The organism is Sporomusa acidovorans (assembly GCF_900101845.1).
In the GTDB taxonomy this organism is placed as follows: domain Bacteria; phylum Bacillota; class Negativicutes; order Sporomusales; family Sporomusaceae; genus Sporomusa; species Sporomusa acidovorans.
The window spans coordinates 57,672-145,367 of the sequence record NZ_FNAM01000008.1; the positions used below are offsets into that span (position 1 = coordinate 57,672).

Annotated in this window: 90 protein-coding genes, 4 pseudogenes and 1 riboswitch (1 of these 95 cut by a window edge); of the genes and pseudogenes, 49 read left to right on the forward strand and 45 right to left on the reverse strand. The window is 46.3% G+C overall.

Translation table 11 applies throughout. The features are described from left to right. A protein-coding gene (locus BLR65_RS07735; protein WP_093793617.1) for a class I SAM-dependent methyltransferase crosses the window boundary here: on the forward strand, positions 1 to 76 show its 3' end. It extends 782 nt beyond the left edge of the window; only the last 76 of its 858 coding nucleotides appear in the window; its start codon lies off the left edge, out of view; the stop codon is at positions 74 to 76. A gap of 54 nt (positions 77 to 130) precedes the next feature. Here BLR65_RS07735 and BLR65_RS07740 read toward each other — a convergent pair whose 3' ends face one another. Next, positions 131 to 553: a DUF3842 family protein gene (locus BLR65_RS07740; RefSeq protein ID WP_093793618.1), complete on the reverse strand. Its 423-nt coding sequence runs from the start codon at positions 551 to 553 to the stop codon at positions 131 to 133. Positions 554 to 1,074: 521 nt separating this feature from the next. On the opposite strand from BLR65_RS07740, the gene BLR65_RS07745 reads away from it, so the two are divergent. The 7 genes and pseudogenes from BLR65_RS07745 to BLR65_RS31740 all read left to right on the forward strand — a co-directional run. Next, entirely contained in the window at positions 1,075 to 1,683 is a 609-nt protein-coding gene (locus BLR65_RS07745) for an FmdE family protein (protein WP_093793619.1), read from the forward strand. Between the two features lie 2 nt (positions 1,684 to 1,685). Then, entirely contained in the window at positions 1,686 to 3,284 is a 1,599-nt protein-coding gene (locus BLR65_RS07750; RefSeq protein ID WP_211285181.1) for an ABC transporter substrate-binding protein, read from the forward strand. An 8-nt stretch (positions 3,285 to 3,292) separates the two neighbouring features. Then, complete coding sequence (locus tag BLR65_RS07755) at positions 3,293 to 4,300, forward strand: ABC transporter permease (protein ID WP_093793620.1); 1,008 nt, start codon at positions 3,293 to 3,295, stop codon at positions 4,298 to 4,300. After that, positions 4,284 to 5,126, forward strand: coding sequence for an ABC transporter permease (locus BLR65_RS07760; RefSeq protein WP_093793621.1), 843 nt, complete (start codon positions 4,284 to 4,286; stop codon positions 5,124 to 5,126). The genes BLR65_RS07755 and BLR65_RS07760 overlap by 17 nt, the downstream gene beginning before the upstream one ends. Before the next feature lie 2 nt (positions 5,127 to 5,128). Beyond that, on the forward strand, positions 5,129 to 6,802 hold the full coding sequence (locus BLR65_RS07765) for an ABC transporter ATP-binding protein (RefSeq protein WP_093793622.1): 1,674 nt from the start codon (positions 5,129 to 5,131) through the stop codon (positions 6,800 to 6,802). A 44-nt stretch (positions 6,803 to 6,846) separates the two neighbouring features. Next, positions 6,847 to 7,677 (forward strand): SAM-dependent methyltransferase, encoded by an 831-nt coding sequence (locus tag BLR65_RS07770; RefSeq protein ID WP_093793623.1) that lies wholly within the window; start codon positions 6,847 to 6,849, stop codon positions 7,675 to 7,677. A gap of 85 nt (positions 7,678 to 7,762) precedes the next feature. Continuing rightward, positions 7,763 to 7,889, forward strand: a pseudogene (locus tag BLR65_RS31740) (IS91 family transposase); the annotation flags it as partial. Here the strand turns inward: BLR65_RS31740 and BLR65_RS31745 are convergent. Both BLR65_RS31745 and BLR65_RS07780 read right to left on the reverse strand, forming a co-directional pair. Then, positions 7,885 to 8,149 (reverse strand): annotated as a pseudogene (locus BLR65_RS31745) (transposase zinc-binding domain-containing protein); the annotation flags it as partial. The pseudogenes BLR65_RS31740 and BLR65_RS31745 sit on opposite strands and share 5 nt — an antisense overlap. A gap of 128 nt (positions 8,150 to 8,277) precedes the next feature. Continuing rightward, positions 8,278 to 8,427 (reverse strand): hypothetical protein, encoded by a 150-nt coding sequence (locus BLR65_RS07780; protein ID WP_176772711.1) that lies wholly within the window; start codon positions 8,425 to 8,427, stop codon positions 8,278 to 8,280. Between the two features lie 149 nt (positions 8,428 to 8,576). On the opposite strand from BLR65_RS07780, the gene BLR65_RS07785 reads away from it, so the two are divergent. After that, the gene (locus BLR65_RS07785) at positions 8,577 to 9,287 is read left to right on the forward strand and encodes a DUF421 domain-containing protein (protein WP_093793625.1); all 711 of its coding nucleotides are present in this window, start codon (positions 8,577 to 8,579) and stop codon (positions 9,285 to 9,287) included. 80 nt (positions 9,288 to 9,367) lie between these two features. Here BLR65_RS07785 and BLR65_RS07790 read toward each other — a convergent pair whose 3' ends face one another. The 3 genes from BLR65_RS07790 to BLR65_RS29625 form a co-directional block, all read right to left on the reverse strand. After that, on the reverse strand, positions 9,368 to 9,622 hold the full coding sequence (locus BLR65_RS07790; RefSeq protein WP_093793626.1) for a spore coat protein: 255 nt from the start codon (positions 9,620 to 9,622) through the stop codon (positions 9,368 to 9,370). Between the two features lie 16 nt (positions 9,623 to 9,638). After that, positions 9,639 to 9,806, reverse strand: coding sequence for a hypothetical protein (locus tag BLR65_RS07795; protein ID WP_245692589.1), 168 nt, complete (start codon positions 9,804 to 9,806; stop codon positions 9,639 to 9,641). A gap of 209 nt (positions 9,807 to 10,015) precedes the next feature. Beyond that, positions 10,016 to 10,177, reverse strand: coding sequence for a hypothetical protein (locus BLR65_RS29625; protein WP_169716942.1), 162 nt, complete (start codon positions 10,175 to 10,177; stop codon positions 10,016 to 10,018). A gap of 365 nt (positions 10,178 to 10,542) precedes the next feature. On the opposite strand from BLR65_RS29625, the gene BLR65_RS07800 reads away from it, so the two are divergent. Genes BLR65_RS07800 through BLR65_RS07810 form a run of 3 tightly spaced genes read left to right on the forward strand, consistent with a single transcriptional unit; the run spans position 10,543 to position 12,990 of the window. Continuing rightward, positions 10,543 to 10,788 carry a FeoA family protein gene (locus BLR65_RS07800; protein ID WP_093793628.1) on the forward strand — a complete coding sequence of 82 codons (246 nt, stop codon included), beginning with the start codon at positions 10,543 to 10,545 and terminating at the stop codon, positions 10,786 to 10,788. A 19-nt stretch (positions 10,789 to 10,807) separates the two neighbouring features. Further along, complete coding sequence (locus BLR65_RS07805) at positions 10,808 to 11,587, forward strand: FeoB small GTPase domain-containing protein (protein WP_093793629.1); 780 nt, start codon at positions 10,808 to 10,810, stop codon at positions 11,585 to 11,587. Next, positions 11,584 to 12,990, forward strand: coding sequence for a nucleoside recognition domain-containing protein (locus tag BLR65_RS07810; RefSeq protein WP_093793630.1), 1,407 nt, complete (start codon positions 11,584 to 11,586; stop codon positions 12,988 to 12,990). Before BLR65_RS07805 ends, BLR65_RS07810 begins: the two co-directional genes overlap by 4 nt. 267 nt (positions 12,991 to 13,257) lie before the next feature. On the opposite strand, the gene BLR65_RS07815 is transcribed toward BLR65_RS07810, so the two are convergent. Continuing rightward, positions 13,258 to 13,689, reverse strand: a complete 432-nt coding sequence (locus BLR65_RS07815) for a metal-dependent transcriptional regulator (protein ID WP_093793631.1) — start codon at positions 13,687 to 13,689, stop codon at positions 13,258 to 13,260. A 121-nt stretch (positions 13,690 to 13,810) separates the two neighbouring features. Between BLR65_RS07815 and BLR65_RS07820 the strand changes: the two genes are divergently transcribed. Then, positions 13,811 to 14,686, forward strand: coding sequence for a cation diffusion facilitator family transporter (locus tag BLR65_RS07820; RefSeq protein ID WP_093793632.1), 876 nt, complete (start codon positions 13,811 to 13,813; stop codon positions 14,684 to 14,686). A 429-nt stretch (positions 14,687 to 15,115) separates the two neighbouring features. Here the strand turns inward: BLR65_RS07820 and BLR65_RS07825 are convergent, their stop codons facing one another. The 7 genes from BLR65_RS07825 to BLR65_RS07850 all read right to left on the reverse strand — a co-directional run bounded on the left by BLR65_RS07825 (position 15,116) and on the right by BLR65_RS07850 (position 18,581). Further along, the gene (locus tag BLR65_RS07825) at positions 15,116 to 15,931 is read right to left on the reverse strand and encodes a methyl-accepting chemotaxis protein (protein ID WP_093793633.1); all 816 of its coding nucleotides are present in this window, start codon (positions 15,929 to 15,931) and stop codon (positions 15,116 to 15,118) included. A 116-nt stretch (positions 15,932 to 16,047) separates the two neighbouring features. Next, positions 16,048 to 16,134: riboswitch (cyclic di-GMP riboswitch) on the reverse strand. A gap of 106 nt (positions 16,135 to 16,240) precedes the next feature. Further along, positions 16,241 to 16,528 (reverse strand): YvrJ family protein, encoded by a 288-nt coding sequence (locus tag BLR65_RS07830; RefSeq protein WP_093793634.1) that lies wholly within the window; start codon positions 16,526 to 16,528, stop codon positions 16,241 to 16,243. A gap of 46 nt (positions 16,529 to 16,574) precedes the next feature. Further along, positions 16,575 to 16,907 (reverse strand): CGGC domain-containing protein, encoded by a 333-nt coding sequence (locus BLR65_RS07835; RefSeq protein ID WP_093793635.1) that lies wholly within the window; start codon positions 16,905 to 16,907, stop codon positions 16,575 to 16,577. A 20-nt stretch (positions 16,908 to 16,927) separates the two neighbouring features. Beyond that, entirely contained in the window at positions 16,928 to 17,509 is a 582-nt protein-coding gene (locus tag BLR65_RS07840; protein WP_211285182.1) for a permease, read from the reverse strand. After that, the gene (locus BLR65_RS07845; RefSeq protein ID WP_211285183.1) at positions 17,506 to 17,844 is read right to left on the reverse strand and encodes a hypothetical protein; all 339 of its coding nucleotides are present in this window, start codon (positions 17,842 to 17,844) and stop codon (positions 17,506 to 17,508) included. Before BLR65_RS07845 ends, BLR65_RS07840 begins: the two co-directional genes overlap by 4 nt. Further along, the gene (locus BLR65_RS30410; protein ID WP_211285184.1) at positions 17,841 to 17,987 is read right to left on the reverse strand and encodes a hypothetical protein; all 147 of its coding nucleotides are present in this window, start codon (positions 17,985 to 17,987) and stop codon (positions 17,841 to 17,843) included. Before BLR65_RS30410 ends, BLR65_RS07845 begins: the two co-directional genes overlap by 4 nt. A 102-nt stretch (positions 17,988 to 18,089) precedes the next feature. Beyond that, the gene (locus tag BLR65_RS07850) at positions 18,090 to 18,581 is read right to left on the reverse strand and encodes a DUF134 domain-containing protein (RefSeq protein ID WP_093793636.1); all 492 of its coding nucleotides are present in this window, start codon (positions 18,579 to 18,581) and stop codon (positions 18,090 to 18,092) included. A gap of 176 nt (positions 18,582 to 18,757) precedes the next feature. On the opposite strand from BLR65_RS07850, the gene BLR65_RS07855 reads away from it, so the two are divergent. The 7 genes from BLR65_RS07855 to BLR65_RS07885 all read left to right on the forward strand — a co-directional run bounded on the left by BLR65_RS07855 (position 18,758) and on the right by BLR65_RS07885 (position 25,249). Further along, entirely contained in the window at positions 18,758 to 19,450 is a 693-nt protein-coding gene (locus tag BLR65_RS07855; protein ID WP_093793637.1) for a response regulator transcription factor, read from the forward strand. Then, positions 19,447 to 20,946, forward strand: coding sequence for a sensor histidine kinase (locus tag BLR65_RS07860; RefSeq protein WP_093793638.1), 1,500 nt, complete (start codon positions 19,447 to 19,449; stop codon positions 20,944 to 20,946). The genes BLR65_RS07855 and BLR65_RS07860 overlap by 4 nt, the downstream gene beginning before the upstream one ends. Before the next feature lie 146 nt (positions 20,947 to 21,092). Continuing rightward, positions 21,093 to 21,479, forward strand: coding sequence for a DUF2680 domain-containing protein (locus tag BLR65_RS07865; protein WP_093793639.1), 387 nt, complete (start codon positions 21,093 to 21,095; stop codon positions 21,477 to 21,479). Between the two features lie 236 nt (positions 21,480 to 21,715). Next, on the forward strand, positions 21,716 to 22,894 hold the full coding sequence (locus BLR65_RS07870) for an efflux RND transporter periplasmic adaptor subunit (protein WP_093793640.1): 1,179 nt from the start codon (positions 21,716 to 21,718) through the stop codon (positions 22,892 to 22,894). Further along, positions 22,891 to 24,084 carry an ABC transporter permease gene (locus BLR65_RS07875; RefSeq protein ID WP_093793641.1) on the forward strand — a complete coding sequence of 398 codons (1,194 nt, stop codon included), beginning with the start codon at positions 22,891 to 22,893 and terminating at the stop codon, positions 24,082 to 24,084. Before BLR65_RS07870 ends, BLR65_RS07875 begins: the two co-directional genes overlap by 4 nt. 4 nt (positions 24,085 to 24,088) lie before the next feature. Further along, complete coding sequence (locus BLR65_RS07880) at positions 24,089 to 24,820, forward strand: ABC transporter ATP-binding protein (RefSeq protein ID WP_093793642.1); 732 nt, start codon at positions 24,089 to 24,091, stop codon at positions 24,818 to 24,820. 24 nt (positions 24,821 to 24,844) lie between these two features. Further along, positions 24,845 to 25,249 (forward strand): TolC family protein, encoded by a 405-nt coding sequence (locus tag BLR65_RS07885; RefSeq protein WP_093793643.1) that lies wholly within the window; start codon positions 24,845 to 24,847, stop codon positions 25,247 to 25,249. Positions 25,250 to 25,366: 117 nt separating this feature from the next. Here the strand turns inward: BLR65_RS07885 and BLR65_RS29630 are convergent, their stop codons facing one another. Continuing rightward, positions 25,367 to 25,543, reverse strand: coding sequence for a hypothetical protein (locus BLR65_RS29630; protein WP_169716943.1), 177 nt, complete (start codon positions 25,541 to 25,543; stop codon positions 25,367 to 25,369). 488 nt (positions 25,544 to 26,031) lie between these two features. Then, entirely contained in the window at positions 26,032 to 26,193 is a 162-nt protein-coding gene (locus tag BLR65_RS07895; protein WP_093793645.1) for a YvrJ family protein, read from the reverse strand. Between the two features lie 182 nt (positions 26,194 to 26,375). Here BLR65_RS07895 and BLR65_RS07900 point away from each other — a divergent pair, with 182 nt between their 5' ends. The 8 genes from BLR65_RS07900 to BLR65_RS07935 all read left to right on the forward strand — a co-directional run bounded on the left by BLR65_RS07900 (position 26,376) and on the right by BLR65_RS07935 (position 37,272). Next, positions 26,376 to 27,335, forward strand: a complete 960-nt coding sequence (locus BLR65_RS07900) for a helix-turn-helix domain-containing protein (protein WP_093793646.1) — start codon at positions 26,376 to 26,378, stop codon at positions 27,333 to 27,335. 117 nt (positions 27,336 to 27,452) lie between these two features. Continuing rightward, complete coding sequence (locus tag BLR65_RS07905; protein WP_093793647.1) at positions 27,453 to 28,376, forward strand: DMT family transporter; 924 nt, start codon at positions 27,453 to 27,455, stop codon at positions 28,374 to 28,376. Between the two features lie 248 nt (positions 28,377 to 28,624). After that, positions 28,625 to 30,220 carry an ABC transporter ATP-binding protein gene (locus BLR65_RS07910; protein ID WP_245692591.1) on the forward strand — a complete coding sequence of 532 codons (1,596 nt, stop codon included), beginning with the start codon at positions 28,625 to 28,627 and terminating at the stop codon, positions 30,218 to 30,220. Beyond that, on the forward strand, positions 30,213 to 31,961 hold the full coding sequence (locus BLR65_RS07915; RefSeq protein WP_093793648.1) for an ABC transporter ATP-binding protein: 1,749 nt from the start codon (positions 30,213 to 30,215) through the stop codon (positions 31,959 to 31,961). The genes BLR65_RS07910 and BLR65_RS07915 overlap by 8 nt, the downstream gene beginning before the upstream one ends. A gap of 57 nt (positions 31,962 to 32,018) precedes the next feature. Next, entirely contained in the window at positions 32,019 to 32,852 is an 834-nt protein-coding gene (locus BLR65_RS07920; protein ID WP_093793649.1) for an MBL fold metallo-hydrolase, read from the forward strand. 664 nt (positions 32,853 to 33,516) lie between these two features. Next, complete coding sequence (adhE, locus tag BLR65_RS07925; protein WP_093793650.1) at positions 33,517 to 36,114, forward strand: bifunctional acetaldehyde-CoA/alcohol dehydrogenase; 2,598 nt, start codon at positions 33,517 to 33,519, stop codon at positions 36,112 to 36,114. Between the two features lie 261 nt (positions 36,115 to 36,375). Next, entirely contained in the window at positions 36,376 to 36,648 is a 273-nt protein-coding gene (locus BLR65_RS07930) for a hypothetical protein (RefSeq protein ID WP_093793651.1), read from the forward strand. Positions 36,649 to 36,930: 282 nt separating this feature from the next. Beyond that, positions 36,931 to 37,272: a four-helix bundle copper-binding protein gene (locus BLR65_RS07935; RefSeq protein WP_093793652.1), complete on the forward strand. Its 342-nt coding sequence runs from the start codon at positions 36,931 to 36,933 to the stop codon at positions 37,270 to 37,272. A 97-nt stretch (positions 37,273 to 37,369) separates the two neighbouring features. Here the strand turns inward: BLR65_RS07935 and BLR65_RS28995 are convergent, their stop codons facing one another. Next, the gene (locus tag BLR65_RS28995; protein WP_144036437.1) at positions 37,370 to 37,705 is read right to left on the reverse strand and encodes a hypothetical protein; all 336 of its coding nucleotides are present in this window, start codon (positions 37,703 to 37,705) and stop codon (positions 37,370 to 37,372) included. On the opposite strand from BLR65_RS28995, the gene BLR65_RS31595 reads away from it, so the two are divergent. Continuing rightward, positions 37,679 to 37,882: a class I tRNA ligase family protein gene (locus BLR65_RS31595; protein WP_143122528.1), complete on the forward strand. Its 204-nt coding sequence runs from the start codon at positions 37,679 to 37,681 to the stop codon at positions 37,880 to 37,882. The genes BLR65_RS28995 and BLR65_RS31595 overlap by 27 nt on opposite strands. Positions 37,883 to 38,419: 537 nt before the next feature. On the opposite strand, the gene BLR65_RS07945 is transcribed toward BLR65_RS31595, so the two are convergent. The 8 genes from BLR65_RS07945 to BLR65_RS31750 form a co-directional block, all read right to left on the reverse strand. Further along, positions 38,420 to 39,022 (reverse strand): hypothetical protein, encoded by a 603-nt coding sequence (locus BLR65_RS07945; RefSeq protein WP_143122529.1) that lies wholly within the window; start codon positions 39,020 to 39,022, stop codon positions 38,420 to 38,422. A 98-nt stretch (positions 39,023 to 39,120) separates the two neighbouring features. Further along, a complete protein-coding gene (locus BLR65_RS07950) occupies positions 39,121 to 39,462 on the reverse strand; it encodes a DUF7226 domain-containing protein (RefSeq protein ID WP_093793654.1) in 342 nt (113 codons plus the stop codon). Positions 39,463 to 39,501: 39 nt separating this feature from the next. Continuing rightward, complete coding sequence (locus BLR65_RS07955) at positions 39,502 to 40,119, reverse strand: toll/interleukin-1 receptor domain-containing protein (RefSeq protein ID WP_093793655.1); 618 nt, start codon at positions 40,117 to 40,119, stop codon at positions 39,502 to 39,504. Between the two features lie 97 nt (positions 40,120 to 40,216). Next, positions 40,217 to 41,944 carry an AlwI family type II restriction endonuclease gene (locus tag BLR65_RS07960; protein ID WP_211285185.1) on the reverse strand — a complete coding sequence of 576 codons (1,728 nt, stop codon included), beginning with the start codon at positions 41,942 to 41,944 and terminating at the stop codon, positions 40,217 to 40,219. Positions 41,945 to 41,946: 2 nt separating this feature from the next. Then, positions 41,947 to 43,839 carry a Dam family site-specific DNA-(adenine-N6)-methyltransferase gene (locus BLR65_RS07965; RefSeq protein ID WP_093793656.1) on the reverse strand — a complete coding sequence of 631 codons (1,893 nt, stop codon included), beginning with the start codon at positions 43,837 to 43,839 and terminating at the stop codon, positions 41,947 to 41,949. Positions 43,840 to 44,131: 292 nt separating this feature from the next. Next, the gene (locus tag BLR65_RS07970) at positions 44,132 to 44,425 is read right to left on the reverse strand and encodes a hypothetical protein (RefSeq protein WP_093793657.1); all 294 of its coding nucleotides are present in this window, start codon (positions 44,423 to 44,425) and stop codon (positions 44,132 to 44,134) included. Positions 44,426 to 44,638: 213 nt separating this feature from the next. Continuing rightward, the gene (locus BLR65_RS07975) at positions 44,639 to 44,839 is read right to left on the reverse strand and encodes a SymE family type I addiction module toxin (RefSeq protein ID WP_093793658.1); all 201 of its coding nucleotides are present in this window, start codon (positions 44,837 to 44,839) and stop codon (positions 44,639 to 44,641) included. Between the two features lie 686 nt (positions 44,840 to 45,525). Further along, entirely contained in the window at positions 45,526 to 45,603 is a 78-nt protein-coding gene (locus BLR65_RS31750; RefSeq protein ID WP_425441013.1) for a putative holin-like toxin, read from the reverse strand. A 647-nt stretch (positions 45,604 to 46,250) separates the two neighbouring features. Here BLR65_RS31750 and BLR65_RS07985 point away from each other — a divergent pair. Then, the gene (locus tag BLR65_RS07985) at positions 46,251 to 46,859 is read left to right on the forward strand and encodes a hypothetical protein (RefSeq protein WP_093793660.1); all 609 of its coding nucleotides are present in this window, start codon (positions 46,251 to 46,253) and stop codon (positions 46,857 to 46,859) included. Between the two features lie 2 nt (positions 46,860 to 46,861). Here the strand turns inward: BLR65_RS07985 and BLR65_RS07990 are convergent, their stop codons facing one another. Together BLR65_RS07990 and BLR65_RS07995 are read right to left on the reverse strand one after the other, a co-directional pair. Then, entirely contained in the window at positions 46,862 to 47,305 is a 444-nt protein-coding gene (locus tag BLR65_RS07990) for a methyltransferase family protein (protein ID WP_093793661.1), read from the reverse strand. Between the two features lie 31 nt (positions 47,306 to 47,336). Then, the gene (locus BLR65_RS07995) at positions 47,337 to 48,110 is read right to left on the reverse strand and encodes an SDR family NAD(P)-dependent oxidoreductase (RefSeq protein WP_093793662.1); all 774 of its coding nucleotides are present in this window, start codon (positions 48,108 to 48,110) and stop codon (positions 47,337 to 47,339) included. Between the two features lie 246 nt (positions 48,111 to 48,356). Here BLR65_RS07995 and BLR65_RS08000 point away from each other — a divergent pair, with 246 nt between their 5' ends. From BLR65_RS08000 to BLR65_RS08015, 4 genes and pseudogenes are all read left to right on the forward strand, one after another. Continuing rightward, on the forward strand, positions 48,357 to 48,845 hold the full coding sequence (locus tag BLR65_RS08000; RefSeq protein WP_093793663.1) for a helix-turn-helix domain-containing protein: 489 nt from the start codon (positions 48,357 to 48,359) through the stop codon (positions 48,843 to 48,845). Positions 48,846 to 49,067: 222 nt separating this feature from the next. Next, positions 49,068 to 49,289, forward strand: a complete 222-nt coding sequence (locus BLR65_RS08005) for a hypothetical protein (protein WP_093793664.1) — start codon at positions 49,068 to 49,070, stop codon at positions 49,287 to 49,289. Between the two features lie 4 nt (positions 49,290 to 49,293). Beyond that, positions 49,294 to 50,415, forward strand: a complete 1,122-nt coding sequence (locus BLR65_RS08010) for an efflux RND transporter periplasmic adaptor subunit (protein WP_093793665.1) — start codon at positions 49,294 to 49,296, stop codon at positions 50,413 to 50,415. Next, positions 50,412 to 53,506: pseudogene (locus tag BLR65_RS08015) on the forward strand (efflux RND transporter permease subunit). Before BLR65_RS08010 ends, BLR65_RS08015 begins: the two are co-directional and overlap by 4 nt. A 107-nt stretch (positions 53,507 to 53,613) precedes the next feature. On the opposite strand, the gene BLR65_RS29635 reads toward BLR65_RS08015, so the two are convergent. The 3 genes from BLR65_RS29635 to BLR65_RS08025 all read right to left on the reverse strand — a co-directional run bounded on the left by BLR65_RS29635 (position 53,614) and on the right by BLR65_RS08025 (position 54,244). Beyond that, positions 53,614 to 53,766 (reverse strand): hypothetical protein, encoded by a 153-nt coding sequence (locus tag BLR65_RS29635; protein WP_169716955.1) that lies wholly within the window; start codon positions 53,764 to 53,766, stop codon positions 53,614 to 53,616. 145 nt (positions 53,767 to 53,911) lie between these two features. Then, positions 53,912 to 54,067 (reverse strand): YvrJ family protein, encoded by a 156-nt coding sequence (locus tag BLR65_RS08020; protein ID WP_093793666.1) that lies wholly within the window; start codon positions 54,065 to 54,067, stop codon positions 53,912 to 53,914. Positions 54,068 to 54,085: 18 nt separating this feature from the next. Beyond that, positions 54,086 to 54,244 (reverse strand): DUF2922 domain-containing protein, encoded by a 159-nt coding sequence (locus BLR65_RS08025; protein WP_093793667.1) that lies wholly within the window; start codon positions 54,242 to 54,244, stop codon positions 54,086 to 54,088. Positions 54,245 to 54,704: 460 nt separating this feature from the next. Here BLR65_RS08025 and BLR65_RS08030 point away from each other — a divergent pair, with 460 nt between their 5' ends. The 7 genes from BLR65_RS08030 to BLR65_RS08060 all read left to right on the forward strand — a co-directional run bounded on the left by BLR65_RS08030 (position 54,705) and on the right by BLR65_RS08060 (position 62,609). After that, positions 54,705 to 55,466: an MBL fold metallo-hydrolase gene (locus BLR65_RS08030; protein WP_093793668.1), complete on the forward strand. Its 762-nt coding sequence runs from the start codon at positions 54,705 to 54,707 to the stop codon at positions 55,464 to 55,466. A gap of 127 nt (positions 55,467 to 55,593) precedes the next feature. Continuing rightward, positions 55,594 to 56,070, forward strand: a complete 477-nt coding sequence (locus BLR65_RS08035; protein ID WP_093793700.1) for a MarR family winged helix-turn-helix transcriptional regulator — start codon at positions 55,594 to 55,596, stop codon at positions 56,068 to 56,070. 143 nt (positions 56,071 to 56,213) lie between these two features. After that, the gene (locus tag BLR65_RS08040; protein ID WP_093793669.1) at positions 56,214 to 57,602 is read left to right on the forward strand and encodes an MATE family efflux transporter; all 1,389 of its coding nucleotides are present in this window, start codon (positions 56,214 to 56,216) and stop codon (positions 57,600 to 57,602) included. Between the two features lie 65 nt (positions 57,603 to 57,667). Then, positions 57,668 to 58,018, forward strand: a complete 351-nt coding sequence (locus tag BLR65_RS08045; protein WP_093793670.1) for a VOC family protein — start codon at positions 57,668 to 57,670, stop codon at positions 58,016 to 58,018. Between the two features lie 163 nt (positions 58,019 to 58,181). Beyond that, positions 58,182 to 58,442 (forward strand): hypothetical protein, encoded by a 261-nt coding sequence (locus tag BLR65_RS08050; protein WP_245692595.1) that lies wholly within the window; start codon positions 58,182 to 58,184, stop codon positions 58,440 to 58,442. Further along, positions 58,417 to 59,541 (forward strand): efflux RND transporter periplasmic adaptor subunit, encoded by a 1,125-nt coding sequence (locus tag BLR65_RS08055; RefSeq protein WP_093793671.1) that lies wholly within the window; start codon positions 58,417 to 58,419, stop codon positions 59,539 to 59,541. The genes BLR65_RS08050 and BLR65_RS08055 overlap by 26 nt, the downstream gene beginning before the upstream one ends. Beyond that, positions 59,538 to 62,609: an efflux RND transporter permease subunit gene (locus BLR65_RS08060; RefSeq protein WP_093793672.1), complete on the forward strand. Its 3,072-nt coding sequence runs from the start codon at positions 59,538 to 59,540 to the stop codon at positions 62,607 to 62,609. Before BLR65_RS08055 ends, BLR65_RS08060 begins: the two co-directional genes overlap by 4 nt. Here BLR65_RS08060 and BLR65_RS08065 read toward each other — a convergent pair. After that, a complete protein-coding gene (locus tag BLR65_RS08065) occupies positions 62,579 to 62,839 on the reverse strand; it encodes an N-acetylmuramoyl-L-alanine amidase family protein (protein ID WP_093793673.1) in 261 nt (86 codons plus the stop codon). The two genes, BLR65_RS08060 and BLR65_RS08065, sit on opposite strands and share 31 nt — an antisense overlap. A gap of 115 nt (positions 62,840 to 62,954) precedes the next feature. On the opposite strand from BLR65_RS08065, the gene BLR65_RS08070 reads away from it, so the two are divergent. The 5 genes from BLR65_RS08070 to BLR65_RS08090 all read left to right on the forward strand — a co-directional run bounded on the left by BLR65_RS08070 (position 62,955) and on the right by BLR65_RS08090 (position 69,215). Beyond that, positions 62,955 to 63,545: a TetR/AcrR family transcriptional regulator gene (locus BLR65_RS08070; RefSeq protein WP_093793674.1), complete on the forward strand. Its 591-nt coding sequence runs from the start codon at positions 62,955 to 62,957 to the stop codon at positions 63,543 to 63,545. A 76-nt stretch (positions 63,546 to 63,621) separates the two neighbouring features. Further along, on the forward strand, positions 63,622 to 64,776 hold the full coding sequence (locus BLR65_RS08075; protein ID WP_093793675.1) for an MFS transporter: 1,155 nt from the start codon (positions 63,622 to 63,624) through the stop codon (positions 64,774 to 64,776). A gap of 2 nt (positions 64,777 to 64,778) precedes the next feature. Then, the gene (locus BLR65_RS08080) at positions 64,779 to 65,000 is read left to right on the forward strand and encodes a hypothetical protein (RefSeq protein WP_093793676.1); all 222 of its coding nucleotides are present in this window, start codon (positions 64,779 to 64,781) and stop codon (positions 64,998 to 65,000) included. Between the two features lie 4 nt (positions 65,001 to 65,004). Then, on the forward strand, positions 65,005 to 66,126 hold the full coding sequence (locus tag BLR65_RS08085) for an efflux RND transporter periplasmic adaptor subunit (RefSeq protein WP_093793677.1): 1,122 nt from the start codon (positions 65,005 to 65,007) through the stop codon (positions 66,124 to 66,126). Further along, positions 66,123 to 69,215, forward strand: coding sequence for an efflux RND transporter permease subunit (locus BLR65_RS08090; RefSeq protein ID WP_093793678.1), 3,093 nt, complete (start codon positions 66,123 to 66,125; stop codon positions 69,213 to 69,215). The genes BLR65_RS08085 and BLR65_RS08090 overlap by 4 nt, the downstream gene beginning before the upstream one ends. A 668-nt stretch (positions 69,216 to 69,883) precedes the next feature. On the opposite strand, the gene BLR65_RS08095 is transcribed toward BLR65_RS08090, so the two are convergent. The 9 genes from BLR65_RS08095 to BLR65_RS08135 form a co-directional block, all read right to left on the reverse strand. Further along, the gene (locus BLR65_RS08095) at positions 69,884 to 70,090 is read right to left on the reverse strand and encodes a CooT family nickel-binding protein (protein ID WP_093793679.1); all 207 of its coding nucleotides are present in this window, start codon (positions 70,088 to 70,090) and stop codon (positions 69,884 to 69,886) included. A gap of 4 nt (positions 70,091 to 70,094) precedes the next feature. Further along, on the reverse strand, positions 70,095 to 70,520 hold the full coding sequence (locus BLR65_RS08100) for a DUF3842 family protein (protein WP_093793680.1): 426 nt from the start codon (positions 70,518 to 70,520) through the stop codon (positions 70,095 to 70,097). 407 nt (positions 70,521 to 70,927) lie between these two features. Then, positions 70,928 to 72,124, reverse strand: coding sequence for a nickel pincer cofactor biosynthesis protein LarC (gene larC / locus BLR65_RS08105; protein WP_093793681.1), 1,197 nt, complete (start codon positions 72,122 to 72,124; stop codon positions 70,928 to 70,930). A gap of 208 nt (positions 72,125 to 72,332) precedes the next feature. Continuing rightward, positions 72,333 to 73,220 carry an ATP-binding cassette domain-containing protein gene (locus tag BLR65_RS08110; protein WP_093793682.1) on the reverse strand — a complete coding sequence of 296 codons (888 nt, stop codon included), beginning with the start codon at positions 73,218 to 73,220 and terminating at the stop codon, positions 72,333 to 72,335. Continuing rightward, positions 73,213 to 74,235, reverse strand: a complete 1,023-nt coding sequence (locus BLR65_RS08115; protein WP_093793683.1) for an ABC transporter ATP-binding protein — start codon at positions 74,233 to 74,235, stop codon at positions 73,213 to 73,215. The genes BLR65_RS08110 and BLR65_RS08115 overlap by 8 nt, the downstream gene beginning before the upstream one ends. 77 nt (positions 74,236 to 74,312) lie before the next feature. Beyond that, positions 74,313 to 75,887 carry an ABC transporter substrate-binding protein gene (locus BLR65_RS08120; RefSeq protein WP_093793684.1) on the reverse strand — a complete coding sequence of 525 codons (1,575 nt, stop codon included), beginning with the start codon at positions 75,885 to 75,887 and terminating at the stop codon, positions 74,313 to 74,315. 38 nt (positions 75,888 to 75,925) lie between these two features. Beyond that, complete coding sequence (locus tag BLR65_RS08125) at positions 75,926 to 76,831, reverse strand: ABC transporter permease (RefSeq protein WP_093793685.1); 906 nt, start codon at positions 76,829 to 76,831, stop codon at positions 75,926 to 75,928. Further along, positions 76,804 to 77,799 (reverse strand): ABC transporter permease, encoded by a 996-nt coding sequence (locus BLR65_RS08130; protein ID WP_093793686.1) that lies wholly within the window; start codon positions 77,797 to 77,799, stop codon positions 76,804 to 76,806. Before BLR65_RS08130 ends, BLR65_RS08125 begins: the two co-directional genes overlap by 28 nt. Positions 77,800 to 78,276: 477 nt before the next feature. Next, positions 78,277 to 79,731, reverse strand: a complete 1,455-nt coding sequence (locus BLR65_RS08135) for an MFS transporter (protein WP_218130627.1) — start codon at positions 79,729 to 79,731, stop codon at positions 78,277 to 78,279. Positions 79,732 to 79,870: 139 nt separating this feature from the next. Between BLR65_RS08135 and BLR65_RS08140 the strand changes: the two genes are divergently transcribed. The 3 genes from BLR65_RS08140 to BLR65_RS08150 all read left to right on the forward strand — a co-directional run bounded on the left by BLR65_RS08140 (position 79,871) and on the right by BLR65_RS08150 (position 82,687). After that, positions 79,871 to 80,743, forward strand: a complete 873-nt coding sequence (locus BLR65_RS08140; RefSeq protein WP_093793687.1) for a helix-turn-helix domain-containing protein — start codon at positions 79,871 to 79,873, stop codon at positions 80,741 to 80,743. Positions 80,744 to 81,003: 260 nt separating this feature from the next. Then, positions 81,004 to 81,936 (forward strand): permease, encoded by a 933-nt coding sequence (locus BLR65_RS08145; protein ID WP_093793688.1) that lies wholly within the window; start codon positions 81,004 to 81,006, stop codon positions 81,934 to 81,936. After that, the gene (locus BLR65_RS08150; protein ID WP_093793689.1) at positions 81,923 to 82,687 is read left to right on the forward strand and encodes a TIGR03943 family putative permease subunit; all 765 of its coding nucleotides are present in this window, start codon (positions 81,923 to 81,925) and stop codon (positions 82,685 to 82,687) included. The genes BLR65_RS08145 and BLR65_RS08150 overlap by 14 nt, the downstream gene beginning before the upstream one ends. A gap of 106 nt (positions 82,688 to 82,793) precedes the next feature. Here BLR65_RS08150 and BLR65_RS08155 read toward each other — a convergent pair whose 3' ends face one another. From BLR65_RS08155 to BLR65_RS08175, 5 genes and pseudogenes are all read right to left on the reverse strand, one after another. Next, complete coding sequence (locus BLR65_RS08155; protein WP_093793690.1) at positions 82,794 to 83,870, reverse strand: Glu/Leu/Phe/Val family dehydrogenase; 1,077 nt, start codon at positions 83,868 to 83,870, stop codon at positions 82,794 to 82,796. A 207-nt stretch (positions 83,871 to 84,077) separates the two neighbouring features. Then, positions 84,078 to 85,844 carry a sigma-54 interaction domain-containing protein gene (locus tag BLR65_RS08160; RefSeq protein WP_211285207.1) on the reverse strand — a complete coding sequence of 589 codons (1,767 nt, stop codon included), beginning with the start codon at positions 85,842 to 85,844 and terminating at the stop codon, positions 84,078 to 84,080. Between the two features lie 254 nt (positions 85,845 to 86,098). Next, positions 86,099 to 86,641, reverse strand: coding sequence for a 2-oxoacid:ferredoxin oxidoreductase subunit gamma family protein (locus BLR65_RS08165; protein WP_093793691.1), 543 nt, complete (start codon positions 86,639 to 86,641; stop codon positions 86,099 to 86,101). Next, positions 86,638 to 87,390, reverse strand: coding sequence for a thiamine pyrophosphate-dependent enzyme (locus BLR65_RS08170; protein ID WP_093793692.1), 753 nt, complete (start codon positions 87,388 to 87,390; stop codon positions 86,638 to 86,640). The genes BLR65_RS08165 and BLR65_RS08170 overlap by 4 nt, the downstream gene beginning before the upstream one ends. A 1-nt stretch (position 87,391) precedes the next feature. Further along, a pseudogene (locus tag BLR65_RS08175) lies at positions 87,392 to 87,696 on the reverse strand (3-methyl-2-oxobutanoate dehydrogenase subunit beta); the annotation flags it as partial.

Sequence of the window (87,696 nt, forward strand, 5' to 3'; positions counted from 1 at the left end):
TTGTACCGAATCCATTAATACCACCATCGGCGTACTTTGGTGGCGCGCTGACCGCAAGGCGACAATTATTGAATAGCTGACCGATAATACAGTCAAAATAAAAACAACCCCAGGCGGGTTGTTTTTTTGTTTACCAGGATTTTCCTTGAATAAGTTCGCTTACTTTCGCAACCGCTTCTTTAATGGACGTCACCATTGGCCGGCTTTCCAACCCAACAATATCAAAGTGTTGTTGATTAACCGGAATCAGAACTTTATGCGCGTCGGCGGAAGCTACTGCTTCGGCAATTTTAGGCGTAATTTCACCCATTAATGAATTGGGAATAATAATACCAATAGGTCCTACAACCACATCAACCTTCCGAATGGAAACGATCACGGCATTTTCGCCGCTTGCCCCCCGCATAGCCCCGGCCCGCACCATATTATTTGTCGCCAGCGCATTAGTCCCCAGCGCAATAATATCTGCCTTTTGGCCTAGCTGTGACGAAAGATGTGTAACCAACTGTACACCAAGACCTCCGCCCATCCCATCGATAACTGCGATTAACATATTCTTTTACCACCTTCCGTTACGCTACAATGGACGATTCAGCTCTATATTCGTCCAATAAGTCCCCAACTCCTGCAAATCCTTTATTTTCCATGACAAAACGCGGCCTAATCAATGCCAAGACAACAGATCCTAATAGAAAAGCCATGAAAATATCGCTCTACACGAATACCTTCATGGCAGTATTTCAACACAGCAATTTTCCATGCTATTCAACTAAGAAAGCTCTGTTCGTAATAGGCCGTATTCCCTACGGCCCAGGCAGCTTCAACTGCCTTTACTGCCTTGATTGTACCAAAATTCACTTTTATATGTCAATACATAGCCGATATTATTCAAAATATAAGTATTTGCTCAGAAATAGTTGTTGACAAGCATGCTTCACATACAGGATAATAAGAATATAAAATTTAACATATTTTGAAACTAAAGGCATGAAGCCGTGTTGGAGACTGCAGTCTCCCGCAGTTCTTTATGTCTTTTTTTAATTTATCAAATAAAAATATTGGAGGTATGACCCCATGAACACTCGCCCTGCTGACTATCAAAAAGCTATTGATTTTCACGGACACTGCTGCCCCGGGTTAACGATTGGCTATCTGGCTGCTAAAGCCGCCCTGGCCCGCCTCAAGGTGGAACGTGCCAACGACGAAGAGCTTGTCACTATTGTCGAATCAGATGGCTGCGGCATTGATGCTATTCAGGTACTCTTAGGCTGCACCATCGGCAAAGGCAACCTCATCTACAAAGATTACGGCAAACAGGCCTATACGGTCGGCAACCGCAGCACAGGTGAAGCTGTACGGGTAGTTATGACCGGTGATATGGTACCGCTGACAGCCGAACAGGAAACCATTAAAGCCGCCGTATTCAGCGGACAAGCCACGCTTGAACAGGAAGAAAGCTGGCAAAAACTCCAGTCCGAACGCACTGCCCGCTTGCTAGCTACACCACTGGAAGAACTTTTCAAAATTCAGAATGTCGAGCTTAATCTACCGTCAGAGGCTAAAATTTTCAACTCGGTGATCTGCGAATATTGCGGGGAAAAGGTGATGGAAGCCCGCGCCCGTCTGAAAAACGGCAAAATTGCCTGCCTCGCCTGTACGGAAGAATATACCCGGGGGTGGTAAGCTTGACCGGCAACAAATGCTTACTTATAGCCTTGCTGGTCATGTCCCTCACTTTCTCACTGCTTGGCTGCGGGGGATCGCCAACCAGTCCGGCCTCACAGGTCGGGAACCAAGTCTACACCATCGCGGATGCCACCGGTGATTACGGCTTTCCTTCCCCGTTTGCCCATTATGCCCGCGGTCCCGGCTATATCCGCATGAGTATGCTTTTTGATACATTAATCTGGAAAGATGCCAACGGCTATATCCCGTCACTGGCCGCCAAGTGGGAGTATCGCCCGGACGATAACGCCTATCTTTTTACGTTAGTGGAATCAGCGACCTGGCATGACGGTCAAAAAATCACTGCCACCGATGTGGTGTTTACCTTTGACTATCTAAAAAAACATTCTTACCAAACAACCGATACCACAATGGTTAAAACCGTAGAAGCCGTTGACAGCCAAACCGTAAAAATTATTCTCTCCCGCCCGTATGCGCCGTTCTTAGAGCAAGTCGCCGGCACTGTCCCCATTTTGCCCAAACATATCTGGCAAAGCATTACCGATCCGGCTCAATTCCGTCAGCCGGAAGCGCTTGTTGGTTCCGGCCCGTTTAAGCTGGTTGACTACAATAAAGAACAGGGTTCGTATCTGTACGAAGCCTATGATGGCTATTATCAGGGCAAAGCCAAATTTCAGCAGCTAAAATTTATCAAAATGAATGCCGATATGGCGGCAGCCGCGTTAAAACAGCATCAGGTCGATATGGCCCAAATTCCTTTTGAGTTAGCCAAGCCCCTGGAGCAGGCCGGTCTAAAAATCCTGACCATGCCGCATGACTGGATTGCCAAACTGGTTATCAACCACCAAAAAGAACCATTTGATAATGTCGACTTCCGGCAAGCCTTAGCCTATGCGATTGATCGTAAGGCACTGATTGAAACCACCTTACGCGGACAAGCGCTTCCCGGTAATCCTGGCCTTGTCCCCCCTGACAGTCAGTGGTGCAACCCGGCCTTAGCCGCTATGTACCCTTACAGTCCGGACAGCGCGAGGAAACTGCTGGCCAGACTCGGTTATAGCAAGGCCGGCAGCTATTGGGAAAAAGGCGGACAGCCGCTAGCAGTTGAACTGCTCGTTGCTGCCAAAGCCGGTGCTCCGGGTTCTCCCGGCGAACGCCAGGGAGAATTCATTAAAGCGCAATTAGAGCAATTGGGTATAAAAGTAAACCTGCAAGCTCTGGAAAGTAAAACTCTCGACAGCCGCATCAATGAAGGTAATTTTGAACTGGCTTTAAATGGCCACGGCGGATTGGGAGCAGACCCAAATTATCTGACAAACATGATTCTGGGCAAAAGCTTCAGCAGCGCCCGCTATCATCAGAACCAGCAACTTGCCGGTTTGCTTGCCGACCAGGCTGCTCTTATGGATTACGCCGCCCGCAAACAACGAATCGACGAAATCCAGAGTATCTTTGCCGCCGATATTCCGGCCATAGCTTTATACTATCCTACCTGGTACTATGCATACAGCAACAGAGCCGATCTGTATTTTACCAAACAAGGCATCGGCTCGGGCGTTCCTATTCCCTTAAATAAAATGTCATTTATTAACAACTAGAGGTTACTATGCAAACCACTAAAACAGCCGTTGACTACGCAATTGCGTTAACGGCTATTCTCGTTCTTAACTTCCTATTACCCCGGCTGTTGCCGGGCGATCCGCTGCAAGCCATTTACGGGGACGAGGCGTTAATGACCATGACACCCGCGATGCAGGCTGAATTAGTTCACCGGTTTGCCCTTGATCAGACCTGGCAGGAGCAGTTTGTTGCCTATATATTGGCACTCTCGCACGCCGACCTGGGGTATTCTTATTTTTACCATACTTCTGTCACAAGTGTAATTGCCGGCGTACTCCCCTGGACGCTGCTGCTGGTTGTACTCGCCTTTGCCTTTTCAACACTACTGGGCAGCTTGCTGGGTATTGAGTCGGGCTACCGCCGGGGCAGTAAACAAGACGGCTGCCTGCTGGGCATAATGATGTTCTTCAGTGGTTTTCCCGACTTTTTTGCCGGCATTGTGCTGTTGCTGATTTTTGGCGTTTCTCTGGCCTGGCTGCCTTTGTCCGGCGCGCTTACCCCCTATAGCGGCTTTACGGGGTTCAGGTTATTTGTCGACATCGTGCAGCATCTGGTGCTGCCACTTACGGCACTGGTGCTTGTCCGGCTGACTGCTGCTTACCTGTTTTCCCGCAGTGCTATCGCCGGCCTGATGGGCGAGCCTTTCATCCGGACGGCCCGGGCAAAAGGCTGTCCGGATATTGCCATCCGCTATCGTCACGCGGCGCGCGCGGCATTCCTGCCAATGGCCGTTGCTGCCGGACTCAGTTTCATTCATGTAGTTGGCGGCGTCCTGTTTATCGAGACAGTTTTTTCCTATCCCGGTCTTGGCTCGTTACTCTACAAAGCCGTACTTACCCGTGACTATCCGCTGCTGCAGGGCATTTTACTGCTGGCCGCCATACTCGTTCTGTTTGTTAATTTGGTCACTGACCTGCTGTGTGTACGGCTCGACCCTCGCACCGCAGCCAAACCGGCAAAAGCAAGGAGCGATAACCATGCATATCCGGTATGATAGTGCACTGACGGCCAGCCCCTTTGGCCGCCTGGGATTGTCGCTGCTGTTTATCGCACTTACCGCCGCTTTGTTGGCCCCGCTGCTTGTCAAATACTCTCCCGCTGCTTATACAGGCGACATTTTTCATCCTCCCTGTGCCGAATACTGGTTGGGAACTAACGAAGTGGGACAGGATATCTGGGCTCAGCTTATTTATGGCGCCCGGACTTCCCTTACCGTCGCCGGCGGTACAGCGGTCCTGGCCGTGGCCCTCAGCCTGCTGCTCGGCGGCTTGGCGGCAATCCTGGGATCTCTCGTCGACCGGGTAATTTTGCGCCTGATCGACATTTGGCTGGTCCTGCCGCCGGTAATTGTGGTTACTCTGTTTGCCGCCTATCTGCGTCCCAGCGTATTGTTATTAATCACTCTGCTGGCTGCCTTTATGTGGCCCGGCGGCGCCCGCATTGTGCGGGCACAAACACTGGTTCTAAAAAATAAGGCCAGTTATGCGGCCGCTACTACCTTTGGTGCTCCTAAACGGTACTTATTGCGAAAACACATTCTTCCCGACCTCGGACCTACGCTTTCGGCCCTGTTTATTCAATACGCCCGCCGTGCCATTTTTATGGAAGCCGGTCTCTCTTTCCTGGGAATCAGCGACCCCGGTCTTATCAGTTGGGGAAAAATGATGCAGCAGGCAATGGCCTTCACCTACCTTGACGTGTGGCAGTGGTGGCTGCTACCACCCGGTTTGGCCGTGTCACTCACTATTGCCGGACTGGCCTTCACCGGGCTGGCACTCGAGACCGTCCTCGACCCCCGGCTGCGTTCAGAAAAGAGGTAATTATGGCACAAACAGAGAATATACTTACTATTCAAAACCTGTATGTCAGCTATGGCACAACCAACATCCTAAAGGATATTAACTTAACCGTCAAAGCCGGACAAACGCTGGCGGTCATTGGTGAATCCGGAGCCGGCAAAAGCTCGCTGGCCCTCGCCATTGCCGGACTTTGCGCCGGCGGCGCTACAGGCACAGTCTGTTTTAAAAACCAAAATCTGCTTACAGCTTCACAAGAAGAGATGCGCTGCATCAGAGGCAACGATATCTCCCTCGTTTTTCAAAATACCGACAATGCTCTGCACCCTTTATATACGGCAGTCGAACAAGTAACCGAAGCCATTATGCTGCACCAGGCTATCGACAAGTCTACCGCCGGTCAGTTAGCCCTGGATACTCTGGCCGCCACCGGCATAACCGGCGAGCTGGCCGGGCTGCGTCCGCATGAATTAAGCGGCGGTCAGCAGCAGCGCGTGCTGATCGCCATGGCACTTGTCAACAATCCCGAGTTGCTGCTCCTGGACGAACCAACCGCCGCCCTGGACCCATTAACCAAGCAGGAAATTACCGTTCTTTTACAGCAGTCTGCCGCCGGCCGCGCTTGTATTCTTATCACCCATGATATTGCCACAGCCGCCGAACTGGCCGACACCGTTGCGGTGCTCTACGGCGGCCGGATCATTGAACTGGGCCCGGCCCGGACAGTGCTGAAAGACCCGCGCCACCCCTATACCCGCGGTCTCTTAAGAGCCTACCCGAATATGACTACTGTCAAAGACCTGCAAGGAATTCCCGGCAGTATGCAACATGATCTTCCCGGCTGCCCGTTTCAGCCCCGCTGCACCCAGAGCCTGCCGGATACCTGCCAGGCTTCCATGCCTGCTCTTACCCTGACTGCCGGACGTAACCTCGCCTGCCATCGCGGCGGTATTGTACCGGTGCTGCAAATAACCAACCTGACCAAAGCATGGGATGAACGTCTGGTGGTTCAAAACCTAACCTTCACTTTGTACGAAGGAGAAACCCTGACTATTATCGGGGAAAGCGGCTCAGGAAAAACCACACTGGCCAAAACCATCATGGGACTTACGCCTCTTTCGTCCGGTGAAATCCGCCTCAACGGCAATAAAATCACCGAACGCAAGCTTGATTTTTATCAACAAGTTCAATTGGTCTTTCAGAATCCCAAAGAAGCACTCAGCCACCGTCTGACCGTCTGTCAATTAATTAAAGAACCGCTGGATATACAAAATATCGGCACGGAAACTGACAGAGTAACGACTGTTCAACAGTTGCTCACCGAAGTCGAATTACCGGCAACCGATATCTTTCTCCATAAATACCCGCACCAGCTAAGCGGCGGCGAGGCGCAACGGGTAGTCATTGCCCGTGCTTTAGCCTTAAACCCTAAAATATTGATTGCCGACGAACCGACGTCGGCCCTGGATGCCAGCATTCAGGCCAAAATCATCAAACTTCTGCTCAACCTGCAGGAAAATCGCGGCCTGGCCATGCTATTTATTACCCATGATATGGCGCTGGCAAGAAAAATCAGTGACCGCCTGGCCGTTATCCAGCATGGCAAAATTGTCGAAGAAGGGCCGGCCCAGCTGCTTACCGTCAATCCTTCCCATCCCTATACCAGAAAACTACTGGCGGCGGCCGCCCGTTTCCCTTAGCAGTAACCCCTGGACTATTAAACCAAATATGAGGTGACACCCTTATGTACAATGCTCAATTCTGGGCCAATGCGTGGGCTGAATACCGTCAGTCCGGAAATAAACGGCGTCCTGATCCCCAAGCCCGGGAAGAATTCTGGAACCATTTTTCCGGGCGCTATGCCAAACATAATGACGACAACCGGCAAATCCATCAGGACATTATCGACAATCTTGCAGCGCAAGGGGCCGTCCAGGCGGGCGACACCCTGCTTGACATCGGCTGCGGTCCCGGCACTTATGCTTTACCGCTGGCTGCCAAAGGCGTTAAGGTTACCGGTCTGGACACTGCCGGTCAAATGCTGGCTGCTCTCAAAGACAAAGCACTTAAAACAGGCCTGTCCGCTATGATTACTACCAGAAAAGCCGACTGGAACGACTTGCCGTCAGAGCCTTCCTATGATATCGCTTTTGCCGCTAAGAGCCCGGCAATCAACGATTATGACAGCCTGATGAAAATGACCAAAATAGCCCGAAAATTCTGCTGCCTTATCGGCTTTGCCGGCCGGCATACCCTCGAACTTCGCCACCTGTTATGGGAAAAACTCTTGCAAGAACCGGCTCCCGCCCCTTCTTTTGATATTATCTACCCGCTTAATATCCTTTATCAGGAGGGCTACCGCCCTAATCTTTCTTTTTATAGCTACAGCAATAGCGAACAAGAACCGCTGAACTATCTGTGGGAACACTACACCCGCTACTTTTCTATGCTCGGTGTTAGCGGCCCGGACGTTGAAGCCGGTATTCACAGTTTCCTGCAAGAACGCGCCGTGGACGGGTATTGCACCGAAAAGTCGGCGACGACTGTCGGCGTTATGTGGTGGAAAGTAAATTAAGAAACATTAAGAAAACAACGAGGACCTAGCCGTAAAGGCTAGGTCCTCGTTGTTCCTGTTTACGTTACCGGCGCAAAAATATAGTGTATTGAAATTATTGAGAAAGAAACTAAGTCGAGAAGAAATCAAACGGATACAGCCGCTATTGCAACAAGCATGGAAAAATCACGAAAGGATTTTATATATATGCACCCAAACAGAAAGGTAATGTATGAGAACAATTGCGCATTCCTCTGCTTCTCCACTTGAGCAACTTGTGCAGAATCGACTCCGGCAGCGATAGGCTACTATTTTTACATCATGACAGCCTTCACATACAAACAACTCAAATCCCTGTTGTGGATCTCCGCAATGTTGAAACTTTTCAACCTCTTTTCGAACTACTGGTCGAATTCTTCTTCCATACTTTTCGACGAATTGTCCAATGCTGTTTTGCATCAAAAAGGATCTGCCATAAAATGTTCCTTTTCATACTACTCTATTCCGCAAACCCGCGTCGTTTCTCCTGTCACGACTAGGGTCCTCCCATATGACGGCCGATCATAAAGGCAGAAAGCGAACCCAGCAGGTAGCCTAGCAGCGATACCAACCAAGCTATGATCATAATAAACTCCCCTTGTTTCGACAAGAAACCGGCCAAAGCACCAACACGCTGCCGGGAAAGGGCAGTCCTATTGCTTCTAAAAAAACTCCGATAAATACCCCTGGCAATCCCAAGCTGCTTAAAATTTCCAGAATCCTGTCAAACAAAACATCCCCTCCCCAGCCTTTATTATGGCTGAGAAGGGGATTAAATATTTGTTTGGCTGACCTGTTTCAATGCATTGTTTTAGCATATTTTTCCTATTTATTGTCCAATATATATTTTGTAACCAAAATTATATAAAGGACGTGAGAAGATGGTCTGGCAAGAATATATCCGGGATACCTGGCAAACAACGTTAGTTTTTTTAAGTTTATTAGTCTTCACCCGCATTTTAGGAAATACGCAAATTGGGCAATTAACCTTTTATGAATATATCAGTGGTATTACTATCGGTTCTATCGCGGGCACGGTTGCAGGATCTGACCCTGATAAAGTGTGGAACCACTACTATGATTTAGTTTTAATGATAGCACTTACCTATTTTTTCTCGTTTCTTACTATAAAAAGCCGTCCACTTAGAAAAATGATTGAGGGTTCCTCCACGGTTGTGATTGAAAATGGCCGTATCTTAGAAGAAAACATGCGAAGTATGCGCTATGATTTAGATGAATTAACAGGGCAATTGCGTCAACAGGGTATCCTTGATCTCGATGAGGTACAATATGCCATCATAGAAACATCCGGTAATCTAAGTATTATTAAAAAAAGCGACTATCAGCCTATGACCAAGAGTGATTTTGGCATTCACCTGCCTCCTCCCGCTTTCCCGGTAGAGCTGATCATGGACGGAGAAATCATTGAACAAAACCTCCACAAGAAAAATCTAACGAAAACCTGGTTGGAGAAACAATTAAGCACACGCGGTATCTCCAAGGTATCTCAGGTAACTTATGCCTCAATTGATTCGAAAGGCCAATTATTTGTTAGTTGCAAAACTTCTGCCAGGAATCAGAATGACAATTAACAGGCAACCTTTATATTGACAGCTATAAAGTAATTAACCCGCACCTCACATGATGCGGATTAATTACTGTTTATTATTCTTTACATTGACAGACTCATTAACTCAGATTTTACTTGCTGAATATCGTTTGACGTAGCAGGGGCAGCCGGCTTGTAATACCCCTTTTGTTGTGCCGTTTGAGCAATCTGATACTGCCGCTGTTCATCCTGGTTTCTCATTTGCTGAAAGGTTGAACGCAATTGAGAATTACCTGTTTCGGCAATTACATTAGCATAGGTGGCTAAACTGCCTTTGATCATGGCTAAATAATCATTGAGCATATCTTTATCATTCATAATTTGGCTTCCCTCCTTATTGTAAAAATGACATCAGTTTCTGTTTTGAGCTTCTGGCTGTCGCTGCGTCTTGTTGAAACATTTGCTTGAGCTGTGTATCATTGCACTGCTGAGCGTACGCTTCCAGTTTATTGGCCACCGTTTCATGACCGCCAATCATGTGGCGTAAATGTTGAAGCTCCATTTGATTTAATTGCGCCAAAGTTAACACTCCCTTCCATATATTACACAATTATTATGGATTGAAATATTCTTCATTATTCAGGTAAAATGAGGTAATTTAACTGCTGTTATTACGAGCCGTTATTGGGATTGCTTTAACAAAGGAGCCGGGATGAAACGTAAGCGTTTCAGCGTGACTCCTTTCGTATTATAGCGCTTCCCTATATTTTTTCAAACAGCATTCCAAAATTTCTTGGCAATGTCAGCTAATGAACAGGCCACAGAAGTAAAAGCGCAGGTTCCTTCGGTTTCTGCATCATTGGTATAAACATATAATTTACAATCTATCCTACATTTTTGATCCTCTTTATTAAAAGGACAAAATTCTCGCATGTTACTACCCCCTAAATATTTTATCCGTTGGCTGAGTCCCCGCTGCTTAAAATGTTAAGAATCCATCCGATCAAATAATATCCCTTAGCCTATTATGGCTGACAATACTATCAAATATTTATCCGACTGGCCAAGCATTTCTAATCTTGATCACGTTTAAATTTTTTTACTTTTCCAGTAGCACTTTTCTCTTTTTCCCATATCCTATAGCAGACGGTTGAAAAATTGGTGTTAGCTTACGCTAACCGTTTTTACCGGGCCGTATGTTAGCGATAGCTAACCTTTCTTTACCCAATGGTGTTAGCTATCGCTAACCTTTCTTTGAGGAAAAACTTAGCTAAGGCAAATACAAGGAGGTTTACAGTATGCAAAGCCCTGCAAAAACATCCACTTTGGCAGACCTAGCGGTAGGCACAACATGTAAAATATCATCCGTAGAACTTGACAGCTTGCTCAGAAGACGGATTCTGGACCTGGGCATTCTGCCGGGAACTCAGGTACAGTGCGTCAGGAAAAGTCCGGCGGGCGACCCCATTGCGTTTAAAGTGCGTGACACTACCATAGCACTGCGCAGTGATGACGCTAGCTTGATTAAAATATACCCTATGTAATATATGGAGGCGAATAACTGTGAATAGGCAAGTAGAAAACCGCGGCCGGGTGCTGCGTGAACATTTCGGCATAACTCCTGAACCAGGACAATACGTTATCGCCCTGGCCGGTAACCCCAACGTTGGCAAAAGTACTGTATTTAATGCACTAACTGGTCTAAGACAGCATACCGGCAACTGGCCTGGCAAAACGGTAGATAACGCCCAAGGCACTTTTACTTATCGTAAGAAGCCTTTCCTGCTGGTTGACCTGCCAGGAACCTATTCAATACTGGCGCACACAGTGGAAGAACAGGTTGCCCGTGATTTTATTTGCTTTGGCGAGCCGGATGCTACCCTCGTAGTGTTAGATGCCACCTGTCTGGAGCGCAATTTGAACCTTGCCCTGCAGGTGATGGAAATTACCCCCAACGTTATTGTCTGTGTGAACCTCATCGACGAAGCCAGGAAGAAAAATATCACGATTGATTTCCCGGCGTTGGAAAAAGAACTCGGCGTACCTGTCGTAGCTACCGCTGCACGAAAATCGGAAGGATTAGATACTCTCCGGGAAACTTTATATCAGGTTAGCACCGGTGCCCGCAAATATAGTCCCCGGCAGCTTGTTTATTCGCCGTCTGTAGAAGAGGCGGTACAGGGGCTTTTACCCAATCTTCAGTGCCTTGTTGACCACAAACTGAATCCCCGTTGGGTTGCACTCCGGCTGCTGGACGGCGATAAGGCATTCATTGAGAGCATCAGCCGTCACTTAGACCTTCAGTCAAATTTGAAAGTACTTCAGGAGGTAGCAGCTTTATGAACGGAAAAATCAAACCCATGACAACGCTGGCGGAAATCTGCACGGAAGCGGATAAGCTTCGCCTCCGTTCCGGCAACTCGCTTGGGGATACGATTGTATCCGACATTTACGCCAACGCGGAACAGATAGCGCGTAAAGTTGTCACCCACAACACTCCGGGCAAACTTACCTGGGATACTAAACTTGATGATATCCTCACATCCCGTTTATTCGGATATCCGATTATGCTGGCGCTTCTGAGCATCGTTTTCTGGCTAACAATCGAAGGGGCCAATATTCCCTCTGAAATCATTGGAGATGCGCTGTTTGCTTTCCAAGATCAGCTTACCGAATGGTTTAAGCTTGCCGGAGCTCCTGACTGGCTTCACGGTGTCTTGGTACTTGGCCTCTATCGGGCGCTAGCCTGGGTTGTGTCTGTTATGCTGCCGCCGATGGCCATTTTCTTCCCCCTGTTTACCTTATTAGAGGATTTAGGTTATTTACCTAGGGTCGCGTTTAATATGGATAACATGTTTAAAAAATGCAAAGCATGTGGTAAGCAGATCTTAACGATGTGCATGGGCTTTGGCTGTAATGCAGCCGGAGTTGTCGCTTGCCGCATCATCGACTCCCCGCGTGAACGGCTGATTGCCCTATTGACCAATAATTTTGTTCCCTGTAACGGGCGTTTTCCCACTCTCATCGCCATCGCTACTATTTTTATGGGGGGAGCGGTAGCAACCGAATTATCATCGCTTACCGTGTCGCTGGTTATTACAGCTACTGTACTCATTGGCATTGCAGTAACTTTTGCGGTATCTTGGGGGCTATCCCATACCATCCTCAAAGGAGAACCTTCCTCCCTGGTCTTGGAACTCCCACCCTACCGTCCGCCGCAAATCGGAGCGATCATCTACCGCTCGATCATCGACCGTACGCTCTTTGTATTACGACGCGCTGTAGTCATGGCCGCTCCGGCTGGCGCCATCACCTGGATTCTTGGCAATGTCTACATAGGAGACCTGAGTATCATCGGTCATCTGGCAAGTTGGCTACAGCCAATTGGCTATGCCATTGGTCTTGACGGATTCATTCTCCTGGCATTCATCCTCGGCCTGCCTGCCAATGAAATCGTGGTTCCCATTCTCCTCATGAGTTATCTGGCCACAGGCCAAATGATGGAGTTTGACAGCCTGGATGAACTCCGCCAAATATTACTCGACCACGGCTGGACCTGGTTAACTGCCGTCTGTACGATGTTATTTTGCCTGCTGCACTGGCCGTGTACCACGACTTTGCTCTCTGCCTATAAAGAATCCGGCAGTGCCAAATGGACTTTGCTCGCCTTCCTCCTTCCAACAGTCATCGCTTTCGCCGTCTGTCTCATCGTAGCGCAATCCGCCAGAATCCTTGGTTTTGCCTAATAGTTCCCCAATTACTATGCTGTTCATATTTCAATAATAATAGATAGAACCTTAATCCCTCCAAAATTCTATAAGGTCTATAGCCATGGCTGCCACCATGGCTACAGACCCATCGTCACAACATCCGGACAGTAATCGTTTTTCTATGCTTTGACGCAGCCGGCCCCTTCATCGGTATAGCTTAAAATAATAAAGGGCTACTCGCCGGTAGCCCTAAAAACTATCCCTGCTTATTTTTAAATATAACCCGGGGCCACAAAGCCCAGTTCATTTGCCTTTTTGCCTCTGTTTGGCTGCCTGCACATAATTAAGAAAACGCTGATACACCTCCGGGTCCTCTTTTATGAATGCCATCACATATTCAATGGAGAATATCGTTGATTTTGATAGGTAATGCTCCATCGCTTCCGCTTCTGCAGCCACATCGCAATCTGCCTGTATCGTTCTTAGAAAATCCTGCAGGAGAGTGTTTCTTGCTACGAGGTAATCCCCCGTCTGTCTGCCTTTGTCAGTCAGCCCGATCATGCCATATTTCTGGTAGGTAATATATCCCCCTGCACGAAGTTTTCCCAGCGCTTTCGTTACCGAGGGAAGCTTTACATGCAGTTTCTGGCTGATACCACTAACTCGTACTATATCGTTGCTGACTGAGAATCTATAGATTTCCTCCAGGTAATCTTCCAGGCTGGGCGACAGCATGGTTTCACCTCCTGCTTTATTTCAGTCTTCTCAATAGAATGAGACTCATTCTCATCGCATCGATAACCTACTATATTTTATGCGACACATCTGATTTTGTGTCTATCGGAGGAGAAAAAAAATGCATTCATCCACTAAAGCCCTTGGCTGGGCTGCCATCCTTACGGCAGCCCACTTTACCGCTAAACTTATCGGCGGATATATGACGAATAGTCTCGCACTGATCAGCGACGCCTGGCATCTGTTGACCGACTTATTATCACTTGTCTTAAGCTGGCTCGCTATGAAAGTGTCTAACCATCCGCCGACAAAATGGGCCACATTCGGATTTCATCGGGTCGGCATTTTAGCCGCCCTGTTGAATAACCTAAGTCTGATCGGCATTTCCTTTTACATTCTTTACGAAGCTTACGTTCGCTTTCTTAACCCCGCAGCACTGGAAACAGCCGGTATGCTGTGGCTTTCCCTGCTCGGCATCGGTGCAAGCGCAATAATCGCCGTGCTAGTAAGTAACGGTGCGAAAAATAACTTAAACATGCGCAGCGTCTGGCTCCATTTTGCCGGTGAAGCCTGCGCCTCATTAGGCATACTCATCGGCGGTATCGTCATCTACTTTACCGGTTGGTTTTGGGTTGACACGGTATTGAGCGCCGGCCTGGGCCTTACCATTTTTCGCGGCGCGGTAACGATGCTTAGGGACATTACAATCATTTTGCTGGAAGGTATACCTAGTGATATATCTATCGACAGGATAGCGGAGACTCTTTCCGAACTTCCTTATGTGGAAACAGCCAAAGATATTCATGTTTGGTGCCTGGCCGAAGAAAGCATCGCCCTTTCCGCCCACGTGAGGCTTGACCGGGATATCAAGCTTTCGCAAACCGAGCCTATCTTGCATGATATTAAATACACGTTAGGTGAAAAGTTTAACATCCATCATGTCAATATCCAGTTTGAACTCCAAGAATGCAGCGACTGCCACCATATTGTTAAATAGGGGGAACATCTGAAATGATTTCACCGCGATTGATAAATTCAATTAAGTATATGGCAATCAGCCTGTTTATTTTCGTCCTTTCTGTCTGTGGATTTTTTTACAGTGGAACATATACGAAATTCCTGTTCGTAATTAGTGGTGTACTGGGACTACTAAACGTCATATATGCGTTATATCCAACAAAATCAAATAGAGACAGATCCCATAGGTAATATAAAGACAAGAAAAATGATGTTTGTTCATTAAACTTGTTACAAATTCCGATTATCTTGACAAAACTCTAAGTGTGATTTATCGAGGAGTGATTACAAGATAGTTCCTGAATGGTTGCAATCACATTGAAAAAAGTATAAAGAGGCCTCCTGCTTGGCTTCTACTCATGAACAATCAACCCTAAGCTTTTCGCTTAGGGTTGATTGCCTTCGAGTATTAAATTATCTCCGCAATCTTTTCGACATCCGACGCTGACGACGCCAGTTGCTGCATGGATGCTGAGATTTCCTCAGTCGCTGCCGCCTGGCGCTCACCGAGTTGCGCAGTCGAAATGATCTGATCCACTATTATTTTTGTGTCTGAGTTAATGCTATTCAGGATAACCTTGATATCCTGAACTGCTTTAGCACTGTTATCAGCCATTTTGCGAATTTCTTCGGCAACGACCGCAAAGCCGCGCCCGTGCTCTCCCGCTCTGGCCGCTTCGATAGCCGCATTTAACCCCAGTAGGTTAGAGTTGGCGGCCACCTCGCTAACAAACCGCAATATACCGTCCGTTTTTTTAATCTCTGCTAAGACGTGCTCACCCCGGTCCTTGATACCGTCCAAGTCTTGCGCAAGCTGTGTCGCCGTTGCCGCTAACTCCTCGGAGGTAGCCGTCATTTGCTCGGCGGTAGCGGCAATGGTTTGCGACGATTCATGCAATATTTGCTGTGTCTCCATGCTTGTTCCGGTTGCCATGGCTCCTGCCAGTTTGCCATCTTCCATAATCGGTATGGCAATTGCCTTTATAGCAACGCCATACAATTCTTTTTTCAACGTCGTATGTATTGCTTTTTGCGTTTTTAAACATTGGTCCAGCGAGCCGCCGGCTGCTATCCTATTCCCTTCCCTAACGCCCATGTCAAAGGTCTTTGCCGGTAAAAATTTGACGATTATTCCTTCAGCATTACAAATCATGATGCAGCTGTCGAGAGGTATCAATAGTTGATACTTGGAAGCCGATTCAATTGCATTTTGAAACTCATTCATGCCAAACCCCTCCTCGTTAGTTATCACAGGTCCTATTGCTGAAGCGGATAGTTTAACCGGGTATGTAAATCCCAATAAAACAATAACTGCCAAGTTACCTCAGCATATAAAACATCTGATGCAACCTGGCAGTCATAGACGCGCAAGTCTTTAGACCCATAGTTTTGCGCCCCCACTTTTCAGAAGGTTTGCCTATTACTCTTATTTAACAACATTCAACAAATTATGTCAATATACAACATATAACCTCCTGCCAGTGTCCTCCCTTTCTGTGCGCTTTACTGCAACTATAAAAGCTACCGGCCTGTCTCACGAAGATGCGGGCACCGCTTCAACCGGTAAAACCCTCTCACGCACCAGAGCGCTCTCCGCCTCTGCTTCCGCCGCTTCAATCCGTTCTGTATCCGCTGACGGACGGCGGGCCATACACTGTCTTAAGCATCCTTTCTTCGTGACCTCCATCCTTTCGACGCAACTGCACATCTGATTGATGGCGCTGATCAGCTCGGTCAGGCGCTTTTCCAGTCTGACCATAAGGTAGAAGGCCACTACCAGGGGAAAACCGTAGGTCGCCGTCAGGCAGGCCAACTCCTCCATTTGCAGGGCCTCCTCTCATATTTTTCACCCAGAAGTGAAACCGTGTCTAATGTGTATAATCGAACAGCCTTATCTCCGGCCCGACTTTTTTAGCCACAGCGTCCATCAGCGCTTGGGCATGCGGACAGGCAAAGCCAATGGGTGTACCTTTTTTAATGCAGGACGCAAAAACAATCGCCGCCGCGCCGCGCTTTACCATTTCAGCCGCCCGCGTAACCGCCTTTTTGCCCGGACAACCGCCGCAGGTCACCACGCCAACTACTTCCACATCCTCGCCAAGTCCTTCAAAAGCCAGCTTTTTTTCTTTCATCACTTTAAAGCAGGTAGTCCCAGGACACAAATCTTCCGTTTGCATACAGCGAATAAGTCCTACCTTCATCCTTAATCCCCTCACTTCTATTATTTGGGAGCCAAAGCCTTGCCCTGCTCACATCCAGGTTGCTGGTTCGGAGGTACTTCACTATGCTTCCGGTATATTTCCTGTTTTTCTGCCGATGATAACAAAGCATCCATCGTAACGGCAATCACGACAATGCCAATTAAGCTTACTATCCAGCGCGTACCGGCAAACACAGGTCCTAAGTATTGTGTTTCAAACAGAAACATCGGAAGTTTCAACGTGGCCCAAGCACCGATAAAAATCATGACATTATAAAAGCTTGCCCCTTTTTTCATCATGACCGCCGCGACGGGAAACGCACCATAGAGCGGCCCGGCAGCTGCCGCTCCCAAAAAGGTTGCCAAGCCCATGCCTGCCATTCCTGAATCCAGGCCTAAGTGGGCAACCACCTTTTCCCGCGGCACCCAAACGTCCAGCAGCCCCAGCAAAACAAAAATCGGCGGAATAAAACTCAACATCTCAACAAAGCTTTCTTGGGTCCGGCGCATGATTTCCCGGCCCAACGTTTGGTCATATATGTACAGCGCAACGTCTACTAACAAAAAGGCCAACACCCACTTATACCGCATAAGCCAATTCATAACGCCATCACCTGCCCCAGGACATACGCTACGACAAAGGAAAAGATAAAACTCATGCCGTTGCGTAAGAGCATCGCCTTAGTGTTAAAAAACTGCCGTTCCAGCGGTGCCGTCACCACGCCCACCATCATGAGCGTGGACACAAAGATCGCCACCTGCTGAATCCCCGCCCCCATGTCCAAAACCGCTTTCGCCAGCGGAAAGGCAATAAAACCGGGTATCAACGTGATAGAGCCAATAATACTGGCCATCAGCATGCCGAAAAAGCCGCTATTCTGCCCCAACATGGCCGTTACTGTTGCCGGTGAAATCATTGTAAGTAAAATGCCAATCAAGAGCAACACGACGGCAAAAGCGGCAGAATATTTTCAAATGCCTTCCAGGCTTTTTTCAATCCCTGCCGGGTCTTAGACTTGTCTTTCGAATACGACCAGGCCAGTACGCCGATAGCTAGCGCGTAAGAAATCACTACATCCATGATGCCACCTCCCTATCAGGTTTGTTGCCACGCTGGTTGACAAATCAGTTTTATCCTTTCAGTCAACCAGCGTGGCCCCTACGAATTCCTTTACCTTAACACTTAGTGCCCGCAGCAGCCGCCACCATGACCGTGGGCATGACCATGGTCATGCCCGCCGCAGGCATGCTTGACGCCAGTTTCGTCAACCTTCATTTTGTTCATGCTGCCACATTGCGGACAGGCAAGCTCATAGCCGTGTTTCCTTCCCTCGGTGCAAGGCGCAACCTCCCAGGTATGCCCGCAGTCCCGACACTCAAATACGCGATTTTTTACCATGTAACTTCCTCCTTTAATTAAAATCGTTTGACCCTGTACGAGGGCTAGGGCAATTTTCGCCCTGGCCGATTGTAAAATACGCTGGAAGGTGGGCCGCGAAACATTCATCACAGCCGCGCAGGTGGCTTGATCCAGTTCCTCTAAATCCTTTAGACGCACCGCTTCCAGTTCTTCCACGCCAACAACTACCGGTTGCGCGTCTGTTTTGCCTTCCGGCGTAAATCGTCGGCATTGTGGTTCCTGGTCCACCCAGCCACAGCAACGTCGTCTCGGCATGTATCCACCTCCAAATGAGCATATGCTCAATATTACTATATTCCCCTGTTACTAAAAAATCAATCCGCACATCGTCTGAAAAAATAGATTTCACACTTTTTTTACATTTGGGGCATACTTCCGCCACGTCTTTTCAGTATAATGAGGATAACAGTTAGCACAAAGGAGGCATTACGATGCGGGAACAGACAATCTTAATTGTCGACGATGATAAAAATATCCGGGAGATATTAGCGCTATATTTTACCAAAGAAAACTTTACCGTTGAGGAAGCAGCGGACGGTGTGGAAGCCATTCGTAAAATAGAACAACGAAACCCCAGCATGATTCTGCTCGATATTATGATGCCGGTACTTGATGGCATCGAAGTATGCCGGCAAATCCGCAAGTTTTCCCGCGTTCCCATTATCATGCTTACCGCCCGTGCCGAAGACGAAGACCGGATTATGGGCCTGGAGTTAGGGGCAGACGACTATATAACTAAACCTTTTAATCCCCGGGAAGTAGTGGCCCGGGTCAACGCTGTGCTGAGGCGGGTGCCGGACTCTGAATTTATGAAAGCCAATGTCTTACACTTTACCAATCTGGAAGTCAATATCAATGAACACACCATTACTACCTTCGGCCAAACGGTGCCGTTAACTTCAAAAGAGATGGAATTATTGTGGTGCCTGGCTTCTCACCCCGGGCGAACCTTTTCCCGGGAAATGCTGCTGGAAAAAGTGTGGGGCTACACCTACTGCGGCGAAACCCGCACGGTGGACAGCCATATTAAACGCCTCCGGCAAAAACTTGGCATCAAGGACACTTCACCTTGGGACATTCAGACAGTGTGGGGCGTAGGCTATCGTTTCGAGGTACGACCATGAAACACTCCTTGCAACTCAAACTATTATTCAGTTTTATGCTGGTCATCATCGTCTTAATAGGCGGCGTCCTCTTGGGGGTATCGGCCCTCATCAAAGAACAGACATTAGCGGCCAAGCAGCAAGAGCTTATTGCCAAGGGAACGGAGCTGGCCGGCACCCTGAAAAATTTTCATGCCGAAACCGGCAGTTTTACCGACCTGGACGCTTTTCTGGCCAACGCTGACAGCTACCTGGACGCGCGGATATGGGTACTGGATGCATCCCGCCGCGTAGTCAACATGTCCGGCATGGGCCGGGGTCCTGGCTGGCGCATGAACGGCGGACCTGCTCCGGGCAATCCCAGCCGCCCTGGGCTTGGATTTCAAGCCATGGGTGGCTTGAACGCCATCATCAACGAACTGGACCCGGTATTTGTTGACGGCAAAACTTGGACAAAAACGTTCGACAACCCATATTACGGCGAAAAAATGCTGGTTGTAGCCGTTCCCATCACCCTGGCAAACGGCCAGGTGGGCGGAGCAGTGTTGCTGCATGCGCCAGTGGCCGGCATTAACGCTTTCCTGCAGCACCTTTACTACTATATCGGCGGGGCGGGCCTCCTGGCTGTCCTGTTAGCCCTCTTGGTGGTCAACTATCTCACCCGTAATATCGTGCGCCCGCTCAAAGATATGCAGGAAACAGCCGGCGCCATGGCGCGGGGTGATTATAACACCCTGGTCAAAGTAGAAACCAGCGATGAAGTGGGCCGTCTGGGCTTAACGCTCAATTCCCTGGCCCGGGATTTGGCCAGTTATCTTGCCGAACTCAATAAAATGGAAAAACTGCGCCGTGATTTCGTGGCCAATGTGTCCCATGAACTGAGGACACCGCTGACCATTATCCGGAGCTATAACGAGGCGCTGCTGGACGGGACGGTTGACAACCCTGCGCAAATAAAAAAATACTACTGCCTGATGCGGGACGAAGCGGTGCGACTGGAACGCCTGATTAATGATTTGCTGGACCTCAGCCGGCTGCAGTCAGCCAAGGTTGCCGACAAGGAAAAAATACCACTGGCGGCGATAGCCGACAGTGTGGTGCATATGCTTAAACAACAAGCAAAGCAAAAAGGCATTCACCTAGTGACCAACACCCAAGAACCTCTCCCTGCGATTCAGGCTAACGGCGACCGGATCACCCAGCTTCTCTTAATCCTGTTGGATAATGCCATAAAATACACCCCGTCCGGCGGGACGGTAACCCTCACGACCTTTACCGACGGTGATGCCGTAGCCGTGAAAGCTGCCGACACCGGCACCGGAATTCCGGCCGAAGATTTGCCCTACATCTGGGAACGCTTTTACAAAGTGGATAAATCCCATTGCCGGGACGATAGCGGCACCGGCCTGGGGTTAGCCATCGCCAAGCAAATTATTGAGCTGCACCAGGCGACGGTGACAGTCACCAGCCAGACTGGTCAAGGTACCACTGTCACGGTCCGATTTCCTCTAGCATAACAGCAATAATCTGATACCCCATTCGAACCCCAATTAGATTTTACACTTTTGTTACACTTTCTCCATACTTTTGCCTTACTTATTGTTTACACTAAAATCAGTTGGAAAAAAACCAACCGATTAATCAATACAAGGAGGTAAAAAGTATGAAAAAATCCCTTCTCATCGCGGTAGTCGGTTTGTTGGTGCTCGCCTTTGCCGCTTCCCTGGTATATGCCGCAACTCCGACCAACGTGCCGCCCTTCGCCCGCAACCAGACGAATCTAACCGATGCACAAAAGCAGGAACTGGCCCCCCTCTTTAATCAAATGACCGACCTTAGAAAACAAATGTTCGAAGTTCGCAAACAGGTTATTCAAAAACAAGTAGAGTTTGGCAACCTTACCCAAGAACAGGCTAATGAGCGTATCGCCTGGATGCAGGAACGGATTGACCAAGGTTTTGCTGGTCCCGGCATGATGGGCAGAGGCCCTGGTATGATGCGCGGTGGCCATGGTTTTGGCCCTGGCTGGCAACAGCAACAAAATAAATAAAGAACAGTAGAGCAAAAGCATCTTGCCAACCGCAAGATGCTTTTGCATGTATATACTAAAATGTTTTCACACTTATTTTACATTTGTGGCACAGTTTCGCCTAACTTTTCTACTATACTTTTCCTCAGGAGGTCTGCACATGGTCAAACTGTTAGTCTTGTTTATGGAACTTCTACTACTTGCTACCCTAAACCCCCGGTAGTGTTTCCTCCTAATTATTATCATTGAGGTGATGAATGTTGAGGACCTGGTTAACAAAGTGGAAACGCCCGCTTGTCGCCGTCTGCGCCCTGGCGGTAATTGGCGGCTCCGGCTGGTTTTTGTACACCAAAGGACCCTTGGGTCCGCCCAAGGTAACCGTCGCTAAAGCGCACAAAGAAAACCTGAAACCTGCCGTGTTCGGCATCGGCACCGTGGAAGCCCGCCTCGCCTACACCGTCGGACCGACCCAGGCCGGAAGAGTATTGTCCGTGCTGGCTGATCATGGCGACGTGGTACAAGCCGGACAGGTACTGGGCGAAATTGATCCTGTTGATTTAAACCCCAAAGTGCAGTCCGCGGCGGCGGCTGTCGCCAAAGCCCAGAGTTCTGTGGCGGTTAGTGAAGCGCAAGTACGGGATACCTACAGCCGTAATGCCTTGGCCCAGACCAACGCCAAGCGCTATAACGATTTATTAGCAGCCCAGGCGATCAGTGCTGAACTTGCCGACTCCAAACAAAATGAAGCCAATGCGGCCCAGGCCGCCTATGAATCCGCCCAGGCTTCGCTGGCCGCGGCGCGGGAAGAAGTAGCCCGGGCGGCATCCGACCAAAACGCGCTAGTAAGCCAGCGCACCAACTTACAACTGGTCAGCCCGGTGAACGGCATAATCGTATCCCGGGACGCCGAACCCGGCACAACGGTTGTCGCAGGACAGTCGGTATTTCACCTGGTAGACCCCGCAACCTTATGGGTGCGAACCCGCATTGATCAGTCCCGGTTTTACGGGATTGCCATCGGTCAACCCGCCAGCATTGTCCTGCGCTCCCGCCAGACTGCTCCGCTGGTAGGGAAAGTGGCGCGTCTGGAAGTCCAGGGCGATAATGTAACCGAGGAACGGTTTGTCGACGTTATGTTTAGCGATTTGGCCGGCCTGATTCCCCTTGGCGAGTTAGCCGAAGTCACCATTGACCTCCCCCCTGTTACCGATGCGCTCGTTGTGCCCACCGCCGCCGTCAAACGAATCGACAAACAAAATGGCGTATGGATCGTGGATAACGGCCATCTGCGGTTTCAGCCGGTTACCATTGGTGCACAGACACTGGACGGCCAGACGCAAATTATTGACGGATTAAATCCCGGCGACGCCGTGGTAATCTACAGCCCGAAGCAACTAACCGATGGCATGAGCGTCCGGGTGGAGAAAAAGCCATGATTAACTTAGCCGTAAAAGAAGTCTCCCATAGCTGGGTCCGGTATGTACTAACGGCAGTCGGTCTGGGTCTGTTAATCGGCGTGACCCTGACCATGACCGGTCTGGTGCGCGGCATGATCGATGATGCCCTGGCCCTCATCCGCGGCACCCATGCGGACCTGTGGGTGGTGCAGGATGATACGATGGGGCCTTACGCCGAATCCTCCACCCTTTATGATGATGTATATCGCAGCATCGCTGGCCTGCCCGGGGTGGCCGAAGTCAGCAACGTAGCCTATCTGACCGTCCAGGTGCGATATGGTGACAAAGACGTGCGGGCGATGGTGGCCGGGTTTGAACATGATAAACCCGGTGAACCGCCCTATCTGGTAGCCGGCCGCCCCATCAGCAAATCCCGTTACGAAGCCATTGCCGACACCAAGACCGGCTTTAAAGTCGGTGACAAAATCGGCATCCGCCGCAACGAATACACCGTGGTGGGCTTAACCGACCGCATGGTATCCTCCGGCGGCGACCCGGTGGTCTTTATCACCATGCAGGACGCGCAAGAAGTACAGTTTCAAAAAGATAATACCTCCATCTACAATGACCGCAACCGCCTGGCCGCCGACCCCAAGCTCAACCGTCCCGGCGTGCCCGGCCTCCTGCAAGCGGTCACCGAATCCCAGCAGTCCAATCACAAAATAAACGCCGTCTTGGTCCGGGTAGCTCCTGGCTACGACCCGGCCGTTGTCGCTGATACCATCCGGCGCTGGAAACACTTTGAAGTCTATACGTTTGCGCAGATGGAACAGATTCTCCTGGTTAAAGTAATCTCAAACGCGCTCCGGCAATTAGGCATCTTTATGATCATTCTGGCCATCGTCAGCACCGCCATTATCGCCCTGATTATTTACACCATGACCATGGGCAAAATTAAAGAAATTGCCGTACTAAAGCTCATTGGCGCCAAAAACCGGATTATTGCCGGCATGATTTTGCAGCAAGCCTGGGGACTGGGTCTCATTGGCTTTACCGTAGGCAAAACGGCGGCTACCCTATGGGCACCGCTGTTTCCCAAACATATTGAATTTGTGCTGACCGATAGCATTGCCGCCTTTATCATTACGCTCTTGATTTGCACCCTGGCCAGCATCACCGGCATTCGGGCCGCGCTCAAAGTTCAGCCGGCTTCGGCGATAGGAGGATGATACTATGACAACTGAGCATTCCAATCCTTCTTTAGCCATCCGTATGGACAATGTGGTCAAAACCTATGGCTCTGGTGCCACCGCCGTCCATGCCGTCAAAGGCGTCAATCTCGAAGTCTCGCCTGGTGAAGTCGTCGGCCTGCTAGGTCCCAGCGGTTCAGGCAAAACCACGTTACTCCAGTGCCTGGGAGCGGTTATTGACCCGACCAGCGGCAAAATTGTCCTGGGAGGAGAAGTCATCTATGACAACGGTTGGCGTGTGGGCGACCTTAGAGCACTCAGACGGGATAAAATCGGCTTTGTATTTCAGGCTCCCTATCTTATCCCGTTTATTTCGGTACTGGACAATGTTGCTCTGTTGCCGATGCTGGCAGGCCAGTCGAATAACAAGGCACGCGAACGTGCCATGGAACTATTAACCGCGCTGGAAGTTGACCATCGTTCTCATGCCAAACCGTCCGAACTGTCGGGGGGCGAGCAGCAGCGCGTAGCCATTGCCCGCGCCCTGGCCAATAAACCGCCGTTTATCCTGGCGGATGAGCCGACTGCTCCCTTAGACAGTGAACGGTCCCTTATTGTCATGAAACTGCTGACCAAGCTGGCCGAACAATACCAAACCGCCATTATCGTGGTTACGCATGATGACATTATCATTCCCCGCTTTAAGCGGCTGTACCGTCTGCGCGACGGCATCGCCCATGAAGAACAGGGGCAAGGACTGCCGTTTCCAGACTAATGGAGTTAAACAGGAGGAATCTACATGGAGAATCGTCACATAGGGAAACGAAACAAATGGTTAAGCAGTATCATCGTCTGCTGTTGGTTCATCACCCATACAGCCTGGGCCGCACCCCTTGAACTCACGTTGACGGACAGCATCCGGCTGGCTCTCAAAAATAACTACGCCGTCAAAATGGCGCTCTCGGACCGGCAAGCGGCTTATGGAAAAATTGCTGAAACGAAAGCGGGTGCCTTGCCTGCGTTAAATTACTCCCACACGGCGGCTCGGCTGCTGCCCGCCCCTACCGATACCAAGCCAAACCCTGCGGTCAAGGATAACTTTGACAACATCTCACTGCTCGTAAAAAAGCCAACCCTATTTTCAATCTGGGCTGGCTTCCTTTTTCCGTGTACAGGAATGTGCTGCCTATATTTTATCCGATGACCAAGGCGCTCTAAGACTCCCATCTTCTACAAGTGGGAGTTAAGAGCGCCTAAGTCCCTGGATAAGTTCGGCTAAGATTCAGATGGAGTTAAAACTCCACCTGAATCAAGTCTCACTTTATTCTTGATTCTTCCGTTCGCCGCCCAAAGACGGCAGCCTGTCCAGCCGATCGGCAATCCGGCCCAGCGATTTGGCCATGCTGGACAAAAGGTAAAAAAAATACACCAACAGCCCCAAATAGACCAACATAAAGATGAGCCCATAGCCGCCCATCATCCCGTCATACATCATCATTGTATACCGCCTGCTTCCTCTATCAAATTATATATAAGTTTATTGTAACAAAAAATAAGATTTTCAAGCAAAATATTTCATTTTATTTTTCTGTTATTTCAAACGAACTTAAAGTCTAATTTAAGATATATTGTAACTTTAGGGAAAACAACAGTTACTATTAAAAAAACGAAACCGCACGCCAGACAGCGTGCAGCTTCGTTTATAAACTATGCAATTTGCGGGCGGTGAAAATCAGTCCTACTATGTCTCTTATCGCTTTGAGCCGCTCGGGGTGCGCCTTGTTAATATCGTCCGGCAAGCACTGCATCTAACGTGGCCAGGTTCATTACCCCTCCGCGCCTTTCCTTTTTTTACGCTTTTGCTCGGCAGGACTGGCAGCAGGCGTCTCTTCCTTTTCCTCTTCCCGGATGCTGTTCTCTTTTCCGGCTCTGCCGCCTCAATCCGCTCCATATCCGCCGCCGGCGGGCCATACACTGTGTTTAGCATCATTTTTTCGTGACCTCCATCCTTTCGACGCAATTACACATCTGGTTGATTGCGCTGGTCAGTTCGGTCAGACGCTTTTCCAGTCTGACCAAAAGGCAGAAGGCCACTACCATAGGAAAACCGTAAGTCGCCGTCAGGCGGGCCAACTCCTCCATTTGCATGGCATCAATTACAATTTATTAGGTATCCGACTCATCGGCTAGCAGAATATTAGACCAGGGTAACAACTCATCCAAATCTGTCTCCAGATCTCGGATTTGCTTTAACTTTTTACTTTACAAAAAACAATTCATTGCGTATGATAAATTCAAATGAGTATTATTATCAAATAAGCAGGTATTTTATGAACAATGTATTTCAAAACAATTTTTTATATGATGCCGATATTAAAATAATTGAGCAGTCAGAACACTGTACAGTTTACGAGATGAAAAATGATGAAGGAACAGGAATGATTACAAGTTATCAGGTTTTTCCCGGAATTCAGTTGGCGTACAATGATTTTCATATGGGGACATGCCCCCATCACAGCTTTTTACATAAGGATATAATAGAGATTAACCATTGCCGCGAGGGCCGGTTTGAATGTGAATTTATCAATGGAATGTATACGTATTTAAGCGAAGGCGATCTTGCTGTTAATACACTGGTAAATAGCCGAGGCACAAATGCCACCTTTCCTCTGAAACATTATCACGGGGTATCGATTCTTATCGATCTCGAAGAGGCATCTAACATGATTTCCACCGTATTGCAGGATATTTCTATTGATTTATACGCATTACGCGATAAATTATGTGCCGATGACCGCTGCTTTATTGTACGGGCGAAAGATTCCATACAGCATATTTTTTCGGAGCTTTATACGATCCCCGATGAAGTGAAACACGGATACTTTAAACTAAAGGTACTGGAACTGTTACTTTTTCTTAGTATAATAGATGCTTCCGAACCGTTTGAAAAGCGTCCTTATTTTCCAAAAAGCCAAGTCAATAAGATCAAGCAAATCAAACAATTTCTAACACAAAACATAGCGTGTCACTTTACCTTAGAGGAATTGTCTAAACGGTTTGGTATATCCCTTACCGCCATGAATTCTTGTTTTAAAGCGGTTTACGGAATACCCGTTTATGCTTTTATACGAACATACCGCATGCAGGCAGCAGCGGCTATGCTGCTTACGAGTCAAGACAGCATTACGGTGATTGCCGGTAATGTCGGTTATGAAAATTCCAGTAAATTTGCCAGTGCCTTTAAAGCCGTAATACATATCTCTCCTTCAGCTTACCGAAAATCACATTGACTAAATGGAGCTAAATCAATCTATATGGAGTATTAGTTCCACATTATCTTCTTTAAAATAGAAGTCAGTTGCAAGGATGCAGCGGACTTCTATTTTTTGTTGAAGGGAGAATCTATTATGTATGTTCATTTGCTATTAATTCTTGTTGCTTTTATATGGGGCTTAAATCCTCCGGCAATGAAAATCGGGCTTATTCACATTCCGCCAATGCCGTATAGCGCTGTGCGTCTTTTTGCCGCTTTAGCTGTTGGCTGGCTGATCTTTCCTCGCTTATGTAAATGGGTTCCATTAAGACAGCAAGATAAAAAAACACTGTTCATTTCCGGTTTAGGTTTTTTCTTTTTTCATCTTTTCTTTACTTTTGGGCTACAACTCACTACGGCAGGTAATGCGGCGCTTATTTTGGGTTGCCTCCCGGTCAGTATTGCCATTATAAATCACTTTCACCGGTTTGATAGTATTAAACCAGATGTTGCTAAAGGCATTGTTCTTTCCTTGCTAGGTGTTGTTTTGATGGTAGCCGGGACTGGAAAAACAATAAGTTTTTCCGGCGATCATATTGGGGGGGCTTTGCTGATTTTAGCGGCACAAATAAGCTATGGTTATTTTACAGTTTTTTCACGACCGTTATCTACTACCTACTCAGTTTATCAGATTACCACTTATGTTCTAATTATTGCAACCGGTCTCTTTGGACTTGTTTCCCTGCCCTCCATGCTAGCCGTTGATTGGCAGGCAATACCGTGGCCAGGCTGGGCCAGCGCCTTTTACTCAGGCATTTTCCCGCTATGCCTGGCAAATTGTCTCTGGATATGGGGAACAGCTAAAGCTGGCAGTACTACTGCATCTTTATATTTTAATTTATCACCAGTCTTCACTGTTGCAGCAGGTTATCTTATTCTTGGCGAGACCTTCGGCTGGATGCAATTTTTTGGAGCCGTGGTAATTCTTATGGGCTTATATCTTACCAAGGGCAGAGTACAACATCGGCAACAATTAAATCACAATGAGTATGCTAAATCTTGTAATTCGCGAAGGTGAGAAGATGAAAAACGATGATTAGTTATCTTTAGTTTTAGGAGGGATGCATGTGAGTGCTCAAAAAAACTCATTGGTTGTGAGATTGTTTGAATTTGCCGGGAGTTATCGAATACTTTTTGTATTGTCCTGGATTTTATCAGGGCTTAGTTCTGTGCTGTCGATAGTTCCCTTTATCTGCATATGGTTAGTAGTCCGTGATTTATTAAAAGTATTGCCGGATTTTGCACAGGCTGCGGAAATAGTTAAGTATGGCTGGCTGGCTGGCGGTAAGCTTTGCCGTTGCCAGTATTGCTTTATATTTTGCAGCATCGTTATGCTCCCATTTAGCTGCTTTTCGCGTTGAGAAAAATATGCGGAAAGCCGCTATGCATAAAATTATAAATTTACCGCTAGGGTATTTTAACACAAATGCCAGCGGAAAGCTGCGAAAAATCATCGATGATAATGCCAGTCTGACACATGCCTTTTTAGCTCACCAATTGCCTGATGTGTCCGGCGCTGTCGTTATGCCCTTAGCTATTTTGGCAGTTTTCTTTAGCTTTGATTGGCGATTGGGGCTGGTTTGCTTATTTCCACCTCTGCTTAGCCTGGTTTTTTTGAAAAATATGATGGGCGGCAAGAGAGCCGATCGTATGAATCAGTATATGAATGCCCTTGAGGAAATGAATACGGCTGCTGTTGAATATGTCAGGGGAATTTCGGTTGTAAAGGTATTTCAGCAAACCGTTTATTCTTTTAAAAATTTCCACGAATCAATTGAGAAATATTGGAAGTTTGCCTCGAGTTTCGCTTTATCATGCCGTGTACCCTTTGTGGGATTTATAATCACGATTAACGCCCCCTCCCTGCTTTTGCTGCCTATCGGTATATTGTTTAGCTTAACGGCAGCAGATTATAAAGGATTCCTTTTGGATCTTATCTTCTACATGCTGTTTGTCCCTTTGTGCGTTGCCATAATGAGCAAAATCATGCGTATGGGAGAAAGTATCATGGCGGCCAAAGAGGCCGTTGATCGTGTATATGAAATTATACAGACTGAAACGCTTGCCGAAGGGAACCTGGATGGATTAATGAAAGATACCGGCATTTGTTTTGAAAATGTGACCTTTACATATCCAGGCAATAAAGAGCCGGCTGTTTATCAGGTGAGCTTTACCGTACCTCAGGAGAAAACCTATGCTTTAGTAGGTTCTTCCGGCGGCGGCAAAACCACGTTGGCCAGCCTTGTCCCGCGCTTTTGGGATGTAAATGAGGGCAGCGTTAGAATCGGCGGAATCGATGTAAGGGAGATTCGAGAAGAAGACTTGATGCGAAAAATCGCTTTTGTATTTCAAAATACAAAGTTATTCAAAGCCAGTCTGTTGGATAATATTTGCGCGGCTAAACCGGAGGCAAGCCGAAAAGAAGCTCTTTATGCAGCGCATCTGGCCCAGTGCGACGATATTTTGGCAAAGCTGCCGCAGGGAATTGATACGGTTGTGGGAACTGACGGTGTTTACCTCTCAGGCGGGGAACAACAGCGGATTGCGTTAGCAAGAGCCATTTTAAAAGATGCTCCGATTATTATTTTAGATGAGGCGACTGCTTTCGCCGATCCGGAAAATGAGTATCAGATTCAAAAAACCTTTGAACACCTGACGAAAGGAAAAACGGTATTAATGATTGCCCATCGCCTTTCTTCCATTAAAAATGTGGATTGTATCTTAGTCATGCAACTGGGCGAGATTGTGGAGCGAGGTTCTCATGATCAGTTAGTAAGGCAAAAGGGTGTGTATGCCGGCATGTGGCAGGAATATCAGACCTCCGTTGCATGGAAGGTCGGAAAGGCGGTAGGACATGCTTAAATTATTGCAAAAGAAATTTGCACTCAGCGAAAGCGGGGCAAAGGATTTAATCAAAGGCAGTTTATATAGTGCCTTGGCCGATCTTACTATGATGCTTCCTGTCGGGCTTTTTATCATGCTGCTGGATGAGCTGTTACAGCCGCTGTTAGGGACAAGCGCTTCAACACCAAACCTGATGAAATATGTGCTGCTTGTTTTCGTAGTGTTTATTGTTTTATATTGTTGCCAGTCTTTACAGTATTCCAGTGTATTTATTTCTACCTATACGGAAAGCGCCACAAGAAGGATTAATTTAGCGGAAAAACTTCGTCAGTTGCCTTTGTCCTTTTTCGGTAAAAGAGATTTATCGGATTTAACGAATACGATTATGGGGGATTGCGCGACATTGGAACATGCTTTTTCCCATGCTGTTCCCCAATTGTTTGGGGCTATGCTTTCCACACTTGTTATTACCATTGGCTTGCTTTATACGGATTGGCGTATGGGACTTGCCGTATTATGGGTTATTCCTGCAGCATTTCTTATGATTATTGGTTCAAAATATCTGCAGAACAGGGCCGAGCTTAAGCATTATCAAGCCAAAAGAATTTGTGCCGACGGTATTCAGGAATGCCTGGAAACCATCCAGGATATAAAGGCCTGCAGTATGAAAGAACGGTATATAGAAGGATTGGACAAAAAACTGGATGCAGCAGAACAGGCGCATATTCATTCTGAATTGACCCTGGGTGCTTTTGTGACCAGTGCGCAAGCGGTGTTACGGCTTGGCTTGGCCTCGGTAATATTGGCAGGCAGTGAATTTTTAATTGCAGGGAAAACCGATTTGCTGACTTACCTGATCTTTTTGATTACGGCGTCAAGATTGTATGATCCTTTGTCCGGAACACTGTCAAATGTTGCTGAAATTTTTATGGCTGAAATTCCTGTTACAAGAATGCAGGAAATGAAAGCACAGCCAGTTCAACATGGTGAAAAAAATTATAGGCTCAATGGCTATAATATTGAATTTGACCATGTCGCATTTTCTTATAACACCGCTGAGCCGGTTTTAAAGGATGTTTCTTTCGTGGCAAAACAAGGAGAAGTGACAGCTCTTGTAGGTCCTTCCGGCGATGGCAAGAGTACTGCTGCAAAACTGGCGGCACGTTTCTGGGATGCAGATTCCGGTAAGATTACGCTGGGAGGCCAGGATATAACGGCAATCGATCCGGAAGCGCTACTGAAAAATTATGCGATTGTTTTTCAGGATGTCACCTTATTTAATGACACTGTCATGGAAAATATTCGTTTGGGAAAACGTGAGGCAACAGATGAAGAAGTACGAGAAGCTGCAAGAATGGCTATGTGTGATGAGTTTGTATCGCGTATGCCTATGGGGTATGATACGGTTATTGGCGAGAATGGTTCCGTATTATCAGGCGGAGAACGTCAGCGTATTTCCATCGCCAGAGCCATTCTTAAAAATGCGCCCATCATTTTGCTGGATGAAGCTACTGCTTCCTTGGATGTAGAAAATGAAACAAAGATTCAGACGGCCTTGACAGAACTCATTAAGAATAAAACTGTTTTGATTATTGCCCATCGTATGAGAACAGTCGCCAATGCAGATAAGATCGTTGTTCTGTCTGACGGATATGTTTCCCAGCAAGGCAAACCCGATGATTTGCTAAAACAAGACGGCTTATATCGTCACATGGTTAAAATTCAAACGCAAAATATGGATTGGTCATTATATAAATAAACCTTATCTTGAGCAAGATAGGACCATCAGTAATGACACGATTATGGAGGTTTTTTTATGAAGATTAGAGTAACCGTACTATCGGAAAACAGTGTGTTCAGCAATCTGGGAGCGATAGCAGAACACGGCTGGTCTGTTTTCCTGGAAACTAAGCATGGCAATTTTCTCTTTGATACCGGTCAAGGCAAAGCCTTGCTCAATAATGCGAACGTATTCCGCAAAGATTTATCCTCTATTCAAGGAATTATCCTCAGCCATCACCACATTGATCATACCGGAGGTCTATTGGATGCGGTAAAAATAACAGCAACCAAGCCGGTTGACGTTTATGCGCATCCCGGCTTATTCAACGAAGGCTACCTTGCCCGTTCCGGCTACAAATACATTGGTGTTCCCTTTTGCCGGGCGGCTTTGGAAAGTGCCGGAGCCAAATTCAAATTCAACACGGAATTTACAGAAATTATCCCCGGGTTATACTTAACGGGAGAGATCCCGCGGGTCACTCCTTATGAACAGGGCGACGACGATATGCTCCTGAAGACTGCCAATGGTTTCGTCAAAGACAAAGTATGGGATGATCAAAGTATAGTTATTAAAACCGCACAAGGCTTACTCGTCATTTTGGGGTGCGCCCACGCGGGCATTATCAATATTCTCACATATGCCCAACAAAAAACCGGCGAAAATCGAATTTATGCCGTAATCGGCGGCACGCATCTCTGGTCGGTAAGCAGGGAGCAGAAAGAAAAATCCCTGGAAGCGTTGACTGACATGGGTATTGGCCGTCTCGGGGTTTCGCATTGTACCGGCTTCGAAATGAGTATGCGTTTAGCACAGTTATTCGGTGAAAAGTTTTTTAATTGCAATGTAGGGACAGTTATAGAGGTTTAACCCCCATTAGATTCGTCTGCTGATGCCCCGGTATCCAAGCCGTGGTAATCCAAAGCAAGGAAATGAACAAAAAAATATGTACCCGAATGCTTACCTTTCCGTTGGCCTGTACTTGTTTTTCCTGACTGATTGCATATTTTTCATTTACTGGGTATAATATAAGAAAAGGACTGACGTGTCGCAAGCACGCCAGCCCCATAGGTTGTCTAACCGGAAACGGTTAGCTCAGAGTTTTGGTTATCGAAATAACCGCAATCCTTAGGCAGGGGCGGTTATTTCTGCTTTATAATGATCACAACAAGCGTTGCAAATATCATCAGATACATCGCCTCGAATATTGTCATCATACCACCCCCTTTCTACAAAGGGTGTGGCCAACCGCTCCCTTGACAACCTATATAATTAGTATAGCATATCCTTCCAGTCAAAAAAAGTAAATTTCCGTTCCTTGCTTGGCCGCAACACAGCGCCGCCTTCTTCTGATGAGGGCGGCCTTTTTATTTTCCCTTGCTGCCTAATTTACTGCTCTTGCTTTTCCCGCTCGCCGCCCAACGCCGGCAGCCGGTCGGCAATCCTGGCCAGCAGGTGGAAGAATACACTACCAAGTAATAAAACCTTACATTCTTTAACACACTAGTAGAAGCGATAAAAAGGAGGAATTTATATGGTTGACCAAAATGGAAATAGCATACCTGACAGAATAGAGATTTTAGTGGAAAACGGTAAAAACGCACTCGCGGAAATGGTCAAACTTAGCCAGGAACAGGTAGATCATATTGTTAAAGAAATGGCTCTGACCGGACTGGACAACCATATGCGACTGGCTAAAATGGCTGTCGAAGAAACCAAAAGAGGCGTTTATGAAGATAAAATTATCAAAAACCTGTTTGCAACCGAATATGTTTATCACAGTATCAAATATCAAAAGACTGTGGGGATAATTGAAGACAACGAAGAAGAAGACTATTTTGAAATAGCTGAACCGGTGGGGGTAATTGCCGGTATTACACCGGTTACTAATCCTACTTCGACTACCCTGTTTAAAGCCATTATCGCGATGAAAACAAGAAATCCGATTGTCTTTGCGTTTCATCCCCATTCTCAGTACTGCAGTGCAGCAGCGGCCAAAGTAATGCGCGACGCTACTATTAAAGCCGGAGCGCCGGAATATTGCATTCAATGGACCGACGAGCCTTCCTTGGAGGCGACTCAGGCCTTAATGAAGAATGATGGTATTTCCCTGATATTGGCTACCGGTGGTTCATCGATGGTCAAAGCAGCCTATAGCGCAGGTAAACCGGCTCTGGGTGTCGGACCTGGCAATGTACCCTGTTATATTGAAAAAACCGCAGATATCAAACGGGCAGTGACCGATTTAATAATGTCCAAGACATTGGACAATGGTATGATTTGCGCCTCAGAACAGGCGGTAATCATTGATACCGGCATCTATGACGCGGTTACGGAGTATATGAAGAATAATAACTGTTATTTTGTCAATGAGGAAGAACGGCAAAAATTAGAGAAGACTGTTTTCGATGAACATTCAGGCAATGTTAATCCTGAGATTGTTGGCCGGTCGGCCTGCGCCATTGCCCAAATGTCTGGATTTAAAGTCCCTGCGGACACCAAAATACTCGTGGCTGAATTAGCAGGGGTTGGACCCGGCTATCCCTTGTCCCGTGAGAAGTTAAGCCCTGTATTGGCCTGCTATAAAGTGGCAGATTCAAATGAAGGCATCCAGCGCGCAGTAGAGATGATCAATTTTGGAGGAGCAGGACATTCAGCAGTCATTCATTCGAATGATGATGCTGTTATCAATCAGTATGCAAAGCAGGCCAATACTGGCAGAATTATTATCAACCAACCTTCCAGTCATGGAGCCATCGGCGATATTTATAACACAAGTATGCCATCGCTGACATTAGGTTGTGGGTCATTTGGCCGCAACAGCACGACAGCGAATGTCACGGCTGTTAATTTGATTAACAAAAAACGTGTTGTCAAGAGAAGGTACAATATGCAATGGTTTAAAATACCGGAGAAGATATATTTTCAACCTGGTTCTGTTCAATATCTCTCGAAGATGCCGAATATTACCAAGGCCTTTATTGTTACTGATAAGACCATGGAAGAGCTGGGATTTGTGGAAAAAGTTCTTTACCACTTGCGCAATCGGGAAGGCAGGAGTTATGTCCATTCAGAAATCTTTAACGCAGTCCAGCCGGATCCGACTGTCGAAACAGTGTTTAAAGGCGTTGAAACCATCAATAAATTTCAGCCGGACGTAATTATTGCTCTCGGTGGCGGATCAGTTATTGACGCCGCGAAAGCAATCTGGCTGTTTTATGAACATCCCGAAACCAACTTCGATGACCTGCGCATGAAATTTATGGATATCCGCAAGAAAGTGGTGAAGTATCCGCCACTCGGGACAAAAGCCAAATTTGTGGCTATCCCTACTACTTCAGGTACAGGCTCCGAGGTTTCTTCCTTTACTGTCATTACCGACCCGGAAAAAGAAATCAAATACCCCCTGGCCGATTATGAGCTAACCCCGGACGTCGCCATCGTTGACCCGGACTTCGTTCAATCTGTGCCACCCACAGTAACCGCCGATACCGGGATGGACGTTTTAACCCACGCAATTGAAGCTTATGTGTCGGTTATGGCTTCTGACTATACAGATGCGCTGGCGATGAAAGCCATCCAACTGGTCTTTGACTATCTGCCGCGCGCCTATCAAAACGGAGAGGACAAGATAGCCCGGGAGAAAATGCATAATGCGTCATGTATTGCCGGAATGGCTTTTGCTAACGCTTTTTTAGGAATTAATCACAGTTTAGCCCATAAACTGGGTGGGGAATTCCCTATTCCCCACGGCAAGGCAAATGCCGTACTACTGCCATATGTTATCAGATATAATTCCAGCAAACCCACCAAGTTTAATGCTTTCCCGAAATACGAGCACTATATCGCCGATGAAAAATATGCGGAGATAGCAAAATACTTAGGATTGAGCAGCCGTACTACCGGAGAAGGCGTAAATAGTCTGATAGATGCCATAAGAGACTTGATGAAAAAACTGCACATGCCTTTGACTATCCAAGATTGCGGCATACCGAAAAATAAGTTTTTTCAGGTTTTGGATGAACTGGCAGACAAGGCTTTTGAAGACCAGTGCACCACCGCTAATCCAAGATTGCCATTGGTATCGGAATTGAAGGAAATTTATCACCAGGCTTATAAAGGTGAATCATAGATTAAATCAAATGCCCCAAGCCATTCTGTCGAGAAAGCTTGGGGCATTCTTTATTGTTTTTTCTATAGCCGTTTTGTTTATATAGCCACGTTTCAGTAACTAAAATACGCATAAAAAATATCCTATAGAGAGTTCAGTCTTACAGGATATTTCCCATATATACTGTCAAGTTTTTACGGCATTATGGCAAAACAAACAATTTGGGTTTATCCGGTTCTTGTCCAATATAAAGCTGCATAAAATAATAGTGAGGTGAAAAGTGTGTCACTTGTAAATACCGATCCTAAAGAGTTCTCTTTGGCTATAAGTTTACTCTCTATAGCATTATCTGAAGGTCAAGATGCGAATGAATTAAATTTTATCGGCAATGTATATATCACCATCGGCACCATAATGGTTACTATCTCGGCCCAATTATCTGCCCAGGAACCAGACCAAAATAACAACCGTGATGCTCAATCGGCAAATCAGGATATCTTGCGTAAAATTGAACAATTACAAGTACAAATTGATCAACTCAAACTTAAAGTGTGATCTATAAAAAAGTAGACTTAGCTTCAGGTGGGGTTTTAACTCCATCTGAAGCTAAGTCGCCCTTATCCAGGGACTTGGCCGCTCTTTAACTCCCACTTTTAGAAGATAGGAGTCTTACTTGTGCAAATTTATTCATTAAAACAGGAAAGTGCTTTTCCTTTGTAAGAAAAAGCGCTTTTTTTGCGCCTTTTTGTCCGCTATGCCACCTTAACCGGAACCTCTGGCCAGTATCAAGCGTACAATATTATGTAACCAAGAGAACACAAGCAAGGAGGTGTTTGAATGCATAACCCCGATTACGATTCCAGCAACTGCTTAGTAAAAATTATTCAGGATTGTGAAGCCATGTGTGAGCACATGACGGCCTACGTTGCCAAACAGCCGAATGTTGAAATGCGGGTAAGACAGCTGCGCTTGCTGCGGGACTGTGCTGATATCTGTGGCTTAACAGCCAAATATGTTGCCCGCTGCAGTGCCTTTGCCAAAGATATCGCCTGTTTATGCGCCCATATTTGTGAAGTATGCGGCGATGAGTGTGCGAAACATCCTGACCATGCCTCGCAGCATTGCGCGCACGTCTGCATGCACTGCGCCAAAGAATGCTATCGTTTCGCCATGGCCTAAACGCTTACGCCAGCTGCCCGGCGACGAAAGTCGCCGGGCTTCAATTCGTCTGCCGCCAGCCCAAGCTGGCGCCCAATCGCCCCTCCCCTAATCCTATTTACTTCACCATAAACGTTGCCGCTAACCCTTGTATCGTCATATTCTCCTGCACACTAGTATGAGGTACAAGAACATACCGCCACGGTTTTCCACCCACCGCCAATTCATGGGCAGTGGCATGTTTACACCACTGTATAGCGGCAGCAGCTTTGTCCTGCACATCCTGCGACGCTATTTCATTGGCCGCCTTGGTTTCCGCTAAGATTTTTTCAGTTTCCGTTTCGACAACGAAATCCGGCTCATAGGACTGATCGCTGCAATAGTGAATTTGCAATTGCCCTTTAGCTGGCTTGAACCTATTATATTCATGGAAAAAGATAACATTCCTTTTCATAGTCTAATACTGCCCGCGCTGCTGCTAGGCTCAAAACAACTTCATTTACCCGACAAAATTGTCTCCAGTGAATATCTTACCATCGAAGGTAAAAAGATTTCGACAAGTTTAAACTGGGCCATATGGGCCTCTGAACTAAAAAAACGTTGTTGTACGGTTGTTGTAAAACTGCTATGAAAACGAAAAAAAGAGCTTTACGAAAACCTCGTAAAACCCTTGAAATATTAGATGATGTTCCGCACTATCGCTTGGAACTAAGCGATTCGCACCAATCAGACTTCGCCTTTCGGCTCGTCTTCTTGGGCTCTCTGCTTATTTGGCGACCCCGGCAGGATTCGAACCCCCGGCCTTTTGATTCGTAGTCAAATTTCGCCATTACTTTTCGTTTTCAAAATGTCATGAATGCTTGATAATGCTGGAATTTCATCACAGACCGTCACAGAACTTTTTCGCCGGGTTGTTGTACGGTTGTTGTAGTACAGTAACGACTGAGTGATGGTGAGCTTACGTTTCACGCTCCATTTTTGGAGCCGCTCACCAGACGCTTAGTTAGTATAACTCAATCCGGACAACTTTGCAAGTGTCTTCTGACAAAAAACATTCTGGAAGGTCTACCATTTACCACCACCGTGCTGTGGTGGTCTTTTTTTGCTATTGAGTTATCCAGGTCCTTTATAGGTGCTAACATTAATCAATGACAACTAAATAAATATCTCATAACATAACTAATCGCCCTATTGCGAGCTGTGATAATGCCATTCGACACAATTCTGGCGAGTCAAAGGAATCGCCCGTCTTCCAACACAAATTAATACCACGGTCCCTAATTAAATAATCAATGTACCATCCATCCTGAATTGGTTGCTCAAGGACTAACCACAGGTTAGGATTCTGGACAACATGGGAATAACGATAACGATAACGATACTCGTATAACTGAGAAATTCCCTTGCGCATCTGATTAACGAAGTTTTGTTGATTAAAAGTTTTCATTTCAAAAAAATAATTTCCTTCAGGTAATTGAGCTGCTAAATCAATGTACTTGCTACACTTAGGGACTGCTCCTCTTAATCTAATTAACCCCACCATTTGCTTTACAAGAAGTTGGTGGTTTCGCACAGTCCGTTCCCTTAAGTCCCGACTAACTTCATATGTAATGTTGCCATTATTCTCTGAGAAGTTCCCCATCCAGACATCTTCAAGTTCATTAAGCAAAGGCTGTCTATCATTAATTTGGCCAGCGTCTTCCTGTAGAAAAACTGCTTGACCCTCGAAAGCAGGCTGCCATAATGCAACGAAGGCACCATTGTGTTGCATTATTAACCTGAGCTCCGTGAGCCAAGTAATTATTGTTGCGCATCTTCGATATGCCAAAGACTCTCCAATACCATTACCGTTACGAATTATGAGGTTGATCAATCCCTCTCTTGTAACACCTGGGCATCGTACGATTCCCCAAAAATCATCTTTATCGGTGGATTACGTAAAATGAGCTCTGCTAATAATACTTCTCTCTGTTCCGGTGAAAGACTAATAAACTCTTGACCCAAAGGGGTAACCATCGAATGATTTGTATTATGAGGCGTAATTAAGCCTATTTGTTCAGCAGCCAATCTATAGTAACGACCTTGTCGCTCTCCTTTACCAATGGCTTGTGCTATTTGTTGATACGTCTTTGCGCCATTAGCAACAGCGAACACTGCAGTTATAACATCCCGAAGAGAATTTGCCTGGGGAATCTCTCGTGATTCCAGCATATGAATCCCTCATTTATTAATAATCAAATTGACCCTTTTTTAAGACGGTACTATCCCAGGCATTAAGAACATGTAATCTAACATGTCCATTTTATACATTTCTAGTAACAATCTTATAGGAAACTCTCCATAATAATCGAAACTATCACTTTTAAAAACCAAATCAGTTCCTTTAATGTAAATTTCGTAGTCGTCGGGAAGATTAACTTTTAAATATTTAATCATCAAATTAACATCTATTTCTGTATTTACTTTTTTTGCAACTAATAAAGCAAGTTCTTCCGGTTCAATGGAATCCCCTCGAATATACCCTGTTGTAAGACGTATACCTGGAATCTCTGTATCATCCAGCCTAACCGGTAAAATATATTCCTGGTTTTGCTGAAAGGCTCGCGTTTGGGCACTCTCTCTTTCGTGGCTAGTCCATAACTTCTCTTTATAATATTTTGAAATAAATATCACGCAATATTGGGATCTTTTTTGATAGATTTCATCCAGGTGCACATAAAGATTCTTTCCCCAAAGTTCTACTTGTTCATATTTATCATAAAAAACCCGAATACCAAGCGCATATAACATATCTGCAACCTTACCTACATATTCTCTGTCTTCTCCAGCAAAAGATAGCACTACGTCATAATCATACTTGTATTCCACGAGTCGTTTCTCTCCTTAAAAATCGCAAATATTCAGTTTGGTTTCGTTACATTTATAAAGCAATTCAAGTGATTGTGGTGCTCTCCGTACCTAGTGCTTAACGCTGAAACTGCTGCACATTGCGGTCTACATATTGCGCTATAAAACGTTTCCATTCCGGTGCAGCGGCATTACTTTCGGCTCGGCATCGAACAAGCAAATCAAAAAGCCTTGCCGGCTCCAACCGTCCTTGAAGTCGGAACGCCTGAGCAAAGAGATTCGTAAACTGCTCCAATGTCAGTGGGACAATCCTCAGGGCAAGCGAAGAGTCATCATTACGATACCAGACACCAATCCGGAAAGTTTCCGCAGTATTGGTATCAATGTTATTAGCTAGAAACAAACCATAGACTTCTTTGTCAGGGTAGCGATCAACATATTGAGCAACATGACGACGTACCGGCTCCCCCTCAGCAGCTTCTTGCCGTGAAGATGCGGTAAGGGTCACCTCAACCACAAGGACAAAGTCCTCAAACTCAAATATCATATCCGGACCATTACCTGGTGCCGTAAACCTTGGCCTAAAATCAACATCAATGTCAAAACGCCTTGCCTCCCATGGCATATTGACAAGACTATCAATAGCCAGAAAGGCTCTCCACAGTACCCATTCCAAATAAGCCGGTGCTTCACCATTTGGAATCATATTGCTTGTACGCGGATTTTGCAAGGCCTGCAGATAGCGATGAATTTCTTCCCATTGCTCCACCTGTTGTTCTGCATAAAGGAGTTCACGCCGCTCAAAAATTTGCTGCTCCATATTATGGCGTAATTGATTAATCTCAGCTACCTCAAGTTCTGCAAGATTAGCTGGTAAAGGCACTTCTATTTGAAATTCACGCCGCAAGGTTTCAGCTAACTCCAATACAGCAGCTGCCGCTTCTGTCAGATTGTCTGTCGGCAATAAACCACCTTGCCAGAAACGGGGCATATATTCCCGTGACGGCAGCGTTTCAAATGGCGAAGCCATAATCTGGCGTACCAGCGTACGTCGATGCTCTGCCAGGGTAATGCCATTGCCGCTTTCAACAAATAAGCCCGTCAATTTTAAGTAACGGAAATTTGTGCCTGCGTAATCATTTAATGTTTGGGCATTCTGAGAAGGTAATCGCGCTGCAGCCTCTTCACGTACTGCATTCCGAAAACGCCGGCGCTCTACTCCATTTAACTCAGCTTCTTCTAATCGATACTGCTCTATAATATCAGCAGCAATATTCACATGAGCTTCCTGGCCTATCACTTGGACGATACTTGCCATTTCATTCTTAGAAATTCGCATGACTAAATTTCGGCGTTCCAATTCCAGCAGTAAAGCCAGAACAATCCGCAACGGATTAAAAGCTTCGATTTCGATGAACTGTTCCAAATCTGACGGTATTTGCTGCACTATTAATGTACGTAAAAAACATTCTTGTTCACTGGGCAAATTTTGAGCTTCCAGAAGACGTCTGCCGCTTTCGGTGATGCGATAGGGTTCAGTATTAATACCCACCCGACGCAATAATCTCTCATCCGGTGTAATAAAACCCAACTGTGTTAAACAGGCCCGCCATTTTCTCCCCATATCGCTAACATCAGCATCAGGATTATCCTCCAGTCGTTGCATAGAAAGTACTTGTGCATCCGCTAATACCCGCGCAAAACGATTTTCATTTTCGGTTCCTTTTAGATGATAAAGGCCGGCAGCAGCAAGCGCCCGCAACGCATATTTGATTCTATACGCCGATCGCACTGTTGTATTTCCTACATACCAGGCTTTAGTCAACATGGGAAGATTCTCAAGCATAGTTAATACCCCACAAATAAATATTCTTGTACTTTATTGTGATTGTCGCTCACTTTATGCCCTTGATTGCCAAAAGAGTACCGATAATCTACCGCGACCACTTCCACATTTGCTTTATATCTGGCCATTAAACCGAGAATTTGCTCCTGGGTTGGCAATGAATTAGAAGAGTAAGACACAATGAGAATACTCTTACGATGTCGCCTAAACAAAGTATTAAAAGCATCATAAGCAGAGCCTGCTGTAGAAAAAGGAGTAGGGTAGCTTTTAAATTTTTTGGTCTTTGTGTTGTCCTGCAACACCACCCCTTGCCAATCCCTTGCCAATCCTTCTACAAAGTGATACCGGCGTACATACTCATTGTCCGAAAGTGGACTATAGTAAGGCGGATCAATATAGACTAAATCTGCATGCCGCCTCAGTTCCATGGCATCTCCATGAAAAGCCTGATTGGTTTTACCATTGTCAAATACAGCTTCATTAATGGCCTGAATGGCTTCCAAGAACTGTTCTTTCAAGGTCAACTTTAGATCCTTTCTTCCATCGTCATAACGAAATCCCGTATACGTAAAAATACCGCGTGGACGTTTTTTAATACAAGCACGAACCAAAGCCGCCATTGCCAAATCTCTTTTTATGGGCTCTTTCATTCTTTTAATATTGGCCCTTACCTGATCCAAAAACAAATTATCCTCATCAATAAAATATAAGTCCTTAAATGTAGATGCAACAAAATTATCATGTGTCCCGGTATCGCTAGTTAACATTTCAATATCGTTTTCTTTAAGCGTAACCTGATTGTTCTGAACAACTGCCCGGGATAAACAAGCCGAAAATGTCATGTAATCATTAGAAAGCACTTGCTTTCCTTGCGTCTTAAACATATAGCTTACCACACTGCTGCCAGCAAACAAATCAAGGACACTGTCAAACTTAAATTCGGAAGCTACACTCCAAATGCGATTAATCAGGTTTTGCTTGCTTCCCATATACCGAGTGGCCGGGAACAAATTCATTTGCTCAGACATAACTACCGGCTGCCCAATAGCAAACAACCTGGGGGTCGGTTCAACACTTACAATAACGTCTTCGCCATTTCTTTTTTTAGCATCACAACTGATATATCGACGCGTATTGAATACTTCAACCTTATATTCAGCAAATAGCTCATGCACTAGCGAGTGATTGGAGTTAGTTAATAAGACATGACAACCCAGATCTTTTAAACGTACTATTTCCTCCGCCAATTCCCGGTGGTCATCTTCATAAAATTGCTCTTTTGTGTAGCGTTTAAAATCTGCATATTTTGATACGGGTAAATACGGCGGATCCAAAAACACAAAATCTCCTGCTTCAGCCGTTTCACGCAGTACCTGCTTGTAATCGCCGCATACTATGCGTACCTGGGCAAGTCTTTCACTAACAGCGCGTAAATTATCTTCATCACATATGGTTGGCTTTTTATAATGGCCAAAAGGCACATTAAACTCACCTTTGCGGTTAACGCGATATAATCCATTGTAACAAGTCCGATTTAAATAAATTGTTCGCGCGGCTCTTTCTGTCAAAGACAACTCTTCTCGCTTAACACTACGCAACTGATAGTAAAAGTCCTTATCATTAGGCATTGTGCGAAGATTGTCTATTACCCGCTCAACGTCTGTCGCAACCGTTTTATATAATTCAATAAGTTCTGGATTAGCATCGGCAATAACCGCAGATGTAGGCATTAAAGCAAAAAAGAAAGCTCCTCCACCAAAAAATGGCTCTATGTACTTACCATACTTCTTCGGTGCCCGAGCTAATAGCAAGTCACTAAGTTGCTGTTTTCCACCTGCCCATTTTAAGATTGGCTTTGGAAGTGCTCGTGCTGTTTTTATATCGGCCAGGAACATATGAACACCTCCCTCAAAATCTTCGCGTATACCAATGGTTTAGGAGTAAGTTCCAAGTTAGCGGGAAGCAGTTACTTTACATCCTTATCAATCCTTGGCATTACACGTTTTATGCCCTAAACTAATGAAATCAGCTTCTTAGTCCAAATTGGCAAAATTAAATAATTGATTCGACAAAAATTAGTAAAAGACCTGCAATTTTATTTTTCCCTTCAATACAAAGTTGACGTACTCACGAAGCTATGCATTTACAATTCGGAACACTTGTTCGTATTTAGTTTAACTTATTTATTTACTTTTGAAAATAGTTAAATTCACATTCCTGCCTAAAAATATTTAAGAATACATTGGATACAGCAATAAAAAAACTGCCGGCATCACCGACAGCCTCCCTGCAGAAACTGAATAACCGGCCCCAAGACCAGCACAGTCCGCCGATCAGCACGGCCAACCAGAAGACCGACAGCAGCAAACTGTGGTCGGCGCAGTACCGGATGCTCGGCCGGTCATCCCGGTCCAGCGCATTCCAGTAGCATACCCACAGTGCGGCCTCCACCCGCCAACGTCTCACCAGATAGTCCCACATACCCCGCACACCTCCCGCTCATCGTCAGCGGCTCCCCGCCGCCGTCACTCTCCAAAAGAGCGCGGGAGTAATCGTCCTATTGTGCTAAAATTCCGGCGCGGCACACCGTGTCACCCGCAGGGGCGCAGCGAGAGCGGAGCAGGCGCAGCCTTGACCGGTGTGATACCATGAAAAGACCGGCGGCGGGGCGTTTCAGCGACTAGACCTCGCTTTTTACTTTTCGGTTATTTCATCGGTCACAGCTTTTATAAGCAAAGTCCCGCTGTGTTCTTCGATAGCAATCTTATCACCACTCTGAAAGCCAAGATCCTGAAGCCATTTGCCCTGCAGCCGGATGAGCGGTCGCCGGTCTTTACCATTGAGATATGTATAATAGACAGTCAAAATACGTGAGGTTTCCCTTTCACTGGACAATTATATACCCCCTATCGCAAGCTGCAGCAAGGCCCTTGATCATGGCAAGCACTTGCCGGACAGCTTTTTTATAGGGGGAAATTAAAAGCGCATGCGAGGTTTTTTATACCCTACACATGCGCTTTGCTTCGTCGTATGCTAAATCCCAATACCAACAAGCCAGGACATACCCAGCCTTCAACAGAAAAGCGGTCAATAAAATATGTAAACGAATGCTTGCCCTTCTGTTGACAGTGTATTAGGAATAGGCTTAGTCTCCTGCTGCATGAAGTCGCACAGCCTGCTCCTCTCCTGTCGGCATCTCTGTTACACGCAGTGCCTCGCTTGTGTTCAAGCGGGCGGCATTGTATAATAGAAATGTCGTCGTGGACAGCTTGACTGTTACGTGTAGGTGCTGATACCACCTGCGCGTGCCTCGGAAGTGTTCCACCACTTCCGGGTCACGGCGACTTTTTAATTTCCACCTATTTCTAATTATAGCTTATTTCAAATGAATTGCAAGTAAACTAAAGCCGCGCAGGCAGGATTTTTTCCTGACCGGTTGCATATTTTTATTTCAATGGGTATAATATAAGAAAAGGACTGACGTGTTGCTAGCACGCCAGCCCCATAGGTTGTCTAACCGGAAACGGTTAGCCTCAGTTTTGATTATTTACGAAATAACCGCAGTCCTTGGCTAGGGGCGGTTATTTTCGTTTTATGATTAAAACAACAAGTGTTGCAAATGCGATCATCAGATACATTGCCTCAAATATTGTCATCATACCACCCCCTTTCAAAAAGGGTGTGGCCAACCGCTCCCTTGACAACCTTACGCTTATTATAGCATATTCTGCCAGAGAGAACAGGAAAATTTTAGCTTTAATCAGGGTCACTGCGCCGCCTTCTCAACACGAAGGCGGTCTTTTTATTTTCCCCGCCGCGCAGTTCGCGGCTCCCTTGCTGCCGGCAGGCCCGTTGGCACGGGGCGCGGCCGCGCGGGTTTGGCCGCCGTGACCGGTGCGCTCCCCTGCCCGGCTTACTGTCGCCACCGGCCAGGCTTACGATGTGCGGCCACATGGGTTTCGTGGCTGCTCATGGTAAGCCGTTTATTGGGCTGTAGACATCGGACTGCGGTTTCCCCCTCCCGTTTGTTCGTCGGGAGGGGGTCAGGGGGTGGGTTCCCTAAAGCGGAACCGGGCCGTCTGGTGCCGCCGCCGTCTGATTGCCTCCCGGCTAGTGAAGGGCCCTGACGTGGCCGCGTACCCCTCAAATTGTTCGGCCGCACCTTAGCGGGGGGTTTGGGGGGTAGTCCTTCCCGTCAGGGCGCCCGGAGTCCTCCCTTCCCCCCGAATTTCAATCGCGGCCCACCGCTTGGACGGCAGAGCCATTCAGGTGGGATAGGGGGCTCGGGGGGAAGGGAGGACGGAGAGTGGACACATGCCTTTGGTGTCCACGGGGCGGGACAGGCGCGGCCGCGGCAGGGAACGAACGGCTGTTACCTCCTAGCCAGGCGAGTGGCGGCAGGTGGCCCGGTGGAGCGGTTTGGTTGCCACCGTTCTCCGGGCTTCGTGCTTTGTTTTTCGTTCCCGGCGGTCGGCGGGACGCCCGGCTGGGTCGGTCGGTGGTTTTGCGGGCGGTCCGGCCGGAGTGTCCTGCCGAGGCCCCGCGCAGCGTGCGGGGCCAGCCGACGTTCCCCGGTTTCCCCGGCAGTCCGGGCGCGAGCGGCAGGGAGTGCTCCGGTCTGCGTCCCCTGTCCAGACTGACGAACAACCGCCGGCAGGATACGGCTCTAAGCGCCAGCGGTGGCCGGACGGGAGCGGATGAGGAGAGTGGAGCGTCAGCGGAACGCCGCAAGCAGCGGACGACCGGCCATAGAGCGGTATCCGTTTTTGGGGTACTGGTTGGCACTAAGCGGAGCAGCACGAGGACGGCAGGCGGAAGACGCGCCAGCGGCTGCAGCGCCGCCCGCAGGGATGCGGAGCGGGCCTTTTGCAGCAAAGAACGATCAATGGTTTCTTCACTATCTAAGGAATCCTAAGTTTAGATCCATCGTCTGACCTTTCTCTTGTAGTCAAGATAGGCTTTCCCAAATTTCCTATCAAGCATCTTTTCTTCCCATCGTATATAACCAAGATCCATTGCCACAATAAATAGCAGCGCTATCAGCAGAGCTGATAAAGAACCCATGAAAAGCCAACTGCCAAGGATAAACAGCACAAATCCCAGATACATAGGATTTCTTGAATATTGATACAATCCATTGGTAACCAGAACAGACGGTTCATCAAATGTCATCACTGAAATTTTTAATTTTTGAAATAAATTGGAGCCAATGATAGAAATGCCCAATCCGATAACGATGAACACAATTCCTGAAAAGTTAAAGGGAAATCTTACAATGTAATATATAGGCACTGTGAACTGCAATACGATCATGCATCCTATGCTGATTATAAGTAAGGTTGGAGGCAATATTCGGTTCATAAAATCCCCCAGTTTAGCTGTTTAATCTTTATTAATTTGTTGTTAATCCGCCATCAATATTAAAAATGCTTCCCGTTACCCAGCTTGCCTGGGCTGAAGCGAGATACACCGCTATACCCCCTAGTTCTTCCAAATTACCAAACCGGCCGAGTGGATAATTCGTTCTTACAAACTCGTTGAACGTTTCTCTTTTGTCCCCAGGAAGGTTATTCACATAAGCCTGCACTTTAGCCGTACGGACATTTCCAGGCGCAATCGCATTAACCCGTATACCAAATGGTCCCAATTCATAGGCCAGAGCCTTTGTAAAAGCGTTAACCGCCCCCTTAGTCATGGAATATACTGTTGAGAAAATCCCGGGCATTACCCGAAATGCATGAAAAGAGGAAATATTAATAATACTCGCCTGGTTTCTTTTTAACGATGGTAGCAAAGCTTGCGTAAGCAAGAAGAGGGCTTTTACATTTAAATCAAAACTGTAATCTATTTCTTGCATACTAACGGTTTCAAAAGAAGAGAATTTTGCGACGCCGGCATTATTGACCAAAATATCAATTTCCAGGAAAATATTTGCTATCTTCCCAGATAATTCTGAGAAAGAAAGAAGGCATGATAAATCATACGACAGCGTTTCCACTTGAACACCCGTATTCGACAAGGATAATGCCGCCTTACATAATTTTTCCTCATTTCTGCCAATCAACAGTAGATTGGCACCATTTTGGGCCAATGCTTTGGCAATTTCATAGCCGATACCATCACTTCCACCAGTAACAATTGCATTTTTCTTTTCTAACAGTTTCATAACCTGACCCCCTCTTAATGATTAACCGTGCTCTTATCCTAAATAACTTCCAGCGGTAGTGACCACCTAGACCGCAAGGTAGAACATCCTGCAGCCCAGACAACATACCTAGCAGTCACTTTGCCTGTAAATGCTTCAGCAAACGGTTCAGAAATAGTATAAATCTTCAAGTCAACTTGAAGTCAAGAATAAAATCATTTACAATAAAACCTAAACCTACTGCTTAGATAAAAGGTGTGTGCGCAAATGAAAGAAAAGTTATTAACGATTGGTCAGGTTGCAGAACTTTTTAAAATCCGTACATCGACCCTGCGTTATTACGAAGACATCGCTTTACTGCAGCCGGCGGAACGCCGCTCATCGCGTCGCTATTACAGCGAGAGGGAACTGCAAAAACTTACACTGATACAGCTTCTCCAAAATAATGGGCTTAGTCTGGAAGATATACGCCAGGTGCTGACTGACCCGAATGGCATTAAAAACTGGCGGGAAATCTTTAATATAATCATTGACAAACTGGACGAAAAAATCCGGCTGGCACAATCATCCAAGAATTTTCTTGCCTATATGCTGGACTGTCCGGCAGCGAATCTCTTTCAGGGAAGATGCCCAGTGCTGGGCCGGGAAATCGAATGCCGCCCTGATCAAATTTGCCAGTGTCCCCGGTTTCCGGAATTAAAAGCCATTCATTCACACAAAGCCTCTGCCAGTCATTGTCATTCGTCCGGTTTCTGATCTTCCAGCCGGGTTACTTTCTTTTACTATAACACCGCAATAACGCAATTAGAAAAGACCAAAACTCTCCAATGAGTTTTGGTCTTTTCTAATTACTATGCCTCTCGCTGCTTTGGTAAATTATCATAAATCTTCTTGACTTAAAGTCAGCTTGAAGTTTTAGACTGTTAACAGAACCTTGGAATTATACCCTCATAACAAAAACAAGGAGGTCTTATGTGAATGTCTACTATGATTCACGGCGTGCCGATAACGGCAGATCCCGCATTGACATGGGAAGAGATCAACGCCATTGTGGCTGAACTGGTCCGAACCTGGACCTGGGAAGGCAGAAATTTAGGAAAGATAGAGCTAATTAGCGACGGGCAGCTGGTTCATGTCTGCTCTTACGAAAAACCGGATATTCAATTTTTCCCGTTGCGCAATAAAGATACCAAGGAGTGAAATCATGCAGCCGTTAGATTGGTTACACCAATGGCCCAAAAAGAAATTATATTATGGATTAGCTGCTGTCGGTTTAGGATTATGCATCTTCACCGGCGCACTCTGGAAGCAGGATAAGAAACCCACAGATTTCACCAGCGACATCCTGTTTGTGACAACTGCCGTGATTGGAGCGGCCAATGCCGCTCAGGAGTACACTTATTCCGGGGAAGTACGCGGCCGGTATGAAAGCCAGCTGTCTTTCCAGGTCAGCGGTAAAATCATCAAGCGGAATATTGAACTTGGCAGTATAGTGCAGCCAGGTGACATATTAATGCAGATTGATGCCAAAGACATTCAGCAAACCGTAAACAGCAGTTCGGCCCAGGTCTATTCCGCCCAGTCACAGCTTAACCTGGCGGAAAGCAATTTGAGTCGCTACCGGCAGTTATATGCGCAGAACGCAATCAGCCGGGCGCAGCTTGACCAGTACGAAAATGCCTATCAAGTGGCTCAGGCCGCTGTGCAGCAGGCCTCGGCCCAGTATGCGCAAGGCTCCAACCAATTGGACTACAGCCTGTTGCGAGCCGATAAGCCGGGCATAGTCTCTCATATTGCCGCTGAAGCAGGCCAAGTGATTGGGGCCGGGCAAACTGCAGTCACGATTGTGCAGGACGGTGACCGGGAGGTCGAAATCCATGTTCCAGAAAACCGGATCGAAGAACTGCGCCATGCCAGACAGCTTACAACCACCTTCTGGGCTCTGCCTGACATCACTGTCAACAGCAGCATCCGGGAAATAGCCCCAATGGCCGATCAAACCACCCGCACTTTTAAAGTACGCATCCGCCTTATCAACCCGCCGCCGGACGTAAAACTGGGTATGACAACTTCCGTTACCGTGCCGGGTACTGTACAGCAAACGGTAACGATTCCGCTGGCAGCCGTTTATCAAACCGGCACCACACCTTCTGTCTGGGTGGTAAAAGATAATGTCCTGACCCTGCGCCCTGTTCAGATCGGTGCTTTTGGCAACGGAACCATACAGGTCCTCAGCGGTCTCGATCAAGGCGAACAAATCGTCATCGCCGGAGTACATAAACTCAAAGAAGGTCAGCAGGTGCGAACCGGCGGTAACAGCTTATGAGACATGTTAATCTTACCGAGTGGGCACTCAATCACAAACAATTCATTTATTTCTTTATTACCCTCTTTTTTATTACCGGCCTATTCTCTTATATAAACCTTGGCCGCATGGAATACCCGGACTTTACCATTAAACAAATGGTCGTCAATGTTGCCTGGCCGGGAGCCACCGCCCGTCAAATGGAAGAACAAGTCGCCGAAAAAGTGGAAAGGAAACTGCAGGATTTGCCGGGGCTGGACTATTTAAAAAGCTATTCCACCCCGGGGCAGACAGTCATTTATGTCAGTTTAAAAGATACCGTGCCGCAAAAAGAACTCCGGGCACGTTGGGTAGAAGCACGCAACCTGGTTAATGATATAGCGGGCACCTTGCCTGCGGGTGTTCAGCCGCCCCAGTTTAACGACCGGTTTGATGAAATATACGGAGTCGTCTACGCGTTAACCGGTGATGGCTATACCTACGAGCAAATGCGCGAAAGAGCGGAAAAAATCCGCCGTATCCTTCTCGGAGTCCCCAGTGTAAAAAAAATTCAGCTGCTCGGAGTCCAAACCGAAAAAATTTATATTGAAATTGAAAATAGCAAAATGGCTCAGCTCGGAATTGACCCCAGCTTGATTCCCGCCACTCTGCAGGCGCAGAATCCATGTCTGCATCCGGCATGTTGGAAACAGCCACCGACAATCTGTACCTGCGGGTTACCGGAATGTTCGAAAAACTGGATGATATCAGTAATACGCCCATCGAAAGCAATGGCCGGACCTTCCGCTTAGGCGATATTGCCAAAGTAACCCGCTCCTATGCTGAGCCGGCCGACCCGCAATTTTATTACAATGGCCAGCCTGCCATCGGCATTGCGCTGGCCATGGAATCGGGCGGCAATATTCTGACGTTAGGGGAAAACCTGACGCCAGTTGTTAATCAAATAAAAAAAGAACTGCCGGCCGGACTGGAAATCCATCAGACAGTCAATCAGCCGGAAGTCGTAAAAAATTCAATTAATGAATTTGTCAGATTGCTGGCAGAAGCGGTAGCTATTATTCTGGTTGTTAGCTTTGCCAGTCTGGGAATGCGTTCCGGCCTTACCGTTTCCCTGTGCATTCCCTTGGTACTGGCAATCGTATTTACCTGCATGAAACAACTGGGTATTGATCTGCAGAAAATGTCGCTGGGCGCCCTCATTATTTCCCTTGGCCTGCTGGTGGACGATGCCATTATAGTCATTGAAATGATGTCGGTCAAAATAGAGCAGGGCTGGACCCGTTACAATGCCGCCTGTTATGCCTATACCACATGTGCTTTTCCCATGCTGACCGGTACCCTAATCACCTGCGCCGGTTTTATTCCCCTGGGCTTTGCCCTTGGCAGCGCGGCCGAATACTGCTCCTCTATTTTCTCCGTCGTAACCATTTCCCTGCTTGCTTCCTGGTTTGTGGCCGCAACCGCCACACCGCTGCTGGGCTGCCGTTTTATCAAGCTTAAACCCAAAGCAGCTGGTGAACCGGATTTATATGATAGCAGGTTCTACCGGTTATTTAAACAAACCTTGATTTGGTGCCTGTCTCACCGCAAAACCGTCTTAGCAGCTACAGCAGGCGTGTTTTTCGCTTCTATTAGCTTATTGGGACTGGTTAAACAGGAGTTTTTCCCCGCCTCCACCCGCCCTGAGCTCATTGTGCAACTCAAACTGCCGGAAGGAGCTTCACTGAAAAACACGGAAGCAGCCGCCGGTCAATTTGCCGAAAAACTGAAGAATCATCCGCAAATAGCTTATTATACATACCATGTAGGCGAAGGTGCACCCCGCTTTATCTTAACTTTTAACCCTACCTTTAACAAACAGAATTTCGCTGAGTTTATTATTGTCGCCAAAGACGTTAAAGCCCGGGACGAACTGCGTATTTCCCTCAATCAATGGTTAAACGAGGCGCTGCCTGGCGTGCATGTCTACGCGAAAGTCATCCGTAACGGATCACCGACAGATTATCCGGTTATGCTGCGGGTAAAAGGCTATGACCATGACAAAGTCCGGGAAATTGCCGGCCAGGTTGCAGCCGTCATGTCGGCTCACCCGGACACCACCAACGTCAATCTCAACTGGAACGAAAAAAGCAAAATTCTGCATCTGTTTATTGATCAGGATAAAGTCCGGAATCTGGGTATCACATCTCAGACCCTGGCAGCTATGCTGCAAACACAGCTTTCAGGCACACCGGCTGCCGAATTCCGGGAAAATGATAAAACCATTGATATGGTTTTCCGTTTTGACATCCGCGACAGAAAATATCCCTCCCAGCTGAAAGACCTTGCAATCCCTACCGGCAGCGGCAGCTATGTAGCGCTTGACCAGATAGCCAAAATTCGTTTTGAGGCGGAAGACGGCCTAATTTTCCGCCGAGATTTAAAGCCGATGATTATCGTACAGGCGGATACAAAACCCGGTGTGATGGGGGCTGACAGCATCACCCATCAAGTCTATGCCAGCCTCGCTGAATTACGGGCCAGCCTGCCATTGGGCTACAGCATCGAACTTGACGGTACAGCTGAAGAAAGCCTCAATTCCGCAAAATATTTAGCGCAACCGGTACCGGCCATGATCATTGTGATTATGATCCTCTTAATGATACAACTGCAGAACATTTCCAAAATGGTATTAACCTTACTTACAGCGCCACTGGGTATTATCGGCGTTGCTGCAGGTCTCTTCCTAACAGGAAGTCCGATGGGATTTGTTGTTCAGCTCGGCATATTAGCCCTGTTCGGGATTATTATGCGCAACTCGGTTATTCTGATGGACCAGATTGACCAGCACCCTGCGGCCGGCGAAACCACCTGGGATGCTATCATTAACGCCACAGTGACCAGGTTCCGCCCCATCTTTTTAACGGCAGCGGCTGCAATCCTGGGCATGATACCACTGATTTCCAGCATCTTCTGGGGTCCGATGGCCGTTGCCATTGCCTTCGGCCTGTTTGGCGCTACCATACTGACACTCATCGTGCTGCCGGTAATGTACGCGGCGTGGTTTAAAGCAATTCCGAATTCTCGTCCAGTACAAACTATAACAATGACAGCCCCTAACCATCCAGAATAATGAGCAGTATACCTCCTGCGTAGACAGACTTCATAGATGTGAGGTACTGCTTTTGCAATACCAAAGCCATTGACATCTGTTTGCACAGCGTCAATGGCTTTGATATTTTACCGTTGTAATTGTCGGACCACCATCACCAGTCCCAAAATATCCCGAATCATTTTCAGCCGTTCGGCATGCTGCTTCTCAAACGTATCCGGCAAGGCGTCCATCACCGCATCCAACGTGGCCAGCCATTCATCAATACTTGCCTGTGCCATCCTTACCGGCTCCTTTCTTGCGGGAAGACAACGTGACCGGCCCTGATGCCGACTGCGCCTCCTCCCGGATGCAGTTCTCTTCCTCCGGCTCCACCGCCTCAATCCGTTCCGCATCCGCCGGCGGCGGGCCACACTGTTTTTAGCATCATTTTTTCGTGACCTCCATCCTTTCGACGCAATTACACATCTGGTTGATTGCGCTGGTCAGTTCGGTCAGGCGCTTTTCCAGTCTGACCAAAAGGTAGAAGGCCACGACCATGGGAAAACCGTACGTCGCCGTCAGGCGGGCCCTTTCTTCCATGACGCGACCTCCTTATCATTACTTCAGTTCATTGATTGCCAACTGGCGGATTTGCGCTTCCTTGGCAGTCACCAAATCGCCGCTGGTACTGGAAAACACATTTTTGGCAATAATAGTGGCCATTACTGTCTGCACTGCCGCCAGCGTCAGACCATCTTTCGGGTCTTTTACTGCCACCGTTACCTAAATCGTGCTATTCTGCGGCATTTTTACTACAGCCATCGTTACCCCTCCTTTCTTGTAAACGTTCCACGCAAAAGGCACACCCCGGGAGGTGTGCCTTTCTGCGCCTGGAACGGATTATGACAAGCGCGGCCAGGAGGTCACGCGGGTCACCAACGCTTTGCCCGTCCCAGGAGCAATATTTTATTTTATTTATAATATATGCAATTTGAAATATTGTAAAGTATTTTTCTTGACAGCACTCCAAATTTATATCAGCTCCTCTATCTAGATCTAAACAAACAAAATTCATGACGTTTGTATAATTTCGATATCCGCACAACAAAGATTGGAGTTACTCTTTCCTATTGGCGTTCCACTAAACTAAATAGTAAGTGCTTGACAAAAGTGTATAGCTGCTATATGCTCTTGTTAAGGTTCTGCAAGTTCCTAAAATAATAAAAGGAGGCATTTCATGAACATCATACCATTAAAGCTTAGTGTAACTACTTGTTATTTGCTTGCCCATAGTGACAAATACATATTAGTAGATACCGGTTACGAAGTCGACTGGAATCTATTTTGTAAGCAACTAAAAAACGTCCAGGTTGATTTCTCACAAATCAGTCACATCCTACTAACCCATCACGACGATGATCACTCTGGTCTGTTAAATCGTATTATCACCAGAAATAGTACGATTCATGTTGTGATGTCGCGTCGGGCAAAAGACTTATTGGCAACAGGGAAAGATGATCGATCACACGGTAAAAAACTTATCAACAAACGCCTCAAGCTTTTATGGGCGCTATCGTTAAAACGCCTAAAGATACTCCTCTCTACCGGAAAATATATTACGAAAAAAAACGACGGAAAATTCCCCCCCTATTATGTACGATCAAAAGATCTTTTAATTACAAACGAAACCAGGCTAAAAGATATTGGTATTGATTTAGAGGGAACAATTATCGAAACCCCCGGTCATACTATTGACTCAATCACCCTTATATTGGATGATGGCAATGCTTTTGTCGGGGATGCGGCCGCCAACATGCTTCAGTTTGCAGGAACAAATTACTGTGTGATCGCATTAGAAGATTTTGATCAATATTATCAAAGTTGGCAAAAAATTATTGATTATAATGCTCAACATATCTTTCCCGCCCATGGCAGCCCGTTTCCCGTGGAAAAATTAAAGCAGAATATAGGAAAAAACACACGCAGCACACAGTTATAAGAATTTATCTAACCGGCTTACGTACCTGCAGATCCATGCTTCCTTTCCTTGGAACTTATCAGTCTGACCATATATATAGTATGGTTTTTATATTGACAAAAGCGTATAGTTGCTATATGCTTTTGTCATGATGAATACACAAAATTTACATGAATTAAGAGTTAGCTACCCTCTTTTAAGAGTAGTCTACAAGTTTTTTGAAATTGAGAGAAAAACTCGTTATTACGGTACCGACGTACCGTTATTTCCCTCGGAGATTCATATGATTAACAAAATAAAACAAAACGAAGGAATACATGTAACCGGTTTGGCCAATATTCTCAACGTAACGAAGGGCGCGGTCTCGCAAATTATAATGAAGCTGGAGAAGAAAGGATTAATTCAAAAAGAAAAGGACAGTAATAATCAATCCAGACTGGTATTAAAATTGACGGCTAAAGGGGAAACCGCCTATCATAATCATGAAAAGTTTCATAAAAAAATAGAGGTTATGGTAAATGAAATAGTCAAAGATGCCTCTAAGGAAGAGGTCAAATTTTTTAAAGATGTTTTAATTACTTTAGAAGAACGACTAGAGCTTTTTAAAAAGGAAGTTGAGCAATAATTTTTTTAAATCAAGAGTATAGCATCTATACGCATGGTAAATTTGTATTTATTGAAAGGAATGATGAGTGTGAAATTTTCCGGAAGCGTATAGTATCTATACTGAAAATTAAAAGCATCTCTATTGGAAAGGAACGATGGAAAATGGATAAAAACGATCAAAAAATTAAGCTGATGGCGGAGGAAAAGATTCCGAAAGTGTTGCTGAAGTTTAGTGTACCGGTAATTATCGGTATGCTGGTAACTGCTTTTTACAATGTTATCGATGCGATGTTTGTGGGGGGATTAGGTACAAGCGCCATAGGAGCGGTATCGATTGCTTTCCCGATTTCCATGTTTCTCATGGGCTTAGGGCTAACTTTTGGCAGCGGAGCGTCTTCCTATATTTCCCGGCTGTTAGGTCAGGGAAATATCGTGCAGGCAAATCGGACGGCTTCCACAGCTTTTTTTAGCAGTCTGTTCATCGGGATACTTACGATAACAATAATACTGAGTTTTTTAGATGAAGTTTTATTATCTTTTGGCGCAACTACAACGATTTTGCCCTACGCCCGCGACTTTTCCTCAATATTTATTGCTGGTTCCATACTAAGTATCATCGATGTAACCTTGAATAATATAGCAATATCGGAAGGTGCTGCCAAAATAAGCATGACGGCTATGATAGCAGGGGTAATCATCAATGTAATTTTAGAGCCGCTCTTTATTTATACGTTTGGCTGGGGAATAAAAGGAGCGGCGATTGCTAATGTAGTGGCCCAGAGTGTAACTACTTTTTTATATTTGCAATATTTTTGGGGCAACAAAAGTTATGTGAAAATAGCATTTCAATATTTTGTTGTTGATAAAGAAATATATACTCAAATATTGAAAGTAGGACTTCCCCTGCTGATTTATCAGATCTTAACAAGTGCCTCCATGGGATTAACAAATGCAGCAGCCAGTAATTTTGGCGATGCTGCTGTGGCTGCCATGGGGATTGTTACCAGAGTCTTTGCCATAGTGACCTATGTGGTTTTTGGCTACTCAAAAGGGTTTCAGCCACTCGCCGGATTTAATTATGGCGCCAAAAAAATTGACCGATTAAAAGAAGCAGTTAGCGTTTCCCTTAAATGGACTACCTGGTTTTGTGGAATCAGTGCATTGTTGATCATGGGTTTTTCAAATTCAATCGTTGCTTTGTTCAGCAATGACCGTGCGGTTATTGATATCGGCAGTAAAGCTTTGATCGCCAATAGCGTCATATTTATTTCCTTTGGCTTTCAAACGATCTATATATCACTATTTTTGGCGCTTGGCAAAGCCAAAGCGGGTGGCGTGTTAAGTATGGGAAGACAAGGCATATTTTTTATTCCTGTCATTTTTGTATTGCCGCCCATAATTGGTATAGATGGAGTGATTTATACGCAACTGATTGCTGATATATTAACAACACTACTCACGGCAATATTAGCCGTGATTTTAAAGAAAGAGATTAACGGTTTAACCGAAAATAACATGGAACAACCTGCCGAGCTATTGCATGAAAATTAAGGTTCAGATTGTAATGGAACGTGTAATTTATGTCAATTTTAAATTAGTTTATTAGGGGGATAACAATGAGGATACAACAAGTTTTAAATCGGTTTTATGTACATGATGTTGAGCAATCAATAGGATTTTATGAAAAGGTGCTAAATGAGAAATGCAATTTGAGGTTTAAATATCCTCAAGCAAATTTAGAAATAGCACAAGTAGGAAATATTCTACTTATAAGCGGCTCTGATGAAAGTTTGAGGCCGCTTAAAGATACACAAGCAACATTTATCGTAGATTCTATTATCGAATTTAAAAATTTTTTACTAACCAATGGTGCTACAGTTATCAACGATGTGAAGAAAGTTCCCACCGGAATGAATATGACTGTAAAACACAAAGATGGTACTAAAGTTGAATATGTTCAACTTTAGTATGAGTTAAGAAAAGCCTGAACAATGGCTTCTCTTAAAAATATTCATATTCATCACAGCTGGGTTGCAAATAAAAACCAGTTGCCTGCCGATTCGAAAAAAGTTGCTCTTTATTATGCAAAAACCAGATAATATTCCATTAACCGTGTGATTAGGAGGAGCGATGAAACTGTGCACTATCATTCACGGCATACCTGTCGTGGCAGACCCGGCATTGTCAAGGAAAGAAATCAATAAACTTGTTTCCGATACCATTCAAACATGGACATGGGAAGGAAGACAATTAGAAAAAATTGAGCTGATCAGCGATGGCCAACTGATCCATATCTGTTCTTATGAAAAACCGTTGATCAAACTTGTCCCTTTACGAAATGACATAAATAGGGAGAGAATAATAAATGCAACAGCTAAAATTATTGACTAAAATGCCGAAAAAAAAATTATATTACGGTTTAGCATCAATAGTGTTAGGTATATGTATCGTAAGCGGTATGATGTGGAAGGGACAGTCTCAGCCCAAACCGGTTGAAGATGATGTTGCTTTAGTCCAGACAGCCGTAATCAGCGTTGCAGAAACGGCACAAGATTATGCCTATTCCGGTGAAGTGCGGGGCCGGTACGAAAGTCAGCTTGCCTTTCAAGTCGGCGGAAAGATCATAAAACGCAATGTTGACTTGGGTAGTACGGTCAACGCCGGTGATGCCTTAATGGAAATTGACTCGAAAGATATTGCGCAAACGGTAAATGCGAATGCCGCCCAGGTATATTCCGCTCAATCGCAATTAAAATTGGCGGAAAATAACCTGAAACGCTACCGCCAGTTGTATGAACAAAATGCAATCAGCCAGGCTCAGCTCGACCAGTATCAAAGTGCGTACGACGCGGCGGTCGCAGCCGTGCAGCAAACGTCCGCCCAATATACCCAGGGTGCTAACCAGCTGGGTTACAGCACCCTGTATGCCACCAGCGCAGGCGTTATCTCCGGTATCAATGCCGAAACCGGACAGATCGTCAGTGCCGGACAGTCTGTTCTTACACTGGTGCAGGACGGCGAACGGGAAATTGAAATCAACGTTCCCGAGAACCGCATCGAAGAACTGCGAAAGGCGGAGCAAATTCAGGTCACCTTCTGGGCTCTGCCTGGTGTTGCCGCAGACGGAAAGGTAAGAGAAATATCGCCTATCGCCGACAAAATATCCCGCACTTTTAAAGTCCGGATCAGCCTGCTCAATCCGCCGGCAGAAATAAAGCTAGGCATGACGTCGACCGTCACGGTAGTTCACCCCGGCAATAAACAGACCGCCTCCCTTCCTCTGTCAGCTATCTACCAAACGGGTGATACACCTAACGTTTGGGTTGTCCAAAACGATACCGTAACTCTAAGGCCAATAAAAGTGGGCCGTTTCGAAGATAACCAAGTTGAGGTACTGGAAGGTCTGCAAAACAGTGATGTGGTTGTTACCGCCGGAGTCCATAAGCTGAAAGAAGGACAAAAGGTCTGCACGGGCGGTGATAACCAATGAACAAACTAAACTTAACCGAGTGGGCACTCCATCATAAGCAGTTGGTCTATTATTTTGTTTTCATGACTTTCATCATAGGAATTTTTTCGTATTTCCAACTAGGGAGAATGGAAGATCCTGATTTTGTCCTCCGTAAAATGATTGTATCCGTCTCTTGGCCAGGAGCCAGCGCCCGCCAGGTAGAAGATCAGGTAACGGATAAAATCGAGAAAAAATTGCAGGACCTTCCTGGTTTAGACTATCTGAATAGTTATTCAAAACCAGGCCAGGCCGTGATCTATGTAGCGCTAAAAGACACGGTAGCCGAAAAAGACATCCGGCCAACCTGGATGGATGTGCGCAATATGGTCAACGATATCAAGGGTACTTTACCGCAAGGAATAGTCGGTCCCACTTTTAATGACCGTTTTGACGATGTTTTTGGCTGTATTTACGCCCTGACATCCGATGGATTTACCTATGAAGAAATGCGCAGCCAGGCCGAAAAAATCCGCCGGATTTTACTGGGCGTTTCCAATGTAAAAAAGGTGGAACTGCTCGGTGTACAGGATGAAAAAATTTACATTGAAATCGAAAATAACAAACTAGCCCAACTGGGGATTGACCCCAATTTGATTGTCAATACCATCAAGGCTCAGGATGCCATGGCCGCTTCCGGCATGATTGACACTTTCTCCGATAATGTTTATTTACGGGTCAGCGGCATGTTTGACAACATCGACAGCATTCGTAATCTGCCTATCCGGGCTAACGACCGCACCTTCCGTTTGGGTGATATTGCCAAAATAGAACGCAGTTATAGCGACCCCATTGACCCCAAAATGTATTATAACGGCCAGCCTGCTATCGGCATTGCCGTCTCTATGGATAAAGGCGGCAACATCCTGACATTGGGTGCTGATCTTACTAAAACCGTTACTCAAATTAAAAAAAATTTGCCGCTTGGTTTTGATCTCGACCAAATAGCCAATCAACCCCAAAGCGTTGAGGAATCAATCGGTGAATTTGTAAAATCATTACGCGAAGCCATCATCATTGTTTTGCTTGTCAGTTTTTTAAGTCTTGGCATGCGTTCCGGCATGGTAGTGGCATTGTGTATTCCTTTGGTTCTGGCTGGTACATTTACCTGCATGAAACTCCTGGGGATTGATTTACATAAGATTTCGCTGGGCGCGCTGATTATCGCCCTGGGACTCTTGGTCGACGATGCCATCATTGCCGTAGAAATGATGAGCGTGAAGCTGGAACAGGGCTGGGACCGGTTTAAAGCCGCTTGTTTTGCTTATACAGCAACCGCCTTCCCCATGCTGACAGGAACATTAATCACGTGCGCCGGCTTCATTCCTATTGGGTTTTCCAAGGGAAACGCCGGGGAATATGTTTGCAGTATCTTTACAGTAGTTACGATCGCGCTGCTAATATCCTGGCTTATATCGGTTTTAGTAACGCCATTATTGGGATATATACTAATTAAACCGAAGTCGGCAACAAAAAACCAGGATATTTATGATTCGAAATTTTACCAATTTTTCCGGAAGATACTGCTCTGGTGTTTAGGCCACCGGAAACTGGTACTCAGCATCACCCTGGCCAGTTTTATCGGTTCTATTTTTCTCTTCAAATTCATAAAACAAGAATTTTTTCCGTCATCCTTGCACCCAGAACTGATCGTAGAGATGAGGTTGCCGGAAGGAGCTTCCCTGCAGGCAACTGAGCAAGAGGCAAAGCGTTTTGCAGAAACACTTGCTGACGATCCCAACATTAGCCACTACAGTTACTATGTCGGTGAAGGCGCTCCCCGGTTTGTGCTGACCACTGACCCTACCCTACCCGCCAGTAACTATGCACAATTTGTAATTGTAGCCAAAAATGTAGAAGCACGTAACGCATTAAATGCGAAAGTAGATAACTTATTCGCTAAGTCCTTTGCCAATGTTCGCGGACATACCAAAGTAATCCTGACTGGCCCTCCATCACCTTATCCCGTTATGCTCAGAGTAACCGGTTATGACCACGAAAAAGTACGTGAAATCGCCAGTCAGGTAAGCAACGCCATGGCATCCAACCCTCATATCACCCATATTAACTGGGACTGGAACGAAAAAAGCAAAGTTATGCACTTGACGGTTGATCAAAACAAAGCCAGAATGCTGGGAATTGACAGCCAGACCCTGGCATCGAATTTGCAATCGCAGTTATCCGGTGCTGCCTTGTCTGAGTTCAGGGAACAGGATAAAACAGTGGATATCGTATTCCGTATTGACCAGGAAAACCGAAAAGATTTATCTCATATTAAGGACCTCAATATCCATATCGGCAACGGTCAGTTTGTTCCTCTGGATCAAATTGCCCAGATAAGCTATGAGGCTGAAGACGGCCTGATCTGGCGGCGCGATCTGAAACCCACAATTACTGTACAGGCAGATACCGTCCAAGATACCACCAGCAATGACGCAACAAAACAAGTGTATGATAGTCTCAAGGATTTGCGTGAAAATCTGCCGCCTGGCTATAGCATTGACATCGGCGGCTCCCTCGAACGAAGCAAACAATCCATGCAGTTCCTGCTTCAACCAGTGCCAGCCATGTTTATAATTATTCTTACACTCTTGATGTTCCAACTTCAGAAGATATCCCTGATGTTTTTGACAGTATTGACTGCCCCTCTTGGTATCATTGGTATCAGTATATCAATGATATTAACGCAGCGGCCTATGGGATTCGTTGCTGAACTGGGGGTTTTAGCGCTTAGTGGTATGATTATACGAAACTCGGTGATCTTGATTGATCAAATTGAGCAGCATATAAAAGCCGGTGAGTCACCGTGGGATGCTATCATTGATTCAACCATACTAAGATTTCGTCCTATTATGCTGACTGCCGCAGCCGCTATATTAGGGATGATTCCCCTGATGGCAAGTACTTTCTGGGGCCCGATGGCAGTGGCGATTGCTGGCGGATTATTTTGTGCCACCATATTGACGCTGCTGGTTTTACCGACGATGTATGCAACATGGTTTAAAGTAACCCCAAATTCTCAGCCGGAACAAAAAACAACAGCAATGTGAGTCGTCAAGGCCCGGCGCGTCAGTAAGTTCGGTAAGGCGTTTTTCCAACCGTACCAAAAGGAACCCAGCACCACCGGGCAATCTGTTTCCCTGAGCACCTGAAAATTGGCATTTTTCGCCCCCCAGTCCGCGGTAGAAAGTTCGGGCACCATTTGAACCTGCAAACAGGTCGCTAGCCGCTTACCTGCGCCGCCCGGATAATGATATACCTCCGTACCATGGGTTCGCATCGTAATACTTATCTTTTAACCAGTCAGTAGTCGAAACAGAATATCTTGACAACTATATCAAACCTGCATTATTATAATATTGAACTTAAGTTCAGTATTGAAGTGTGAGGAACCTATGGCACAGATATTAAAAGAAGAAATAGAAAAAAATATATTCCGGGCAGCGATTGATGAGTTTTATACAATGGGTTATCAGTCCGCTACCCTGAGAAATATTGCTGAGGAAGCAGGCATTCCTGTAGGGCTTATTTATACCTATTACAAGAATAAAGCGGCATTGTTCGCTGCCGTTGTCAACCCTACCTATCTTTCTTTTCAAAAAATACTGTCTACAGCAAGTTCTCCGGAGAGCAATCCTGGCTACGACAAGTTTTTCCACGAAGAACTACCCTTTATCTTTACTATGCTCAAAAACAACCGCAAACCATTTATCATTCTCATCGATAAAAGCAAGGGTACCGTATACGAAAATGCCAGAGAGGAACTTATCCTGCTTACCCAGATTCATATACAGGCGCAATTGCAGCATAAGCTAATCCACTGTGAAAAAAAAGTAGACGATTTGTTTTATCACATATTGGCCAATAATTTTATGGAAGGTCTGTTCGAAATAGCCAGACATTATAAGGATGAAAAATGGGCGGACCATATTATGAAACTCTTTATCCAGCAATACTTTTACGGAATCAACTCCGTAATTGTATAAATTTTTTTCGCGCAATATTGAACATCGGTTCAATATTTAATAATTTATTGTAACGCAGAAAGGGGTCTGTTACTGTATGTTTAAAATTTCTCTTCTCTCCATTTCCCTCCTCACCATTATGGCCGGAGCGGCGGTGGCTCCGGGGCTGGGGGAGATTGCCAAGGCGTTCCCCGGTGAAAGCCAAACCATGATTAAACTCATTCTCTCTTTACCGCCGCTATTCATTATCCCGTTTTCGATTCTGTCAGGGATATTAAGTTCCCGGATGAGTAAGAAAAAGCTGCTGATCGCCGGTCTGGTTGTGTATATTATCGGCGGCGCCGGCGCTGTTTTTGCCGACTCGCTGATGCCGCTGCTTGCCTTCCGCGCCGTGCTGGGAGCCGGCACCGGCATCATACTGCCCCTGTCGACAGGGTTGATTGCCGATTTTTATCAGGGCGGCGAACGTATTAAAATGCTGGGATATTCCTTTTCGGCCAATAACCTGGGAGCTGTCGTCGGCAATCTTGGTGCAGGCCTGCTTGCCCTAATCAACTGGCAGTACGTTTTTTACGTCTATTTAATTGCTGTTCCTGTGTTGGTGCTTGTCGCCTTGTTTATTAAAGACATTCCCGCACCCGGGAAACAAGCGGAAGCAAACAATAAAACCGCCCTTCCCGGTCCGGTTTACGGCTGGGCGTTCGCAGCGTTCCTGGTTATGCTGGCCTTTTATGCGATTGTCACCAACCTTTCCTTACTGATTTATGGCAGAAACATCGGTGACTCCAGTTTTGCCGGCATTCTCTTCGCCATCAATGCCGTGAGCATGTTTATAGGAGGATTTAGCCTCAAGGCGGCCAGCCAGTATTTGAACCGTCTGCTTCCCTGCTGCATGCTGTTCTTAATGGCTGCAGGCTACAGCGGTCTGGGCGTAAGCTACTCCAAAACAATGCTCATCGTATCGATTATGGTTGCCGGCCTGGGAACCGGCTGGGCCTATCCGTTTATTATCAATAAAGCATCCGCCTATGCGCCCTTAGGGAAAAACATTGCCGTTATGGCTGTTGTATCCAGTTTTGCTTTCCTGGGACAGTTTTCTTCGCCGTTAGTTTTAGATACCCTGCGAAATTTAGCCGGTGGAACCGTTGCTGCCAGCTTCTTCATATTATCAAGTTGTATGGGATTGTTAGCCGTTATCGGCCTAACAGGTGCTCTTTCCAAAAACTTGCCTAATCAGCGGGAGGAGCCATAGTAATGTGCACAATCATTCAAGGCATACCTGTCATGGCCGACCCGGCATTATCGAGAAAAAAAATCAACCAGCTCGTTTGTGATATCATCAAAACCTGGAAATGGGAAGGCAAGGAACTGGGGAAAATTGAGTTAATTTATGATGGACAACTGATTCATGTCATTTCCTATGAAAAACCTGTAGTTCAACTTGTCCCTCTACAAATAAACACAAGGGAGACATAAATAAATGCAACAGTTAAAATACCTAAATAAAATACCAAAAAAACAAATAGTTTACGGTTTGGCAATCCTATTAGTCATCGGCATCATCGGCGGCATGATCTGGAAAGGACAGCATCAGCCCCAACCGGTTGCAGACGTGGTTAGTTTAGTCCGGACAACCACAGTCGGAATGACAAATGCCGCACAGAAATACACCTATTCCGGCGAGGTCCGGGGACGCTACGAAAGCCAGCTTGCCTTTCAGGTCGGCGGAAAAATCGTAAAACGCCATGTTGATCTGGGCAGTGTGATTAAAGCCGGCGACGCCCTTATGGAGATTGATCCCAAAGATATTAATCAAACGGTAAACGCGAATGCCGCTCAGGTATACTCCGCTCAGTCGCAGTTAAAACTGGCGGAAAACAACCTGAACCGCTACCGGCAGTTATATGCCCAGAATGCGATCAGCCAGGCCCAGCTTGACCAGTATCAAAGCGCCTACGACGCGGCGGTCGCTGCCGTGCAGCAGACATCGGCGCAATATATGCAGGGAACCAACCAACTGGGTTACAGCACCCTGTACGCCAATAGCGCAGGCGTCATTTCCGCTGTCAGCGCCGAGGCCGGCCAGGTCGTCAGCGCCGGTCAGGCCGTCCTTACCCTGGTGCAGGACGGCGACCGGGAAATTGAGATCAGCGTACCGGAAAATCGTATCGAAGAACTACGCCAGGCAACTCAAATTCAGGCCACTTTCTGGGCCCTGCCCGGCGTTACGGTAGACGGAAAAGTAAGAGAAATATCACCTATGGCTGATAAAATATCCCGCACCTATAAAGTCCGCATCAGCCTGATCAATCCGCCGGCAGAAGTAAAACTTGGCATGACGGCGGCTGTCGCGGCGATTCATCCCGGCAGCCAGCAAATCGCCGTTATTCCTCTGTCAGCCGTCTATCAAACAGGCGACACGCCTAGTGTGTGGGTTGTCCAAAATGACACCGTAAGTCTAAAACCTATAACAGTGAGTCAGTTTGGCGACAATCAAGTGCAGGTTCTGAACGGACTGCAAACCGGCGATGTGGTGGTAACCGCCGGAGTCCATAAACTGCGGGAAGGACAAAAGGTTCGTGTAACCGGTGATAACCTATGAAAAATCTAAACCTGACGGAATGGGCACTCCGTCATAAACAGCTTGTGTACTTTTTCGTTTTTATCACATTTATTATGGGAATTTTTTCCTATATTCGTCTGGGAAGAATGGAAGATCCCGATTTTGTCATCCGTCAAATGATTGTCTCGGTTTCCTGGCCCGGCGCCAGCGCCCGCCAGGTGGAAGAACAGGTAACCGATAAGATCGAAAAAAAGCTGCAGGACACGCCGGGTCTGGATTATCTGAAAAGCTATTCCAAACCGGGGCAGGCCGTTATCTATGTCACCTTAGATGACCACGTAGCCGAAAAAGACATCCGGCCTACCTGGCTGGAAGTGCGCAACATGGTTAACGATATCAAAGGCACTTTGCCCCAGGGAGTAGCCGGCATTGCTTTTAATGACCGTTTTGACGATACGTTCGGCTGCATTTACGCGTTGACAGCCGACGGGTTTACCTATGAAGAAATGCGTGACCGGGCCGAAAAGATCCGCCGGACTCTACTGGGAGTTCCCGATGTAAAAAAAATCGAACTCATCGGGGTACAGGATGAAAAAATCTATATTGAAATCGAAAGCAGCAAGCTAGCCCAATTGGGTGTTGATCCCAATTTAATTGTCAGCACGATTAAAAATCAGGATGCGATGGCCACTTCCGGTATGGTTGACACTTCCTCTGATAATGTTTATTTACGGGTCAGCGGTATGTTTGACAGTATCGACGACATCCGCAACCTGCCGGTCCGGGCCAATGACCGTACTTTCCTGCTAGGCGATATTGCCAGGGTTGAACGCAGCTATGCCGATCCCATTGACCCTCAAATGTATTATAACGGGCAGCCGGCTATCGGTATTGCCATATCCATGGACGCGGGCGGCAATATCCTGACTATGGGTGCCGGTCTTAGCAAGGCGGTAGCCCAAATCAAAAAAGACCTGCCGCTTGGTTTGGAATTTAGCCAGGTGTCCAATCAGCCCAAGGTAGTCGAGGCGTCGATCAGTGAATTTATAGGATCGCTGCGAGAAGCGATTATCATTGTGCTGGCCGTCAGCTTTTTAAGCCTCGGCATGCGTTCCGGCCTGGTAGTGGCGCTATGTATCCCTTTGGTTATTGCCGGTACATTTACCTGCATGAAGCTTATGGGAATCGACTTACAGAAAATTTCGCTGGGCGCCCTGATTATCGCCCTGGGACTTTTAGTCGATGATGCCATCATTGCCATTGAAATGATGAGTGTAAAACTGGAACAGGGCTGGGACCGCTTCAAGGCCGCTTGTTTCGCCTATACGGCAACTGCTTTTCCCATGCTGACCGGGACACTAATAACCTGCGCCGGCTTTATCCTCATTGGCTTTGCCCAAGGAAGCGGGCCTGAATATTGCCGCAGTCTCTTTCCCGTAGTTACGATCGCCCTGTTACTATCCTGGGTTATATCTGTTTTTGTTACGCCGCTGCTGGGATTCAAATTAATCAAAACAAAAGAGGCGCCCGGACACGACGCCGACATTTATGACACAAAGTTTTACCGGTTTTTCCGGAATATACTGATCTATTGTTTGGGTCACCGCAAGCTGGTCATCGGCGCCACAATCGTCTGCTTTACCGGCTCCCTGTTTCTTTTCAAATTTATCAAGAAGGAGTTCTTCCCTCCTTCTGTACGCCCCGAGCTGATTGTGGAAATGACTTTACCGGAAGGAGCTTCGCTGCAGGCGACTAAAGAGGAGGCCCAACGCTTTGCCGAAAACATCGCCGGCGATCCCGACATTGAAAATTACAGCTACTATGTGGGAAAAGGTTCTCCCCGGTTTGTACTGACCGCCGAACCCAGCCTTGCCGCCAACAACTATGCTCAGTTCGTGATTGTGGCCAAAAATCTTGAAGCCCGTAAAGCCTTAAACGAAAAAGTAAATACATTGTTCGCCGAAAGCTTTCCCAATGTGCACGGACACGTCAAAGTAATCCTGACCGGACCGCCTTCCCCCTATCCCGTTATGCTCAGAGTAACCGGCTATGACCATGACAAGGTACGGGAAATTGCCCGGCAGGTAAGAAGCGTTATGGCGGCCAACCCTCATGCCACTAATACCAATTTTGACTGGAACGAAAAAAGCAAAGCCATGCACTTAACGGTGGACCAGAACAAAGCCCGCATGCTGGGCATTGACAGCCAGGCCCTGGCCGCGAATTTGCAATCCCATTTGTCCGGTGCCGCTCTGTCCGAGTTCCGTGAACAGGATAAAACGGTGGATATCGTATTTCGTCTCGACCGGAAAGACCGGCAGGATTTGTCCCATATGAAAGATCTTACTATTCATATTGGCAACGGCCGGTTTGTTCCCCTGGACCAAATCGCCAAAATCGACTACGAGGCTGAAGACGGCCTGATCTGGCGGCGTGATCTGAAACCTACCATCACGGTACAGGCGGATGTTTTACCGGGAGCCACCGGCAATGACGTAACCAGCCAGGTCTATGCACAGCTTAAGGAGCTGCGTGAAAGTTTGCCGCCCGGCTATAGCATTGATATCGGCGGAGCACTGGAACGGAGCAAAATATCCATGGGACTCATGCTTCAACCGGTCCCTGCCATGTTTATCATCATTTTGACCTGCTTAATGTTCCAGCTGCAAAAAATCTCTCACATGATTTTAACGGTACTGACTGCTCCGCTGGGACTCATCGGCGTCAGTCTTTCCCTGCTGCTGACGCAGCGGCCGATAGGCTTTGTGGCTGAGCTGGGCATATTGGCGCTCAGCGGCATGATTATCCGCAACTCCGTCATCCTGATTGACCAGATTGAACAGCATATCCAGTCCGGCGAGACTCCCTGGGATGCCATTATTGATTCCACTATACTGCGGTTTCGCCCCATTATGCTGACGGCAGCCGCCGCTATATTAGGCATGATTCCTTTAATGCCGAGCACATTCTGGGGACCTATGGCAGTGGCCATTGCCGGTGGTTTACTGGGCGCCACCGTATTAACGCTGCTGGTCCTGCCAACGATGTACGCGGCATGGTTCAAAGTAACTCCGGTCTCTCGTCCGGCACAAAATGTAACTGTGACCGTTCCCAGTAATATGAAATAGGATTGCTATCCTCAGACGCAACGGCAGCTTAGATTTATTTTACGCTTCCCAGTACATTTTCTGTTGCATCTGGGTTTGTCCGAGTCAAACAGCGCGCCTAAAAGCGCGCTGTTTGACTTTTATGCATTATAAAGTTATTATGCATGGCCTCCTTTCATTGGTTAGATCAATTCTGTAATCGCTAACTGGCGGATTTACGCTTTCTGCTCCTTGCGGCGTTCCGCTGGGGCTGCACTCTCCTCATCCGCTCCCGTTCGGCCACCGCTATCGCTTAAAGTCGTATCCTGCCAGGTTGCTATTCATCAACCTGGCAGTGGTAGCAAGCCAGGACACTCCCTCCACTCGCGCCCAGCAATGTCAAAGGGGACGGGGTTGTTGACACTCCCCCCGCTCACGCTTTTAAAACAATTCCTCTATTAATTCCTGTGAGTCTTTCAATTTGTCGAATCGATAAGTTATGCTTCTGCTTAAGTGTTCTTAAGTACGTATTTCTTGTTTCCTTTACTAGGAGGGTTACCGCCCTAACCGTGGTGGAAAGTAAATTAGGAAATCAAAAAGACTGATTGCCTTGTTGCAGCAATCAGTCTTTTTTGCCTTTAAAAACCGATTTTGTATGACCAACTAAGATGTAATCCCCAACTAAAGGAGACGCAATAATTGAAATGTATTCAGTTTATCTTTTCCTCTTCTGCCAGTTCCAAAATAATACGATGGTCAACTAAGTTCAATTCCTTAATTCTAGCAGCGATGGTTTTTCTCTGTCCCCAAATGCTTTCGAGATAGATTTCACCATTTTGCGGCACTACCCGATCAACGCGTTCCATTAATAATTCTTCTTTATCATCCTTAATGAAATAAGCATTAGCCTCGCACATAAGGCTATTCCCTCCCTTCACTGACTATATATTGTTTCATTTGTGCAACCATAGCATCCACCAGGTGGGGTAATGGTTCAGAATGTATACCGACTAAATCAATATTATTGCGATGAATGGGTAATAGAATCTTTCTTGCCTTGCTAACAACGACACGCTTAGCCATTTTTCCAGTTAATTCACCCTTCATCGACTTAGGAAGAATGATACTAAGCGAGCCTAATATCAGGTCAACCTCATCAACGTTGCAAATAAGTGCGCTTTCACCGGTAGCGCCTTCATTGGCCCCTGCCCGTAGCATTGCGGAAGTGGCCTGTGAATTTGTGCCAATAGCCAGGATTTCAACACTATTATGAAACTCTTTTCTAACTTTGTCAATTATGACCTTACCTATTCCGCCTCCCTGCCCATCGATTACCGCAATGTACATAAAATCCCTCCGAAAAAATAACACAGAATCAATATGCCCTTCCCTTATACAGCCAATACGGAAAAACTTTCGGCAATACTGGGAAATTAAAAAGGTATGAAAAACCAACAGGATGCCACATCCTTACCGGCTTCATACCGAGTTATCTTTAATTCAAATTATGCTTTTAGACATTTACATAAAATTCGTTATTAGTGATATTCTTGTAAGAGTTTTCATAACTCTCTATTCAAGTTTAATTATATCACCGATACCAGATTTTTGTAAATAGTCCAACTACCGTCTTTTATGAAACAGACTTATTCTTGCTCCCCTTGGAAGGCAGCGGGCAATACTAGCTGCATTTTCTCCGGCGCAGTCATTCGCCCGCTCTCTCCTCAAATCAACTTTTTATATACATTGAACACTTACTCTGAAGCTGCCTCGAGCAGCTTCTTAGCATCCGCTATCATCTGCTGATAGACTTCTTTGAGAGGAGCGTTATGCTTCAGGGCAATCGCTTTGCAATCCTCATATTCCGGGGCTACATTAAGCACCTGGCCAGCCAGTCTGCCCACTTTTACCCGGGCCTGACCCCAAGGCGTTTCGAGGGTAACGATTTCTTTTTCCAGATGCACAGTATCACAATCCATGATCCGTACTCCAAGCGAACTCGTCTCCCTCAGGATTACCCTGGAGATATCTGCCACTTTATTGGCTGACACCAGCACGGATAGTTTGATTCCCGGCCGTCCTTTCTTCATCATAATTGATGTTAAATAGGCATCATGAACGCCCGGATGCTTAAGAAGCAGTTCTATCACATAGCCGTAAATCTCCGGATTCATATCATCAATATTGGTCTCGATGATTTTTGCTTCCTGGCTGGCAGCTTCCACGCCGGCACTCACCGTCCCCATATACAGACGCACCGCGTTCGGTATCTCCAAGTCCATGCTGCCGGCACCGTAGGCCACCTGTTGAATGATAAAGCCTTTGGGCATCGGCCCGCAAGCTTCAGCCAGACAAGCCACAACAGCCGCACCTGTTGGTGTAACAAGTTCTCCTTTTACACCCTCGCTGTAAAATGGGATTCCTTTTAGCAGTTCGGCTGTGGCCGGTGCGGGTATAGGCATCCGCCCATGACTGCATTTTACATAACCTGAACCCACGTGCAGTTCTGATGTAAAAATGCGTTCTATACCTAAGTACTCCAGGCCAATCGCAATGCCAACAATGTCAACAATCGAATCAATAGCACCCACTTCATGAAAGTGAATTTTACTTTCAGGAACGCCATGCACTTTTGCCTCAGCTGCACCCAGCCTGTTAAATATCGTTATTGCTTTCTCTTTAACAGTATCTGTCAAACTGCTCTCACTAATAATCTTATGAATATCACGCAAGTTGCGAGAAGGCTGAAACCATTGTCTTGCTTCCACATTAAAATATCTAGCTTTAATTCCGCGTTTAATAACTTCCTTGTCAATAAGCTTATACGCCGTAACCGGCAATTTAGCAAGCTCCGCCCGCAAATATTCGCTAGGCAGCCCGGCATCTAATAGCGCCCCGATCATCATGTTGCCGCTAATGCCCGAAAAACAGTCTAAGTATATCGCCTTCATACGCACCTCTTATGTTCTATTGTTTAGTGTTCAGTATTATCGAATGCAATTCGTTGATTTTCTTAAAAAAATACTTGACTAATTCGCAGATCGATCAAATTTTATAATATTCGGCACTTTTTTCTCTATAGATTATACATATTCGCATCTAAACCATAAAAAACCTGCTGTTTTTAACAAAACTACATAATTATATATACCATTCTAATCAATTTAATACATAGTGTCCGTCCCTTGCTTCCTGCCATTGAGCATTCTCATTGATTTGTATTTCGTCAAATACAAGTACTTTTTTGTTCCTTTCATAGCAAGGATCCGGAACCGGAATAGCAGAAAGCAGCGACTTGGTATAAGGGTGCAGCGGCCTGGCGAAGAGCTCTTCCGTAGCGGCCAGTTCTACCATTTTTCCACTATACATTACCCCGATCCGGTTACACAGGAACCGCAGCAATGACAAATCATGGGCAATAAACAAAAAGGTAAACTGCTTTTCTTGTTGCAGTTGCTGAAACAAGTTAATAATTTGAGCCTGGATGGAAACGTCCAGCGAAGCTACCGGTTCGTCCGCAATAATGAGTGCCGGTTCCAGACTGATGCTGCGGGCAATGCTCACGCGCTGGCGCTGCCCGCCGGAAAGTTCAGCAGGGTAGTATCGGCGGTAACTGCCGTCCATGCCTACCATGGTAAGCAATTCCAGGATTTTTGCCGTGCGTTCGGCTTTGCTGCCACCAATCTGATGGACTTTCAATGGCTCGGCAATAATTTCCTCCACAGTCATATGCGGATTCAATGCTGCCGCTGAATCCTGAAAAACAATCTGGATATTCTTTTGTATTTCCCGTTTATGCTGACGGTAGATCTGTTTGTCGGAAATACAATAATCCTTATAGTAGATTGTCCCTGCTGTCGGCGGCTTGAGTCCCAATAAAGTACGCGCCAGCGTGGATTTGCCGGAACCCGATTCACCAGCCAAGCCAAAAATTTCGCCACGGCGCAGTTGAAAGGAAATATCATCCACCGCCTTTACGGTAAAAGACGAATTGATGCGAAAAAACTGCTTTACGTTTCTGACTTCCAATAAAATATCCTCAGACAATTTGTTTCCCCCTGATCTCCAGCAGTTTAGGCGGCATCACCTGCGGCGCCCGCGAGTCTAGAAGCCAGGTAGCCGCACTATGGGTGTCGCTGATTTTAAAAAACGGCGGCATTTTCTCATAATCAATCTCCATGGCATATTCGTTGCGCTCAGCAAAAGCATCCCCCGGCGGCGGATTGAGCAAACTGGGCGGCATCCCAGAGATGCTGTGCAGCCTGCCGCCGCGTGGCGTAAAACATGGCTGCGCCTGCAAAAGGCCCCACGTATAAGGATGGCGCGGATCATAGAATATCTCCTCCGCCGTACCGATTTCGACGACCTTCCCCGCATACATGATCGCTACCCGGTCGGCAATGCGGGCCACCACACCGAGGTCATGCGAAACAAACACAATCGACAGCGCCATTTGCTTCTGAAGTAACTGCAGCAGAGTAAGAATCTGAGCCTGCATGGTTACATCCAATGCCGTCGTTGGCTCATCAGCAAACAGGATCTGGGGATTCGACGCCAGCGCAATTGCCAAAACGCACCGCTGGCGCATGCCGCCGGAAAAAAAGTGCGGCTGCAAGAAGAAGCGCCGCACCGGTTCTTCCAGCCCAACCAGTTCGAGAAGCTCCAAGGCCCGCCGGTCTGCCTCCTGCTGCGAGATTTGCTGATGGCGTAAAAGAGCTTCAGTAATCTGCCTGCCGACGGGAATGGTAGGATTTAACGACATCATCGGGTCCTGAAACACCATGGAAAAAAGGCTGCCCCGCAAAGACTGCATCTGTGATTCGGAATAGCGGGTGATATCTCTGTTGTCAGCAATGATTTTCCCCTGTTTAATAACAGCATTCGGCGGCAGCAATTTCAGTACCGACTTACAGAGTACGGATTTGCCGCAGCCTGATTCTCCCACAATGGCCAGAGTCTCGCCCTTGCGTAAAGCAAGCGATACATCACGGACTGCCTCAACTTCACCTTGTTTGGTATGAAAGCTCACCGATAAATTTTTTATTTGCAATATGTTCTCCATGCTACATGCCTCCATACAAAATGGCTGCCGGAAACGCTCTGCGTCCGCGGCAGCTATTTTTATTATCTTTTGTATTATTATTGCTCTAATGTCCAGTCCTGAACATTCCACATAACGCCTACTGCATGATGGCCTAGAATACGCTCTGTTGAAATACCGCTGAGCTTAGGCGTTGCAACAAAGTTGCCATCTAGATAAGCAAGCATAATATAGGCCGGGTCCTTGGCCCATTCTTCCTGAAATTTATTATAGGCCGCTTTACGGGCACTCTGTTCCAAGCTTTCCCTCGCTTTTATCAAGTACTCATCCATGACCGGATTGGTATAGTGTGTATAGTTGCCGCTCGCCCCTGTAGCAAAAAACGCATACGTTCCGTTATCCGGATCGAACGGGGCTGCCTGACCGATTAAGAAGCTCTCCAGGGTATTCCAGTTTAACTTCTGTACAATGTTGACCTTCATTTCCACGCCGACGGCTTTAAACTGCTGGGCCGCTATATTGGCGATATCAATCCGTTCTTTTTCAAATTCGCGTACATCTACGCTAAAAGACAGCCGCTGGCCATTTTTTTCATAAATTCCGTCCGGACCTTTTTTCCAGCCCAGTGCTTCCACTTGTTGTTTGAATGTTTCCGGATTGTAATTAAACGTGTCAATTTCCGGATTATTGTAAATCTTATTGCGCTGAATAGGACTATAGGCCACGCATCCCTGGCCGGTCAACAGACTTTTTACAATCGCTTCCTTGTCCAGTGCATAGCCAAGAATAGGAATCAACTCGCGGTTTTCCCGCCAAAACGGCTTTTGGTAATTAGGGGCAATTGCCCGATAATCGGCGGTAACAAAATCATAGACTTTGAAATTCTTATCATTACGGAACCCCTGGGTATTCTGCGCGTTCAGCCAGGCAAGATCCAACTCGCCTGATTTAACCTGCATGGCCCGGGCATTTTCATCCGGAACAATTTTGAAAATAATTTTGTCAATAGCAGGCACTTTATCGTAGTAGGCTTCATTTTTCACAACCGTAATACTCTGACCGACTTCCCAGCCGGCGAATTTATAACGGCCGGTGCCAATAGGATGCTGGTTAAATGGATCGGTCATAATATCTTTGCCTGCCAGGAGATGTTTCGGTAAGATGCCGATTGTCAAATAGTCAAGCATCGCGGCATTCGGCTTCGACAATTTAACCTGAACGGTATTGGCATCCAACACAGTAACCGCTGAAATTTCCTTATAGTTGTCGGTAATCGAAGCTTCGAGCGTCTTGGACTGCGTAAGCAAATCCAAGGTGAATTTGACATCATCGGCCGTAAAGGGCTGGCCGTCATGCCAGGTTACGCCCTGACGCAGCTTAAACGTATAGGTGAGCGTACCTTGATCAAAATTACAGCTTTCCGCCAAATCCGGAACCGGTTGACCACTGGCATCGTATTTCATTAAACCGGAAAAAATGATATCCGGCAATTCGTCGTGCGAATTCAGAACCGGGTTAATTGTTGTATAATCACCACTGGCAAAATTCAAAACCGAACCGGCAGTTGCTTGTTGGGAAGCCGGTTTGCCGGACCCGCAGCCGGTGAGGCCCAAACACACAAGAACTGTTGTGATAAGAATGATCCATTTTTTTGTTTGTTTTTGAATATCCATTATCTTCTCCTTAAGTATATTATTACCTACAGTGCCGTCTATAAATTGCTGGACTTTTTATTGGCTTCGCCGCGCAGGTAGTGCCCAATGTTCGTAATACACAAAAGCGTCAAGACAATGAAGGCTCCGGGTATCACAATGACCCACCAGGAATCAGTCAAGAGAGCCTTATTGGCAAGCGACAGCATACTCCCCCAGGAAACAATATCAACCGGCAGTCCCAGTCCTAAAAAGCTTAAAGTGGATTCCATCATAATACAGCTGCTTACGCTTGAAACTACCATGAACATGATTGCAGAAACAAAGTTCGGCAACAAATGCTTGTACAATATACGGGGAAATGGTGTCCCGATGGAACGCGCTGCCAGCATGTATTCACTGCTTTGGATCTGCCTTACTTCACTGCGCACAAGCCGGGCGAGGCTCATCCAGCCGGTCAAGCCGATAACAACGGCAATAGAAAAGGCGGTCGGCGTTCCCATAATCGATAAAAGCAGCAGAATCATCAGCAGGGTCGGTATGCTGCTGAACATTTCGGCCGCCCGCATCATCAGTTGATCCAGCCATTGGGCGGCAGTACCGCTAATACAGCCGTAAAATACCCCCACAACGGTAAGAATACACGTACCTAACAGGCCGATGAATAGGGATATCCGGCCACCATACCAGATAATTGAAAAAATATCCCTTCCCAGTGAATCTGTGCCAAAATAAAATTCAGCATTCGGTGCTTCATTTAAATGATTAAGATAAAAATTCGTAGGATCATGATTCATAATCTGTCCGGCAAAAATACACCCTAGCACGATTATGCTTAAAACGAAAACCGAAACAACAGGCTTTTCCCGCCACCGCTGCTGCCATATAGTGTTTTTTTTCGCCGGCGCCGTTTGGCGCTGATACTGTGCCCCGACAATTATAAATGCTTCATTGGTTTTGTCCATAAGCCGGCCTCCTGCACCCGCATGCGCGGATCGATCTGCTCATTAACGGTCTGTGCCAATAAGCTGGACACTATAATCAATGCCCCGGTAATCAATACCACGAGCATCAGCAAATTATAGTCATGGTATTTGGCACTTTCTATCGACAGCGCCCCGATGCCCGGATAGGCAAATACGGCTTCCACAACGTAAGTTCCGCTCAAAACATGCGATACGGAAATTGCCATAATGCTGAAGATGGAAGGTGCCACATTACGCAGGCAATGGCGCCAGACAATCTGATGCCGGGTCAGCCCCTTGGCCTTAGCCAACAAAACATAGTCTTTGCGGACCTCATCAAGCAGCTTGTTGCGAATCATGTAGGTATAGTACCATAGATGGCTTGTAACCATTACAGTCAGCGGCAAAATCATATGCTCCAGGCGGCTAGCGATATTTCCCGCCTGCCCGCTATCATAAGCACCGCCGCTAGGCAGCCAGTGCAAATTTACACTGAACACAAGAATTAATAGTAAGCCCAGCCAAAACGGCGGCAAATAATAGACAATGGTACCCAGCTTGCAGATGAACCGGTCCACCCATGTCTCTTCGTGCAATGCGCAAAACACCGCCAATAAAACCGCTAGAAAAAATACCAGCCCATAAGCAATGGTGCCAAGCAGGAGCGTATTGCCAATCAGCGCGCCCAGGATAGCAATCGCCGGCTTCCTGTATTTAAAGGAAATACCAAAGTCGCCCTGCGCGGCATTACTCAGCCATTTTCCGTATTGTACAGGCAAGGGCGCATTGAGCCCCAGGCGGGCCCGTGCCGCCTCCTGCTCAACCATACTCATTTGTTCTACCCTGTCACCGTAAAATGACTGGAGCGGATCGCCAGGAGCCAGGCGAGACAAGATAAATACAAAAACCGATAACACCAACATAAAGAAAATGAAAGCGATGACTTTCCTACCGATATTTAAAAACATTGACCGTCACCCACCTCACGCCACCTCCAAAATAAAAACCACGAAGATCTACGGTTAATTCTTAACCGTAACACCTTCGTGGTTTTATTCGCATTATATCACTGTATCAAAAAATTATTTAGTCAGTCTTCTTGACTGTGTTCGTTAAAATAATAACATAATCTTAGTCGATTGACAATAAGAAATTTTCACAACTTTTACCCACAACTTTTAGGTAAATTGCAATATTAAATTAATCATTCTGGCAATTGCCTTTTGTAAAGATATGTTTATATTGTTTTCTGCACGTAAGGCGGGACGGTGGAAGTGTCTTATTAACTCAAATTAAGACGAGTACCACCGTCTCTGTCTTTGCGGTGTCTTTTCCTGCGTAGATGCCCGCTTGTTCAATAACTGCTGTAATTAGAATGAGTCAGAGAACCGTTACCTGGCGCATTTAACGTGACTATCACAAAGATGTATGTTTTCGTTTCCATTTTATTTACTATCTCCATTTTCTATCATCTTTTTGTTTTTTGACTTATCAAGTCTGTAAGCAGTCAATGCCGCCCCAATAATGCATAGTGCCATTAAAATCAGGTAATCATTTTTCATGCCGTAAACGAACACATCATCTCTGCCTTGTACATAGTCAGACACAGCATACCCTAGCTTACTTCCCATAAAGCAGTATAGAAGGGTAGTAGACAGGACAATTCCAACATATTGTCCAAGATTGCGTACCAACGAATTGACACTGCCGCCTATTCCGAGTTTGCTTTTCGGACAAGCGGACATAATAAGAGAGTTGTTGGCAGGTTGAAAAAAAGACTGTCCAACAGCCATAATCGTTAAAAAGATTGCGCAAATCAGAACAGATGAATGTATGCTGAGGAAAGACATAAGTAAGAAACTTGCAGCCATTACAAATAGCCCAATCAATGTTAAAATTTCTGCTCCGATTTTGTCAGCCAAAGTTCCGCAAAATGCCGAGAGAATAGCGATAATAAGTGGAGCTATCATCATCAAGAGTCCAGAACTGGATGGTGACAGTTTAAGCGTATCTTGGAAATAAAACGGTAACAGCAATGTGTAAGCGGCAATACAGACGAATGAAATTAATGCACAAATCAGACTCAGAGAGAACAATTGGTTATTAAAAAGACTAATATCCAAAAGCGGCTGTACCTTCTTCTTTTCAAATTCTATAAACAAAGCGCTAACAATAAGGGCTAACAGAATAGCTCCCACTATGTACGGATTCGAGAATCCTGTTTTTTGCGCTTGTATCAGTGCACCAAACAGAAGCATTGTACCCAAGAATTGAAGAATGGAACCAGTTTTGTCAATATGTTGTCCAAAAGTTTTTTTATCCTTCGGAAGGTATTTTAACCCAAGAACAAAAATCACCGCACCGATTGGCACTTTGATATAGAAAATAAAATTCCAACTCAGCACCGAGACAATCAAACCACCAAGTGGCGATCCAATCATAGTACCGAGAGCTACAGCCGAGGCCAAAATACCAAGAGCCTTACCCCTTCCTTCATTCGGATACAGTTGTGTAATAATCCCTTGATTATTAGCCATATAGGCGGAAGCACCTATGCCTTGAATAAACCGGCATATAATAAGCGGAAAAAGGGAATCGCACAGACCGCAAAGCAGTGTGCCTATGGTAAATAAAAGAGTTCCACAATTGAACACCTTTGATTTTCCAACGATATCTCCTAATCTTCCGAAAAAAAGCAGTGTGGAACAAATAATCATAACATAGCTTGCGATGACCCACTCAATGGAAGACAGCGGAACCACAAGACTTTTCGACATTACTGGTAGGGCAATGTTAACAATGCTTGAATCCAGTGTGGCCAAAAAGGACATTGCCACTACGACAAATAGAGTAATGCCCTTTTTTTGTGGTTCATTTGAAATTGGTACTTGCATGTTCATTTCAACTTCTTTCGATTTAGAATAGCTCAATTTTGCAGTTTACATGAATCTGTTTCTTGTTCTATAATAGTCTTAAAATCAGTCAGTTTCTATAATTGTGTTGCTGATATTTAGCACAATATTGACATGGGGCTTGAAAATGAAAGATTATAAAGATTACTTTTATAAAAAAATGCCGGACGTTCATTTTGGTGTAGATATTTTTCTAAAAAACGACTTAGCTCGCGAGCAGAAGCTAAAAACGCATTGGCATGAGCATATGCAGATGTATTATTTTATTTGCGGTAGTGCAATGCTTGAATGCAACATGAAACGGTTTATCGTGCGCTCTCAAGATATTGTTGTTATTAACAGCAATGAACTGCATTATATGGAGAGCCTCTCAGACGATTTGCAGTTTTATGTCATCCGAGTTGATCTTCCTTTCCTTTTTAGTAACCAAGTAGACTTATGCCAGACGAAATATCTCGCTCCCTTATCGCAAAATCGGATAACACTTCGCAACTTGATTCGAGACGACACGGAAGTATTGAATTGTGTAGTAAAAACAATTGACGAGTATTCCACAAAAAGAATAGGTTTTGAACTTGCAGTAAAATCCTCTATTTACCAATTGATTGTCCTGCTGCTTAGGGGACACATTCACAAAATTATGTCAAGTGATGAATTTTCTTCAAGAGTAAACAGCCTTAAACGGTTTGACACAATCCTTAAATTTATTGCTGCACATTACACAGAAAAAATATCCGTAAAAGATCTTGCAGAAAAAGCAAATATCACGGTTTTCTATTTCTGCCGAATATTTAAACAGCTTACCGGAAAAACGATGACTGATTATATTAATGAACTGCGGCTAGAAAAATCGCTTGAATATTTGCAAAGTAATGATCTTAACATTACAGAAGTAGCGTTAAATTGCGGATTTGAAGGCGTAAATTATTACAGTCGCCTATTCCGCAAGCATTATCATATTTCACCGACGAAATTTAGAGAAAACAATATGGAGAAGTAAATCCAAAGTTTTATAATTGGTATGGGAAAAGTGTATAATCTTGGACTTTTAGCTTTATCTAAAGCTCTCTATTGGAAACCAAATCAAAAGAATTGCAGACTGTGTAGAAAGCCCTCTATGTCTGAATGTTCCCAAACAAATTGACAATAAGAAAATAATAAATTTTCCAATGAAATTATACTTTCAGTTATTATTTAAGAATATTCCTATTTACCGGCCATATATATTTATCAATTGATAACCCATCAGGAGGGCGCGGTATGCAGGATTTTAACACCATTTTTCTTAGTATTATCATTGAAGCACTTCCGCTGGTGCTTGCGGGAGTGTTTGTTTCTGCCTTTATTCACACCTTTGTTCCGGCGGAATGGATTCAACGAGTCTTGCCGCGCAAACGTCTGGCAGGCATTATTGCCGCCAGTTTACTGGGAGTGTTTTTACCGCTATGCGAATGCGGCATGGTACCGGTCATACGCCGGTTAATTCATAAGGGAGTCCCGCCTTATATTGCTATCGCCTTTATGTTATCGGCTCCCATCATTAACCCGCTTGTTGCCTGGTCTACTTATCTGGCGTTTTCCGCCTTTCCGTCGATGGTTCTCTATCGCCTGCTCGGGGCTTTTACCGCTGTTATTATTATCGCCTTCATCATGAGCGCCAGCCGCACGCGCCAGGTGCTCGCCGGCGGTGAGACAGCAGCTACCTGCTGCGGCGGACATCATGCTCACAGTCCTCATACCTCGCCCGCCGGGTTCCCGGCTAACTGCCGCATGATGCTTTATCACGCCTGTGATGATTTTTTTGATATGGGCCGGTTTCTGCTCGTAGGTTCGTTCCTGGCAGCCTTCATCCAGGTAACTGTCCCGCGTCTGACGCTCTTAAACTATGGGCAGGACCCTATTTATTCAGTCGGCGGCATGATGGTGTTTGCCTTCCTGCTCTCCGTTTGTTCTCAGGCTGACGCGTTTATTGCGGCGCCTTTTCTGGAGCATTTTAGCACCGGTTCACTGGCTGCTTTCTTAATCTTCGGGCCAATGCTGGATGTGAAAAATACCATTATGCTGTTTACTGTTTTTAAGCCGCTGTTCACGCTTACACTCATCTTCATCATTACCGCCGTTGTCCTTGGCGTAAGCCTGTCCATGCTTTACTTTCCTCAGCTATGGGAGGTGATTTGTTTTGTTCCTGTTTAAAATCTCAGGCGAAAACATATTAAAATTTCTTATACTGATAGGATTTAGCCTGTTGTTTTACAATACACTGACAACACCTGCCCTGTCCCAGGTAATCAGTCCGCAGTTTATTGGCAACGCCAAACTGGGATTTGCCCTGCTGCTGGCACTTACAGCTATTCAACTAGTTAAAACACTCGACCGGCATCATAATAGTTCCTGCGGCTGTCATCATAATGCCAGCCGGCTGGGCTATATTATATTTATCGCTACCCTGACGCTTGGCCTGCTTGTTCCTATCAGCCCGCTGGGCGCAACGACCGCCTCGCAGAAAGGGATTAAGTTTATGCAGACCGGTATCGCCACTCCGGTCAGTTTACCCGTACTGCCGGCTGAACAACCTGCCTTACTCATAACCGATGAAAACCATGTCAAGTATGTGACTGCCTGCTACGAAAATACGGCCGCCTTTACCGGGAAAACTATCAGCATCAAAGGGTTTGTCTGCCGGCCTGACCAATTATCCTCTCAGCAATTTCTCGTCGCCCGCTTTGAAATATCCTGCTGCGCTGCCGATGCCGTTCCCAGCGGACTCATGGTGGAATGGCCTGACGGCCAGTCTGTAAAAAATGACAGTTGGGTAGAAGTCCATGGCAAACTGGATACTTTTGACTATCTCGGCAACAAGCTGCCGGTGGTCAGGGCCACCCAAGTGATTCCTATTCAACCGTTGGCGACGCCTTATGTGTATACTAACAATTATCTCAAATAAACGTTTAAGTGACCTGCATTTTTTTGTGTACCTTTTATGACAGGCGTATCATAGACCAAAACCCGAAAGTCTATCCAAGACCTTCGGGTTTTGAGTACCTCACTAATTAGTATTTTGTAGCGATTTTTTTTATGCTGCGCATCATTTGAATACGTTCCTCAGCCAGTACATCTGCCGCTTTGCAGGTCGGAATATGATCCCGTTTGGCAATAGCAATTACTTTTTCAATGTTGTTATAGACCGTACTAACCTTCCGCATTGCCCGGTCATGGTTATAGCCGCCATCGAGCAGTTCGTCATAAACATTCATAACACCACCGGCGTTAATAATAAAGTCCGGCGCATACAGGATTCCCTTAGAATCAATAACATCGCCATGACGGGCTTCTTTTAACTGATTATTGGCAGCACCGGCAATGACGCGGCATTTCAGTTGCGGGATAGTTTCGTCATTAATAATTGCACCTAACGCGCACGGGGCAAAAATATCGCAGGCTGCACTATAAATCTTATTCGGGGCGACAGCTTCAACATTAAACTCTTTGACTACCTGCTGCACATTTTCCTCGCAAATATCGGTTACAATGAGGTTAGCACCTTCTTCATGCAGATATTTGCATAACGTATACCCCACATGTCCAAGCCCCTGTACAGCAACCGTTTTTTCTGCCAGTGAGTCCGTACCCCAAACTTCATTGGCGCAAGCCTTAATTCCTCGCCAGGTTCCATAAGCGGTAACCGGGGAAGGGTCTCCACTCGAACGGGCAATAGAACCTAAACCTGCGACATGGTTTGTTTCCATGTTTATATATTCCATATCTTCAACCGTCGTGCCAACATCTTCCGCTGTAATGTAACGGCCGTTCAGCCCCTCAACAAAGCGGCCGAAGGCACGAAACATTGCTTCACTCTTATCTTTTTTGGAATCGCCAATAATAACTGCCTTAGCCCCCCCTAAATTCAGGCCGGCAGCTGCATTTTTATAACTCATTCCCCGTGCCAGGCGTAAAACATCAACAAGGGCCTCTTCCTCACTGGCATAGTTCCACATCCTGGTGCCGCCCAAAGCCGGTCCTAATGTAGTGTCATGAATACAAATAATCGCTTTCAACCCAGAGGCCGCATCATGACACATTACCAATTCTTCATACTCATATTTTCCCATGTACGCAAAAATTTCCATATGCATCTTCCCCCTAGTTTTTATTAAGAGCTGTGCTCGACATATTTTAATTGCATAAAATATGCCAAAACACATATCTGAAATTAAGAGTATGTCAAAGCTTGAAAACACCATTCTTTTTCAATTAAAAGCTAACTACAACAGAAAATTACACTGCAAGTTCTTGCATCTCGTGCAAACACATGCAGTGCAATTTTGGGCAATTGCTTACTCTTGATGATATTTTTCTAACTTGTAATAAAGGCTGCGCACGGAAATCCCCAATCGCTGAGCGGCTTCAATGCGATTACCGCCCGTAACGGCCAGCGCGGCTTCAATAGCCCGCCTCTCCGCCTGCTTTACTATTGTCTCCAGCGTAGCTAGTTGCCCGGCAGAACAGGCTTGCTCACAACTTGCCTGTGTCATAGGCTTAGCAGCAGAATCACTCTGCGTGAGTGCGGGAAGATGGGTGACCCGAATCACATCTTCCGTAGACTGCATATTAATCAATACCCGTCCTAAATAATTTTCAAGTTCCCGCACATTACCCGGCCAATTATATTTACTTAAAATCGCTAACGCACTACTGTCCAGGCAACGGACACACCGGCCATACTCATGATTTAATTTTCTAAGAAGGAATTCCGTCAAACTGGGTATATCCTCTAACCGTTCACGCAGTGGCGGTATCACTATCGGAAAAACATTGATACGATAAAACAAATCAGCACGAAATTTTCCGTTTGCAACAGCATGTTTAAGATTAAGATTTGTCGCAGCAATTACCCGGACATCAATCGGTATTGAAGTAACACCGCCAACCGGCACAATTTCTTTTTCCTGCAAAACCCGTAACAATTTAGCCTGAACGGAAGAAGCCATTTCGCCAATCTCATCTAAAAAAATCGTACCCTGGATGGCTTCAGCAAACAATCCTTTTTTACCACCCTTACGCGCACCCGTAAAGGCCCCCTCCTCATAACCGAATAATTCACTTTCCAACAGTGTTTCGGGTATGGCTGCACAGTTGACTTTAATAAGCGGTCCATGACTGCGGGAACTGGCACGATGAATGGCATTGGCAAACAATTCCTTGCCTGTACCGCTTTCACCTGTCAATAAAATTGTAGCTGGCGTAGCAGCCGCCCGGTATGCCTGTTCCACTGCGGCTTTCATCGCCGGGCTGCTTCCTACTATGTCATCAAACGTGTGACAATTTTTCATCTGTCGGACCAAGGACCGCATGCGGCATAGCTCGCTAGTCAAATAGTTTATTTCTGACACATCGTGTACGACTGCGACACTGCCCCGCAATTTGCCGTTAACAATAATCGGTGCGGCATTGGCAATGACTTCTTTGCCTTGGGGCCCGACAAGCATAGGAACGCCTTTTACCGGTTTTCCCGTCTTAAGAACATGCAAATGAACACTTTCACCTTGTTGAATATCTATCATCGGCGACTTGCCGATTACTTTTTCTTTAGTCATTCCTACTAAGCGCGTATAGGCGGGATTAACCAAGATAATCCGTTCATTTTCATCAACAACGGAAATAACTTCTTGCGAAGAATTAATAATGGCTTCCAACATTTCCTGAATAGCTTCTAGGTTTGTTAATTTTTTAGCCAGCCGCATAATTTTGTTAATATTCCGAAAACTTTCCACAGCCCCCATGATCCGGCCATTTTTATCACGTACAGGCACGCGGTTGGCAATGACACTGATTTCGCCAATTTTTTGCTGCTGATTTAACTCCGCTATACCCGTTTTCATCACAATTTCCAGTCGTGATCCCTTAATAATTTGGCTGGCCTTACGTCCAAGGGCTTCCCTGGCATTAATCAATAAAATTTTTTCCGCAGCGGCGTTAAAAATATTGATAATACCATAAGTATTAACAGCAACTAAGGCATCATGAGTAGAATTCAGGATCGTCTGGATTTCACGCGAAGTGAGTATAAATTCGTCTTCCATGCATAGGGGAAAGTCGCTCATTAAGTTCCGACCTCCATTTCTGTCAAGCACGTTTATTCTTGTCCCCATACTTATTATATATCAAGTTTATGGTAAAAATCACCATTTAGTTAATCGTTAAACAACCCATCGCTCTTCATTTTTGTTGAACTATTTATTTTATAATAAAACAGAAAGTGCGCATCCATGTCCTGGAAGCACACTTTTCTATATTTCTCTCTATTAATTTGTCCAATGATATAAGCTATTGTAACGAACAACAAACGGTCCGTTTATTACATACTGTTCTTAACACGATAATACCCGCGATTAATAGCCACTTGATTTGGCTCAAGAATATGCGGTTTGGCAGCAAACTTTTTGGCAAATGCCGTAAACAGCATTTCCATTTCCACAGCACCGGTGGCGGCAATCAACGCTCCCAGCGCCACCATATTGGCCATCTTAATGTTGCCCAGCTCGCTGGCGATATCATTGACCGGTACACGGTAGACCTTGATATCTTGGCGCTTAACCTCTTTATCAATTAACGAACTATTCACTATCAGAACACCGTTTTCCCGGATGGCAGGCTCAAATTTATCGAGTGACGGCAGGTTAAGCACAACGGCGGCTGTCGGTTCTTCTACCATCGGCGAGCCGGTAGCCCCTTCGGTAATGATGACTGAGCAGTTGGCGGTTCCGCCCCGCATTTCCGGACCGTAGGAGGGAATCCAAGACACCCGTTTTCCTTCCAGCATACCCGCATAGGTCAGTATTTGCCCCATGAGCAGCACACCCTGGCCGCCGAAACCGGCCATAATCATTTCGTGCCTCATTTTGCCACCTCCTCAATGTCTCGGTAAATACCAAGCGGATAGTGGGGAATCATATTCTCTTCCAGCCATTTAACGGCCTCAAGCGGCGATTTTCCCCAGTTTGTCGGGCAAATGGACAGCACTTCCACTAAGCTGAATCCCTTGCCGCTGAGCTGGAGTTCAAAAGCCTTTTTGATGGCCTTTTTGGCTTTGTTCATATTGGCAGGCGTGTTAACCGCCACCCGGGCGATAAAGGCCGGGCCGTCCAGGGCCGCCAGCATCTCGGCTATCCGAACAGGCATACCGGCAATCTCCTGCTTGCGTCCATAGGGAGAGGTGCTGGTCACTTGGCCAACGAGGGTGGTAGGCGCCATTTGGCCGCCGGTCATGCCATAGATGGCATTGTTAACAAAGATGGTGGTAATGTTTTCCCCCCGGGCCGCCGCATGCACAATCTCCGCGGTCCCAATAGCCGCCAAATCCCCGTCGCCCTGATAGGTAAATACGGCGGCGTCAGGCTGTACCCGTTTTACACCGGTCGCTACCGCCGGCGCACGTCCGTGGGCAGCTTCCAGCATGTCAACGTTGAAATAATCATAGGCAAGCACCGCACAGCCGACGGGCGCAACGCCAATTGTCTTTTCCTGAATGGCAAGTTCATCTATTACTTCGGCCACTAACCGGTGGATTATTCCATGATGACACCCCGGACAATAATGGGTAGGTACATCTAGTAATGCCTGCGGTCTGGAAAATAATACTTCTGCCATTTTATTTGCCCTCCTTGCCATCAAAAATCTTACAGATTTCCCGGTAGACTTCCAGGGGAGTCATAATCACACCGCCGGTACGCCCATAGAAATGCACCGGTTTCGCATCATGGGTAGCCAGCCGTACATCTTCGATCATTTGACCGGCACTTAATTCCAGGGTTAAAAAGGCCTTGGCGGTTTTCGCCAGCCGGGCAAACGGCGGCTCGGGGAACGGCCACAGGGAAATAGGCCGCAGCAGCCCAACTTTTTGGCCATTTTCCCGGGCTTTATCGAGAGCCGACTGGGCAATACGCGCCGTAATGC

Coding starts and splice junctions, on each gene's coding strand:
- BLR65_RS07740 (WP_093793618.1), bottom strand. CDS start 553: ATGTTAATCGCAGTTATCGATGGGATGGGCGGAGGTCTTGGTGTACAG.
- BLR65_RS07745 (WP_093793619.1), top strand. CDS start 1,075: ATGAACACTCGCCCTGCTGACTATCAAAAAGCTATTGATTTTCACGGA.
- BLR65_RS07755 (WP_093793620.1), top strand. CDS start 3,293: ATGCAAACCACTAAAACAGCCGTTGACTACGCAATTGCGTTAACGGCT.
- BLR65_RS07760 (WP_093793621.1), top strand. CDS start 4,284: ATGCATATCCGGTATGATAGTGCACTGACGGCCAGCCCCTTTGGCCGC.
- BLR65_RS07765 (WP_093793622.1), top strand. CDS start 5,129: ATGGCACAAACAGAGAATATACTTACTATTCAAAACCTGTATGTCAGC.
- BLR65_RS07770 (WP_093793623.1), top strand. CDS start 6,847: ATGTACAATGCTCAATTCTGGGCCAATGCGTGGGCTGAATACCGTCAG.
- BLR65_RS07785 (WP_093793625.1), top strand. CDS start 8,577: ATGGTCTGGCAAGAATATATCCGGGATACCTGGCAAACAACGTTAGTT.
- BLR65_RS07790 (WP_093793626.1), bottom strand. CDS start 9,622: ATGAATGATAAAGATATGCTCAATGATTATTTAGCCATGATCAAAGGC.
- BLR65_RS07795 (WP_245692589.1), bottom strand. CDS start 9,806: ATGGAGCTTCAACATTTACGCCACATGATTGGCGGTCATGAAACGGTG.
- BLR65_RS29625 (WP_169716942.1), bottom strand. CDS start 10,177: ATGCGAGAATTTTGTCCTTTTAATAAAGAGGATCAAAAATGTAGGATA.
- BLR65_RS07800 (WP_093793628.1), top strand. CDS start 10,543: ATGCAAAGCCCTGCAAAAACATCCACTTTGGCAGACCTAGCGGTAGGC.
- BLR65_RS07810 (WP_093793630.1), top strand. CDS start 11,584: ATGAACGGAAAAATCAAACCCATGACAACGCTGGCGGAAATCTGCACG.
- BLR65_RS07815 (WP_093793631.1), bottom strand. CDS start 13,689: ATGCTGTCGCCCAGCCTGGAAGATTACCTGGAGGAAATCTATAGATTC.
- BLR65_RS07820 (WP_093793632.1), top strand. CDS start 13,811: ATGCATTCATCCACTAAAGCCCTTGGCTGGGCTGCCATCCTTACGGCA.
- BLR65_RS07825 (WP_093793633.1), bottom strand. CDS start 15,931: ATGAATGAGTTTCAAAATGCAATTGAATCGGCTTCCAAGTATCAACTA.
- BLR65_RS07830 (WP_093793634.1), bottom strand. CDS start 16,528: ATGGAGGAGTTGGCCTGCCTGACGGCGACCTACGGTTTTCCCCTGGTA.
- BLR65_RS07835 (WP_093793635.1), bottom strand. CDS start 16,907: ATGAAGGTAGGACTTATTCGCTGTATGCAAACGGAAGATTTGTGTCCT.
- BLR65_RS07840 (WP_211285182.1), bottom strand. CDS start 17,509: ATGAATTGGCTTATGCGGTATAAGTGGGTGTTGGCCTTTTTGTTAGTA.
- BLR65_RS30410 (WP_211285184.1), bottom strand. CDS start 17,987: ATGGATGTAGTGATTTCTTACGCGCTAGCTATCGGCGTACTGGCCTGG.
- BLR65_RS07850 (WP_093793636.1), bottom strand. CDS start 18,581: ATGCCGAGACGACGTTGCTGTGGCTGGGTGGACCAGGAACCACAATGC.
- BLR65_RS07855 (WP_093793637.1), top strand. CDS start 18,758: ATGCGGGAACAGACAATCTTAATTGTCGACGATGATAAAAATATCCGG.
- BLR65_RS07860 (WP_093793638.1), top strand. CDS start 19,447: ATGAAACACTCCTTGCAACTCAAACTATTATTCAGTTTTATGCTGGTC.
- BLR65_RS07865 (WP_093793639.1), top strand. CDS start 21,093: ATGAAAAAATCCCTTCTCATCGCGGTAGTCGGTTTGTTGGTGCTCGCC.
- BLR65_RS07870 (WP_093793640.1), top strand. CDS start 21,716: ATGTTGAGGACCTGGTTAACAAAGTGGAAACGCCCGCTTGTCGCCGTC.
- BLR65_RS07875 (WP_093793641.1), top strand. CDS start 22,891: ATGATTAACTTAGCCGTAAAAGAAGTCTCCCATAGCTGGGTCCGGTAT.
- BLR65_RS07880 (WP_093793642.1), top strand. CDS start 24,089: ATGACAACTGAGCATTCCAATCCTTCTTTAGCCATCCGTATGGACAAT.
- BLR65_RS07885 (WP_093793643.1), top strand. CDS start 24,845: ATGGAGAATCGTCACATAGGGAAACGAAACAAATGGTTAAGCAGTATC.
- BLR65_RS29630 (WP_169716943.1), bottom strand. CDS start 25,543: ATGATGATGTATGACGGGATGATGGGCGGCTATGGGCTCATCTTTATG.
- BLR65_RS07895 (WP_093793645.1), bottom strand. CDS start 26,193: ATGCAAATGGAGGAGTTGGCCCGCCTGACGGCGACTTACGGTTTTCCT.
- BLR65_RS07900 (WP_093793646.1), top strand. CDS start 26,376: ATGAACAATGTATTTCAAAACAATTTTTTATATGATGCCGATATTAAA.
- BLR65_RS07905 (WP_093793647.1), top strand. CDS start 27,453: ATGTATGTTCATTTGCTATTAATTCTTGTTGCTTTTATATGGGGCTTA.
- BLR65_RS07910 (WP_245692591.1), top strand. CDS start 28,625: ATGGCTGGCTGGCTGGCGGTAAGCTTTGCCGTTGCCAGTATTGCTTTA.
- BLR65_RS07915 (WP_093793648.1), top strand. CDS start 30,213: ATGCTTAAATTATTGCAAAAGAAATTTGCACTCAGCGAAAGCGGGGCA.
- BLR65_RS07920 (WP_093793649.1), top strand. CDS start 32,019: ATGAAGATTAGAGTAACCGTACTATCGGAAAACAGTGTGTTCAGCAAT.
- adhE (WP_093793650.1), top strand. CDS start 33,517: ATGGTTGACCAAAATGGAAATAGCATACCTGACAGAATAGAGATTTTA.
- BLR65_RS07935 (WP_093793652.1), top strand. CDS start 36,931: ATGCATAACCCCGATTACGATTCCAGCAACTGCTTAGTAAAAATTATT.
- BLR65_RS31595 (WP_143122528.1), top strand. CDS start 37,679: ATGGAAAAAGATAACATTCCTTTTCATAGTCTAATACTGCCCGCGCTG.
- BLR65_RS28995 (WP_144036437.1), bottom strand. CDS start 37,705: ATGAAAAGGAATGTTATCTTTTTCCATGAATATAATAGGTTCAAGCCA.
- BLR65_RS07945 (WP_143122529.1), bottom strand. CDS start 39,022: ATGCAACACAATGGTGCCTTCGTTGCATTATGGCAGCCTGCTTTCGAG.
- BLR65_RS07950 (WP_093793654.1), bottom strand. CDS start 39,462: ATGCTGGAATCACGAGAGATTCCCCAGGCAAATTCTCTTCGGGATGTT.
- BLR65_RS07960 (WP_211285185.1), bottom strand. CDS start 41,944: ATGCTTGAGAATCTTCCCATGTTGACTAAAGCCTGGTATGTAGGAAAT.
- BLR65_RS07965 (WP_093793656.1), bottom strand. CDS start 43,839: ATGTTCCTGGCCGATATAAAAACAGCACGAGCACTTCCAAAGCCAATC.
- BLR65_RS07970 (WP_093793657.1), bottom strand. CDS start 44,425: ATGTGGGACTATCTGGTGAGACGTTGGCGGGTGGAGGCCGCACTGTGG.
- BLR65_RS31750 (WP_425441013.1), bottom strand. CDS start 45,603: ATGATGACAATATTTGAGGCAATGTATCTGATGATCGCATTTGCAACA.
- BLR65_RS07990 (WP_093793661.1), bottom strand. CDS start 47,305: ATGAACCGAATATTGCCTCCAACCTTACTTATAATCAGCATAGGATGC.
- BLR65_RS07995 (WP_093793662.1), bottom strand. CDS start 48,110: ATGAAACTGTTAGAAAAGAAAAATGCAATTGTTACTGGTGGAAGTGAT.
- BLR65_RS08000 (WP_093793663.1), top strand. CDS start 48,357: ATGAAAGAAAAGTTATTAACGATTGGTCAGGTTGCAGAACTTTTTAAA.
- BLR65_RS08005 (WP_093793664.1), top strand. CDS start 49,068: ATGTCTACTATGATTCACGGCGTGCCGATAACGGCAGATCCCGCATTG.
- BLR65_RS08010 (WP_093793665.1), top strand. CDS start 49,294: ATGCAGCCGTTAGATTGGTTACACCAATGGCCCAAAAAGAAATTATAT.
- BLR65_RS29635 (WP_169716955.1), bottom strand. CDS start 53,766: ATGGCACAGGCAAGTATTGATGAATGGCTGGCCACGTTGGATGCGGTG.
- BLR65_RS08020 (WP_093793666.1), bottom strand. CDS start 54,067: ATGGAAGAAAGGGCCCGCCTGACGGCGACGTACGGTTTTCCCATGGTC.
- BLR65_RS08030 (WP_093793668.1), top strand. CDS start 54,705: ATGAACATCATACCATTAAAGCTTAGTGTAACTACTTGTTATTTGCTT.
- BLR65_RS08035 (WP_093793700.1), top strand. CDS start 55,594: ATGATGAATACACAAAATTTACATGAATTAAGAGTTAGCTACCCTCTT.
- BLR65_RS08040 (WP_093793669.1), top strand. CDS start 56,214: ATGGATAAAAACGATCAAAAAATTAAGCTGATGGCGGAGGAAAAGATT.
- BLR65_RS08045 (WP_093793670.1), top strand. CDS start 57,668: ATGAGGATACAACAAGTTTTAAATCGGTTTTATGTACATGATGTTGAG.
- BLR65_RS08050 (WP_245692595.1), top strand. CDS start 58,182: ATGAAACTGTGCACTATCATTCACGGCATACCTGTCGTGGCAGACCCG.
- BLR65_RS08055 (WP_093793671.1), top strand. CDS start 58,417: ATGCAACAGCTAAAATTATTGACTAAAATGCCGAAAAAAAAATTATAT.
- BLR65_RS08060 (WP_093793672.1), top strand. CDS start 59,538: ATGAACAAACTAAACTTAACCGAGTGGGCACTCCATCATAAGCAGTTG.
- BLR65_RS08065 (WP_093793673.1), bottom strand. CDS start 62,839: ATGCGAACCCATGGTACGGAGGTATATCATTATCCGGGCGGCGCAGGT.
- BLR65_RS08070 (WP_093793674.1), top strand. CDS start 62,955: ATGGCACAGATATTAAAAGAAGAAATAGAAAAAAATATATTCCGGGCA.
- BLR65_RS08075 (WP_093793675.1), top strand. CDS start 63,622: ATGTTTAAAATTTCTCTTCTCTCCATTTCCCTCCTCACCATTATGGCC.
- BLR65_RS08080 (WP_093793676.1), top strand. CDS start 64,779: ATGTGCACAATCATTCAAGGCATACCTGTCATGGCCGACCCGGCATTA.
- BLR65_RS08085 (WP_093793677.1), top strand. CDS start 65,005: ATGCAACAGTTAAAATACCTAAATAAAATACCAAAAAAACAAATAGTT.
- BLR65_RS08090 (WP_093793678.1), top strand. CDS start 66,123: ATGAAAAATCTAAACCTGACGGAATGGGCACTCCGTCATAAACAGCTT.
- BLR65_RS08095 (WP_093793679.1), bottom strand. CDS start 70,090: ATGTGCGAGGCTAATGCTTATTTCATTAAGGATGATAAAGAAGAATTA.
- BLR65_RS08100 (WP_093793680.1), bottom strand. CDS start 70,520: ATGTACATTGCGGTAATCGATGGGCAGGGAGGCGGAATAGGTAAGGTC.
- larC (WP_093793681.1), bottom strand. CDS start 72,124: ATGAAGGCGATATACTTAGACTGTTTTTCGGGCATTAGCGGCAACATG.
- BLR65_RS08115 (WP_093793683.1), bottom strand. CDS start 74,235: ATGGAGAACATATTGCAAATAAAAAATTTATCGGTGAGCTTTCATACC.
- BLR65_RS08120 (WP_093793684.1), bottom strand. CDS start 75,887: ATGGATATTCAAAAACAAACAAAAAAATGGATCATTCTTATCACAACA.
- BLR65_RS08125 (WP_093793685.1), bottom strand. CDS start 76,831: ATGGACAAAACCAATGAAGCATTTATAATTGTCGGGGCACAGTATCAG.
- BLR65_RS08130 (WP_093793686.1), bottom strand. CDS start 77,799: ATGTTTTTAAATATCGGTAGGAAAGTCATCGCTTTCATTTTCTTTATG.
- BLR65_RS08135 (WP_218130627.1), bottom strand. CDS start 79,731: ATGAACATGCAAGTACCAATTTCAAATGAACCACAAAAAAAGGGCATT.
- BLR65_RS08140 (WP_093793687.1), top strand. CDS start 79,871: ATGAAAGATTATAAAGATTACTTTTATAAAAAAATGCCGGACGTTCAT.
- BLR65_RS08145 (WP_093793688.1), top strand. CDS start 81,004: ATGCAGGATTTTAACACCATTTTTCTTAGTATTATCATTGAAGCACTT.
- BLR65_RS08155 (WP_093793690.1), bottom strand. CDS start 83,870: ATGGAAATTTTTGCGTACATGGGAAAATATGAGTATGAAGAATTGGTA.
- BLR65_RS08160 (WP_211285207.1), bottom strand. CDS start 85,844: ATGAGCGACTTTCCCCTATGCATGGAAGACGAATTTATACTCACTTCG.
- BLR65_RS08165 (WP_093793691.1), bottom strand. CDS start 86,641: ATGAGGCACGAAATGATTATGGCCGGTTTCGGCGGCCAGGGTGTGCTG.
- BLR65_RS08170 (WP_093793692.1), bottom strand. CDS start 87,390: ATGGCAGAAGTATTATTTTCCAGACCGCAGGCATTACTAGATGTACCT.